The following is a 110,163-nucleotide window of genomic DNA, read 5'->3' on the forward strand; positions in this document are numbered from 1 at the left end:
ATGGAGAGATCGGCTGGGACGAGGTGACCGACGCGATGCAGGTCAATCTCGATATCGGCTATGGCCTCGTGCCGCTTGCCGACGAACGGCGCGGTTCGCCCTTGATGGCGCGGATCACCGGCGTGCGGCGGCAATTGTCTAAGGATCTCGGTTTCGTGGTGCCGCAGGTGCGGGTGCGCGATGACATCAACCTTGCGCCGTACACCTACCGCATCGTCGTCGGCGGTGTCGTCGTCGGCGAGGACTCTGTGTCGCCTGACGAGATGTTGGCGCTCGATACCGGGCAGGCGGTCGGCGAGTTGCGCGGCAAGAAGGCCAAGGACCCGACCTTCGGGCTGGATGCGGTGTGGATCGCGACCGGCGATACCGATGCCGCCACCGGCGCGGGGTATCTGGTGGTCGATCCCGGCACGGTAGTCGCCACGCACCTCAACCACCAGCTCGCCAGCCATGCCTCCGAACTGCTCGGCCCCGATGAGGTGCAGTCGCTGCTCGATGGCCTGAAGGAACGCGCCGCCAATCTCGTCGCGGCGCTGTCGCCCAGCCCGCTGCCGCTCACCACGCTCACCGAGGTCCTGCGCGGCCTGCTTGCGGAGAACATACCTTTGAAGGAATTCCGCCGGATCGCCGCGGCGATCGCCGTCGCCGCGCAGAAGTCGCTCGACGCGGACGAGATCATCGAACTGATCCGCCCCGAACTCGGCGGGCTCATCATCTCGAAACTGTGCGGCGTGCGCGAGCCGCTGCGGGTGATGACGCTGGAGGGGCAACTGGAAGGCTTGCTCGGCCAGGCGATGCGCGCCGATACCGCGCGCCGCCACACGATCGAACCCGATCTCGGCCGCCGCATCGTCGATGCGCTGCAACGCGCCGCGCAACCGCTGATCGCCGAGGCCAAGCCGTTCGCGCTGGTCGTGCAGCCGTCGATCCGCGTCGCGATCCGCAAGCTGGTGCGCACCTGCCTGCCCGACACGCCGGTGATGAGCTTCTTCGAGGTGCCCGAGGAGAAGGCGGTCGAAGTCGTCGCCGTGATCGGCGCACCCGGGGCGCTGCCGGCATGAGCGCGCTGCCGATGCGACAGGCGTTCGCGGATGCGACGCCGCTCACCTATGCGCCGGGCGCCGCGCGCGACGTGTCCGCGCTGGCGCGCAAACATATGCCGCTGGTGCGACGCATCGCCTGGCACATCCACGGCAGCATGAGCAGCGTGGTCGAGGTCGAGGATCTCGTCCAGATCGGTCTGGTCGCGCTGGTCGAGGCGGCAGGCGCTTTCGAGGAACGTGGGGCGGTGCCGTTCGAGCAATATCTCGTCACGCGCGTGCGCGGCTCGATGATCGATGCGTTGCGCCGTCAGGCCACCCTCACGCGCGGTGCGATGCAGCGGCGGCGGTTGTACCAGCAGACACTCGCGGCGATGACGACTGAGCTCGGCAAGGCGCCAAGCGAAGCCCAAATCGCGGAGCGGCTGGGCGTCACGCCCGACAAGATGCGGATCGATTATGCCGCCGCCGAGGCGGTGCGGTTCGAGCCGATCGACGACGTCTATTCGGACGAGGGCCCGTGGTTCGCGAGCGAAGAGCCCGATGCGTTCGAGCAGCTTGCCGACGCGGATCTGCGCACCGCGCTGGTCGGCGCGATCGCCGCGTTGCCGGAGCGTGAGGCGCAGGTGGTGCAGCTTTACTATGTCGAGGAACTGAACCTCGAGGAAATCGGGCAAGTGCTCGGCGTCGGCGCGGCGCGAGTCTGCCAGATCAAGAAGTCCGCGCACGATCGGCTGAAGAAGGCGCTCGCGCGGCGGGTTTGAGCGGGCTGCGGCCCTGCGGAGCCGGATCAGCGTTTCGCGCCGGGCCGGGAACACGGCTATGCGCCGTCGGTGATACTGTCGCGGCGCTTGGCTGGAGCGACCACGAAGCCCGGCGCTGCGTCACGCGACGTCCAGCCGGCGACGATAGCCGGCATCAGCAACAATCTTATGTCGAGTTCGTGATCGCAGCGTCGCCGGCGTGCACGACGCGCCAACGCAGAGTTTCGACTCCGCATGGCCAAAGCCCAGCGTTAAGCGTTGCGCCGAGGTAATTGATCTCGCCGTGCGGACCGGCCCGGTGCTGCATCGGGGAAGGGCCGAGCAGGAGACACGGGGCTTACACACCCAAACACACAAACCCCGGCAGCCTCGCGGCCACCGGGGTTGTGCATCGCTCTCGTAATCTCGAAAGCGCGCGTGCGGCTCCAACACCCGAAGGGGGCGGTGCCGAAGCCTTCGCTTGGTGCTTACTGGAGCAGCTTCATCACGCTCTGGGTCGACTGGTTCGCCTGCGCGAGCATCGCGGTCGAGGCCTGGGTGAGGATCTGCGCCTTGGCGAGGTTGGTCGACTCGGTCGAGAAGTCGGCATCCTGGATGCGGCTCTGCGCGTCGGACAGGTTGGTCGAGTTGGTGGTGAGGTTGTTCACCGCCGAGGTCAGCCGGTTCTCCGTCGCGCCGAGGCTGGCGCGCGCGGTTGCGACGGTGGCGATGGCGGTGTCGTAATTGGCCAGCGTCGCGCTCGCCACCGAGGCGCCACCGCTGACGACCTTCGCGAGATTGGTGTCTGTGGTCAGTTTCGGCAGCGTCATGGTGACGCTGTCCGAAGCGTTGGCGCCGGCCTGGATGCTGACCACGCCAGCGCTTCCGGCAGAACCGTCGAACAGGTTTTTGCCGTTGAACTGGCTGTTGGTCAGTACGGTGCTGATCTGGCTGGCGAGTGCGTCCTGCTCGAGCTTGATGTTCGACAGGTCGCTGGTCGAATAGGTGCCGTTGGCGGACTGTACCGTCAACTCACGCATGCGCTGAAGCATATTGGTGACTTCGTCGAGCGAGCCTTCCGCCGTCTGCGCCATCGAAATGCCGTCGTTCGCGTTGCGAATGCCCTGGTTCATGCCAGTCACCTGCGACTGCATGGACGTGGCGATGGCAAGGCCGGCGGCATCGTCCTTGGCGGAGTTGATGCGCTTGCCGGTCGACAGCCGCTCCTGCGCGGTCTGCAACATCATCGAGGCTTTATTCGAGGCGCTCGACGAGCGCAGCGCGGAAATATTGCTGCCGATAACAGTCATGGTTCGTGTCTCCATTACCCGACGTGACCCCGCCGCCCCCTGGCGGAGGGCTGAGCCGTCGAGACCAGAAACGACCGGTTCGAAATCGCCTTAAGCGAAAACTGCAGGTGCTGTTCCACCGATGAAGACCCCGACGGCAAAGCCGCCGGGGTCTCGCGCGATCCCGCGCCGGATACGCTGGCGCGTGGAGGATCGCTTGCCGGCCCCGGTACGCCCGGGGGATGCGTGCCGAACACGGCCGGCAAGTCTGATGCCGCTTTTACCGCAGCAGCGACATTACGCTCGACGTCGACTGGTTCGCCTGCGCGAGCATCGCGGTCGACGCCTGGCTGAGGATCTGCGCCTTGGCGAGGTTGGTCGATTCGGTCGAGAAGTCGGCGTCCTGGATGCGGCTCTGCGCGTCTGCCAGGTTGGTCGAGTTGGTGGTGAGGTTGTTCACCGCCGAGGTCAGCCGGTTCTCGGTCGCGCCGAGGCCCGCGCGCGTCGTGCCGATCTTGGCGATCGCCGAGTCGTAGTCGGTGAGGCTTGCCCCCGCCACCGACGCGCCGCTTGCCACGACCTTGGCGAGGTCAGTGTCGGTCTTGAGGTTGGCGAGGTTCAGCGTGACCGTGTCGGACGCATTGGCGCCGGCCTGGATCGTCACCGCGCCGGCGCTGCCGGCCGTGCCGTCGAACAGGTTCTTGCCGTTGAACTGCGTGTTGTTGACGACGCTGGTGATCTGCGAGGCGAGCGCGTCCTGCTCGGTCTTCATGTTGGCGACGTCGCTGGTCGAATAGGTGCCGTTGGCCGACTGGACCTTCAGCTCGCGCATGCGCTGGAGCATGTTCGTCACCTCATCGAGCGAACCTTCGGCGGTCTGCGCCATCGAGATGCCGTCGTTGGCGTTGCGGATGCCCTGGTTCATGCCGGTGATCTGCGACTGCATCGACGTCGCGATGGCGAGGCCGGCGGCGTCGTCGCGCGCCGAGTTGATGCGTTTGCCGGTCGAGAGGCGCTGCTGCGCGGTCTGCAACATCGACGAGGCCGAGTTCGAGGCGCTGGCAGCGCGCAGCGCCGCGACATTGGTTCCGATGACGGTCATTTGCTAAAACTCCATTGCCGCTTCACCGCCCCCACCCGATGCGGAGAGCCAAGCTGACAAGAGGAGAAACGGCAGGACCTTGCCGAGCTTTAGGCGAAAAAATGCCGGTCGGCGGCGATGCCTTGCCGGTTGCCGTTTTTTGCCGGGCAAACCTCCGAACTGGCGGCAACCGTTCTACGCGGGCGCGCCCGGAAATAACGCGGAAGCGCGGAAATATCTTGCCGGGCGGCAAAGTGCTTAACCGGTCGTTTACCAGAATTGACGCATTTCATGTCCCGTCAAAGGGGAAGTTCATGCGCTCCATCGTTCCGTCGGCCGCCGTGCTCCGGCAGAAATTCACGCTCGTTTCGTCGCTGCGCGCGCAAGGGTTCAATGTTGCCGCTGCCGGCGGCAAGCCGCAGCCGGGCGAAATCTATCTCGTCGCGGACGGCGAACCGGTCGCTGCGCCGGCGCGCACCGTGATCCTGGGCGAGGACGGCCGGTACGTGACCCCGTCGCGCGATGGTGCGCCGGCGCGCGTCGGGTATGACAGCAGCGATGCGGCGGTCGGCAACGCCTTCGTACGGGCGCTGGTGGCGGAAGCCGAAGCGCCGACCGCCGCCGATCCCGAGAGCCTCGCGCTGTATGCGCTGGCCGAGCGGGTCGCGCAGGCGGACATCACCGTGCTCATCAACGGCCCGACCGGCACCGGCAAGGAGGTGCTGGCACGTACCATCCACCTCGCCTCGGAACGGCGCGACAAGCCGTTCGTGGCGATCAACTGTGCGGCGCTGCCCGAGGCGATGCTGGAGGCGATGCTGTTCGGCCACCAGAAGGGCGCGTTCACCGGTGCATCGTCGGGCGGCGAGGGGTTCTTCCGCGCGGCGCATGGCGGCACGCTGCTGCTCGACGAGATCGCCGAGATGCCGATCCAGCTTCAAGCCAAGTTGCTGCGGGCGCTTCAGGAACGCGAGGTGGTGCCGATCGGCGCATCGGTGCCGATCCCGGTCGACGTACGCGTGATCGCCTGCGCGAACCGCGACTTGCAGGACGAGGTGGCGGCGGGCCGGTTCCGCGCCGATCTCTATTACCGCCTGTCGGTGTTCCCGCTCACCACCAAGCCGCTGGCCGATCGCCCGCAGGATATCCCTGCGCTCGCCGCAACCTTGGTGCTGCGCCATGCCGGCAACCGCAAGACGGTGCCGTGGCTTGACCCTTCCGCGATCGCGTTGCTGATGGATCACGCTTGGCCCGGCAACGTACGTGAGCTGGAGAACGTGATCCAGCGCGCGCTGTTGTTCGCCGGCGGCGACACGATCGCGGCACAGCACATCCTGTTCGATCGGCCGAGCGCGCCCACGAATCCGACGCCCGTGCCGGTCATCGCCTTTCCGGTCGCGCAGGGCGAAGCGCCAGCACAGCCGGCGACGCTCGGCAACATTGTGCAGATGCATGAGTTCCAGGCGATCCGTGACACGCTGGCGGCGTGCGGCGGCAGCCGGATCGAGACGGCGCGGCGGCTCGGCATTTCCGAACGCACATTGCGCTACCGCCTCGCCAAGGCGCGCGAGCAGGGTGAGGACATCACCGGTGCACATGCCCGGGTGATGAGCGCATGACCGCGATTTCCGGCGCGATGGGTGTCGATCGGGTGATGGCGCTCCGATCGCAGATCCTCGAACGCAATCAGGCGCTGTCCCGCGCGAGTGCCACCGACGCGGCGGCGCCGGCGACGGAGGCCAAGTCGGCGAGTTTCAGCTCGACGATGGAAGACGCGCTGAAGGCGGTCAACCAAGGCCAGAACGACGCCGCCAAGATCAGTGAATCCTACGAACGCGGCGAGACGGTCGACATCGCCAAGGTGATGCTCGCCCGCCAGCAGGCGTCGGTCGGCTTCGAGGCGACGCTGCAGGTCCGCAACAAGATCCTGTCCGCTTACAAGGACATCATGAGCATGCCGGTATAAACGATGAGCAACGCTCTTACCCCCCCCAATCAGACGATTGCGAACCCCGTCGCCGCGCTCGTGCCGGAACGCTTCGCCAACCCGCTGCGGCAGATGCAGGGTCTCCTCGCGCAGCCTGCGGTTCGGCGCAGCCTGCCGATGGCGATGCTGGTCGGCCTCGTCGTCGCCGCCGCGCTCGCGTGGCTGATGCTCGCCACGCCGACGCAGAAGACGCTGTTTCAGGCACTGCCCGATGCCGACAAGGCATCGGTGACGGCAGCGCTCGATGCCGCCAACATCAAGTCGCATATCGACGGCGGCACCGGCGCGCTGACCGTCAACGAGGATGATTATTCGCGCGCGCGTATCCTGCTCGCCGGACAAGGCCTGCCCAAGGCGGCGCCGGGCGGGTACGCGATCCTTGACCAGTTGCCGATGGGCGTGTCGCGCGCGGTAGAAGGCGAGCGGCTGCGGCAGGCGCGCGAGACCGAGCTGGCGCGCTCCATCCAGGAGATCGACGCGGTAGCCGAGGCGCGCGTGCATCTCGCCATGCCGGAAGCCTCCGTCTTCGTGCGCGACAATGCCGCGCCTTCGGCTTCGGTCATCGTCAAGCTACAGCCGGGCCGCTCGCTCGGCGATGCGCAGGTGTCGTCGATCGTCAACCTCGTCGCTTCGTCGGTGCCGGGGATGAAGCCGGATGCGGTGACGATCGTCGATCAGATGGGCGGGCTGCTTACCAAGGGCGATCAGAGCGCCGCTGGTGCCGCTACTGACGAGCGCGTGCGGTTCCAGCGTACCGTCGAGGAGAAGTACCGCGCGCAGGTGATGCAGTTGCTCACGCCTTTGGTCGGCGCGGGCAATTTCACCACCGAGATTCAGGCCGATGTCGATCTCGACGAGACGCAGGCGACGCGTGAAAGCTACGACAAGACCGGCACGCTCCGCGCCGAACAGGGCCAGTGGACCGGCAACCAGAAGGATACGGCCGCGCCCGGCGGTATTCCCGGTGCGCTGTCGAACACGCCGCCGCCTGCATCGCAACTGAGCGTGCCGCAGCCGCAGCCGACCCCGGCGGCGGGGGCCGCACCCGGCGCGGCCACGCCCGGCGCGACGACGACGCCCGGCGGCCCGATCACCGATGCGATGAAGCAGAGCGACCAGTTCGCCCGCGCCTATGATCTTGGCAAGGAAGTGTCGGTGACGCGCGGTGCGCCCGGCGGCATCAAGCGGCTGTCGGTGGCGGTGCTGCTGCGCGATCCCGATGGCGCCAAGCCGCGCTCGGCAATGGAGATCCAGCAGATCACGCAACTGGTGCGGACGGCGGTCGGCTTTGACCAGAGCCGCAACGATCAGGTCGTCGTCATCAGCCGCAAGTTTGCCGGCTCGGCCGAACTCGACGCCAAGCAGCCGTGGTACGATGCGGGCTGGCTGCCGGTGATCGCCCGCAACGTTACCGCCATCGTCATCGCGCTGCTGGTGCTGTTCCTCGGCGTGCGCCCGCTCGCCAAGGCGCTGCTCAAGAAGCCTGAAGCTGCGATCGATCCGGATGCGAGGCTGGCGGTGCGCGCCGATGGCACGCCAACCGACGGCGGGGTCGATGAGGAAGGCGAGGTCGTCATGCCGGCCGCGCCGGTGTCGATCGGCGAGTTGGAGAGTGCGGTCAATTACGACGACCGGATCGACATGGTGCGCGGCTTCACCCGCGACAACCCGGCGCGCGCGGCCCTGGCGGTGCGCGACATGATCAGGGCGGATGCGAAATCATGAATGCGATGACCCCTATGCGCACCTATACCGGTGTCGAGCGTGCCGCCGTGCTGATGATGCTGGTCGGCGAGGAAGAAGCCGCCGCCATCCTGCAGAAGCTCGAGCCCGAGGAAGTCCGCCAGCTCGGCAAGGCGATGTTCGCGGTGGCGGACGTGAGCGAGGCCGAGGTGGAGAGCGTGCTCGACGATTTCATCGACAAGGCGCGCGAGCGTACCACGATCGGCTTCGATCCGCGCCCCAAGATCGAATCGGTGATGACCAAGGCACTCGGCCGTGAAAAGGCTGACAGCGTGCTGGCGCGGATCGTGCCGGCGCAGGATGCCTGCCAGATCGACCTGCTCGACTGGCTCGACGCGCCCGAGATCGCCGCGACGATCGAGAAGGAGCATCCCCAGATCGCCGCCGTGCTGATCGCCAACCTCGATCCCGCCGTCGCAGCGCAGGTGCTTGAGTTGCTGCCCGATGCGGTGCAGCCCGACATCCTGCACCGGATCGCGCGGCTCGGGCCGATCACGCCGGAGGCGGTCGATACCCTGCGCACCGTGCTCGCCAAGCGTTCCGGCAAGACCCAGGGCGGCGCCGGCGTCACGCTCGGTGGCACCAAGGAGGCGGCGAAGATCATGTCGTCCGCGCGCAAAACCACCGAGCAGCGCGTGATGCCCAAATTGTTCAAGATCGACCGAGAGGTCGCCAAGGCGATCGAGGAGGCGATGTTCGTGTTCGACAACCTGCTCGACCTCGACGACAAGAACCTCGGCACGCTGATCCGCAACATCGACGGCGATGTGCTGACCCGCGCGCTGAAGGGCGTGGACGAGGCGGCGCGGAACCGTTTCCTGGGCTGCATGTCGGCGCGCGCCGCCGACGGTATTCGCGACGAGATGGAATCGCGCGGGCCGATGAAGCTCTCCGAAGTCCTGGAAGCGCAGAAGGTCATCATCCAGATCGCGCGCAATCTCGCCAAGGACGGCACGATCCAGATGGGCGGAGGCGAGGACGATTATGTCTAACTTCATCTCCGGCCTTGCTACCGCGCGTCACGATGCCCTTGGCGAAGCGTTGCAACGCGCGTTCGATGTCATGCCGGGCTTTGCGGCGGCGGAAGCGCGCGGCATCGCGGCGGCATATACCGCCGCCTTTACCGGGCGTGACGAGGCGGTCGCACACGCCGCCTCCACGCCGGACGGTCCACGTCATTTCTCACCAGCCGACCCCGCCGCCGATCCGACCGAGGGCTGGGACCCGTTCGAGCCGGAGGCCGAGCCCATCGGCCCGAGCCTCTTCGTCGATCCGGTCGAAGTCGCGCGGAGTGCCGGTTATGACGCCGGATATGCCGATGCGCTCGCCGAGGCGCGCGCGGTAGCCGATCGCGACCAGACGCTGCTGGCGCAGCTCGGCGCGGCGTTGCAGGCGGGTAGCCGGCTTGACCGCGAGGCAGTGGCGCGCCGGCTGCGGCAGACGGTGCTGTATCTCGTCACGCAACTGGTCGGCGAGATTGGCGTCGCGCCGGAGCGGCTCGCCAAGCGGATCACCGCCGCCACCGACCTGCTGAGCGACCAAACCGAATCGGCTATGCTGCGCGTCAACCCCGGCGACGTCGCGCTGCTGGAGGGCAAGCTGCCGGCCAGTGTGTTCGCGGTCGGCGATGCTGGCGTCGCGCGCGGCAGCTTCGTGCTCGAGGCCGCCTCGACCATCGTCGAGGACGGGCCGGAACTGTGGCTCGAACAGCTTGCGCACGCGATCGAGCGGGTCGCCGTGCCGGGGGATGAGGCCTGATGCTCAACCGATTTACCGGCGATTACCTCGAATCGCTCGGTCTTGCCCTCGATCCCGCGCCGAAAGTGTCGGGGCGGCTGGCGTCGTATGACGGGCTGCTGATGGAGGCGGTCGGACTGTCATTGCCGGTCGGGACGGTGTGTCAGATCGGCGCGAAAGGCGTGGGCGTCGAGGCCGAGGTGATCGGCTTCCGGAACGGTCGTACCTTGCTGATGAATCTTGGTGGCCCCGCGCCTTTGTTGCCGCAGATGCCGGTGCGACCGATCGGCGAACCGGGCGAGGCGGAGGTCGGCGCGGCGCTGCTCGGGCGGGTGCTCGACGGTGCGGGCAAGCCGATCGACGGGCTTGGCCCGATCCGGGGCGCAGCGCGCTGGCCACTGGCGGGCAAGCTGCAAAGCCCGCTCGATCGTGGCCGCGTGCTGCAGCCGCTCGACGTCGGCGTGCGGGCGATCAACGGATTGCTGACGGTCGGGCAGGGGCAGCGGATCGGCATCATGGCGGGATCGGGCGTCGGCAAATCGGTGCTGCTCGGCATGATCGTGCGCGCCGCCAAGGCCGACGTGATCGTGATCGGACTGATCGGCGAGCGCAGCCGGGAAGTGGCCGACTTCCTCGAAACCAAGGTAGCGGGGGACGCGCGTAAACGCGCCGTCGTGGTCGCGGTGCCGGCCAATCACTCGCCGGTATTGCGCATCCGTGGGGCTTTGCGCGCAACCGCGATCGCTGAGGCGTTCCGCGCCGAGGGCAAGCAGGTGCTGCTCATCATGGACAGCCTTACCCGCGTGGCGCACGCCGGGCGTGAGATCGGCCTGGCGCTGGGCGAACCGGCATCGGCGCGCGGCTATCCACCCTCGGCGATTGCGATGCTGCCCAACCTGATCGAGCGTGCCGGCACCGACGTGCACAGCGGCGGCTCGATCACCGCGATCTACACGGTGCTGGCGGATGGTGACGACGGCAACGACCCGGTGGTGGATTCGGCGCGCTCGATCCTCGACGGACATATCGTGCTATCGCGCGCGCTCGCCGAGCGTGGCGTGTATCCCGCGATCGACATTGGTCCCTCGGTGAGCCGGGTGATGACCGACATCACGCCAAAGCCGCACCAGCAGGCGGCGCGGACGCTCCGGCGACACCTCGCCACTTATGAGGAGAACCGCGACCTCGTGCTGATGGGGGCGTATCGTGCCGGAGCGGATCCGGCGATCGACGCGGCGCTCGCGTGTCATCCCGCGATCATGGAATATGTGAAGCAGGACCCGGATGAGATGGTGCCGCTTGCCGATGCTGTGGCGGAACTGACGGGCGTTTTCGGTGACGGTTAGGCTGCGTTGAATGGCCGATAAGAAGAAACTCGAACGCCTGCTGCGCGTCCGCACGTTGCAACTCGGCCTGGTGCGCGCCGATGAGGCGCAGGCGCACGCCCGCGTCGCCAGCGAGGCGAATCTGCGCGCGCGCATCGCGCAGCTTGCCGGCGACGTCGCGCCTACGCCAAGTCCGACGCCGACCGCCGGTGTGTCGCTCGTCGCGGCCGCGCACTTCCGCGAGCGGCTGCACCATAGCGCCGAAGCCGCCGAGGGCCGCGTGCGCGCGGCGCAGGCGGTGGCGGCCCGCGCGGCCGAGGCGACACGCGAAGCCAAGCGCGACCAGAGCGCGATCGAGAAGCTGATGGAGCGTGCCGCCGCCGAGGCCGCGCTCAAGGAGATCCGCGCCCTGGAAGCTGCACCGCCGTCGCGCAAAATCCGGCACGATCCTTGCTGATCCACGCCCGAGCGCCTGCGGGCGTGGAGTATCCGGGGGATCAATGGTCGCGCTTTCGCCTGTCAGTCAAACTATGTCCGCGCTTGCCGATGGTCGCCGCGCGCCGCGTGGGGATGCGGATGGCAGCTTCGCGCTGGCGATGGCCGCGCTGAGCGGTGGTGATGACGACGGCAACCTGATCGCACTGCCGCAGCGGCAAGACGAAGCCGACGGCGGCAAGGACTTGCCGGGTATCGTCGCTGATCCTGCCGCCCCGGCGATGCTCGAATCGCTGCGGTGGTCGCCTGCCGGGCTGTCGCCGGTCGCGCCGGTGACGATCTCGGAGGGTATGGCAAAGCCGACGCCGGCCGCCGACACGCCTGGCGCGCCGGCGCCGGTCGCCCCGCAGCCGGCGATCGTCGCGCGCGATCCCGTGTCGGACGACACCGGCATTTCCGTCAGCGCGCGTAAAGCGGCGGTAAGCGACGCCGCGCTTCGCGCCAAGTTACCCGATCTATTGCCAAACGCGCGGTTCACGGCGGTCACGCCGGCGGCGGTCCCGGCGGATAGCGCGAAGCCGGCACCGGCCGACCTGCAGCCGGCGATCGTCGTGCGCGATCCCGTCTCGGATAACACCGGCATTTTTGTCAGCGCGCGTAAGGCGGCGGTCGCCGCCGCCGCGGTTGGCACCAAGTTACCCAATCTATTGCCAAACGCGCGGTTCACGCCGGTCGCGCCAGCGGCGGTCCCGGTGGGTTTCGACAAGCCAGCGCCGGCTGCCGACACGCTTGGCGCGCCGGTGCCGGCCGGCCTGCAGCCGGCGATCGTCGCGCGCGATCCCGTGTTGAGCGACACCGGCATCCCTGAAATGGCTGCTAAGACGGTGATCGGTGACGCCGCGCTTCGCGCCATGCCATCTGACATGTCCCACGCCGCCGATCACAGTGCGGCGCTGCACGTCGCGGTGGCGTCACAGGGCCAGCCGCAGCCTGCGCGGGGCGCCACGCCGACGGTTGCCGTCGACGTCGCCGCGCTTGGCACGGACCCGACGACGCATGAGGATCGCAAGAAGGCGGCTGCCGATACAATCGTTCCACAAACAGGGCTAACCACCGAAATCGCGTTGCAGAACGTATTGCAGCCGACCGGCGACACCCGCCATGTGCCGCTCGATCTAGGCGACGATACCGGTCTGCCAAAGATGATCGACCATATCGAAACGCTGCGGGACGACGCGGATGCGAACGACACGCACATCGGCCTGGCGCCCGAGGCGCTCGGCGGGGTGGATGTGGCGGTACGACGCTCGGGCGATGCCGTGCACGTGCAATTCACCACCAAAACCGAGACCACGCGCGCGCTGCTTACCGAGGCGCAGCCGCGTCTGGTCGAGCTCGCGGATCAGCGCGGCGTGCGGATCGCGGGCGCTAGCGTGGATAGTGGCACCGACGGCACGGGTAGCGAAAGCAGGCGGCAGTCCCAGCCACAGCGCCCGGCTAGCCCCTCGCCCCTCGACCCTCGACTGTTGTGGTTGCCTACCGGGCTGTTGCCAAATGCGCCGGTCGCGCCAGCGGCGGTCCAAGTGGGTATCGCCAAGCCGGCGCCGGCCGCCGGCGCGCTTGGCGCGCCGGTGATGGCCGACCTGCAGTCCGCGATCTTCGCGCGCGATCCCGTTTCTGGGGGCATCGGCTCTTCCGACGTAGCGAATACAGCGGTGCTCAGTGACGCCGCGCTTCGCGCCACGCCATCTGACCTGTTTCGCGCCGCGGATCACGGCGCAGCTCTGCACGTCGCGGTGGCACCGGTGGCGATACAGGCCCAGCCGCAGCCTGCGCGAGGCGCGATGCCGACAGTTTCTGTCGACGTTGCCGCGCTCGGCATGGATCCGATCAGGCATGACGATCGCAAGAAGGCGGCTGCCGATCCAATCGTTCTACAAACAGGGCTGACCACCGAAGTCGCGTTGCGGAACGTGGTGCAGCCGACTGGCGAGACCCGCCATGTGCCGCTCGATCTGCGCGGAGATACCGGTCTGCAAAAGATGATCGACCATATCGAAACGCTGCGGGACGACGCGAATGCGAACGACACGCACATCCGGCTGGTGCCCGACGCGCTCGGCGGGGTGGATGTGGCGGTGCGACGCTCGGGCGATGCCGTGCACGTTCATTTCACCGCCGAAACCGAGGCCACGCGCGCGCTGCTCACCGAGGCGCAGCCGCGTCTGGTCGAGCTCGCGGATCAACGCGGCGTGCGGATCGCGGGCGCAACCGTGGATAGCGGCACCGGCGGCGCGGGTAGCGGAAGTGGGCAGCAGCCCCAGCCGCAGCGCCAGGCTCCAGCCACCGCCAATGTTTTCATTCCCACCACAATCGAGGGAGACGGCGAAGATGCCCGGCTCGCCTGACAGGAGCTTGACCGATGAGTGACGCAAAGGCCGACGACAAGGCGCCCAAGAAGAAGGGCGGCATGATGAAGATGCTGATGTTGGGCGTCGGACTGCTGGTGCTGGTCGGTGGCGGCGTGGCGGGCGGCTTGTTCGCGGCGAAGGCCGGGTTCTTCGGCGGCGCTGCGGCGCGGGCCGAGCCGGCCGGCCCCAAGCTCGTTCCCAAAAGCGAGCAGAAGCGCGTCAGTGCGAGTGGCGACGCAAAGGAAGGTGGATCGAGCGGCAACGCACCCCCTACGGGCGAGGGCGGCGACAAATACGCATCAAATTACTACGCTATGGACAAGGAGTTCACCTCCAACCTCCAGGACAGTACGCATTTCATCCAGGTCGGCCTCGCAGTGTCGACGCCGTACGACGACAGCGTGATCGCGAATTTGAAAACCAACGAGATCGCGGTGCGATCGGCGATCCTGATGGCGCTTGGCGACACGACCGAGGAGCAGGTGTTCACCAGTGCGGGCAAACAGCAGCTCCAGAAGCGGCTGGCCAAGGCAATTAACGATACATTGCAGCAAAAAGAGGGATTCGGCGGGATTGGTAACGTCTACTTTACCAATTTTGTTGTTCAGTGAAGATGCATGGTTAACGGCTCTTCACCCCTGACAACCGAACGGCGCGAGCGATCGCGTGCGGCGGATCACGGCGCTTTGGGGTCGGCGAACCTCAACCCGTTCGGCGATCTGCACACGTTGCAGCATCTCTCCGCGCGGCTGGCGCGAGGGTTGCGCGGGGTGCTGGAGCCGCTGCTCCGCCGGGAGCTTCGCACCTGGGCGGAGCCGCTGGTGGTGCAGCGTTTCACCGATTACCGCGCCGAGCGGCCGGACGGGCTGACCGCGTGGCAGCCGCTGGCGATGACGTCGGTGCGGGGCGCGGCCGGACAGGCGCTCGCCGTATTCGACGGGCGGTTCGTGCTGGAACTGCTCGACCTGTTCTTCGGCGGCACCGGCAGCGCGCCGGCCGAGATGCCGAGCGAGTTCACCCCAGCCGCCGAGGCGCTGGTCGCGCGCATCGGCGACATGCTCGCCGAGCCGCTGCGGCAGGCGTGGGAGCCGCTCGCCAGGCTTGAGTTCGCCGCCGGAGATCCAGAGGCGAACCCCTCGCTTATCCACGATTTCGATGGCGACGATGCGGTCGTCGTCACGCGCTTCGGGCTCGCCTCGGGGCGCGAGAAGCCGATTTTCATCGATCTGCTCTATCCGGTGTCGGGCCTCAAACCGTTCGCGCTGTCGCTGACCGGCAAGGTTCACGGCAAGACGGCCGAGCCCGACCCGACGTGGCGCGCCGGTCTGACCCGCGCGGCGATGAACGTGCGTTTTCCGATCCGCTCCGTGCTGGCCGAGCCGATGATCTCGCTCGCGGTGCTGATGGAATTGAAGGCGGGTGACGTCATCCCGATCAGCGTCGGCGCGGAAGTGCCGGTGATGGTCGGTGGCGACTGCCTCGGCACCGGCACGGTCGGCACCTCCAACGGCAAGGCGGCGATCCGCCTCAACACCCTTCGCGCATTTCACGAGGAAGACCAATGAACGACATGACCGGCGCCTTTGCCGCCGAGGCGAGCGTCGCCGCCAACTTCCGGCTGTTGCAGGATGTCGACGTCAAGCTGACGGTCGAGATCGGCTCAACCAGCCTGACACTGCGCGAACTGCTGGCACTCGGCGAATCGAGCGTGATCGAGCTCGATCGCCACGCCAACGAACTGCTCGACGTGCTGGTCAACGGCACGCTGATCGGGCGCGGCGAGGTGGTGACGGTGGGCGACCGCTTCGGCGTGCGGATGACCGAACTGGTCTCCCCGGACAAGCGGGCCTGATCCAGTCATGATGTGGTCCTACATCCTCAAGCTCGTCATCCTGTTGCCGCTGGTATGCGGCCTGTTGGTCGGCTGCCTGTACCTGTGGCGCAAACTCGAATCGCGGATGCCGGGCCAGCCCGCCAACCGGATGCTGGCGGTCAAGGAGACGATGATGATCTCCCCCACCGTCAAGCTCGCCGTGCTGGAGTTCGAGGGGCGCAAGCTGCTCGTCTCGGTCAGCCGCGCGGGCGTGGCGCTGGTGGATCGCGGGGACGTGACCAAATGAGCGTGACGGTGACGCGCAAGGGCAAAGGGCCGGCGCTGTTCAAGACGGCGGCTCCGGCGCGCAAGGGCGGACTAATCGCCAAGCTGCTGCTGGTCGTGCTCGGCATGGTGTTCACGCTGATCGTCGCGCATCCCGCCTTTGCGCAAACGCTGCCGGCGGTGACGCCGCCCGCCGTCCCCGGTGCCGGCGATGCGGTCGATCATGCGCTGAAGGACCTTGGCGGCGGCAATGCGCCGCTCGCGCTGTCGCTTCAAATCCTCATCATCATGGGGCTGCTGACGGTATTGCCCGGCATCCTGCTGATGATGACGAGCTTCACGCGCATCCTCATCGTGCTGTCGATCCTGCGGCAGGCGCTGGGGCTGCAACAGACCCCGCCCAACCAGGTGCTGGTCGGCCTCGCCATGTTCCTGTCGTTCTTCGTGATGGCGCCGGTCATCAACGAGATGAACACCACCGCGATCCAGCCCTACGCCGCCAGCCAGATCAGCGCGACCGAGATGATCAAGCGCGCCGCCGTGCCGCTGCACAGCTTCATGGCGAAACAGACCCGCAAGAAGGACATCACCATGTTCGCCGGCATCGCCAAGAGCGGGCCATATCAGAGCGCCAACGACATTCCCTTTTCGGTGCTGCTGCCGTCGTTCATCACCAGTGAGCTCAAGACCGCGTTCCAGATCGGCTTCCTCGTGTTCCTGCCGTTCATCGTCATCGATCTCGTCGTCGCGACGGTGCTGATGGCGCTCGGCATGATGATGCTGTCGCCGACGATCATCTCGCTCCCCTTCAAGCTGCTGCTGTTCGTGCTGGTCGATGGCTGGGCGCTGACGATGGGCAGCCTCGCCAATTCGTTCGTGAGTTGAACCAATGGACGCTGATTACTTCCTCACCGTCGCGAACCAAATGATGTGGGTGATCGCGCTCGCCTCCGCGCCGATCCTGGTGCCGGCGCTGCTTGCCGGCCTTATCACCGGCATGGTCCAGGCGGCGACCTCGATCAACGAGGCGACGCTGTCGTTCGTGCCCAAGCTGATCGTGGTCGGCGTGGCGATCGCGATTTTCGGCGGGCTGATCCTTGGCCTCATCAGCGATTTCACGATCAGCATCTTCGAGCGGATCCCAGACCTCGTACGATGAGCCAGCTTGGGTTCGGCCTTTCGATCGAACCGCAGCTTTGGGCGCTGCTGTTCGTGATGATCCGCATTGGTGCTGCGTTCATCGCCGCGCCGGTGTTCAGCGCGGTGTCGATCCCGCTAATCGTGCGCGTGTCGCTGTCCGGCGCGATCGGCGTGCTGGTGCTGGCCGCGCACCCGGTGACGCCACCGGCCAACATCTTCTCGGCCGTAACCATTCTTGCCGTGCTGGCGGAGGCTTTGGTCGGCCTCGCGATCGGCTTCGTGTTGCAGATCGCGTTCGCCGCGCCGACTCTCGCCAGCGAGTTGATCGGCACGTCGATGGGGATCAGCTTCGCGAGTGCGATCGATCCGCAGAACGGCCATTCCACGCCTGCGCTCGGCCAGTTCTTCTCGATGATGCTGACGCTGTTGTTTCTGGCGATGAACGGCCACCTCGTGCTCGTCGAGTTGCTGGTGCGGAGTTACACGGTGCTGCCGCCCGGTCATGCCTGGCTGACGCCGGCGCAGCTTGAGAATATCGTGTTCTTCGGCGGCTATATCTTTGCGGCGGGGCTGTTGCTGGCGCTGCCGGTCGGCTTCCTGCTGTTCTGCCTCAACCTGATCGTCGGCATGGTGTCGCGCTCCGCACCGGCGCTCAACCTGTTCGCGATCGGCCTACCCGCCAGCCTGCTGGTCGGGGTGATCTCCCTCGCGATCGCGTTCCCGGCGATGGGTGATTACATGCAGGTCATCATCGACGAGGCGCTCCGCGCGATGCAGACCTTGGTGCTCGGCTGATGGCGGAGGATGCCGGCGAACGGACAGAAGCACCAACCGCAAAGCGCAAGAAGGACGCGGTCGAAAAGGGCGACGTCCTCCGCTCGCGCGATCTCGCCACCGCACTGGTGATCCTCGCCGGCTGCGGCTGGCTGATGCTGTTCGGCCCCTCGCTGGTGGGCGCGTGCAAGGGCGTGATGACCGCCAGCCTCGCCTTCGGTCGCGCTGACATCGACGATTTCGAACCGTGGCGGCCGCTGGAGGCGAGCGGCTGGCAACTCGCGCCCGCGCTGATCTCGCTGTTCGCGATGACGATCGTCGCGGCGATCGCCAGTTCGGCGGGGTTGGGCTCGCTGCGCTTCAACGCCAGCCTGTTCGCGCCCAAGCCAGCGCGGATGAACCCGGCCTCCGGCCTCGCGCGCATCCTTGGGCCGAAGGGGTGGATCGAACTCGGCAAGTCGCTGCTCAAGGTCGCGCTGCTCGGCGCGATCGGCGTGTATATGCTGTGGTCGGTCCGCTCGACGTCGATCGCCTTGGTGTCGTCCGATTTCGCCACGGCGATCGGCGCGCTCGGCGGCACGTTCATGGGCATCTTGTTCGCGATGGCGTTCGGGCTGGTGCTGATCGCCGGCGTAGACGTGCCGATCCAGATCATCCAGCTGCTCGGCAAACTTCGCATGTCGAAACAGGAGATCAAGGACGAGAACAAGGAAACCGAAGGCTCGCCCGAGGCCAAGCACGCTTTGCGCACCCGTCAGCATCAGATGGCGACGCGGAGTATGCGCAAAGCGGTGAGCGAGGCGCATGTCGTGCTGACCAACCCGACCCACTTCGCGGTCGCCTTGCGCTACGACAGCGGCAAGGATCAGGTGCCGGTGGTGGTGGCGAAGGGGCGCGGCGTCACCGCGCTGGCGATCCGCGAGCTGGCGGCGGAGGCGCGCGTGCCGGTGCTGGAATACCCCTCGGTCGCGCGCGCGGTCTACTACACCAGCCGCGAGGGGCAGGAGGTGCGCGACGATCTGTACCACGCGATCGCGACGATCCTGGCGTTCGTGTTCCGGCTCAACACGCAAGCCGGCGGCACCGCACCCGCGCCGCATGTGCTGGTGCCGCCGAGCGCACGCTTCGACGAGAACGGCGTCAAGCAGGGGTGAGAACACCGCTAAGCTTTCGCCGCCGCCGGTCGTTCTACGATGGAGTACGATACCGGGAGTAAAGCGTGACCACGACGACGAGCAGCACCAGCTCGACCAGTACGGCGAGCACGACGAGCTCCACCAGTTCGACGTCGAGCAGTTTCAACGGTTCCTCGATCGTTCAGACGCTCGGCGGCGGGTCGGGAATCGATACCGGTGCGCTGGTCGATTCGCTCGTGCAGGCATCGTTCGCCGCCAAGAACGCCACGCTGAAGACCAAGGAAGACGCGCTCACCACGCAGATCTCCTCGATTGCGCAGTTGCAGAGCGACATGACCGGTTTCGCTTCCTCGCTCGACGCGCTGGTGAAAGGCGGTACGCTCGCCGCGCAGCCGACCAGCACCAACAGCAGCGTGCTCACCGCGACCGCGCTGTCGGGTGCGAAGCTCGCGAACCTGTCCGCCACGGTCGAGGTCGACCGGCTCGCCACCGCACAATCCGCGATCAGCAACACGACGTTCGCCAGCCGCACCGCCACCATCGGTACCGGCACGCTGACCATCACGCTCGGTACCGCCACCGTCGCGAATGGCGCGATGAGCGCGTTCACCGCCGGCAGCGCGGCCGCGATCAACGTGACGATCGACGACAGCAACAACACGCTCGACGGCATCGCCAAGGCGATCAACCTTGCCAAGACGGGCGTCACCGCCAGCGTCATCACCGATGTCGACGGAACCGCGCGGCTCAGCATCAAGGGTGCGACCGGCGCCGCCAGCGCCTTCACCGTGTCGGGAGATTCGACCGCGCTCCAGCAGTTCAACGTCGGGGTCAATCCGAGCGGCACGACGATCAACAGCGCCGCCGGCAACGCCCAGCTGAAGCTGGACGGCGTCAGCGTAGAGCGTGCCAGCAACACCGTGTCGGACCTGATCGACGGCGTGCAGTTGAACCTCGCCTCCGCGTCGATCGGCAATCCAGTGACGCTCGGAGCCACGCAGCCGACCGCCGCGATCAAGCAGGCGATGAGCGATTTCGTCACCACCTACAACCAGATCCAGACCGAACTGAAGACGCAGCTCGACCCAATCACCGGGCCGCTCAAGAACGACACCGCCACCAACGCGCTGTGGCAGTCGCTGCGCGGGCTCACGCTGTTGCCGATGTTGCGGAACCAGCCGGCCGGCACGCCGACGACGCTCGCCGAGTTGGGGGTGGCCACCAATCGCGACGGTTCGCTGACGCTCGACACAACGCAACTTTCCAGCGCGATGACCAACTATCCCGATGCGGTTGAGGCGATGTTTTCGACCGGCGTGCTGTCGAGCGGCGACGGCCTCAACGCCGCGTTCCAGTCGATCACGCTCGCGGCGCAGAGCAGCACCTATGGTCTCGCCGCCAGCACCAAGACCTATACCGCCGCCAAGACGACGGTCACCACCGCGGAGACGCAGGCGACCACCGATGCGGCGACGATGAAGACGCGGCTGACCCAGCAGTTCGCCGCAATGGATTCCAAAGTCGCCGCGTACAAATCCACCCAGACCTTCCTCAGCGCGCAGATCGCGGCGTGGAATGCGCAGAGCAACGGATGATGTACGCGACGACGTTGGGGCGCGACCCGGAGGCGATGTACCGGCAGATCGACGTGGTCGGCCGCGCCGGCGGTGCCGACGGCCCGGCGCTGGTGCAGTTGCTCTATGAAGAACTGGTGCGCGCGCTGCGCAGCGTCGCGTGGGCAGTCGAGGCGCGCAACCTGGAGATGCGCAGCCGCAAGGTGACGCAGGCCACCGCGATCCTGTTCGCGCTGGAGGCGGGGCTGGACTTCGATGCCGGTGGCGATGTCGCAAAGACATTGTCACGGGTGTATGCGGGTGCGCGGAAAACGATCATCGACGCCAGCATCGGCCTCGATCCGGCGCCGTTCCGAAGCGTGGCCGACACGATGGAAGACATTGCCGAGGCATGGCGATCGGTGCGCGCGCAGTAACGCACGCTAGCGCGTGACGATCACCGTCAGCCCGGGATGTTTCTCACTGGGCGGCGCATCCATTCGCGACGCATCGGCGCGGGCGCGGGCGAGAATGGCCTCGGGCGCGTCGCCGTCCGCCACCACCCGCTCCGCTTGCGCGAGCCAGCGCGCCTCGCGCAACGTCAGGTCGTCGGGATCATCCGAACGCAGCCGGATGTGCACGGTGCCTCCGCTGGCCCGCGCCGCCTGATCGAGCCAAGCGTCCACGCCGGCGTTCGCCGCCAACGGATCGAGCGCGCCACCTTCCGCAAACGCCGCACCCAGCGCCATGCGGCGCGCGCCGGCATCGGGGAAGCGAACGCGGATCGCGGCGCGGGCGGCGAACAGCGCCTCGGCAAGTCGCCCGAGCGTCGGCGGCAGCAGCGCCTCCAATCGCTGGCGCAGCGCCGCGGCCAGCCCCGCCGAGACGCCGCCGGTGCCGATCGCGACGATCACCGGCGAGCGATCGACGATCGCAGGCAGCGTGAAATCGCACAAAGCCGGCCGGTCGACCGCGTTGACGAGGATGCCGCGCGCCTTCAGCCGCGCGACCGTCGCGTGCGCCTCCGCATCATCCTCGATCGCTACGATGGCGAGGGCCGCCGTCCCGTCCTCGCCGACCAGTACCGCACCGGCGCGCTCCAGCAGGCGGCGCTTGGCCGCCGCAGGTTCGCCGCTCCCCACCAGCATCACCGCCCGACCGCGCGCCGCGACGAAGATCGGCAGGCTCGCGAGCGTCACGCGGTCAGCCACTCCGGCAGGCGTTCGGCGGCGAGGATCGTCTCGGGCTGGATACGGTCCGCCACCACCGCGTAACGATCGCCACTGACCAGAACTTCGGGTACCAAAGCCCGGCTGTTGTACGTGCTCGCCATCGTCGCGCCATAGGCGCCGGCGGTGCGGAAGATCGCGAGATCGCCCGACTTCACCACGTCGATGTCGCGCGCCATCGCGAACGTGTCGCCGCTCTCGCACACCGGACCGGCGATGTTGGCGGTCATGCGTTCGCCAGTCGGGCGCACTGCTTCGAAATCGTGCCACGCGTCGTACATCGCCGGGCGGGCGAGGTCGTTCATCGCGGCATCGACGATCACGTACGGATTGGTGACGCCGGGCTTGACCCAGATCACCCTGGTGAGCAGCACGCCCGAATTGCCCGCGATCACGCGGCCGGGTTCGAACATCAGCGTCACGTCCCAACCATCGGTGACGCGCGCGACCATCGCGCCGTATGCCTCGGGGCTGGGGAACACGTCGCCCGCCTTGTACGGCACGCCGAGACCACCGCCGAGATCGACATGGGTGATCGTGTGCCCGGCGCCACGCAGCTCCGCGACCAGCGCGCCGATGCGGCGATAGGCTGCCTCGAGCGGGGCAAGGTCGGACAACTGGCTGCCTATGTGGATCGCCACGCCGCGCAGGTTGAGGCCCGGCAGGCCGGCCAGCCGGTCGAAGATCGCGCGCGCCTCGCTGATCGGCACGCCGAACTTGTTCTCCGCCTTGCCGGTCGAGATCTTGGCATGCGTGCCGGCGTCGACATCCGGGTTCACGCGCAGCACCGCTTGCGCGACCGTGCCACCGGCGGCGGCGATCTGCGCAAGCACGACGCCCTCCTCCTCAAGCTCGAGGTTGAACTGGCCAAGCCCGACATCGAGCGCCTTGGTCAGTTCGCCCACGGTCTTGCCGACGCCCGAGAACACGATGTCCGATGCCGGAATGCCCGCCGCGATCGCACGCGCGAGTTCGCCGCCCGACACCACGTCCGCACCGTAGCCGGCGTTGGCGAGCAACCGCAGCACGGCAAGATTGGGATTGGCCTTGATCGCATAGGCGAGGTGCTTGCGCTTTACCCCCGCAAGGCCGGCGCGGAACACCTCGGCCTGGCGCGTGAAGGCGCTGGCGGAATAGACGTAGACGGGCGTGCCGACCTCCGCCGCGATGCGCTCCAGCGACACGCCTTCGCAGTGCAGGGCGCCATCGACCAGCGCGAAATGATCCATCGGGTTTGCCGTTCAGTTGTGGGGTGGAAGGTCGAACTCGTCGCCGCGTCGGGTATCCGATTTCTTGAGCAGTTCGTCGCTGCGTTCGGGGCGTTCCTGGCTCGACGGGGTGAGCAACTGCGTCGCGGTCGGCGTGGTGCGCGCGCCATAGGGGGTGACGAGCGGCTTTTGCGTGCTGGTCGGGCGCAGATCGTTGGCGGCGCCGCAGCCGCCGAGCATTATCAGCACCGCGAGAGGAACGAGCCGCTTCATGCCAGCGTCTCCCGCGCTGCCGCGATCGCCGCGCGGACACGCGCGGGCGCGGTGCCGCCGAAGCTGGTGCGGCTGGCGACCGAGGCATCCACCGACAGCACGCCGAACACGCGATCGTCGATGCGCGCGTCGATCGCCTTGAGGTCGTCGAGCGGGATCGCATCGAGCGCGATGCCGCGTTCCTCCGCCAGCTTTACCGCGCGACCGGTGATGTGATGCGCCTCGCGGAACGGGATGCCGCCCTCGCGCACCAGCCAGTCGGCAAGATCGGTCGCGGTCGAGAAGCCGGCCTCGGCGGCGGCGCGCATGCGGGGCGTGCGGAACGTCGCGCTTTCCACCATCCCGGTCATCGCCGCGATCGATAGCCCGAGCAGATCATGCGCCTCGAACACCGGCGGCTTGTCGTCCTGCATGTCCTTTGAGTACGCCAGCGGCAGGCCCTTCATCGTCACCATCAACGCGGTGAGGCAGCCGATGATCCGACCGCTATGCCCGCGTACCAGTTCGGCGGCATCCGGGTTGCGCTTCTGCGGCATGATCGACGAGCCGGTTGACCATTGATCCGACAGCGACACGAAGCCGAATGGCTGCGACGCCCACAGGATGAACTCCTCGGCCAGCCGCGACAGGTGCAGCGACACCTGCGCGGCGGCGGTGAGATATTCGATCGCAAAGTCGCGGTCGGACACGGCATCGAGCGAGTTGCGCGTCGGCCCGTCGAACCCCAGTGCGGCGGCAGTCATGTCGCGGTCGATCGGGAAGCCGGTGCCGGCGAGCGCCGCCGAGCCAAGCGGGCTGCGGTTGCCGCGCGCGCGTGCGTCTGCAAAGCGGCTGCGGTCGCGCGCGGTCATCTCGAAATAGGCCATCAGATGATGACCGAGCGTGACCGGCTGTGCGCTTTGCAGATGGGTGAAGCCGGGCATTACGCTGTCCGCATGTTCCTCGGCACGGGCGAGCAGCGCGAGCTGGAAGCCCTTCAGTGCCGCATCGACCTGATCGATCGCATCGCGCACCCACAGCCGGAAATCGGTCGCGACCTGATCGTTGCGAGAGCGTGCGGTGTGCAGCCGCCCCGCTACAGGTCCGATCGCCTCGGCGAGCCGTGCCTCGCTCTGCATGTGAATGTCTTCGAGGACCATATCCTCGGCAACACCATTTGCCTCGTAATGCGCAGCGACGGTGTCGAGCCCGGTGGCGATCGCCTCGGCATCCTCTGCCGCGACGATACCGGTCCTGCCCAGCATCGCGACATGCGCCTTTGATCCGGCGAGATCCTGACGCCACAACCGCTTGTCGAACGGGATCGAGGCATTTATCTCGCGCATGACCGCCGCGGGCCCTTCCGCGAAACGGCCGCCCCACATCGCATTGGATGCGTCCTTCATGTCCTTACGCTCGACGATCGTGCTGCTCCCTGCCGTGGCGCTGCTAGGCTTGGCCGCTTGCGGCGATAAGCAAGACTCCACCCGGGGGCAAGCCGTCCCGAAGGCGGACCCCTCGGCGACCCCCGCCGCGCTGCCCGCCGCCGCGCAACCGGGAGCTGACGACAATACGACGTCCGCGCCGAAGGAGGGTGAAAAGGTGCCGGTCGACACGATCGGCACGATCGACCGCAGCCACAAGGGCGAGGCCGCACCCACCGTCAGCTTCGTCGACGCGCACGACACGCCGATGACGATCGGCTCGTTCAAGGGCAAGCCGGTGCTGGTGAACCTGTGGGCGACATGGTGCGGCCCGTGCGTCGCGGAAATGCCGACGCTCGACAAGGCGGCAGCGGGGATGCGCGTGGCCGCGATCAGCCAGGACAAGGACCGTGCGGCGGTGAGCGCGTTCTTCCTCAAGAACGGCTTTCGCCACCTCGAACCCTATCTCGATGCGAAGGTCGGCCTGAGCATCGCCTTCAACGCCAGCCTGCCGACCAGCATCCTGTACGATTCGACCGGTCACGAAGTGTGGCGCATGGTCGGCGGCATGGATTGGACGACGCCGAGCGCACAGGTGCTGCTGGCCGAGGCCAAATAAGCGGGCCGCCCCGGCTCCGCGCCGGGGCGATCCTGTACGATCAGTCGGCGAGTTTCACGATCGCGTCGACCTCGACCACCGCGCCGAGCGGCAGGACGGGCACGCCGACCGCGCTGCGGGCGTGCTTGCCGGCCTCTCCGAACAGCGCGACCATCAGCTCGGACGCGCCGTTGGCGACCTTGGGCTGATCGGTGAAGTCGGCCGCGGAATTGACGAACACGCCGAGCTTCACGATCCGCTCGACGCGGTGCAGACCGCCCAGTGCAGCCTTGATCTGCGCGACGACCATCAGCGCGCACTTCTGCGCGGCGTCCGCGCCATAGGCGGCGTCGCGATCCTCACCAAGCCGGCCGGTCATCAGCGCGCCGTTATCGAACGGAAGCTGGCCGGAAACGTGCAGCATGCCGCCCGCTTCGACCGTGGGAACATAGGCCGCGACCGGCGCGGCGGCGGCGGGCAGGGTGAGGTTCAGTTCGGCGAGCTTGCGGTCGATAACGTCGGTCATGGTCGGTCTCTCGTGGTGTCAGGGAGCGGGCGGGTCAGGAAGCGGGCAGGCCGGCGGCGAAGCGAGCGGCGATCCACGCCTGCGCCTCGCGCCAGTCATCGATGCGGGCGTTGGCGTGCGGCGCGGGCGGCACGTTGGGCGCGAGATCGGGTTCGGAAATCATGTGCAGCCGATGAACGTGCGGCGCGTGGGCCGCGACCGATTGATGATGCACGGCGAGATCGTCGACGAATACTGCGACATTCGCACCATATTCCGCCACCAGTCGACCGACCGGATCGCCCTTGCCACCCTGGTTGGTCACGACGCGGAGGTTGATGTCAAAACCCGCAAGTTGTTCGATCCGCGCCTCGCGGACATGATCCTGCAAGTTGGTGAGTACGACGATATCGGCCACCTCCCCGAGCGCGACGAGCGCCTCACGCGCATGTGGCACCAGCGTCTGCCGCTCCATTTCGGCCGGGAAGAAACCGCCGAGATAGCCCCACATCTCCTCGGTGCTGGGCCGCTCGCCATTGGCGCGTGTCATCGCGTTGAACATGTCCGGTCCGCGATAGTCGAACGTCACGTCATGCGATTCGCGCAGCCAGGTGCCGAAATGCCGCACCATGTGCAGCAGCACCTCGTCGCAATCGGTTATGAGCAGCGGGCGGCTCATGCCTCGAACCATCCGCCATCTAGCGCGGCATGCGCGGCGACGATCGCCTCGGGCTTTACGCCAAGCCCTTCTGCGCAGGCGATCAGATCGGGTTCGTGTGCCTCCAGAAAGCCGAGCGCCGCCGCCAGCACGGCCGGTTCGCCGGCGCGCGCGCGCAGATCGGCCGGCATTAGTCCGGTGGTTTCGAGCAGCCGGAGCGCCCGGTCGGGTTCGGCGAGCGTCCACACCAGCGCTTGCAGCGCCAATTGGGTGGCGTCAGGGTTTGTATCGGGCGCGCGCATTCAGTAACCAGCGCTTTCAATTCGGTTGAGGTGGGCTGGGACGTGGCAAAAAGGGTGCTCGTTGTCGAGGACAACGAACTCAACCTCAAACTTTTCTGCGATCTGCTGCGCGCCCACGACTTCGTGACAGAGGGGGTGCGCGACGGGCGCGAGGCGGTGGCGTGCGCGCGTGCGTTCGCGCCAGACCTCATCATTACCGACATCCAGTTGCCACACGTCAGCGGTTTCGAGATCATCACCCAGCTAAAGGCCGACGAAGCGCTGCGTGACATCCCGATCATGGCGGTGACGGCCTATGCAGGCCGCGAGGACGAGGAGCGGATCCGCAGCGCCGGCGCGGACGCGTATATTTCCAAGCCAATCTCGTTGATGCGATTCGTAGCAGCGGTCAACGCGCTGATCGCACCCTAAGCGCACGAAGAAAGCCGCGGAGGCAACCCCGCGGCTCGCAATGTCCATCTTCAAGCGGCCATGCGACCGCCCGTCAGATCACTTGATCTTGGCTTCCTTGAACTCGACGTGCTTGCGCACGACCGGGTCGTACTTCTTGAAGCTGAGCTTCTCGGTCTTGGTGCGCGGGTTCTTCTTCGTGACGTAGAAGAAGCCGGTGTCAGCCGAGCTGATGAGCTTGATCTTGACGGTGGTCGGCTTGGCCATGAGCCCTAATCCTGCAAATACGGTAAAACGATCAAAGGCGGCCGCATGGGCCGCCCCTCAGGCGAAGCCCGATGGCGGAGCGTCGACGAAATGTCAAGCGGACGCGGGTGCGTTAACGCCACCGATACCCTGTGCGGTGCAGCCAGGCGGCCATGACGACCCCGATACTCCGAGGCTGAACCGCGTATGGATGCGCTGATGGCGGCGTTCGTCGCCGCGATCCTGATTGAGGCTGGCGACCGGACGCCGTGGCTCGCCGCGATCCTCGGCGACCGATTCGAACGGCGCGGCACGGTGATCGTCGCGAGCGTGATCGCGCTGGCGATCGGCAACGGCATCGCAGGCTATGGCGGCGGCATCGTCGCCGCGCACCTGACGCCGAACGCGCGCGCGCTGCTGCTGGCAATGGCGCTGATCTCGGCGGGCTTGGGCGCGTTCGGGCGCCTCAAGCCGCCCGATCGGCTGGGGAAATGGCGGATCGGGGCGTTTGCCACCAGCCTGTTCGGCATGGGTATCCTCGCGTTTGGGGATCGCACCCAGTTTGCCACGCTTGCCTTCGCCGCGCGCAGCGATGCGCCGGTGCTGGCGGCGGTCGGCGCGACGCTCGGTGCTGGCCTCGTCAGCGCTGCTGCCGTGCTGGCGGGCGAGGCCGTGCGGGCGAGACTGCCGATTCGCGCCATCCGCTTTGGCACCGGGGTATTGCTGTGTGCGGTCGGCATCGTCTCCGGCCTGTCAGCGCTGCGATTGATCTGATCGCTCGATCACGGCGATCGCAAACTTGCAGCGATAGGAACGGAGCGTTTCGGCTATCGAACCGTTACCGCAACGATCATCACCTTACAGGAGTCGTCCGTGACCGACGAAGCGCTGAAAACCCCGACCGATATCAAGAGCAACGCCGCCAAGACGGTTGCGGAAGCCCTGAACGGCATCCTTGCCGACTCGTTCGCGCTGTACCTGAAGACCAAGAATTTCCACTGGCACGTGTCCGGTCCGCATTTCCGCGATTACCACCTGATGCTCGACGATCAGGCTGCGCAGATCATCGGCACGACCGACGCAATCGCGGAACGCGTGCGTAAGACCGGCAATACCACGCTGCGCTCGATCGGCGACATTTCGCGCCATCAGTCGATCCACGACAACAACGAGGACTTCGTGCCGGCCGCACGCATGCTGATCGAACTGCGCGAGGATAATCTCAAGCTGGTCGAGAAGCTGCGTGAAGCCAAGGATATCGTCGACGAGGCCAAGGACAACGCGACGAGCGGCATCCTCGACGACTGGACCGATCAGGCCGAGGAGCGCGCCTGGTTCCTGTTCGAGGCCAGCCGCAACGCCTGACCCGCACCGGCGCGGTAGCGCCCGACGGTTACCGCGCCGCTTTTGGTCCCAGCGTCAGCAGCCACAGATCGGGCGGCGCGCCGAGCCGGAACGGCACGCCGCTGATGCCGATGCCGGCGGTCACGATCACCGTGCGTGTTTTTTCGTGCACGATTCCGCACCGGTACCGTGGTGCGGACACCTCCACGAGGGGGCCGATCAGCGGCAGCATGACCTGCCCGCAATGCGTATGCCCGGCGAGCAGCAGCGTCATGTCCGGTGCGAGGAAGCGCGCCACGTCGGGCGAATGCGTCAGCAACAGGCGCGCGCCGGGTGTTTTGCGCGCTAGGTCGGTCGCCGCCACCACCTTCGCGTGGCCAGTGACCGAATCATCGATCCCGCCGATCGACAACGGCCCGACCCGTGCCGCCTGATTGCGCAACACGCGGATGCCCGCCGCTTGTAGCTGGCGCCGCACCACCTCGGCGCCGGTGTGATAATCATGGTTGCCCAGTACCGCGATCACGCCGAGCGGGGCACGTAGCGCGCGCAGCGGCGCGATCATTGCCGGGCCGTGCAGGACGGCCCCATCCGCGCGGTCCCCAAAAATGAAGTCGCCCGCGATCAGGATCAGATCGGGTCGCAACGTATCGACCTGTGCGACGATGCGGCGCAGTCGTGCTGCGTCGCTCGCCGCCGAACCAAGATGAAGGTCGCTGAGCAGTGCAACGCGAATCGGCCGCTCGCCCGTTGGCCACAACGGCAGTGCGATCGTCGCGCGTCGCACCACCGGATCGCGGCGGGCTTCGGCAAAGGCGTAGGCCGCCACCGTCAACCCAACGGCGGCAAGCAGCGACAGGGCGAAGAGCAGGCGGCGCATGCTGCACCTGCTAACAGGTGCAAAGCACTGACGGAACCCGCACGCCGCGCGCAGGGTTGATCCGCCATGCAAGCTTTCGCGCACCTCCTCGATTCGCTGATCTACACGCGGTCGCGCAACGCGAAGCTCAAGCTGATCGTGGACTATCTGCGCGCCACCCCGGATCCCGATCGGGGCTGGGCGATGGCGGTGCTGACCGGCGATCTCGACCTGCCTGCGATCAAGCCCGCGCTGATCCGCACCCTGGTCGAAGAGCGTGTCGACCCGGTGCTGTTCGCGATGAGCCGCGACTATGTCGGCGATACTGCCGAAACCGTGTCGTTGCTGTGGCCTGACCCGCTCGTGCCGCCGCGCGACACCGGGGCGTTGTCACTCTCGGCAGTGGTGACGCGACTCGGGTCGTTGTCGCGCGCCGATGCGCCGGCGGCGCTCGCGGCGATGCTTGACCGGCTCAATGCAAACGAGCGATTCGCGTTGCTCAAGATGGCAATGGGTGCACTGCGGATCGGTGTTTCGGGGCGGCTCGCCAAAACCGCACTCGCGCAAGCGTTCGATCTTGAGATCGATACGATCGAGGAGCTGTGGCACGGGATCGATCCGCCTTACGCCACGCTGTTCGCGTGGGCGCAAGGCGAGGGTGCGCAGCCGACCGCTGCCGACACGCCGGTGTTTCGCCCGTTCATGCTCGCGCATCCGCTTGAGGACGGGCGCGTCGATCTCGCCGACTATGCCGCCGAGTGGAAGTGGGACGGCATTCGCGTCCAGATCGTCCATGTCGCGGGCGAGACCCGGCTCTACAGCCGCGCAGGCGACGACATCACGCGCAGTTTCCCCGAGGTGGCGCGCGCCTTCGTCGTGCCAGGCGTGCTCGACGGCGAGTTGATGGTGAAGGGCGATGCGCAGGGCCATGCCACTGAAGAGGGTGGCGCGGCCAGCTTCAACGCGCTGCAACAACGACTCGGGCGCAAGGTCGTCTCGGCGAAAATGCTGGCCGAGTCGCCAGCGTTCGTGCGGCTGTACGATATTCTGTTCGACGGCACCGAGGATGTGCGCGACCGGCCGTGGACCGAGCGGCGTACCCGGCTGGAAGCGTTCGCGAAAACGCTTCCGGCGGAGAGCTTCGACGTCAGCACGGTGATCGCCGCGCCCGATTTCACCGCGCTGGAGGCAATCCGCGCCGGTGCGCGCGACGGTGCCATAGAGGGCGTCATGCTCAAGCGGCGCGATTCGGCTTACGTATCGGGGCGGCGAGTCGGCCTGTGGTACAAGTGGAAGCGTGATCCGCTCATCGCCGATTGCGTGATGATGTATGCGCAGCGCGGCAACGGGCGGCGATCGTCGTTCTACTCCGATTATACGTTTGGCTGCTGGACCGAAGACGGCGAGTTGCTCCCGGTCGGCAAGGCTTATTCGGGCATCACCGATGACGAGATGAAGATGCTCGACCGTTTCGTGCGCGCGCATACCACCGCGCGGTTCGGCCCGGTCCGCGAAGTCGCCAAGACGATGGTGCTGGAGATTGCGTTCGATTCGATCCACGAATCGAAGCGACACAAATCCGGCGTGGCGATGCGATTTCCGCGCATCGCCCGGATTCGCACCGACAAACCCGCAGCCGAGGCGGACACCGTGGCGGGGTTACGCAAGCTCATCACGTGATGCCGGCTCGCGCCCATTGCGCCGGCGCCTAGGCGTAAGAGCGCCCGGCGCATCGTTCTTAGCCGTTCGTGGACCTGGGCGCGTGAGTTCCGCCGCTTAGGTTGATCCGCCTCAGCGGGTCCAGCTCGCCAGCCAGTCGGCGAGGCCTTGCGGATTCATCGAGCGCGCGTCGGCGAGCGCGGCAGTGCGGCCGGCGTTGCGCAACTTGTCGGTCTTGGGGTCCACCACCAGCAGGCTCGGCACGCCCTTTAAACGATCGGTGATGCCGTAATGCGCCGGGATATCGAGGTTCTTGTCGAAGCGGCCGACATCGACCGTGACGATCTCGTAATGCCGCGCGAGCCACGTCTTCAGCGTCGGCACGTCCATGGTGCCGGCGAGGATGCGGCAGTCGAGGCACCAGTTGCCGCCGAGATCGATGATGAGCAGCTTGTGCCCCGCCTTCGCGCGCGCCTTCGCGGCGGCGACGGCGGCCTTGGCATTGGCCTGTTCGTCATATGGCAGCGGCAGCGGCTTGGCGAGCTGTTCGAAGCTGGTGATCGGCATGTGCGGCGCGGGTGTCGCGAAGGCAGGGGCGGCGAACAACAAGGCGGCAGTTGCAACAGCGCGGCGGATCATGATGAGCTCCCGAAATATCCTAGCATCGATATCGGGATTGCTTGCGCCCAAGCCAACATACAAAAACCCGGCGCGCCCTAAAGCACGCCGGGTCTTGATTTTTTCGACTGACCGAAAAGGTCAGGCGATCGAGGTGAGGTTCACCGCTGCATATTTGCCGCGACGATCGACCTCGAGCTCGAACTCGAGCCGGTCGCCCTCGTTAAGGGTCGACATGCCGCCACGCTCGACAGCCGAGATGTGCACGAACGCGTCGGGCTGGCCATCATCGCGCTGAATAAAGCCGAAGCCCTTCATCGCATTGAAGAACTTGACCGTACCGGTCGACTTCTCGCCGGTCAGCTGACGCTGCGGGCCACCGGCACCGGCTGCGCCGCGCGGGCCACCCGGAGCCGCATCACGCTCACGCGGCGGGCCGCGATCGGTGACGGGGAGCGGTTCGCCCTCGATCTTGAGATCGGTTGCCGAAATACGGCCGCCACGATCCACAAGCGTGAAGCCGAGCTGCTGGCCTTCCGCCAGACCGGTCAGGCCGGCCTGCTCGACTGCCGAGATATGCACGAACACATCCTCGCCGCCGTCATCGCGAACGACGAAGCCGAAGCCCTTCTGACCGTTGAAGAACTTTACGGTGCCGGTGCCTTCGCCAACGACCTGGGGAGGCATGCCGCGACCACCGCCGCCGCCGCCACCGAAGCCGCCACCACCGCCGCCGAAGCGATCGCCGCCGCCGCCGAACCGGTCACCGCCGCCGAAGCTGCTGCCGCCGCCGAACTCGTCGCCGCCGAAACCATCGCGCTTGTCGCGTCCGCGCCCACCGCGCTCTCCGCGGCGTCCTTTATCGAAACTCATGCCCTGTTCGTCTTCCCGGCTCGTCCAAATCACCATCCAAGAAACATGCGCCGGACGAAAACGCAGGTCTTTGGGCACCAAACCAATCGCGCCACGAGCCTACCTAACCTAAAATCGCCTGCGCTGAAAACAAATTCGTCGAAATTGCGGCAGGTTCCGTACGAGATGCTTGCAACACTGTGGCGCGGACGGCACAGCGGGGGCATGTCTGCCCTCGCGCTCCTCGCCGATCCGGCCGCCTGGGCGGCGCTCGCCACGCTGGTGGTGATGGAGATCGTGCTCGGCATCGACAATCTGATATTCATCGCGGTGCTGTCGAACAAGCTGCCCGAAAACACCCGCCAGCGTGCCAGGCGCACCGGAATCGGCCTTGCTCTGGCAATGCGGCTGTTGCTGCTCACCGCGATCGCTTGGATCATCGGCCTGCAGGCGACGGTGATCGATCTGGGCATCACCGGTCCTGCCGGCGCGCACGGCGAGCCGTCATTCGAAACCGCGCTGTCGTGGAAGGACATCATCCTGATCGCGGGCGGTTTGTTCCTGATGTACAAGGCGACTCGCGAAATCCACCACAGCGTCGACGCGCCGGCGGTCGAGACCGACTCGGTAGCAGGTGGCGTGCGCAAGGCGGCGGAGCTGACCTTCACTGCCGCGATCCTCCAGATCATCGCGCTAGACATCGTTTTTTCGATCGATTCGATCCTCACCGCGGTCGGCATGACGGAACATGTCGCGATCATGTACGTCGCCGTTGTCATTGCGGTCGGCGTGATGCTGGTCGCCGCGGACCCGCTGGCCAACTTCATCGGCAAGAACCCCAGCGTGGTAATGCTCGCACTTGGCTTCCTGCTGATGGTCGGCATGGTGCTGGTCGCCGAAGGCTTCGGCGCGCATGTGCCGAAGGGCTATATCTACACCGCCATGGGCTTTTCGGGCGCGATCGAGGGGCTGAACATCTGGCAGCGGCGCGCGAAGGCCCGCAAGGTTGCGCGCGGCAGCCATTGAGGCGGACCCGCTTCCCGGCTAGGGCGGCACCATGACCGTTCATCTCCATGAAGAAGACCTGCCCGCCGACGTGTTCGCGCCCGGCGTGGACATCGCCGTCGATACCGAGACGATGGGGCTCATCACCCCGCGCGACCGGCTGTGCGTCGTGCAACTGTCGGACGGTGGCCCTGACGAGCATCTCGTCCGCTTTTCACCGGGCAGCGACTATGCCGCGCCCAATCTTCGCGCGGTGCTGGCCGATCCGGCGCGGGTGAAGCTGTATCACTTTGGTCGCTTCGATCTGGCCGCGATCCGCCACTATCTCGGCGTCACGGCGGCGCCGGTCTATTGCACCAAGATCGCCTCGCGGCTGATCCGTACCTACACGGATCGTCATGGCCTGAAGGAACTGGTGCGCGAGCTGCTCGGTCAGGATATTTCCAAGGCGCAGCAATCGTCCGACTGGGGTGGCCCGGTGCTTTCCGACGCGCAGAAGGATTATGCCGCCTCCGACGTACGCTTCCTCCACGCGCTGCGCGAGGAGCTCGACCGGCGACTCGCGCGCGAGGGGCGTACCGCGCTCGCGCAGGCGTGCTTCGACTTCCTGCCGACGCGCGCCGAGCTCGATCTCGCCGGATGGCCTGAGATCGACATCTTCGCGCATATGTGATCCGTGGCCGGCTTCGTCCTTCCACCGCGCACGCCGCGCCAAGTCTGGGCGGCGCCCGGCAGCAGCCATGACCGCACGGTGGCGCTGCTTCGCATCGTGCTGCCGATCGCTGTCGGGGTGCTGGCGGCGTTCCTCGTGCTGATGCCGCTCACCACCGGCGGCGATGTCAGCTTCCTGCTCGACAAGAACAAGGTTGAAGTCGCCAAGGAGCGGCTGCGGCTGCAAAGCGCTCTGTATCGCGGCACCGACGGTAAGGGGCAACCGTTCACGCTCACCGCCGGGTCGGCCGTGCAGAAGAGTTCGGCCGAGCCGGTGGTACGGATCGACAGCCTAGCCGCGCGCCTGCAGCTGAGCGACGGCCCGGCCAAGGTGGTCGCACCAAAGGGGCGCTACGACATGGACAGCCAGCGCGTGACGCTGGTCGGCCCAGTCAACGTCGTCTCGGCGGACGGCTACAAACTCGACACGACGGATTCGACCATCGACCTGAAAACGCGGCAGTTGCAGAGCGGCGGCGCCGTGACCGGCAACGTGCCGCAGGGCAGTTTCAGCGCCTCGCATCTTACCGCAGATCTGGAAAATCACATCGTGCGGTTGGACGGCAATGCGCGCTTGCGGATCGTTCCGCGAAAGACGAGATAGCGCGGATGCGTCAGATCCTTCTGCTCCCGCTCGTCGCCTTGCTGGCCGCAGCCCCCGCGTCTGCCCAGCAGAAGCATGATTCGGACGCACCGATCAATTTCGGCGCGGACCATATCGAGTTGCAGGACAAGGCCAATCGCGCGATCCTGACCGGCAACGTATCCGTGAAGCAGGCCGAGCTGACGCTGAATTCGGCGCGGATGACGGTCGCCTATACCGGCCAGGTGGTGGATGGATCGCCGCAGGTGTCGCGGCTCGACGCGGCCGGCAACGTGGTGGTGACGCGGCCCGACCAGACCGCGCGCAGCCAATATGCGATCTATGATCTCAACGCGCGCACCATCCTGATGATCGGCGACGTGACGCTGACGCAAGGGAGCAACGTGACGCACAGCCAGCGACTTACGCTCAACCTCGCGCAGGCGCAGCCACATGCGACGCTGAGCGGTGGGCGCGTGACCGGCACCTTCTCGGTGCCGAAGCGCAACTAAGGGGCATTTTCGTAACCTTCTGCCTTTGGCGACTTCCCTCGGGCGGAGCGATGCGGCATGATCATGCACGAAGCCTGCCAAGTGGCGCATCGTTAACCACGCGGTAACCACTTCATGCGAGCACGGGACGACAGATGAGCGACGCGACCACCCTCGAAGCGGTTCAGCCGATCACCGAACAGCCCGCGATGCGTGGCCTCTCGGTCGTGTCGATCGCCAAATCCTACGACAAGCGCCCGGTGCTGACCGACGTGTCGGTCACGGTCGGGCGTGGCGAGGCGATCGGGCTGCTCGGGCCGAATGGTGCTGGCAAGACGACGTGTTTCTACTCGGTGATGGGTCTGGTGAAGCCCGATTCGGGCCGCATCATGCTCGATGGCGAGGATATCACCGGGCTGCCGATGTACCGCCGCGCGATCCTGGGGCTTGGGTATCTGCCGCAGGAAACCTCGATCTTCCGTGGGCTTTCGGTCGAAAAGAATATCATGACCGTGCTCGAACTGAGCGTGCCCGATCCGGCCAAGCGCCGCGAGCGGCTCGACCAGTTGCTGGAAGAGTTCGGCCTCACCCGGCTGCGCGATGCGCCGGCGATGGCGCTGTCGGGCGGTGAGCGGCGTCGCGCCGAGATCGCACGCGCGCTGGCGGCGGACCCGTCGATCATGCTGCTCGACGAGCCGTTCGCGGGCATCGATCCGTTGTCGATCGCCGACATCCGCGACCTGATCCGCGAACTGAAGCAGCGCGGCATCGGCGTACTCATCACCGATCACAATGTCCGCGAGACGCTCGAAATCGTCGACCGCGCGTACATCATCTACGACGGCCGCGTGCTGTTCACCGGATCACCCGCCGAACTGGTCGCCGACGCCAATGTGCGCCGGCTGTACCTCGGCGAGGGCTTCTCGCTCTGACGCGATGAGCCTCGCGCCGCGCCTCGATCTGCGCCAGTCGCAATCGCTGGTGATGACGCCGCAGTTGCAGCAGGCGATCCGCCTGCTCGCGCTGTCCAACCTCGAGATCGAAGGCTTCATCGCCGAGGAGATCGAGCGCAACCCGTTGCTCGATGCAAGCGCGCCCGAGGATGACGGCCCGACGCAGGCGCGCGAGGCGGAGGCGCCGCCACGCGACGGACCGGCCAGCGCCGACGAACTGGTGATGCAGGGCGGTGGCGATGCCGAATCGCTCGACGTGGATTTCGCGAGCGAGAGCTTCCACCACGACAGTGCGGCCGATTCGATCGGCGGTAGCGGCATGGACGGGTCGCTCGGCCTCAACGGCGCGAGCGGCGGCGCGGGTGGCGAGGACCTGCCCGATCTCGATGGGTTCGCCAGCGCCGACATCAGCCTTGCCGATCATCTGCTCGCGCAGGCCGGCACGGCGGTGAGCGGCCCGGACCTGTTCATCGCCGCGCATCTGATCGACCAGATCGACGAATGCGGATACCTCACCGTGTCGCTGCTCGAAATCGCCAACCGGCTCGGCGTGCCGCTCGCGCGGGTCGAGTCGGTGTTGGCGGTGATCCACACGTTCGAGCCGACCGGCGTCGGCGCGCGCGATCTCGCGGAATGTCTCGCGCTGCAAGCCCGCGAGGCGGACCGCTACGATCCGTGCATGGCGCGGCTGATCGACCATCTCGATCTTGTCGCGCGCGGCGAACTCGGCCGGCTGAAGCGGCTGTGCCATGTCGATGACGAAGACCTCGCCGACATGATCCGCGAGTTGCGCGGTTACGATCCCAAACCCGGCTGCCGCTTCGGTGGCGAGCCGAGCCAGGCGGTCGTGCCCGATCTCTACGTCGCGCGGCGGAAAGATGGCTGGGGCATCGAGATCAACGCAGCGACGTTGCCGCGCGTACTGGTCAACCGCAGTTACTATGTCGAGCTGAACGCGGCGGGCAACGATCGCGCGTCGAAGGCGTGGCTGTCCGACATGCTCGCCAGCGCCAACTGGCTGGTCAAGGCGCTCGACCAGCGCCAGCGCACCATCATCAAGGTGGCCACCGAGATCGTGAAACAGCAGGAGGCGTTTTTCCTCCACGGCGTCGCGCATCTCAAACCGATGACGCTGCGCCAGATCGCCGACGCGATCGAGATGCACGAATCCACCGTCAGCCGCGTCACCAGCAACAAATATCTGAGCTGCGCGCGTGGGCTGTACGAGCTGAAATACTTCTTCACCTCGGCGATCCAGTCGGCGGACGGCGGCGATGCGGTGTCCGCGCAGGCGGTGAAGGCAGCCCTCAAGGCGTTGATCGCGGGCGAGGGCGACAAGATCCTGTCCGACGATACGTTGGTCGATCTGCTCAACGCGAAGGGCTTCGACATCGCGCGGCGCACGGTGGCGAAATATCGCGAGGCGCTTGGGCTGGGATCATCGGTGCAACGCCGCCGCGCGCGGGCGCTGGCCGGCGCGGATTAGTCGTCCTCATCCTCGTAGCCGTGCAGCGCCAGCGCCTTGGCGCGGATCTGATGCGTCGCGCACCAATGCACCAGCGCCTCCTCGCGGCCATGCGTGACCCACACCTCCTGCGGCGCGATCTCGATCAGCGTCGCGGTCAGTTCGTCCCAATCGGCGTGATCCGACAGGATCAGCGGCAGTTCTACCCCGCGCTGCACCGCGCGTTGCCGCACCCGCATCCACCCGCTCGCCATCGCCGTGATCGGATCGGGCAGTCGCCGCGACCAGCGGTCGCCCAGCGCGGAGGGCGGCGCGATAACGATGCGCCCGGCCATGTCCGCCTTGTTCGCCACCAGCGCCGGGCGCAACTCGCCGAGGTTGACGCCGTGCGCGACATACAGGTCGCACAGCTTTTGCAGCGCGCCGTGCAGGTAGATCGGATCGTCGAACCCGCGTGCGCGCAACTCGGCGATGACGCGCTGCGCCTTGCCGAGCGCATAGGCGCCGACCAGCACGCAACGATCCGGGTTGGCGCGCAAGGCGGCGGTGAGCTTGTCGATCTCGTCGCCGGTTTCGGGGTGGCGGAACACAGGCAGGCCAAATGTCGCCTCGGTGATGAAGACGTCGCATTTGACCGGCTCGAAGGGGGCGCAGGTCGGGTCGGCGCGGCGCTTGTAGTCGCCCGAGACGATGATGGTTTCATCCCGGTACTTGAGTACGATCTGCGCGGAGCCGAGCACATGCCCCGCCGGCATGAACCGCGCGGTGACGTCGCCGAACGTCACCGTCTCCCCGTAACCGACCGGGTGACCGGTCTGCTCGCCATAGCGCGCATCCATGATCGCCAGCGTCTCCGGCGTGGCCCATACGTCGCCGTGGCCGCCGCGCGCATGATCGGCATGGCCATGCGTGACGAGCGCACGATCCACCGGCTGCGACGGGTCCACCCACACGCCGGCGGGTTTGACGAAGATGCCGGTGGGTTGCGGATCGATCCAGTCGCCTAGCTTTGCCATCGTACCTATATGGGTGGGATGCCGCTTGGTTCCCAATCCCTTTGATGCTCCCCGCAGCGATAGGCGACTGGTTCGCCGCGCGTGGCTGGCAGCCGCGCCGCCACCAGCGCGAAATGCTCGATGTCGCGCGGGCAGGGCAGCACGGGCTGCTCGTCGCCACCACCGGCGCGGGCAAGACGCTCGCGGGCTTCCTGCCGACGCTGGTCGAGCTGATCGAGCGTCCGACCAACGGCCTGCACACGCTCTACGTCTCGCCGCTCAAGGCGCTGGCGACCGATGTGCGCCGCAACCTCCTTACGCCGATCGATGAGATGGGGCTCGATATCCGCGTCGAGACGCGCACCGGCGATACCTCGTCCGATCGCAAGGCGCGCCAGCGGGTGCGCCCGCCGCAGATCCTGCTGACCACGCCCGAATCGCTCAGTCTGCTGCTGTCCTACCCGGACAGTTTCACGATGTTCGCGGGCCTGCGCACCATCATCGTCGACGAGGTGCATGCCTTCGCCACCGGCAAGCGCGGCGATCTGCTGTCGCTGTGCATGGCGCGGCTACAGGCGATCTCGCCGGGTCTGCGCCGGGTAGCATTGTCGGCAACGGTGGACGACGTGGACGGGTATCGCGCCTGGGTCGCGCCCGATGGAGACATCGACCAGGTCGCGCTGGTGAAAGGCGAGGTGGGCGCCGATCCCAACATCACCATCGTACTGCCCGAGGGGAAGGTGCCGTGGGCGGGCCACTCCGGTCGCTACGCCGCGGGGCAGGTGATGGCGGAGATCGCCGCGCACCGCACCAGCATCGTGTTCTGCAACACGCGCAGCCTCGCCGAACTGATTTTTCAAGATCTGTGGAAAGCGAACGCAGACGGCCTGCCGATCGGCGTCCACCACGGATCGCTTAGCCTGGAGGCGCGGCGCAAGGTGGAAGGCGCGATGGCGGACGGGAAGTTGCGCGCGCTGGTCGCCACCTCCAGCCTCGATCTCGGCGTGGATTGGGGCGATGTCGATTGCGTGATCCAGATGGGCGCGCCCAAGGGATCGTCGCGGCTGTTGCAGCGCATCGGGCGCTCCAACCACCGCCTCGACGAATCGTCCGAGGCGTTGCTGGTCCCGGGCAACCGCTTCGAATATCTCGAGGCGCGCGCCGCGTTGGACGCGGTGGAGGCGGGCGAACTCGATCCCGACGTGTTCCGCCCCGGCACGCTCGACGTGCTGGCGCAACACGTGATGGCCTGTGCGTGCGCGACCCCGTTCGCGGAAAGCGTCATGCTGGACGAGGTGCGGTCCGCGCTGCCGTATTCCGCGCTGACCGAGGAAACTTTCGCGCAGGTGCTCGGCTTCATCCGCGACGGCGGGTACGCGCTGAAAGCCTATGACAAGTTCAAGCGGCTGACGCAGGGGCCGGACGGGCTGTGGCGGGTGAGCCACCCGCAGTTCGTCACGCAGCACCGCCTCAACGCGGGCATCATCGTCGAGGCGACGATGCTGACGGTGCGCTTCAAGAACGGCCGCAGCTTGGGGAAAGTCGAGGAAGGGTTCGCCGCCACGCTTTCGCCGGGCGACACGTTCTTTTTCGCAGGCCTCAGTCTTGAGGTGATATCGACCAGCATTGAGGATCTGCTGGTCCGCGCCACGTCGAAGCCCGCGCGCATCCCGAGTTACGGCGGCGCGCGCATGCCGATCTCGACCAACCTCGCCGACCGGGTACGTGGCTTCCTCGCCGAGCCGGCGGCGTGGCACCGCTTCCCCGACGACGTGCGCGAATGGCTTGAGGTGCAGGCGGTGCGCTCGGTGCTGCCGCGTCCCGGCCAATTGCTTGTCGAGACGTTCCCGCGCGAGGGGCGGCATTATATGGTCGCCTATAGTTTCGAGGGCTGGAACGCGCACCAGTCACTCGGCATGCTCATCACGCGGCGCATGGAGACCTTGGGGTTGAAGCCGATGGGCTTCGTCGCCAATGATTATGCGATCGCCTGCCACGCGCTGAAGCCGATCACCAATCCGCAAGCCTTGTTCTCCGCCGACATCCTGGAGGACGAGTTCGTCGAATGGGTCGAAGGGTCAATGCTGCTCAAGCGCGCGTTCCGAGAGGTGGCGGTGATCGGCGGCCTGGTCGAGCGCCAGCATCCCGGCAAGCGCAAGACCGGCAAGCAGGTGACGTTCTCGACTGACCTGATCTACGACGTGCTGCGCAAATACGAGCCCGGCCACCTGCTGCTGCGCGCCGCATGGGACGATGCGCGCGCGCGGATGACCGACGTTGGGCGGCTCGGCGGCCTGCTCGACCGCGCGGCGGCGACGATGCTGCACGTTGACCTGCCGCGCGTCTCGCCGCTGGCGGTGCCGGTGCTCACCCTGATCGGCCGCGAGCGGGTGTCGCAAGGCGCCGCCGACGACGATCTGCTGATCGAGGCGGAGGCGCTTGCCGGCGAGGCGATGCGGCTTGACTAGCCGGCGAGGCTCTTCGAGGCCTGTTCGAACATGTCCTTCGACAAGCCCGGCGTGGCGACGATGCGTTCCAGCTCAGCCTTCATCAGCGCGGCGCGCGCGCTATCGAACCGGCGCCAGCGGCCGAGCGGCGGCAGCAGCTTGGCGGCGGTCTGCGGGTTGAGTTTATCGAGCGCGATCAGCTGATCCGCCACGAAGCGGTAGCCTGCGCCCGATGCCGCATTGAACGCGCGCTGGTTGACGCTGAACGCCCCGACCAGCGAGCGCGCGCGGTTGGGGTTGGCGAGCGTGAAGGCGCGGTGCTGCGCCAGTTCCTGCACCCCCGCAAGTGTATCATCACGCTGCGACAACGCCTGCGCCTGGAACCACTTGTCCAGCACCAGCGCATTGTCCGAATAGCGGTTGTAGAAGATGTCGAGCGCCGCCACCCGCTCGGGCGCATCGCTGCTGACCAGCGTGGTGAGCGCGCCCTGGCGATCGGTCATGTTGTCGGCCGCTTCGAACTGCGCGAAGGCGAGCGCGCCGGCATCGGCCGCGCCGCTCGCCGCGATATAGCCAAGCGCCACCGTCTTCATGCGCCGCAGCCCCTTGGCCTCGGGCGAGTAGACGTAGGCGCCGGTCGCCGCCGCCTGCGCGTAAGCGGCGCGCCAGCGCGGCTCCAGCGTGCGGCCGATCTCGCGGCGCAGCGCCTCGCGTGCGCGGAAGATCGCCTCGGGATCGACCACCGCCATCTGATCGCCGACGAAGCTTTCCGACGGGAGCAGCACGACTTCGGCGATCAAGGCGGGGTCGAGCGCGGCATCGTCGAGCGTGCCCGCAATCGCCGCCACCACCGCGTCGGTATCGGCATGCATGCCGGATGCGCTGGCGACCAGCGTGTCGAGCATCAACTGCTGCATCGCCTCGTAGCGCGCGAACGGATCGTCGTCGTGCGCGGACAGGAAGGCAAGATCGGTGGCGGTGCGATCGGTCTCGATCACCACCGGCGCGGAGAAGCCGCGATTGATCGACAGGACGGGCCGTTCGGTAACGGTTTCGAACGCGATCTCGGCGGCGTCGTCCTCGAGCAGGACGAGCCGCTCCTCGCTGAGCGCCCGGGCGGTGTCGGCGCCGAACAGCTTGATCTTCAGCGGCAGCACCATCGGCGCCTTGACCGGCTGGCCCGGCGTCGACGGTACGCGCTGCGACAGCGTGAGGATCGCGCGGCCACCGCCGGTATCGTGGCGGAGCTGCGCCTTCACGCGCGGTGTGCCGGCTTGTGAATACCAGCGGCGGAATTGCGCGAGGTCGATGCCGCTCGCCTCCTCCAGCGACGCGACGAAATCCTCGCAGGTCGCCGCAGTGCCGTCGAATCGCTGGAAATACAGGTCGGTGCCGGCGCGGAACGCCTGTGGCCCGAGCATGGTGGCGAGCATGCGGATCACCTCCGCGCCCTTGTTGTAGATCGTCGCGGTGTAGAAGTTCGAGATCTCCTGATATTCATCGGGCCGGATCGGGTGCGCGAGCGGCCCGGAATCCTCCGGGAACTGCGCAGCGCGCAGGCCCCGCACATCCTCAATGCGCTTGACCGCCGCCGAGCCCTGATCGGCCGAGAAGCCTTGATCGCGGTAGACGGTGAAGCCTTCCTTCAAGGAAAGCTGGAACCAGTCGCGACAGGTGATGCGGTTGCCCGACCAATTGTGGAAATATTCGTGCGCGACGACGGCGGCGATCGCGTCGAAATCGTAATCGGTGGCGGTATCCGGGTCGGCGAGGATGTAGCGGCTGTTGAAGATGTTCAGCCCCTTGTTCTCCATCGCGCCGAAGTTGAAATCGTCCACCGCGACGATGTTGAACACGTCGAGATCATACTCGCGGCCATAGACACGCTCGTCCCACGCCATCGAGGTCTTGAGCGCTTCGAGCGCATGTGCGGTCTTGGGAACATCGGCGGCGCGCACCCAGATACCGAGCTGCACCGTGCGGCCCGACATGGTGACGAACGTGCCGGCATTGCAGGCGAGATCACCCGCCACCAGCGCGAACAGATAGCAGGGTTTGGGGAAGGGGTCGTTCCATTCCGCCCAGTGGGTGCCGCCGTCGCCGTCGCCCTGCGCGATCGGATCGCCATTGGCGAGCAGCACCGGGAAGCGCGCCTTGTCCGCGGTCATGCGCACGCGGTAGCGGCTCAGCACGTCGGGCCGGTCGGGGAAGTAGGTGATGCGGCGGAAGCCCTCCGCCTCGCATTGCGTGCACAGGTTGCCGCCGGATGCGTACAGCCCCATCAACTGCGTGTTGCGGTCGGGCTGGATCTCGACCTCGGTCTCGACGACATGCGCGTCGCCGGACAGCGGCACCACCAGCGCCTCGCCCTCGAAACGCCAGTCGTTGATCGCGACGCCGTCGACCTTGACCGACAGCAATGTCTGCCCGGCACCGTCGAGCCGCAGCGGTCCGTCACCGGCGTTCCGCACCACATCGAGCGTCGCGCGCACCACCGTGCGCTCCGGTGCAAGATCGAAGTCGAGCGCGATGTCGGGCACCTGCCACTCGGGCGGGGTATAGTCCGCGCGGCGGGTGACATGCGGCTGGGCGGTGGCGGTGTGGATATCGAGCATCCCCAGGGATGTAGGCAGCCCCTCCGCGCGGTGCCACACAAATCGCCGCCTTTGCGCATGTCGGCGGCTGTGGTACCGCGAGGGCCATGCGGGACAGCGTTGTGTGCAGAGTATTGGCGGCGGTGGCGCTCGCGTTCGCGGCCCCGGCGGCGGCACGCGTTGCGGACGTGCAGACGGCGGCGCCATCGCCCGCGCAACTCCCAGACGATCAGGCGGCGATGAAGGCGCACGTCATGTTCCTCGCCTCCGACGCATTGCGTGGGCGCGAGGCGGGGACGCCGGAATATCGCATCGCCGCCGAATATGTCGCCTCACGCTTCTTTGCGGCGGGGCTGAAGCCGGCGGGGGACAAGGGCGGCTATCTCCAAAGCGTGCCGCTGCTGCGCTATCAGCCGGCCGATCACGGCGATCTCGTGCTGACAGCGAAAGGCGGTGCGCCGATGCCGCTGGTGTTCGGGCGTGATTTCGTACCAGGCGCAGTGCCGGGCAAGCCGCAGTTCGCGCTCGACGCGCCGGTGGTGTTCGTCGGGCAGGGCATCGTCGCGCCCAAATACAAGCGCAACGATTATGCCGGTGTCGACGTGCGCGGCAAGATTGTCGCGTTCCTAGGCGAGACGCCGACCAGCTTCCAAAGCGAGGAGCGCGCGCATTTCGCCAGCCCCGCCACGCGCACCACGATCGCGGCCGAACACGGCGCGGTCGGCGCGATCCTGATTGAGCCGGGCAGCGTCAGCGAGGCCGGGTGGGACCGGGCGCGCATGACCTGGGCTTATCCGGACGGCACCGGCCACGTGGCGGGCGTACCGTTAATTGCGACAGTGAGCGGCGCGGGCGCGAGCAAGCTGTTCGCGCAAGCCCGCGCGCCGTGGGAGAAGATCGCACCGCGCGCCGACGATCCCACCGCCATCTTCAAGGCCGAGCAACTGCCGTCCGTCCTGACGGTGGCGCTCAAGACGTCATCCGAACCGCTCGAAAGCGCCAACGTCGCCGGGCTGTTGCCGGGCACCGACCCAACGCTGTCGCGCGAGGTCGTGGTGCTGTCCGCGCATCTCGATCATCTCGGCGTCGGTCCGCCGGTCAACGGCGATTCGATCTATAACGGCGCAGAGGACAACGCGGTCGGCATCGCCGCGTTGATCGAGGCGGCCAAGCGCTTTCGCACCAGCGACATGCCGACGCGCCGCTCGATCCTGTTCCTCGCCGTCACTGCGGAGGAGGAGGGGCTGATCGGCTCCGACTATTTCGCGCGCCATCCCACCATGCCAGCGGCGAAGATCGTCGCCGACGTCAATTTCGACATGCCGATCCTGTCATACGCTTTCCAGGACATGACCGTGTTCGGCGCAAACCGGTCATCGCTCGGGCCGATCGTGGCGCAGGCGGTGGCAGCACTGGGCGTGACGATGTCGCCCGACCCGGACCCTGCCGAGGGGTTTTTCGTGCGGTCGGATCATTATCGTTTCGTGCAGCAGGGCATACCCTCGGTGTTCCTGTGGCCGGGGCAGGCGGGGCCGGGCAAGGCGGCGTTCGAGAACTTCCTCAAACACCGCTATCACCAGCCCTCCGACGATCTGTCGCAGCCGATCGATTGGGCGCAAGGGTTGCGCTTCGTCGCGGCGAACTGCGCGATCACCCGTGCGATCGCCGACGCGCCCGACCGGCCGCGCTGGAACAAGGGCGACTTTTTCGGGCTGCTCTATGACGGGCCAGGGGCGAAATAAGCCGGCTGTTCGTCTTTGGGCTCGGCTATACCGGGCAGGTGCTGGCGTCGCGGTTGCGCGGGGCCGGCTGGCACGTCGTGGGCACCGGGCGCGGCGGGACGATCGACTTCGGGGATGATGACGCCGTGCGCCGCGAACTGACGGCGGCGACGCATGTGCTGTCGTCGGTACCGCCGGTCGATGGGCTCGACCCGGTGCTGGAGCGGTATGTCGCGGGCGAGTCCGCGCGGTGGCTAGGCTACCTCTCCTCCACTGGCGTCTATGGCGACGCCGGCGGGGCCTGGGTGGATGAGAGTGCGCCCACCGGCACCGGCCGCCGCACCGCACGTGCTGCTGCCGATGCGGCTTGGCTGGCGATCGGCGCGCGCGTGTTTCGCCTGCCGGGCATCTATGGCCCCGGTCGGTCCGCGCTGGATCGGGTAGCGGAAGGCCGCGCGCATCGCACCGGCCTTGCGGGACAAGTGTTCAGCCGCGCGCATGTCGACGATATCGTCACGGGCGTGATCGCCGGGTTCGACGGGCCGCCCGGCGCGTACAACCTTGCCGACGATTTTCCGGCCAGTCAGGACGCGGTGGTCAGCTTCGCCGCGCACCTGCTCGGGCTGCCACCGCCGCCGCTGGTCGCGCTTGCCGATCTGCCGCCGATGGCGCGGGGCTTCTACGCCGAGAACCGCCGCATCGCCGCCGGCAAGGCGAAACGCCTGCTCGGCTGGACCCCTCGCTACCGCGATTACCGCGCCGGCTTGCGTTCGGTCAGCGCGATCACCAGCCCGACAATCACCAGCCCCGCCCCCAGCATCGACAGTGGCGCCCAGCGATAGCCCTCGAACGCAGTCGACAGCGCCATCGCGATGACCGGCACCAGCACGCTCGAATACGCCGCCTTGGCTGGCCCGATCGCGCGGATCACGCCGTAATAGAGCGGAAATGCCAGCGCCGAGGCGACCAGCCCGAGGTACAAGGTGGCGAGCAGATAGGCCGGCGCAGTCGAGAACACCGGCGGCCCGAAGCTCACCCAGGCGAACGCGGCATTGATGATCGCGCCGAGCAACATCGCCGCCGCGATCATCGGCACCATCGGATAGCGCTTCGCCGCCTGCGTCCCCTGCATGACGTTGCCGACCGACGCGGCGAGCGTGCCGAGCAGCGTCAGGCCAATCCCGGTCAGCGCCTCGCGCGGGCCGTGCGGATCGACCCGCGCTTCATGGACGAACAGTAACGCGATGCCGCCGATCGCCACGCCCGAGCCGAACAGGAGCTGGATGCCGAGCTTGCGCTTCAGGAACAGCCGCCCGAACACGGCATTGGGGAACAGCAGCAGCGCGAACACCACCGCGACGAGTCCGGACGTGACGTGCTGCTCGCCGCGGTAGATGAAGTTGAAGTTCAAGCAGAATTGGAACAGCCCCAGCACCGCCGCAAAGCCCCAGCCGCGTGCATCGAGTGTGATCCGCTCGCCCCGTGCGAGCGTATAGGCCAGCATCGCCAGTCCGGCGACGGTGAAGCGGTAGGTGACCGACCAGCCGAGTGGCACCGCACCCAGTTGCCCGCGTATCACCAGCCAGGTCGAACCCCAGATCAGCGTGACGATCGCGAACGGGATCAGCACGGAAAGGCGGGTGGCCGAGGGCGGAACGACAGTCATAAGCCGCAGTATCGTGGCAGCGCGTCGGGGCAAGCGCGATTTGCTCGCCCGGTGACAAGCACCGCTATGGAAGCGCGGCGATCGCCTCGGCAAGCGGGCGGACTTCGGCCAGCGTGTGGTTCCACGACGTTACCAGCCGGATCTCGCCCGGTGCCCAATCGTAGAAGTCGAAGCCCAGCGCGCGCAACGTTGCGACCTCCTCCGGGGTGACGCGCAGGAACACCTCGTTGGCCTGCGTCGGGTAGATCAGCCGCGCCGCCGCCGCATCGGCGATCAGTCGCGCGGCGGCGTTGGCGGCAGCGCCGTTGGCGATCCACAGATCGTTGTCCAGCAGCGCGACGATCTGCGCGGCAAGGTAGCGCCCCTTCGAGAGCAGCAGCCCGGCGCGCTTGCGACGGCGCAGCGTATCGGCGGCGAGGGCGGGCTTGAAGAAGATCAGCACCTCCGCCGTCATCCCGCCGTTCTTGATGAAGCCGAAGCTGAGCGCATCGACACCGGCGCGCCATGTCAGGTCGGCGGGCGAACAGCCGAGCGTCGCCACCGCATTGGCGAAGCGTGCGCCGTCCATGTGGAACCCCAGCCCGCGTGCGCGCGCGAGATCGCCGATCGCGGCGACTTCGGCGGGCGAATAGACCATGCCGTATTCGGTCGCGTTGGTGATCGAGATGGCGTGCGGCTGCACGCGGTGAACGTCGTTGGCGATGATGTCGGTCACCGCGCGGATGCTGTCGGGGGTCAGCTTGGCGCCATCGCCTTCGCCGATCATGAGTTTGGCGCCGTGCGTGTAGAATTCGGGCGCGCCGCATTCGTCATTCTGGATATGCGCGTCGCGGTGGCACACGACACCGCCGAACGGCGGGCACAGCGCCGCCAGCGCGAGGCAATTCGCGGCGGTCCCCGACGGCACCCACAGCGCCTTCACCGGCGTCTCGAACAGGTCGGAGAAACGCCCGTCGAGGCTCTTGCTCAGCGCATCACCATCATAGGCGGTGTCGAGCGCGTTGTTGGCGGCCATCGCGTCGAACACGGCGGGGTGGACCGGGGCGGCATTGTCGGAGAAGAAACGCATAAGGCTGCATGGCGGATCGGTTGCGCGAGCGTCAACCGGCTTTCAGCCTGCGGGCGGGATCAGCCGCTATTGCTCGTAATCGCCACCTTCGTCATCCGGCCGCGCCTCGCGGTTGTAACGGTCACGGTCGTAACGATCGCGGGGGCGATCGCGCGGACGGTCGCGATCATCGCCTTCCGGCCCGCCCAGTGAGATGCTGCCATCGGGGCCGACGTGCAGGTGCAGGCCCATGCCGTCCAGATCGCCGCCCGTCGGCAAGATGGCGTTGCCGTCATTGTCGAGCGCATCGGGGTCCACCGCCGCCGGAACCGCATCAGGCGGTGTCGCTGAACCAACGCCGAGCGCCTGCGTCATGAATTCGCGCCACACCCGCGCCGGCACGCCACCACCCGAGAGGCCGGGATTGGGCGTGTTGTCGTCGTTGCCGACCCACACCCCGACCACGAGATCGTCGGCGAAGCCCATGAACAACGCGTCGCGATTGTCCTGCGTCGTGCCGGTCTTGCCATAGGTCTTGATCGACAGCGCGGCGCGGCGGCCGGTGCCGGTTTCCGCCGAGGCGGACAGCAGATCGAGCATCTCGGCGCGCTCGGTGCTGGTCAGCGCGTGCGTCTTGCCCGAGATGGCATCGTACCAGTGATGCTCCTCGGGTTCCGCCTCAAGACCGTGCGGGCGCACCGGGTAGGTTTCGGCGGCGATGCCGGCATAGGCGGCGGTCAGCTCCAGCAGCGAGACCGTCGACGTGCCGAGTGCAATCGTCGCTTCGTTCGGGATCGGCGTGGAGATGCCGAGGTCGCGCGCCGCCTTGATGACGTTCGCCACACCGACCTTCTGGATCAGCCGTGCCGCCGCCACGTTGCTCGATTTGGCGAAGGCATGGCGCAAGGTGATCTGCCCCTCGTAGCGGCCATCGCTGTTCTTCGGGCTCCAGTCGCCGATCGTGACGGGTTCGTCCTCGATCAGCGTGTCGGGGGTCATGCCGGCGCGCATCGCCGCCAGATACACGAACAGCTTGAACGCGGAACCGGGCTGGCGCCGCGCCTGCGTCGCGCGGTTGAACGGGCTCGCCGCGTAATTCTTCCCGCCCACCATCGCGACCACGCGCCCGTCCGGCCGCATCGCCACCAGCGCGACCTGCGCGGTCTTGAGGCCGGCATGGGCGACGGCGCGCTCGGCGAGCCGTTGCAGGCGGCGGTCGAGCGTGGTGCGCACGGTCGTCTCGGTCACGATCTCGCCAGCGCGGTCGCGGGCATCCGGCAGCACCCAGTCGGCGAAATAGGTGCCGTTCGGTAGCGGCGTGATCCGGCTGGCGGCAAGCCGCGCCGGCCGGACATCGTCGGCGGTGTCGCGATCGATGAAGCCGGCGTCCGCCATCGCGCGCACCACCAGCTTTTGCCGGTCGCGCGCACCCTTTAGGTTGCCGGTCGGCGCGAGCCGCGACGGCGCCTTGACCAATCCCGCCAGCATCGCCGCCTGGCCGATCGACAGGTCCTTCGGGTCGCGATTGAAATAGTGCTTCGCCGCCGCGCGCAGGCCATAGACGTTGTCGCCGAAATAGACGGCGGACAGGTAGCGCGACAGGATCTGGTCCTTGCTCAGCCACGCCTCCAGCCAGAAGGCGATCATCACCTCGCGGATTTTCCGCGCGGCGGTGCGATCCGAATCGAGGAACGCGTTCTTGGCGAGCTGTTGCGTGATCGTGCTGCCGCCCTCGCGAACACCGCCGCCGCGGATGTTGTGGAACATCGCGCGCAGGATGCCGCGCGGGTCGATTCCCCAATGGTTACGGAAGCGCCGGTCCTCGATCGCGATGAAGGCGTTGGTGACATTCTTCGGCAGTTTCGTGGCATCGACCGGCGCGCCGATGATCGCGCCACGTCGGGCGATCGGCGTGTTGTCCTCGGCGAGCAGCGTGACGCTCGGCGGCGTTGGCGGCTGAAGCGACTTCGACAGCGGCGCGGTGATCGCCAGCCACGCCACCGCGAGGATGAACAGCACGATCAGCGTGGCGAACCCACGCATGATCCAGCTGCCCCAGGCGATCCGGCGATGCGGTGGTTCTGGCGCGTCGTCTTGGGGATCGTCCCCCTCGTCGTCGCGATAGGCGTCGCCGCGTACGCGCGCATCATAGGGGTTGCGCGGATCGTAGCGGCGGCCGCGGGCCGGGATGCTGTCGGTCAGCTCAAACGGACGTTCGCCATCGTCGCCCGACCCGAAGGGGAAATGCCGCATGCTCACTCCGCGCGGGCCGATACGCAGCCCGAGCGTGTATTAGTGTGATAAGGCACGGCGGGCAAGGTCACGCGGCATTGAAGCATCGCGTGACCTTACCACCGCGCGCACCGCGGCGCGAGCGTTCAGCGCGTCGGCACGGGCTCCGCACCCGTATAGTCGTAGAAGCCGCGCTTGGATTTGCGGCCGAACCAGCCTGCTTCGACATATTTCACCAGTAGCGGCGCTGGCCGGAATTTAGGGTCGCCGGTGCCGGTGTGCAGCACGCGCAGGATCTCCAGGCAGGTGTCCAGCCCGATGAAATCGGCGAGCGTCAGCGGCCCCATCGGCTGGTTGAGGCCTAGCGTGCAGCCGAGATCGATATCGCGCACGCCGGCCACGCCTTCGCCCAGCGCGAAGCACGCCTCGTTGAGCATCGGCATCAGCACGCGGTTGACGATGAAGCCCGGCGCATCGTTGGCGTGTACCACCTGTTTGCCGAGTTTTTGCGCGAACGCCTCGACCGTTTGCACGGTTTCGTCAGACGTGGCGAGACCACGGATCAACTCGATCAGGCCCATCACAGGCACGGGATTGAAGAAGTGCACGCCGACGAAGCGGCCGGCATCGGGCGCGGCCTGCGCCAGCCGAGTGATCGGGATCGAGGAGGTGTTCGAGGCGAGGATCGCCTGTGGCCCGAGCACCTTGCCGATCTCCGCGAAGATCGCGCGCTTGATCTCCTCGCGTTCGGTTGCCGCCTCGATCACCAACGTGCAATCCGCCATTGCGGCAACGCTGTCGACCGGCACGATCAGCGCGAGTGCGGCGTCCCGGGCCTGCGCGGTGATCTTCTCCTTGGTGACGGCACGCTCGAGCTGCTTGGCGATGCTGGATTTCCCCGACTCGGCCCGCTCACGCGAAACATCAGCCAGCAATACGCGGTAGCCGGCCTGTGCGGACACCTGCGCAATCCCTGCGCCCATCTGGCCTGCGCCGACCACACCTACTGTTTGCATCGCTCGTTCCTTCGCCTAAGGATTTGTCGCTTCGTGCTTTAGCGGCAATTCACCCGCCCGCCAGCCGCCATGAGGGGAGCCTGTAACCGATGTTTGCTTTCGCGCTTCTGCTTGCGGCGGCGCTTCCTGCCACGGCACCTGCGCCCGTCAAGCCCGGTCGGTTCGTCACCTTCGGGGACTGGGCCGTCGCATGCGATAATGCGAAGCGCTGCGCGTTGACCACGCTCGACCCGGAAGACGGGGCGCCGCCAAGCGAGGTGTTCACCGTCATGCGCGAGGCGGGGCCGGATGGCCGGTGGAAGATGTGGCTGACCGCACGTACCGATGAGGACCCGTTTGCGGTTCAGATCGGCGGGGTGCAGATCGGCGGGCCGTTTCGCGCGACGCCCGACGGCGCGACAATCGAAGGCGCCACCGCGCGCGCCATCGCCGCCGCTTTGGCTGCCGCGCGTCGTATCGCGGTGGTCGACGGGACGGGGCGCGATCTTGCGCGGATTTCAACCGACGGCCTCGACGAGGCGCTGCGCTATGTCGACGATGTGCAGGGCCGCGCCGGCACCGTAACCGCGGCAAGTGTGCGGGGCCGCAAATCCGCAAGCGCGGTGCCGCCGGCACCTGTGCTACCGATCGTGACGGTCGCACGGCCGACCGGTCATGCGCCCACGCTCACATCGGCCCGTATCAAGGTGTTGCAGCGGCGCGCCAAGTGCCCGGTCACGCACGGCCTCGCCAAGGCGCAGATCCATTCCCTCGATAGGACGCGAAATGTCGCGCTGGTGCCGTGCCGTGCCGGCGGCGACAACCCTACCCAAGCGGTGTTCCTGATCGACAGCAAGGGCAAGGCGCGGCCTGCGCTGTTCGACTCAGTGCCGGGCCTCAACTGGTCGCGCATCCCGCGCCTCAGTAATGGCAGCTACGCGAACGGATCGCTCTACAGCTACGTGCGCAAAGCGCATGACGGAGACTGCGGCGTCTCACAGCACTACCTGTGGGATGGCGGCATGTTTCGGTTGATCGAGCAGGCGCAGATGGATGTCTGTCGCGGTAACGAGAGTTTCCTCAACACGTGGCGGGTGCGGTTGCAGTCGAAATAGCGCGCAGCTCAGGGCGCAAGGCGACTTGGCTGCGCTTCGGCGAGGATCACCGCGAACTGCTCGTCTTCGTCGGTCCAATCGGCGATCGGTGTCCAGCCGCCGGAACGTAGCAGGATGCGAGCATCGCGCGGGCCGTATTTATGGCTGTTCTCGGTGTGGACCGTGTCGCCCGCCGCCATCGCAAACGCATGGCCCTCGATGGTAAAGTCCACGTCGGATTGCGCTTCGAGATGCATTTCGATGCGGGCGCGATCGTCGTTCCAGCGCGCGACGTGGCGGAAACGATCCAGCGGGATCGTGCCGCCCAATTCACGGTTGATGCGCTCCAGCAGGTTGAGGTTGAAGGCAGCCGTGACACCTGCGGCATCATCATAGGCGGCGGTGAGGATCGAAGCGTCCTTGATACGGTCCATGCCGATCAGCAGCATCGCACCCTCTCCCAGCGACGCCTTCATCGCGCGCAGCAGATCGACCGAGGAATGCGGCACCATGTTGCCGATCGTGGAGCCGGGGAAGAACCCGAGTTTGGGTGCGTCTGCGATCTCGTTGGGTAACGCGATCGGCTTCATGAAATCGCCTTCGACCGGCAACACCGCCAGGCCGGGGAACGCGCTGGCCAGCGCGGCGGAGGATTCGCGCAGGAAGTCACCGGAAATGTCGATCGGCACATACGCGGACGGCGCCACTGCGGCGAGCACCAGCGGTGTCTTCATCGACGATCCCGAGCCGAACTCGACCACCGCGCGGCCCGGACCGGCCAGCTTCGCCACCTCGGGCGCGATGCGGCGCAGGATCGCTGTTTCGGCGCGCGTCGGATAATATTCGGGCAAATCGGTGATCGCTTCGAACAGCTCCGAACCGCGCCGATCATAGAACCACCGCGCCGGGATGGCGCGCGGACGTATCTCGAAGCCACGTAGAACGTCCGCGCGGAACGCGGGATCGGCGAGGCTGGCCTGACCGTCTTCGATTTCGGGCTTGAGCATCTAGAGATCCTTTGCCAGCCGAACGCCGGTGAACTGCCAGCGCTGGTGGGGATAGAAGAAGTTGCGGTAGCTCGCGCGGGCGTGGCCGCGCGGCGTGGCGCACGAGCCGCCTCGCAACACGAACTGGCCGCTCATAAACTTGCCGTTGTACTCGCCGACGGCGCCCTCGATGGCGCGAAAGCCCGGGTACGGCCTATAGGCGCTGCCGGTCCATTCCCATACGTCGCCGTAGAACGCCGGACCGTCCGCCGACGGGCGCGGCTCGACAGGGCCGGCCACATCGAGCTGGTTGCCAGCACCCGCGTCTTGACCGGCGGCCGCGGCTTCCCATTCGAATTCGGTCGGGAGGCGCGCGCCGGCCCAGCTTGCATAGGCATCGGCCTCGTAGAGACTGACATGCGTGACGGGCGCGGCCGGGTCGATCGGGCGGCGCCCGTCAAGACCGAAGCGTGTCCAGACATCCTCACGACGCTCCCAATACATCGGCGCGTCGATCGCGTTGGCCTTTACCCACGCCCAGCCGTCCGACAGCCAATGGCGCGGATCCGTGTAGCCACCATCGGCGATGAACGCCGCCCATTCGCCGTTGGTGACGGTGCGATCGGCAAGCGCATGGGGGGCGAGCAGCGCCGCATGGCGCGGGCCTTCGCAATCAAACGCGAAATGCGGATCGTCATGGCCGATCTGTGCGATGCCGCCATTTCGCTCGATCCAGCCGACCGGCCCCGGCATTGCCACCGGCACCTTGCGTGCACCCGGCCAGAGCGCCGGCTCGAGCGGGTTTTCGGACATCAGGTGGAGAATATCGGTGAGCAGCAGTTCCTGATGCTGCTCCTCATGATGGCAGCCGAGCCGGATCAGTTCACGCGCATCATGCGGCAGGGCGGGCAGCGCCAGCTCGATCTCCGCATCGACATGCGCGCGATAGGCCAGGACCTCGTCGAGCGTCGGGCGTGTGATCATGCCGCGCCGTGCGCGGCTGTGGCGGCGACCTTCCGCTTCGTAATAGCTGTTGAACAGGAACGGGAAACGCTCATCGAAGCGATGGTAACCGGGCACGAAATCGCGCAACACGAAGGTTTCGAAGAACCACGTGGTATGTGCGAGATGCCATTTCGCCGGGGAGGCATCCTCCATCGACTGCACCGTCGCATCGGCGTCCGACAAGGGACCGACCAGTGCGACGCTGAGCCGGCGAACGGAATCATAGCGTGCGCAGAGCGCCTCGGGAGACGGAGATAGACCGAGACGTGTTCTCATAACGTTCCTTCCTATCGACCTCTGACTGGGTGTCAACGGCCGAACGGCAGGCGCGCGTTTACGATCGCGACCCGCCTGGAACCCACAGAACGTCGCCATCGGCCATTTTGTTCACGTAACGGCTCGCGACGAACAGATAATCCGACAGTCGGTTAAGGTAGGCGAGCGCCGCAGGGTTGAGCGGCACATGGTCGCCAGCGGCGATGGCAGTGCGTTCCGCGCGACGCACGATCGCGCGCGCGAGGTGCAGCGCCGCACCCGCGCCGCTGCCGCCAGGTAGGATGAAGCTGGTGAGCGGCTCGAGATCGGCGTTCATCGCATCGATCTCATCCTCCAGCCGCGTTACCTGCGCGGGCACGATGCGCAGCGTCATCTCGCCGGGCGCGAAATCTTCCCCCGGCGTGGCGAGATCGGCGCCAAGATCGAACAAGTCGTTCTGGATGCGCGTCAGCGCGGGCGCCGGTTCGGCGCTGCCGAGCGCCACCACCGCCACGCCGATCGCGCTGTTCGCCTCATCGACATCGCCGATCGCGGCCATGCGCGGATCGGCTTTGGACACACGCGAACCATTGACCAGCCCGGTGGTGCCGCCGTCTCCGGTGCGCGTGTAGATCTTGTTGAGCTTGACCAAGGATCAGCTCTTGCTGCTGCCGATGAACAGGATCAGCACGATGATGAAGATCGCGATCGCCTGGAAGAAGATGCGGTATTGCATCATCTTGTTGGACTTGATCGCCGAGTCGTTCGGCACGTTCGGATCGCCATCGCCGCGCGCATCGGCACTGGCGTTGAGGAGGAACGCGGCGAGGCCCCGCACCAGCACGACTACCGTCGCGATCATCGCGGCGATCAGCAGGAGGAAAAGGAACGTGCTCATCGGCGGAGCCTACGCTCTTGCGGCGGCGATGCCAATGGGGAGCCGACCGGCGCGCAGTGTCGCCGCGAGTTCGGGTCCGACCTGACCGGACTCGCGAAGTGCGGCCAGCGATGGCGCGCCTTCGCGCTTGGCCAGGCGCTTGCCGTCTGAGTCGGTGAGCAGCGCGTGGTGGTTGTAGATTGGCGTCGGCAGCGCGAGCAGCGCCTGTAGCAGACGGTGGACATCGGTGGCGGCGAACAGATCGGCGCCGCGCACGATGTGGCTGACACCCTGCCATGCATCGTCGATGGTGACGGCAAGGTGGTAGCTTGCGGGCGCATCCTTGCGCGCGAGTACGACATCGCCGTGCGCGAGCGGGTTTGCCCGCACCGACCCAGCGATCTCGTCCAGCCAGTCGAGCGCGCCGGTGCGCGCGACCGCCTTGCCCATGTCGAGGCGCCAGCAATGCGGCTTCGCCATACGCGCGCCCGCTTCCGCCGCCGAAAGCGCGCGGCAGGTGCCGGGATAGACGCCCTCCGGACCGCCATGCGGCGCGGCGAGGCTCGCGGCTATCTCAGCGCGCGTGCAGAAACACGGATAGAGCAGGCCCATGTCCCGCAACTGGCCGAGCGCGTGCGCATAGGCGTCGAGCCGGGTGGATTGCCGCACCGCCGGCCCGTCCCACGTCAGGTCGAGCCAGCGCAGATCCTCCTCGATACCGGCAATGAATTCGGCCCGGCTGCGCGTGCCGTCGATATCCTCGATCCGCAGCAGGAACCGCCCGCCATCCGCCCGTGCACGATCATGCGCGAGGATCGCGGACCGGGCATGGCCGAGGTGCAGTCGCCCGGTCGGGCTGGGCGCGAAGCGGGTGACGGTCATCACCAAATCTCCACTGGGCCTTGACCGCGAGTCGTGCGCTGTGCTGTCATCACCCCGTCATCCTAGTGGGCGATTGCCGCACAAGGAAGCGAGGGGAACGCGCAAGTGTACCATCCCGACTTGATCCGCCACCCGGACAGTTGCCCGGCGCTGGTGCTGAACGCCGACTATACGCCGCTGAGCTATTATCCGCTCAGCATCTGGCCGTGGCAGACCGCGATCAAAGCGGTGTTCCTCGATCGCGTCGCGATCGTTGCCGAATACGAGCGCGAGGTGCGCAGCCCGACCGCGAAGATCAAGCTGCCCTCGGTGATCGCGCTGAAGCAATATGTGCGGCCGAGCGCATTCCCGGCGTTCACCCGCTTCAACCTGTTCCTGCGCGACAAGTTCGAATGCCAATATTGCGGCGCCGGGCACGACCTGACGTTCGACCACATCATCCCGCGCGCGCAGGGTGGTCGCACCACTTGGGAGAATGTCGCCACCGCCTGCGCGCCGTGCAACCTCAGGAAAGGCGGCCGCACCCCCAAACAGGCCGGCATGCCGCTGTACCTGGAGGCGATCCGCCCGACCAACTGGCAGTTGCAGGAACACGGCCGGCGTTTCCCGCCGAACTTCCTGCACGCGACCTGGCGCGACTGGCTTTATTGGGACGTCGAACTGGAGGCTTGAAGGTTCCTCGGTTTCCGCCCCTCGCCGGGGTGAAGGCCAAGGTCGGCACCGTCGTCAGAACGGCACTTTCAACGTAACCTTCGCCTGCGCATCGCCGAGCCGGCCCTGGTCGATATGCGGCGTGATCGTGCTGCCGCCGGGCAGGTTGATCCGAAATCGCGGGTCCTTGACGAACCGCTCGGGCAGGGCGCGCAGCCGGTATGTTTCCTGCGCGTCCACTCGGCCGCACACCACGATGTCGCCGTTCGCGTCACTCGGGCATGGCGGCGGCAGCACGCTGGTGCGCGCCGGCGGCGCGGCGGGCGCGGCCTCGGGCAGGGTCGCCGCTTGCAGGAACATCGCCGTCCATCCGAGCATTGCGTGTCGCCTCCCGCAGGACCGATCCGGGAACCTCGCTTGAGAACATGGCGGCAAGATGGTCGCTCACGCGGCTTCGCCATTGACCCTGCCTCCACCGCGATGCAGCATCACGTGTATGGCTGACCTCCCATCGATCGCGAACAATCCCGACGTCCGCTTCCTCGGCAAGATGCTCGGCGACGTCATCCGCGCCTATGGCGGTGAGCTGCTGTTCAAGCGCACCGAATATATCCGCGCCGCCTCGGTGGACCGGCATCGCGGCGTGGCGGGCGGTGAGGTCGATCTTGGCCTGGGCAGCCTCAGCCTCGACGAGACGCTGGATTTCGTGCGCGGCTTCATGCTGTTCTCGATGCTCGCCAACCTTGCCGAGGATCGCCACGGCGTGACGGCGGAGAAGGGCGCGGACGTCGCCTCCGCGCTGGCCCGGCTGGAGGGCGAGGGGATCGATAAGGCGCAGGTGATGGCGCTGCTCGACCACGCGCTGATCGCGCCGGTGCTGACCGCGCACCCGACCGAAGTGCGTCGCAAGTCGATGATCGACCACCGCAACCGCATCGCCGAGCTGATGGCGCTCAAGGATGCCGGCCTGTCCGAGACGCCCGACGGCGACGATGTCGACGAGGCGATCTACCGCCAGATCGCCTTGCTGTGGCAGACGCGCGTGCTGCGCCGTGAGCGGCTGTACGTGACGGATGAGGTCGAAACCGCGCTCAGCTATCTGCGCGATGTGTTCCTCCCCACCCTGCCCGCGCTCTACCAACGCTGGGACCGGGCGCTGGGCGAACGCGCACCGAGTTTCCTGCGCCCAGGGAGCTGGATCGGCGGCGATCGTGACGGCAACCCGTTCGTCACCGCCGACAGCTTGCGTACCGCGCTCGGCAAATCGTGCGAGGCGGTGATCGGCTATTATCTGGAAGCGCTGAGCGGGCTCGGCGCGGAACTGTCGATTTCCAGCGACCTCGCCAGTGTCGATGCCTCGGTGATCGCGTTGGCGGAAGCGAGCGGCGACACGGGGCCGAGCCGCAGCGACGAGCCGTATCGCCGTGCGCTGACCGGCGTGTACGCGCGCCTCGCCGCGACGCACCTCACGCTGACGGGCAAGCCCGCACCGCGCCTCGCCAGCGTGAAGGGCGAGCCGTACCCCGACCCGCAGGCGTTCCGCGCCGATCTCGTCGCGATCGCGCGCGCGCTGCGCGCCGGCGGATCGGGTGCGCTCTCCAGCGGTGGCGCGCTCGGCCGGCTGATCCGCGCGGTCGAGACGTTCGGCTTCCACCTCGCCACCCTCGACATGCGCCAGAACAGCGCGGTGCATGAACGCGTGGTGGCGGAACTGCTCAAGGTCGCCGGGGTCGAGGCGGATTACCTCGCGCTGTCGGAATCGCAGCGGGTCTCGCTGCTGCGCCACGAACTTTCCAACGCGCGCCCGCTGACCAGCCCATTTGCCGAGTATTCGGACGAGACCAACTCCGAACTGGCGATCGCCCGCGCCGCCGCCGAGGCGCACGCGACATACGGGCCGGGCTGTATCACCAACTATATCGTGTCGATGGCGCAGTCGGTGTCGGACCTGCTCGAAATCAACGTGCTGCTCAAGGAGGTCGGCCTGTACCGCCCAGGCGACGCGCCCACCGCCGCGATCATGGCGGTGCCGCTGTTCGAGACGATCGGCGATCTCGAAGCCGCGCCCGCGATCATGACCGAATGGTTCGCGCTGCCCGAGGCCGGCGCGATCACCCGCGCGCGCGGCTATCAGGAAGTGATGATCGGCTATTCCGATTCGAACAAGGATGGCGGTTATCTTACCTCGACGTGGTCGCTGTCGAAAGCGTCGACCGCGCTGAAAGCGGTGTTCGAGCGCGCCGGCATCGGTATGCAGCTGTTCCACGGGCGCGGCGGTGCGGTCGGGCGTGGCGGCGGCTCGTCGTTCGCGGCGATCCGCGCGCAGCCGACCGGCACCGTGCAGGGCCGCATCCGCATCACCGAACAGGGCGAGGTGATCGCCGGCAAATACGGCACCCGCGAAAGCGCGATGATAAACCTCGAGGCGATGACCTCGGCGGCGTTGCTCGCCAGCCTCGAACCCGATCCGATCGCGCCGGCGGATCAGGCGCGCTTCTCGGCGGCGATGGACCGGATTTCGGACGCGGCGTTCACCGCCTATCGCGATCTCGTCTACGGCACCGAGGGCTTCCGCACCTTCTTCCGCCAGATGACGCCGCTCACCGAGATCGCCGGCCTCAACATCGGCTCGCGCCCGGCGAGCCGCACCAAGTCCGACCGGATCGAGGATCTGCGCGCGATTCCGTGGGTGTTCAGCTGGGCGCAGGCGCGGGTGATGCTGCCGGGCTGGTACGGCGTCGGGCAGGCGCTCAGCAGCTTCGAGGACAAGGGCCTGCTGGTCGAGATGGCGCAGAGCTGGCCGTTCTTCGCGGCGATGCTCGGCAACATGGAGCAGGTGATGGCGAAGTCGGACATGGGCATCGCCGAACGCTACGCCGCGCTGGTCGAGGACCCCGCGCTGGCGAGCGCGATCTTCCCGCGCATCCGCGATGGCTGGCAGGTGACCTACGACACGCTGTTGACGGCGACGGGGCAATCGCATTTGCTCGAAAAGCACCCCGCGCTCGACGCGTCGATCCGGTTGCGGCTGCCCTATATCGAGCCGCTCAACATGCTCCAGATCGAGCTCATCAAACGCCGCCGTGCCGGTGAGGAGGACGAGCGGGTCGGGCAGGGCATCCTGCTGTCGATCAATGCGATTGCTACGGCGCTCAGGAATTCCGGCTAGGCCAGGCGCGCGAGAGATTAGCAAAGCTAATCGCAAGCCCGGCGCAGCCGGAGCCTAGCCCGGCCGGCGGCGCTACAGCGCCGACCGACGACGCGGCTTCGCCGCGGCGTTGCCTTAACCCAGCCCCTCAACTCGTCCCAAACACCCCGCACGCCACCCGCCCGCCACTGTTGCCGGACGGATCGGTCATCAGATCGTCCGGCTTGGCATGCACCACCAGCGCCGAACCGTCCGCATCAAGCAGCCCCGCCATGGTCGCACCCGGCACCGTCACGCCGATCGTGCCGCGCCCGTCGGTACCGATCACCAGATTGGGGAGGTCGCCCTCATGCGGCCCCTGCGGGTTCATCGCGCCGTGCTTCATGCCCGTCGGGTTCCAGTGGCCCCCCGCGCTGGCGAAATCGGGTGCATCGCAGCGCCCAGTCATGTGGATATGCGCACCGTGCATGCCGGGCGGCATCGCGTTGGCATCAACGGTGATGCGCAGCCCCCCGGACACCTCGGTCGCGGTCGCGCGCCCGACATCGGTGCCGTCGGCGGTATGCAGCATCGCCACGGCGCGTGCACCGCCGGGTGTCGGCGTGCCGAGTTCGGTCTTGCTATGGTCGCACGCCGCCAGCGTGAGCGTGGCGACGAGGCTGGCCGTGACGATACCGATCCGCATGGTGCATCTCCCTGTTTGCCGGAGACCCTAGCGGCTGTCGCAGGGCGCGCAACCTTGTAGGGCTAGCGCGTCTCGAACGCGCGCACGCCCTTGCCGAGCCGGTTGTCGCCGACCGCCAACCGCTCGTGGCTGTAATCCGCCACGAACGCCGGGCTGCGCGTTTCACCCGGCGCAAGGCTGGCGGTGTTGCCGACGATCCGCAGACCCGCCGCGCTCTGCTCGCGCACTTCGGCGGCGACCACGATGAAGCCTGTCCAGTTCTCCTTGTCGCGACCCTGCACGAAGGTGTTGCCCTGGATCAGCCCGGTCGCACCGTTGGGCAGGTCGATCATGTAGTTGGTCTTGTGCCCGGCGGTATCGTCGAAGCTGTTGTTGGTGATCGACACGCGCGGCCCGCGCACCTTGACGTAATGCCCGCCACGCCCACGTTCGAACCGCGAATTGGTGATGGTGACGAGGCCTTTCGTCTCGAAATACACCGAATGCGCGCAGCTCGGGCTCTGGTCGCACTGGCCGAGGCCGGAGAAAGTAGTGTGGTCTATCGTGATCGGGATGTTGGTGCCCGATCCGCCGATGATACCCTCCTGACTGTCGAGGAACATGGAGTTGCGCACCACCAGCGGCCCGCTCTCGATGCGGATGCCCGCGCCATTGCCGTCATCGACCTTGAAGCCACGAAAGACGATGCCGTCGACGGTCGATCCGGTACCGCGCAGCACCAGCGCCGCCTTTCCCTCGCACGCGGTCTGCTCGAAGATCACCTGGCCCGGCACCGCTGCCTTGAAGGTGATGTGCCCGGCCTGCTGGATCGCACATTCGTGGTAGGTGCCGGGTGCGATCACGATCGTCGCATCCTGTCCGCGGATCGCCATCAGCGCCTCGTCAAGCCGCGCGAAGCTCTGCCCGCCCTGCACAGTGAACGGCCCGCCCGCGGTTTGCGCGGCAACCGGTGCTGCCAGCGAGAGGAAGGCGAGGGCGAGGATGTGACGCATCGGAACGGCTCCTTTGGGGCGTTGAGATGCGCGCGGGCAGGCGGCTTGGGAAGGCGAATAGAGGGTTAACCTCGTGAAGCCTCCCCAATCCTACGCAGTTACTTCTTCCCCGAGGTATCCCCGCCGCGCCATGCCCGCTCGAACGGCAAGCGCCAGGCGTGCGGCGCGATGAGCTGGTGGATCGACTTCGGTCCCCACGAACCCGGCTCGTACAGCCGTACCGGGGGCGGGTTCTCGAGCAGCGGGGCGGAGGCGCGCCACAGGCTCTCGATGCCCTCGGCGGTGGTGAACAGCGTGCGGTCACCGCGCATCGCGTCGAGGATCAGCCGTTCGTACGCCTCGAGCACCTCGTCGATACGACCGGTCTCCTGGAGCGCGAACTGCATCGACAATTTGTCGAGCCGCATCCCCGGCCCGGGCCGCTTGCCGTAGAACGACAGCGACACGCGCGAGGCGTCGGCAAGGTCGAACGTCAGATGGTCCGGCCCCTGCGAGCCGACGCCGGAGCCCGCCGGGAACATGCTCTTGGGCGGCTCGCGAAACGCGATCGAGATGATGCGCTGCCCCTCGGCGAGCTTCTTGCCGGTGCGCAGGTAGAACGGCACGCCCGCCCAACGCCAATTGTCGATCTGGCACTTCAGCGCGATGAACGTCTCGGTATCGGACTGCGGATCGACACCTTCCTCGTCGCGGTAGCCGACATACTGGCCGCGCACCACGTCATGCGGGTCGAGCGGCAGCATCGAGCGGAACACCTTGTTCTTCTCCTCGCCGATCGGGCCGGGTTCGAGCGAGGTCGGCGGCTCCATCGCCATGAAGCCGAGGATCTGGAACAGGTGCGTCACCACCATGTCGCGGAACGCGCCGGTGCTTTCGTAAAAACCAATACGCTTGCCCAGACCCAGCGTCTCGGGAACGTCGATCTGGACGTGATCGATGAAGTTGCGGTTCCAGATCGGCTCGAACAGGCCGTTGGCGAAGCGGAACGCGAGGATGTTCTGCGCGGGTTCCTTGCCGAGGAAATGGTCGATGCGGAAGATCTGCTCCTCCGCGAAAATCTCGTGCAGCTTGGCGTTCAACTCGACCGCGCTGGCAAGGTCGACGCCAAACGGCTTTTCCATCACCACGCGTGACCGCTCGATCAATCCGGCCTGCCCGAGCATCCGCGCACTCGACAGCGCGGCGCTCGGCGGTACGCTGAGGTAGTGCAGCCGCCGGCTTTCGGTGCCGAGGCTCTGTTCGGCGGCAAGCACTACCTCGCGCAGCTTCTCCGGCCCCGCGGCGGTCGGCAGATAATCGAGCAGCGCGGCAAACGCGTTCCATTCGGCATCCGCCACCGGCCGCGTGCCGAACTCGTCAAGCGCGGCGCGCGCGAAGCTGCGGAACGCATCGGCATCCATTTCGTCGAGCGACATGCCGATGATGCGGCAATCCGGAATGAACCCCTCGTTGATGAGGTGGAACAACCCCGGCAGCAGCTTGCGCCGCGCCAGATCGCCGGTCGCGCCGATCAGCACCACCACCTGAGGGTATTTCGGACCGACCGAGAGAGACGCCTTCGACATCGAGAACCCCGCGAGCACATCGTTACGCGCCGTTCCTGACGGAGCGGCAATCGATAGGCAAACGCTAAGGCGCGGTAATCTTTCCGCTCAGATCGCGCGGTCAGTCCAGATTGGGCCGCAGCCAGCGTTTGGCGGTGTCGAGATCCACCCCGCGCCGCGCGGCGTAATCGGTCACCTGATCCTCGCCGATCCGCGCCACGCCGAAATATTCCGCCTGCGGGTGGCCGAAATAGAAGCCCGACACCGCCGCCGTCGGCAGCATCGCGAAACTCTCGGTCAGCGTCGCGCCGGTGGCGTGGTGCGCGTCGAGCATCTTGAACAGCATCGTCTTGAGGCTGTGCTCGGGGCAGGCGGGATAGCCCGGCGCGGGGCGGATGCCGCGATATTGCTCGCGGATCAGCGCCTCGTTGGTGAGCTGCTCGTCGGGTGCGTAACCCCACAGCTCCTGCCGGACATGCTGGTGGAGCCGTTCCGCGAACGCCTCGGCGAGACGGTCGGCCAGCGCTTTCAGCAGGATGTCGGAATAGTCGTCGATCGCCGCCTTGAACTTGGCAAGATGCGGTTCGATGCCGTGGATCGACACCGCGAACCCGCCGAGCCAGTCGCCCTTGGTATCTATAAAGTCCGCGAGGCACATATTAAAACGGCCCTCGCGCTTGGCGATTTGCTGGCGCAGGAACGGGAGGCGGAACACATCGGTGGCGTCGACCACGTCGAGCGCATCGAGACCGATCAGTTCGCCGGCGTTGAAGTCGCCCTTGGTATCGACGATCACGTCGTCATCGTGGCGCGCACACACCCACAGGCCCGCCACGCCGCGCGCGGTCAGCCACTTCTCGTCGATGATGCGGTCGAGCATCTTCTGCGCGTCCGCAAACAGCGCGGTGGCGCTTTCGCCGACCACCGGGTCGGTGAGGATCGCCGGGTAATTGCCGGCCAGTTCCCACGCGCGGAAAAACGGCGTCCAGTCGATCAGCTCGCGTAGGTCGTTCAGGTCCCAGTCGCGGAACACATGCACGCCGGGCTTGGCGGGGGCGGGCGGCTTCAGCGCCATATCCGCCACGAACGGATTGGCGCGCGCCTTGGCGAGCGGGAGCAGATCGTTGTTGCCCTTGTTGGCGCGCGCGATCCGCACCGCCTCGTAATCCTCCGCCGTCTTGGTAACGAAGGCGTCCTTCTGCGTATCGCTGACCAGCGTCGAGGCGACACCGACCGCGCGGCTGGCGTCGAGCACGTGCACGACCGGACCGTCATAGGCGGGCGCGATCCGCAGCGCGGTGTGGACCTTGGAGGTGGTCGCCCCGCCGATCAGCAGCGGCATGGTGAAGCCGGCGCGCTTCATCTCCTCCGCCACCGTCACCATCTCGTCGAGCGAGGGTGTGATGAGGCCGGACAGTCCGATCATGTCGGCGTCGTTCTCGTTGGCGGCCTTGAGGATGTCGCTCCACGGCACCATCACGCCCATGTCGACCACGTCGAAGCCGTTGCACTGAAGCACGACGCCGACGATGTTCTTGCCGATATCATGCACGTCGCCCTTCACGGTCGCCATGATGATCTTGCCCTTGCCACGCGCGCCGGGCTCCTTCGCCGCCTCGATGAACGGGAGCAGATGCGCCACCGCCTTCTTCATCACGCGCGCCGATTTCACCACCTGCGGCAGGAACATCTTGCCCGATCCGAACAGATCGCCGACCACGTTCATGCCGTCCATCAGCGGCCCCTCGATCACCTCGATCGGGCGCGGGAAGAGCTGGCGGCACTCCTCGGTATCCTCGACCACGTACATGTCGATACCCTTGACGAGCGCATGTTCGAGCCGCTTGTTGACCGGCCAGCCGCGCCATTCCTCCGCCGCCTTTTCCGCCACCGCATCGGTGCCGCGGAAACGTTCGGCGAGCGCGATCAGCCGTTCGGTCGGCGTCTCGTCGGGTTTGCGCTGCGGGCGGTTGAGGATGACGTCCTCGCACGCCTCGCGCAGTTCGGGGTCGATATCGTCGTAGATGTCGAGCTGGCCGGCGTTGACGATCGCCATGTCAAGCCCGGCGGGGATCGCATGGTACAGGAACACCGAATGCATCGCGCGGCGCACCGGCTCGTTGCCGCGGAACGAGAATGACAGGTTGGACAGGCCGCCCGAGAAGTGGACATGCGGGCAGCGCGCCTTGATGACCTTCACCGCCTCGATGAAGTCGACGCCGTAATTGTTATGCTCCTCGATGCCGGTCGCGACCGCGAAGATGTTGGCGTCGAAGATGATATCTTCGGGCGGGAAGCCGATCGTCATCAGCACGTTATACGCGCGCTCGCAGATCTCGATCTTCCGCGCCTGGGTGTCGGCCTGGCCCGCCTCGTCGAACGCCATCACCACCACGGCGGCTCCGTACGTCATGCACTTCTTCGCTTCGTGCAGGAACTTGGCCTCGCCTTCCTTCATGCTGATCGAATTGACGATCGGCTTGCCGGAAACGCATTTCAGACCTGCCTCGATCACCGACCATTTCGAGCTGTCGACCATGAACGGGATGCGCGCGATATCCGGCTCGGCGGCAATCAGCTTGAGGAACGTCGTCATGGCATGCTCGGCGTCGAGCAGCCCCTCGTCCATGTTGACGTCGAGCACCTGCGCGCCGCTCTCGACCTGCTGGCGCGCCACCTCGATCGCGGCGGGATAGTCGCCCGCCATGATGAGCTTCTTGAAGCGCGCCGAGCCGGTGACGTTGGTGCGCTCGCCGATGTTGACGAAAGAGGTGGAGAGGTTGGTCAAGGCAGTTCCCATCGTCGCCCGGCACGCCGGGGTCTTGCAGTATCGCGGAGGCGTCGGCGGTTTACCCCGCCATCGTCATCGGCTCCAGCCCGGCGAGCCGCGTCACCACCGGCGGTTTCGGCAGCCTGCGCGGCGCCAGGCCACGCACCGCACGCGCGATCTCGGCGATATGCGCGGGCGTCGACCCGCAGCACCCGCCGAGGATGTTGACCTGCCCCGCATCGGCCCATTCCTTGACGAGACCGGCGGTCGTCTCCGGCATCTCGTCATACTGGCCAAGCTCGTTGGGTAGCCCGGCGTTCGGGTACACCATGATCAGCGTATCGGCGATGCCCGCCAGCGTCTTGACGTGCGGGCGGAGCTGTTCCGCGCCGAACGAACAGTTCAGCCCGATCGTCACCGGTTTGGCGTGGCGCACCGCATGCCAGAACGCCTCGACCGTGTGGCCGGACAGGTTGCGCCCGGACAGATCGGTCAGCGTCATCGACAGCATGATCGGCACGTCGCGCCCCAGCGCATCGCCCGCCTCGATCGCCGCCATAATGCCGGCCTTGGCGTTCAAGGTATCGAACACCGTCTCGATCAGGATGAAGTCCGCGCCGCCTTCCAGCAGTGCGTCGGTCTGCTCGCGGTACACGTCTTTCAGATAATCGAAGTCGATCTCGCGGTAGCCGGGATCGTTGACGTCGGGGCTTAGCGACAAGGTCTTGTTGGTTGGCCCGATCGCGCCTGCCACGAAGCGCGGGCGGCCATCGCGCGCCTGATATTCGTCGGCGATGCGGCGCGCGAGCTGCGCGCTCTGGATGTTGATATCCTTGACAAGCGCCTCCGCGCCGTAATCGGCCTGGCTGATGACGTTGGCGGAAAACGTGTTGGTCTCGGCGATATCCGCGCCTGCTTCGAAATAGGCGCGGTGGATCGTCTCGGGCACTTCCGGCTTCGACAGCGCGAGGATGTCGTTATTGCCCTTCTGATCCTTCAGCAGCCCGAGCGAGCCGGCATAATCGGCCTCGGACAGCTTCCAGTTCTGGATCTCGGTGCCGAACGCGCCGTCGGTGATGAGGATACGCTCGGCGGCTTGCGCGAGCAAGGATTGGCGTGGGGTCATCATGATATCCTTCAGGCCGCGACCGCAGCCGCGACCGGTGCCTTGGCGCGCAGGCCGAGCAGGTGGCAGATCGCGAAGCTCAGCTCGGCGCGGTTGAGCGTGTAGAAATGCAGCGAGCGCACGTCGCCCGCATACAGTTTGCGGCACAGTTCGGCGGCGAGCGTCGCCGCGATCAACTGGCGGGCGGTGGCATGATCCTCCAGCCCCTCGAACAGCCGCCCCAACCACGCCGGCACTTCGGTGCCGCACAGTTTCGACATCTTCACAATGCTGGCGAAATTGGTGACCGGCATGATGCCCGGCACCATCTCCGCGGTGATCCCGGCGGCGGCGGCGGCATCGCGGAAGCGGAAGAACGTCTCCGGCTCGAAGAAGAACTGCGTGATGCCGCGTGTCGCGCCCGCGTCGATCTTGCGCTTGAGGTTGTCGAGATCGTGCGCGAGGCCCTGCGAATCCGGGTGGCATTCCGGATAGGCGGCGACCGAAATCTCGAACGGATGCAGCCGCTTCAGCCCCGCCACCAGATCGGCGGCGTTGGTGTAGCCTTGCGAGTGCGGCACGAACCCGTCCGCGCCCGGCGCATCGCCGCGCAGCGCCACGATATGCCGCACGCCCGCCTGCCAATAGGCATCGGCGATCTCCTCGATCTCACCCTTCGAGGCCTCGACGCAGGTGAGGTGCGCGGCGGCGGGCATGCTCGTCTCCGCCTGGATGCGCGCGACGGTGGCGTGGGTGCGCTCCCGCGTCGAACCGCCCGCGCCATAAGTGACCGAGACGAACTCGGGGCGGAACGGCTCGAGCGTCCTCACCGTCTCCCACAACGCCTCTTCCATCTTCGGCGTCTTGGGCGGGAAGAACTCGAACGACACGGACGTATCGCCCGCCACGTCGGCGAACAGCGGCGCCTCCAGCGCGCGGCGCGCTTCCTCAAGCTGCGAAACCGAGATCGTCATGCCGCCTTCACCTCATGTACCGTCTGTTCGGCCGAAGCGCGTTTGCGCGCCAGCCAGAGTTTCACCGTCAGTTCGCCGCCTTCCAGCGTCTCGATCCGCTCGGGCGCGAGGCCGGCGGCGGCGAACCATGTCGTCATCTGCTCGTCCGAGAAGCCGAGCCGGGTATGCGCGTCGCGCGTGCGCAATTCCTCGCAATCATGCGGCGCAAAATCGGCGATCAGCAGCCGCCCGCCGGGGCTGAGCACCCGCGCGGCCTCAGCGATCGCCGCGCCAGGCTGTTGCGCGAAGTGCAGCACATGGTGGACGATGGCGAGATCGGCCGCGCCGTCACCAAGCGGCAGCGCATAGAGATCGGCCTGCCGCAATTCGGCATTGTCGACACCGTGGCTCGACAGCTTGGCGCGGGCGAGCCGCAGCATTTCCGAGCTGCGGTCGATCCCCAGCGCCTGCTCGGCGTGCCCTGCAAACAACTCCAGCATGCGGCCCGTGCCGGTGCCGATGTCGATCATCTGGTGCACCTTGCTCTCGCCCAGCACTGCGCCGATCGCCGCCTCGACCTGTTCCTCGGCGATGTGTAGCGAGCGGATCGCATCCCACTCGCGCGCATTCGCCTCGAACCACTGCGCCGCCGATGCCGCACGGTCGGCGCGCACCGCCGCCAGCCTTGCCGCATCCGCTGTCGCCCAGTGATCCGCCTCCAGTCGACCCCACGCATCGAGCGCGTCCGCCACCGGCGCGACCCGATCGGCCGCCCCCAGTGCGACGAACACCCAGCTTCCTTCCTTGCGCCGCTCCGCCAGCCCCGCATCGCATAGGATCTTGACGTGGCGGCTGACGCGCGGCTGGCTCTGCCCAAGCACCTGCGCGAGTTCGCCGACCGACAGTTCCATCGTGCGCAGCAGCGCGAGGATGCGCAGCCGCGTGCCATCGGCAAGCGCACGGAAGATGTCGAGGGCGATGGTCATCGTGGGAACGAGACATAAAGATATCTTTATATGCGGTCAATCACGCGATCGCGTGGCGGTGGACCTTTCCCTCGATTGCAGGCGTTGTCGCGTTTCAATATCCCTCATGCATTCATCCTGACGGAGCCGTCACCATGAAGAAGACCCTTATCCTCGCTCTCGCCGCCACCATCGCGCTCGCCTCGTGCAGCCAGAAGGCGCAGGACGAAAGCGCGCAGGCCGCGGACACGACGGCCGCCGACGCCAACGCGACCATGCGCACCGCCGCCAACAGCACCGAAGCCGCCGCCGACAAGGCGTTCGGATCGGCCGAGGCGACGATGGACAATGCCGGCGACGCGATCGGCAATGCCGCCGACAAGGCCAAGGACAAGACCGGCCAGGCGCTCAAGGATGCCGGCAACACGGTCGAGAATTGATCGCGGTGCGCCGCGGTCTTGCTCTCGTCCTTGCGTGTGCGCTCCCACTGGCGCTTGCCGCGTGCGGATCGAACACCACGCCGGGCGCGATGAGCGGCAGCGAGGCGCAGCAGCTCAACGACGCGGCAATGATGCTCGATGCCAACAGCATGGACGCTAACGCCGCCACCATCGTCGACGACAACACGCAGGATAACAGCGAATGACCGACCTCAGGCGCTTGGGCGCGACCGATTTCCACATCCTGCCGCTGGTACTCGGCGGCAACGTGTTCGGCTGGACCGCCGACCGCACCGCCAGCTTCGCCGTGCTCGACGCGTTCGTCGCCGGCGGTGGCACGATGATCGATACCGCCGACATGTATTCCAACTGGGTGCCGGGGCATAAGGGCGGCGAATCGGAAACCATTATCGGCGAATGGCTGAAAGACTCGGGCAAACGCGACTCGGTGGTGATCGCTACCAAGGTCGGCATGCTCCCGGTCGAGAACGGCTCGTCCTTGTCGGCACAGGCGATCGTTGCCGGCTGCGACGCCTCGCTACAGCGGCTCGGTATCGATACGATCGACCTCTATTATGCGCACAAGGATGACGCGGACGTACCCCTCGACGAAGTGACCGAGGCGTTCGCCTCCTTGGTCAAGGCGGGCAAGGTGCGCGCCCTTGGCGCATCCAATTACCACGCGATGCGCCTCAAGACCGCGATCGATACCGCACGCGCCGCCGGCTTGCCCCATTTCCAGGTGTTGCAGCCCGAATACAACCTCGTCAGCCGCCACCATTTCGAGGGGCAACTGCAGGACTATTGCGTCGAGAACAACATCGGCGTGGTGCCCTATTATGGCCTCGCGTCAGGCTTCCTCACCGGCAAGTATCGCTCGGCCGATGATATGAAAAAGAGCGCGCGCGGCGGCGGCATGGCCGACCTCATCACGCAGAAATCGGGCGTTCTCGCCGCAATGGATGGCGTTGCGGCGGAGACCGGCGCGACGCTCGCGCAGATCGCGCTTGCCTGGCTCGCCGCGCAACCGGGCGTGGTGGCGCCGATCGCCAGCGCGACGAGCGTCGCACAGGTCGAGGATCTGCTCGGCGCGACGCGGCTCGTGCTGAGCGCTGAGCAACTCGACCGGTTGAGCGACGCGGGGGCGTGACCCCGCGTCGTCATCGTCTCGCCGACGGACCCCGATCAGCGTCGGATGACGCCGAAGAGGATCCTCTTCCCTAAACGCCTTCGACGATCATGACCCGATACTCGGCAGCCTTCAGGCGGTGCTGCATCGCCGCCTGGTAGCCCGGTCCATGATACCATGCCCGCGCGTCTTCGACGCTTGGGAACTCCAGAACGACGACACCGTCGGGCGCGGGGCCCTCCAGCGCTTCCACCGTGCCGTAGAAGGCGAGCCGCTTGACCGGGAAGCCCTCGCTCCCGCGTTCGCGGTTCATCCGCTCATACTCCGCCATTTCCGCAGAATCGTGAACCGGCTCGTCGCGGATGAAGAGGATGTAGGCGCTCATCGTTGCTCTCTCACGCGACCGGTTGCTGGTTCTTCATCGCCTCGATCAGCTTCTTGACCTCCTGGCTGCGGCCGCGCGGCAGGATCAGCACGTCATTGCCGCTCGCCACCACGATCAGATCGTCCACCCCGACGATGGCGACACGCACGCCGTCGGTGCGCACCAGGCAGTTGGTCGTCTCGATCGCGATCACCTCACCGGCGGCCCCGCTCGAATGCGCGTTGCCGGCGGCGTCGAGATCGCTGATCGCGTGGAGCGCGTCCCAGCTGCCGACGTCGTTCCAGCCCATGCTGACCGGCACCACCGCGACGCGCTCGGCCTTCTCCATCACCGCATAGTCAATCGAATTGTCCGGCGAGCCCGCGAACGCCTCCACGTCCGGGAAGATGCGCTTGCCGTCGTGGTTAGCCTTGGCCATCGCAAGCTGGCAGGCGGCGAGCATCGTCGGAGCATGGGTCGAGAGCGCGTCGAGATACGTGTCGGCACGGAACAGGAAGATGCCGCCGTTCCAGGTGTGGTCGCCCGCCTCCAGCATCGCCTCCGCCTTGTCGCGCGGCGGCTTCTCGACGAAGTGCGCGACACGGTGCACGCCGCCGCCGATTTCCTCGCCGACCTTGATCCAGCCGTAGCCGGTCTCGGCCGCGTCGGGGGCGATGCCGAACGTGACTAGCCAGCCATCCGCGACGAGCGGCAGCGCGGCCTGGATCGCGTCGTGGAACGCAGCGACATCGGCGATGACGTGATCCGACGGCATGACCAGCAGCGGGCTCGAACCCTCGGCCGCGAGCGCGGCAAGCGCAATCGCCGGTGCGGTGTTGCGCGCGATCGGCTCCAGAATGATCGCCTGCGCATTGGCGCCGATGTGGTCGAGCTGCTCGTCGACCATGTCGGCATGGCGTGCGTTGGCGACCACGATCGGGCCGCTGAAATGCTCGCCCTTGGCACGCATGGCGGTGAGCTGGAGCATCGTCTCCTCGGCGGTCAGCGCGAGCATCTGCTTCGGGCGCTCCGGGCGCGACATCGGCCAAAGCCGCGTTCCCGACCCGCCGGACAGGATGACAGGCGTGATCGAGGTAGAAAGCGGCATCACAAAGTCTCCGAGTATTTTGATGGGCTGTCATGTATCGCTAGCTGGTTGATCGATCCAGCGTAAACGGTTGCGTGGCGACGCGCCTTACCAGAACGGACATCTGGTCGTTACCTTTCTCACGATCGCCCAGAACAACATGCTTGGTGCCCATCGCGGCTTGTGCTTGGTTGGCGATGTACGCAGACGCTTGAGCCGGTAGCGCCATCATGGGCTTACGCGCAGGGAAGGAAATCGGATGACGGCAACGGCGGAGGTGTTCGGCGCGCGTTCGTGGCTGTTCGCGCCCGGCGACAGCGCGAAGAAGATGGCCAAGGCCACCGCCAGCGCGGCCGACATCGTGCTGATCGACCTGGAAGACGCGGTGGCGGAGGCCGAGAAACCGGCGGCCCGCGCTGCCGTTCGCGACTTCCTCGCGGCGCAGGCTGATGGGTACGAGCGGCTGTGGGTGCGGGTCAACCCGCTTGACGGGCCGCACACGCTGGCTGACCTCGCCGCGGTGATGCCGGGGCGGCCGGGCGGGATCATGCTGCCGAAAGCGAATGGTCGCGGCGATGTTGAGCGGCTCGACCATTACCTGTCCGCGTTCGAGGCGGCGCATGGAATCGACATCGGTGCTACCAAGGTGATCGTGCTGGTCACCGAGACGGCGGCGGCGATGTTCCGGACCGGTGATTATGCTGGCGCGCCGCGTTTGGTGGCGTTGACCTGGGGCGCGGAGGATCTGGCCGATGCGCTCGGCGCGAGCGCCAATCGCAACGACGATGGCGGCTACGGCTTCACCTACGAACTCGCACGCAGCTTGTGCCTGCTCGGCGCGGCGGCGGCGGGCGTGGCGGCGATCGAGACGATCCAGGGCGATTTTCGCGATCTCGACGGCTTGCGGACGCGTGCGGAGAAGGTGCGGCGTGACGGCTACCGCGGGATGCTGGCGATCCATCCGGCGCAGGTCGAGGTCATCAACGCCGCCTTCGTGCCGAGTACGGGGGAGATCGCGGCGGCGAAGCGGATCGTCGATCTGTTCGCAGCCAATCCCGGTGTTGGCACGATCGCGGACGTGGGCGGGATGCTCGATCGGCCGCACCTCGCCCGCGCGCAGGCGCTGCTGCGGCAGGCGGGGGTGGGCGACTAGCTGCGGCTTGATTGCGGCGCCGACAGGCATGCGCGGCCGGCAACGCTATTAGCACCCGGGCCACCCTGCTCCGCACATGATCGTGGCCCACGCAGCGCCGTGGGGTAACGTATCAGCAGGGCCCGGTCTGTTTGCGGACGAAGCGTTGCCGCCGCTCAGCGGGGCGCAATGCCGGCGGTGAGGATGTCGACCATCTGCGCCGCCACGCCGGGCGCATCGAACCGTCCGGCGGGGTCGTACCAGCGCGCGGGCCAGTTCAGCGCGCCCGCCAGCGTGAAGGCGAGCAGCGTGGGGTCGGCCGGCGCGATCGACCCGTCCGCCATGCCCTCCGCGATCAATTCGCGCATCGCCGCGTCTATCTCGCGCTTCATCGCACGCAGCCGGTCCGCGCTATCCGGGCTAAGCGCTTCCTCGGGCGTGCGGATCACGCAGGCGCCGAACGCGTCCATATTGACCTCAGCATAACGGCGCAGGAACGCTTGCAAGCGGTCGAGCCCGCGACCTGGCGTGGCATGTGCGGCGTCGGCGGCGGCGATCAACTGCTGAAGGCCCATCGTCAGGCATTCGAGCAATACCTGATCCTTGTTGCCGAGATAATGGTAGATCGTCGGCTTCGAGATGCCGAGGCTGGCCGCCACGTCATCCAGCGAGGTCGCGTGGAACCCGCGTTCGTTGAACATCGCCACCGCCGCCGCCAACACCGCGTGGCGCTTGGCGGCGCGATCCGCCCGGCGTTGCTCGGGCGAGGGGAAGGGGGACGTGTTCATCGGCGTCCTGCTTGACGGCAAACTGGTAAGACGGCATCCTACTCACGAGTAGGATGCTTTGGATAGCCTATGATTTTTAACGAGACGCAAAGCGCGATTCAGCAAGCAGTGCGCGACTTCGCACAGGCGCGCATCCGCCCGCACAGCGCCGCGTTCGAGGCGGCGAAAGGCTATCCGCGCGCGCTGTTCGAGGACGTCGCGGCGCTCGGCCTGATGGGCATGACCGCGCCCGAGTCGGTCGGTGGGGCGGCGGCGGACTATGTGGCCTACGCGCTTGCGCTGATCGAAATCGCTGCTGCCGATGGCGCGCTTTCCACCATCGTCAGCATCCAGAACAGCCTAATCGTGTCGGGGCTGGTCAAGGACGGCAGCGCGGAACAGCAGGCGCGTTTCCTGCCCGACCTGATCGCCGGCCGCATGCTCGGCGCGTTCGCGTTGACCGAAACCGATGCCGGCTCCGACGCCGCAGCAATGCGCACCCGCGCCGAGAAGGTGGACGGTGGCTATCGGCTGAACGGTGCCAAGCAGTTCATCTCGTGCGCGAGCATTGCCGGTATCGCGATCGTCTATGCCGTCACCGACCCTGCGGCGGGCGAGCGCGGCATTACCGGCTTCATCGTGCCAACCGATTCGCCCGGCTACCATGTCGACAAGGTCGAGCATAAGCTCGGGCAGGCGGCGTCCGATACCTGCGCGATCCGGTTCGACGATGTGTTCGTTGCCGACGACCTGCGGCTGGGTGCCGAAGGGGCGGGCTATGGCATCGCGTTGTCCAACCTCGAGGCCGGACGCATCGGCATCGCCGCGCAGTGTATCGGCATGGCGCAGGCGGCGCTGGAGATCGCGATCGGTTACGCCAAGGACCGCAAGAGTTTCGGGCAGGCGATCATCCAGCATCAGGCGGTCGGCTTTCGACTCGCCGATCTCGCCGCCAAGCTGGAGGCGGCGCGGCATCTGGTGCTGCACGCCGCGAGCATGAAGGATGCCGGTTTGCCGTGCCTGAAGGAGGCATCGATGGCCAAGCTGGTCGCCTCGGAAACGGCGGAGAGCGTGGTCTCGGGCGCGCTCCAGACGCTCGGCGGTTACGGCTATCTGGAGGAGTTCGGCGTGGCGCGGATCTACCGCGACGTGCGCGTGTGCCAGATCTATGAGGGCACGTCCGATATTCAGCGCATGGTGATCGCGCGCGCTTTGTAACGATCAATACGAGGAAGCCTTATGTCCGATCCTGTCGTCATCGTCAGTTACGCGCGCACGCCAATGGGCGCGTTCCAGGGTGCGCTCGCGCCGTTGAAGGCAACCGAACTGGGCGCTATCGCGGTCGCCGCCGCGGTCGAGCGCGCTGGCGTGTCGGGTGATGCGATCGAGCGTATCTATATGGGTTGCGTACTTCCGGCGGGTCTTGGTCAGGCGCCGGCGCGGCAGGCGGCGATCGGCGCCGGGCTGCCCAACTCGGTCGAAGCGACGACGATCAACAAGATGTGCGGATCGGGGATGCAGGCGGCGATCATGGCGCATGAGGCGCTGGCATCAGGCGCAATCGAGGTAGCAATTGCAGGCGGCATGGAGAGCATGAGCAACGCGCCCTATGCGCTGCCAAAGCATCGCGGCGGCGCGCGTTTCGGCCATGACGTCATCATCGACACGATGGCGATGGACGGGCTGGAGGATGCCTATGAGCCCGGCAAGGCGATGGGCGTGTTCGCGGAAGCGTCGGCGGGCGACTATCAGTTCACGCGCGCCGAGCAGGACGATTATGCGATCCGATCGTTGACGCGCGCCAACGAAGCGATCGCCAGCGGCGCGTTCGCGCGTGAGATCGCGCCCGTTACCGTCAAGCTGCGTGGTGGCGAATCGGTGGTGGCGGTGGACGAGCAGCCGGGTCGCGCCAAGCCGGACAAGATCCCGTCGCTGAAGCCCGCTTTCGCCAAAGACGGCACGATCACGGCGGCGAACGCGTCGTCGATCTCGGATGGTGCGGCGGCGCTGGTGATGACGCGGCAGAGCGTGGCGGAGAAGCTGGGGTTGACGGTGGTTGCGCGCGTGGTGGCGACGGCTGGTCACGCGCACGAACCGGCGAAGTTCACCACCGCGCCGGTACCGGCGATCCGCAAGGTGCTCAACAAGGCCGGATGGAGCGTGGCCGACGTCGACCTGTTCGAGGTGAACGAGGCGTTCGCTGTGGTGGCGATGATCGCGGCGCGTGATCTCGACATTCCGGCGGACAAGCTCAACGTCAACGGCGGCGCGACCGCACTCGGCCATCCGATCGGCGCGTCGGGCGCGCGCATCATGGCGACGTTGCTGGCGGCGCTTGAGGCGCGCGGGCTGAAGCGCGGCGTTGCGAGCCTGTGCATCGGCGGGGGCGAGGCGACGGCGGTGGCGCTGGAAATAGTATAGTCGAAAGGCTCGCCACGCGAGTGGCGAGCCTTGATTAGCGCAGGTACGCCGGTCGTCTGAGATCGAGCGTCAGCGGGAATTCGGTCGGCAGTTCCTCGGGCGGCACCGGTACCGTGCCCGGCGTGTGGCCGTGATCCTGGAAGCGGGCTTTTCGCCGCGCCTCCGCCTCATAGGCGTTGACCGGCACCGAGTCGTAATTGCGGCCGCCCGGATGCGCGACGTGGTAGACGCAACCGCCTAGCGACCGCCCGCTCCACGTGTCGATCACGTCGAAGGTGAGCGGCGCGTTGGCGGGCAGGCGCGGGTGGAGGCAGTCCGCCGGCGCCCATGCCTTGTACCGCACGCCGCCGACCACTTCACCGGGCACGCCGGTGCCGACCATCGGCACACGCCGGCCATTGCAGGTCAGCACGTGGCGGCCGGGCGTGACGTTGCCGGCCTTGACCTGCAACCGCTCGGTCGAGCTGTCGACATAGCGGACCGTGCCACCAATCGCGCCGGTTTCGCCCAGCACATGCCACGGTTCGAGCGCATGGGCGATCTCGAGCGAGACGCCGCCAGCGTCGATCGTGCCGTGCATGGGGAAGCGGAACTGCCGCTGCGCCTCGAACCAGGCGGGATCGAACGCATAGCCGGCGCCAGCGAGATCGCCGAGCACGTCGAGGAAATCCGCCCACACGAAATGCGGCAGCATGAAGCGATCGTGCAGCGTCGTGCCCCAGCGGGTGAGCGATCCGTGCTGCGGCTCGCGCCAGAACCACGCAGTCAGCGCCCGCAGGATAAGCTGCTGCGCGAGGCTCATGCGCGCGTCGGGCGGCATCTCGAACGCGCGGAACTCGACGAGGCCGAGCCGGCCGGTCGGGCCATCGGGCGAGAAGAACTTGTCGATGCAGATTTCCGTGCGGTGGGTGTTGCCGGTGACGTCGACCAGCAGGTTGCGGAACAGCCGATCGACGATCCACGCCGGCGGCTGCTCGCCCGCGATCGGCCCGGGCACCTGCGCCAGCGCGATTTCGAGTTCGTACAGCCCGTCGTGCCGCGCCTCGTCGATGCGCGGTGCCTGGCTGGTCGGGCCGATGAACAGGCCGGAGAACAGGTAGCTGAGCGAGGGATGCCGCTGCCAGTACAGCACGAAGCTCTTGAGCAGATCGGGCCGGCGCACGAACGGCGAATCGTACAGGCTCGGGCCGCCCAGCACGATGTGGTTGCCGCCGCCGGTGCCGATCGCGCGGCCGTCGAGCATGAACTTGTCCGCCGTCATGCCGGCGTGGCGGGCGATATCGTACACGCCTTCGGTGATGGCGACGGTTTCAGCCCAGCTTGCCGCCGGGTGGACGTTCACCTCGACCACACCGGGATCGGGCGTGACCTTCAGCACCTTCAGGCGTGGATCGGGCGGCGGCGGGTAGCCCTCGATCCGCACCGGCGCACCGAGCCGCGCGGCGGCGGCTTCGATCTCGGTGATGAGTTCGAGATAATCCTCAAGTTCGCGCACCGGCGGCACGAACACCGACAGGAAATGCCCGCGTGGCTCGACCGTGACGGCGGTGCGCACCGCGCCGGCGACGATCTCCTGCTCGACGCGCTCCTGCGGCTGCGCGCCCGACACGGGCGCGCGTTCGGTGATGCGCTGTTCGGTTACCGGCGCGGGCGCGATTTCGGGGCGCTGCGCGCGCGCGTCGGCGAGCGGTTCGCGCGGCTCGCTGGTATCGCGCGGGTTGATATAGGGGTATTCCGACGGCGGCACGTAAGGCAGCGAGCCGAGCGGCAGCCGGTAGCCGAGCGCGCTGTCGCCGGGCACGGTGTAAAGCTTGCCGCGCCGGAGCGCCCATTGTTCGGTCAGCCAGCTACCCTGCTGTTTCGTCTGCCATTTTTGGACCGGCAGGACATAGCCGACCGGATTGCCCAGGCCCCGTTCGAACGCGCGCACCATGCGGCTGCGCGCTTCGGGATCGTCGATCTTGGGGTCGTCGGGGGTGGTGTTGACCGGAAGTTCGGCCTCCTTGAGCGCCCAGCCGGCCGGATCTTCATACGCAGGCACGACATGGCCGGGCGGCAGGCCCAACCCTTCGGCCATCACGTCGAGGAAGCGTTCCGCCATCGCGGCGGTGACCAACGGCTTGCCGGTGCCGTCTTCTTCCGCGATCAACGAAGCATCGTGCCAGATGGGCACGCCGTCGCCCCGCCAATAGGCGGCATACGCCCAGCGCGGCAGCGTTTCGCCGGGGTACCATTTGCCCTGCCCGTGATGGAGCAAACCACTTGGCGCGAAGGTGGCGCGCAGTTCGCGGATCAGCGTGTCGGCGTAGCCTGCCTTGGTCGGGCCGACCGCGTCGCCGTTCCATTCGCCGGCTTCCCCGCCGTCCGCCGCGACGAAGGTCGGTTCGCCGCCCATCGTCAGTCGCACGTCTTGCGCCAGCAGATCGGCATCGACCTGCGCGCCGAGCGCGTTCACCGCCGCCCAGCGTTCGTCGGTGAAGGGGCGGGTGATGCGGACGGCCTCGGCGATGCGCGAGACGCTCATCTCGAAATGGAAATCGACCTCGGCCGGTTCGGCCATGCCGCTGATCGGCGCGGCGGAGCGATAATGCGGCGTCGCGCACAAGGGGATATGCCCCTCGCCCGCGAACATGCCTGAAGTCGCGTCGAGCCCGATCCAGCCCGCGCCCGGCACGTACACCTCCGCCCAGGCGTGGAGATCGACCACATCCTGCGTGACGCCTTTCGGCCCTTCGACCGGCTCGACGTCCGCGACCAACTGGATCGAATAGCCCGAGACGAAGCGCGCCGCGAAGCCCAGCCGACGCAGCAACTGCACCAGCAGCCACGCACTGTCCCGGCACGAGCCGGAGCCGACGTCGAGGGTTTCTTCCGGCGTCTGCACGCCGCTTTCCATGCGGATGATATAGGCGATGCGCTGCTGGATCTTGGCGTTGATGTCGACCAGGAAATCGATCGTGCGGCCGGTGTGACCGGCATGCTGCGCGACCAGCGTTTCGAACGCCTGCCCCTGCGGCTCGACATCGAAATAGGCGGTGAGGTCGGTCTTCAGCGTCTCGTCGTACTGGAACGGATACGTTTCGGCATATTCCTCGACGAAGAAGTCGAATGGGTTGATGACGTCGAGATCGGCAAGCAGATCGACTTGAATCGAGAAATGGTCGACCGGGTCGGGAAAGACGATCCGCGCCAGCCAGTTGGCATGCGGATCCTGCTGCCAGTTTATGAAATGCCCGGCCGGTTCGATCTTCAGCGCGTAGTTCGGCACCCTGGTACGGCTGTGCGGCGCCGGGCGCAGGCGGATCACCTGCGGGCCGAGCCGGATCGGCCGGTTGTAGCGATAGGCGGTGAGGTGATGCAGGCCGGCTTTGAGCATAAACCCGAACAGACGCTATGCATTGCTGCTATGCAACATCTAAATCGTGGCAGTCGTGGGTGGCGGCGAAACCTCCGCCGCGTCGCCGGCGTTGAAGCTAACCTCGCAAAGGAGACGTCGCGTGGCTGCGTATTCCTGCCCTAATTGCCGGCAGCTTCTCCACTTCGAGACGCGCGTCTGCCCGAGTTGCGCGCACGCGCTCGGGTTTGCGCCGGTCAGCGGCGGCTTTCTGCATTTCGATACGCAGGGCGGTGTGTGGCGCGATGCGCAGCGCGTGTCCGCGAACGTGTTGCCGTGCGCGAACGCCCGTTACGGCGTGTGCAACTGGGTCGTAGACGCGGACGATCCCAATCGGATGTGCCTCGCCTGTCGCCACAATCGCATCATCCCCGATCTGGCGGTGGCGGGCGTGCTGGAACGCTGGACCCGCATCGAGGATGCCAAGCGCCGCGTGTTGCATGGCCTGATGCGCCTGGGCCTGACGCTGGAGACCAAGGCGCAAAACATCCACGGCCTCGCCTTCGATTTCCTGTACGATCCGGCGGCGGAGCAGGGTGCTTCGCCGCAGCATTATACCGGCCATGACAACGGCCTCATCACGCTCAACCTCGTCGAGGCGGACGATGCGCAGCGCGAGCGCATCCGTCGCGAAATGGGCGAGCCGTACCGGACGCTGGTTGGCCATTTCCGGCACGAGATCGGCCATTATTTCTGGTCGCGGCTGGTGCAGTTCGGGCCGGACCTGATCCCGTTCCGATCGCTGTTCGGCGACGAGCGTGCCGATTACCAGGCGGCGTTGCAGGCGCATTACGCAACGCCGCCGCCGGGCGGCTGGGAGGACCATTATGTCTCGGCCTATGCAACCATGCACCCCTGGGAGGATTTCGCCGAGACGTTCGCGCACCATTCGCACATCGTCGATACGTTGGCGACGATCGGCGGGTTCGGGACCCGGCTCGATCCGATGCCGGCGGCGGTGCCGGACACGCCCGACAGCGTTATCGATTTCGACCCGTATACCGCCGATACCGCCACGCTGACCGCCCACTGGATCCCGTTCGCCTTCGCGATCAACGAGATCAATCGCAGCATGGGCCAGCCGGATCTCTATCCATTCCGGCTGTCGCCGGGCGTGGTGCTGAAGCTCGATTTCGTCAACCGGCTGGTCGCGTTCTACGCCGGGCGCTGGGCGCCGGGGGAGGCGGAATCGAGCGATATCAGGGCGCTGGTCGCCACGCTGGGGCAGGGCGTGGAACTGGGTAGCGGGTGAACTGCGTCACCGGTTCATGTGTTTTCGGCCCAGAGGAGATGAGCCATGCCGCGTGGAGACAAGGACGCGTATACCGACAAGCAAAAGCGCAAGGCCGCACATATCGAGCAAGGCTATGAGGATCGCGGCGTCTCCGAGAACGAGGCGGAAGCTCGCGCCTGGGCGACGGTGAACAAGGACTCCGGCGGCGGCAACACATCCGGCTCCGGGCGCGGCAAACCAGATACGCACGAGGCGTCTTCGCGCGGCGGGCGGGCACACGCGTCCGGCTCGGCCGAACAGCGCTCGGCGGCGGCGCGTAAGGGCTGGGACACGCGGCGGAAGAACGCGGCGAAGCGGTGACGCCGCATCCCCAGATCTTTGCTAACCGCCGAAGCGCACGCCGATCCACAGAGTCCGCGGCGTACCAAGATCCATCGAACCTGCCTGATTGCGCGTCACGACCGTCGCATCGAACAGATTTTCCGCGCGGGCGATCACCGCGACCGCCTTGTGCACCGGCACCTTCACGAATGCATCCAGCGTGGTGGCGGCGCGCAGCACGTCGGTCTGGAGATCATCCTCATACTGCTTGCCGACATAGCGTGCGGTCAGCGAGGCGAGGAACCCGGAGCGCGGCGCCCAGGCGAGCGTGCCGCTGGCGGTGTGGCGTGGGCTTTGCGCAGGTGTCAGGCCGTCGAAGGCCATGCCGGGCGCATCGACCTTGCTGTCGCTGAAGGCATAGCTCGCCGACAGATCGACCGCGCCGAGCTTCCAATCGCCGGTCGCCTCCAGCCCTTTTGCGACGATCGCGTTGACGTTGCCGCGCATCCGCAGATTCGTGGTGATCGTCAGGTTGGCGATCGCGTCTTCCAGCCGGTTGTAGAAGCCGGTGAGGCTGAGCGTGACGCCGGGCAGCGGATGCGCGTCGATACCGCCTTCGACCCCGCGCAGCCGTTCGGGGGCGAGATTGGCATTGGCTTGCGTCGTCACCGGGAAGACGGTGAACGGACGGTACAGTTCGTTGAGCGTCGGCAGGCGGAAACCGGTATAGCCGGCCACCCGCAGATCGACCGAGCCGAGTTTTAGCAGCGCGCCGGCCCTTCCGGTCGCCTCGGTGCCGTCGCGGTCCGGATACAGCGTGTTGGTGGTGAGCACGCCCGCCGTACTGCGCTGACGGAAGAAACCATCGGTGATCGTCCAGCGATCGATCCGCGCGCCGCCGGTCAGCACGAGCCGGCCGATCGTCCAGTCGTCTTCGGCGAACAGCCCCGCCACGCTGGTGTTGCCACCCGCATTGCGGCGCGCGGTGACGACACCGGTCGCGCTATAGGCATCCTCGAACAACTGCCCGTCGGCGAGGCGGAAGTCGCCGCCGATGCGCAGCACGTGTGTCCCCCCGACCGGGGGGCGCAGCTCGATCTTGCCGCCTACCCCTGTGGAGGGTGTGTTGCGCTGGTCGAGCGTGAGCTTGAAGGTGGAGGAGGAGATCACCTTGTTGGCGAAATTGCGCGCCTGCACATAGGCGAGCGCGTCGACCTGCCACTCGCCGCGCGATACGAGCCGCACGCTGGCATCCTCGCCCGACGACGCCGAGTCCGCGCCCTTGAAGCGGAGCGTACGGTTGTCGCCGAACACCAGCCCGCGGAACTGCACTTCGGTATCAGGCCCGATCGGCGCGACCGCGCGCAGACCGGTTGACCAATCGCGGTAGCGCGCCGGCACGGTCGCCGGCGTGCGCTGATCCTCGGGCGTTGTCTGGAAGCCGTCGCCGCGTTCGAACTGGCCGGACAGCGCGACGAAGCCGCCGCCGACCGATGGCGCGAGCGTAGCGCTGACCTGCTGTGCATCACGACTGCCGTATAGCGCCTGTCCCGACAGGACCGGCAGATCGGCGCGGCCGGCGCTGGTCATCTCGATCGTGCCGGCGACGGCGCCCGCGCCGAACGGCCCGGAACCACCGCCGCGCGTGACGCGGATGCCGGCGAGGCGATCGGGAACCAGCGCGCTGAACGGAATATAGCCGAAGAACGGATCGGCAATGGGAACGCCGTCGAGCAGCACCAAAGTCCGGCTCGACGCGTTGCCGCCGAGCGCGCGCAGCGTTGCACCTTGGTTTGACGGGTTGGACGAGCGGCTGTCCGAACGGCGAAACTGCTGGAATCCGGCGACGTCGAGCAGCACGTCCTCGACCCGGCCCGAGGCATCGTTGGCGAGCCGCTTGCGGTCGATCACCACCGATCCGTAGGCGGGCGTGCCGGGCGGCAGATCGAGCCCGCGCCCCAGTACGACGATGTCGCCTGTCGCGGGATCGACCGCCTGCGCGTTAGCCACTGCCGGCGCGACCAGGCCGAGCGCGATCAAGGGGAGGCGCATCGCGCGCGCTTTGTTGCTATGGTGGCGAAAGGACATCGCCGCGGCGCTTGGGGCATTGCCGCAAGTCCGTCAATTACAAGGACGTTTCTTGAACCAGGACCAGCCCGCCTCGCCGTGGCCAGACCGCCGCATCGCGCTGTTGATTGACGCGGACAACGTGTCGCACGCCAATATCGCGGCGATGCTGGCGGAGTTGTCGAAATACGGCACCGCCAACATTCGCCGTGCCTATGGCGACTGGGGCAGCCCGGGTCTGAAGGGCTGGCGCGAGAAGCTGCACGAATTTGCGATCCGGCCGATCCAGCAGTTCAGCTATTCGACCGGCAAGAACGCGACCGATATCGCGCTGGTGATCGATGCGATGGAGCTGCTCTACACGCAAAAGCCCGACGCCTTCTGCATCGCATCGAGCGATGCCGATTTCACGCCGCTGGTGATGCAGTTGAAGGCGAACGGCCACGACGTCTACGGTTTTGGCGAGCGCAAGACGCCGTCGCCGTTCGTCAACGCCTGCACGACGTTCCTGTATCTCGATACGCTGGAAGGGAGCGCCGCGAAGGAGCGCGTGGCGGAACCTGCGGCCAAGCTCAAGACCAGCAAGAAAGCATCGGAAAAGGCGGGTGAGAAGTCGGGCGATAAAGCGGCCGACCAGCCCGTCGCCAAGAAGGCCGCCGAACCGCTTGCCAAGGACGCCAAGCTGGTCGCGTTGCTGCGCGGTGCGGTCGAGGCATCGGCCTATGACGACGGCTGGGCGTCGATGTCGGCGGCGGGCAGCACCGCCAAGCGTCAGGCGCCGATCGACCCGCGCAATTACGGGTGCAAGAACTTCCCAGCCTTGTTCGAGGCGACCGAGGCGTTCGAGATCTTCAAGGGCGAGAACGGCCAGCGTTATGTCGCCGACAAGCTGAATGCGGAGCGGACGCCGAAGCCTGCCTTTTAAACGGAAGCGGTTTCGCGTGTGCGCTGCCGCCCGAGGCCGACGGTGATCGCCACGTCCATCGTGACGTTGCCGACGGTGCGGAACAGATCGGGGATCGTCTCGACTGCGATCAGCAGGCCGAGCGCCTCGATCGGCACGCCCATGGCGAGCGCGACCGGAGCGACCGACGAGAAATAGGTGATCGTCCCCGGCAGGCTGACCGCGCCCATCGTCGTAATCGCGGCGGTGCAGATGCCCGCCAGCAGCGCGCCCGGCCCGATTGCGACGCCCAGCCAGTGCGCGATGTACAGCGCGACCGCGAGGTTCATCGCCGGGCTGGTGGCGCGAAAGATGGCAACCGCGATCGGCAGCACGATGCCGGCGGCAGCGGGTGCGGCGCCGAGCGATTCGCTCGCCGCCAGCATCGTCGGCAGGCTGGCGAGCGAGGATTGCGTCGAGATCGCCACCGCCTGCGCAGGCGCCACGGCGCGTGCGAACCGCGCGATCGACACGCGGCCGAACAGCGCGGCCACCGGATAGGCAGACAGCAGCACGAGGAAACCAAGTGACGAGACGACGATGATGTAATGCAGCAGCGCGCCGAACGCCGCCGCGCCGGTGCGCGCGCCTACCCCGTACGCGAGCGCGCCCACCCCGACCGGTGCGAGCTTCAGCACCCAGCCGATGATGATGAGCAGCGCATCGGTCATCGCACCGAACCAGGCGGTGAGCCGCTCGCGTGGCTCCGGCGCGAGCTGCGTGATGGCGAAGGCGAGCGCCAGCGTGAAGATGGTGAGTGGCAGGAACGAGTCGCTGGCGGCGGCGCTGACCACGTTGGACGGCACGATCGTCTCGAAAAACTGGCCGAGCGTCGGCACCGTGCCGACCGGCTGCGCACCGCTCAGCGCCTTGCGCAGCGCGTCAGACCATGCCGACGGCAGCGGCCAAAGATCGAGCAGCAGCGGCGTGACCACCGCTGACAGGATCGTCGTCGCCCACAGAATGACGACCATCGTCAGCACTCCGCGCAAGGCAAGCTTGCCCGCACGCGCCGCATCCGCCGCCGCGCCGACACCGGTCACCAGCAGGCCGACGATCAGCGGCACGATCACCATCTGTAACCCGTGAAGCCAGGCGAGGCCGATCGGCTGGGTGATCTGCGTGACTCCGATCGCCACTTTCGCATCGACCGCGACCAGCGCGATGCCGATCAACAGGCCGCTGACCAGCGACAGCAAAATCCGTGTTGCCTGCGACATATGGTCCCCCTGTGTCGCGTAACGAAGCGGGGAACACGCCGGAATGGCAAGAGAAATCTGTTCGGATGCTCCCTACAGACACCTGAGAAAAGGCGAAACAGGCGCTCGCCGTCCCCGGCGCGTGGTCGATCGCCGGGACGCTATCCCCGTCATCGAACGTGCGGACCGCGATGTAGCGGCCCGCACGTTCAACAGTCAGCGCCAGTAATGGCCGCCCCAACGCGGCCCACGGCCGTAGCCAGGCCGACCGTAGTAGCCGTAATGCCCATAATAGGGCTGGTAGGTGCGATAGTACCAGCTGTGGTACGGGTAAGGACGATACGCCCACGTGCCCCCGACGAAGACCCACGGGCGATACCATCCCGGTGCGGCATATTCGTAGTCCGGCTCCGCATAGGTGTAGACCTGCGCATCGCGGCGCACGACGAAGCCGGGCGGGCAGCCAGGGCTGGTATCGTTGCTGGTGCTGTTGCCGACGGCAGCACCGCCGACCGCGCCGATCGCCGCGCCTGCGAAGGTCCCCGCGCCGCGGTCGTGTCGACCGGCAAGACCGTTGCCGAGGAGCGCGCCGAGCACCCCGCCGATCACCGCACCAGTGGCGGTGTTGTTGTGCGACTTGACGCAATTCTCGCGCGACCAGGTCTCGACATTGGCGGCGTAGCGGCTGTCGCGCTGATCGAGGTCACCCGGGCCGGGCTGGTAACCGGGCGGTGGCGGCGGCGGGCGGGTGCCGTCATAATCCGGTGGCGGCGGCAGGTCGGACTGGGGCGCACTGGCATAGGCCTGCGACGCACGATCATCATAGCGTTGCGACCCACGATCGTCGTACGTCTGCGGCGCACGGTCGTCGTAGGGCGACTGCGCGCGATCGTCATAGCGTGACGGCACCTGGCGATCCTGTGCGGCGGGTGCCGTGTTGGTGTAGGCCGGCGGCGCATCGTCAGCGTTGCCGGTATATTGCGCGGCGGCGATGCCGCTGGCGATCGGGCTGAACGCCAGAGTCATCGTGCTGGCGGCGAGAAGCATGCGGGAAGCAGTCAGCGGCATGTCGGGAAGATCCATCCAAGGGTGGTGTGTGGAGCATTGCCACCGCGGATGTGAACGCAAGCTGATACTTGCATGAGAATGTCGGCGCCGGACCATGGGCCGTCTTGAATGGCATACGCTCGGACCATTTTGGCTGTACTCAGACCGGGTAGGCGGCCCAATCGTAAGCAACAAAATATACGGGGATGACAGATTTTTTATATATAGTTGGTGCGCCAGCCGAGGCGGAGGACACTCCATTTGTGGTGGTGGGGCCAGGCCGGGGCGAGATGATCGCTCCGGTCTGGTCTTCGCCGCCACGTTCCCGCACATTAGCTGCCGGGATGGTAGACGCGCTCGATGTGGCCGGTCAGGTCAGCCGGCTCGAAATACACCGGCCTTAGCGTGCCGCCGGCGTAGCGCGCGATCTGGTCGGCGAAATGCGGCGAGGCGGGATCACCCGATTCGCCGCCTGCCATCACCGCCACCGCTTTGGGGCGTGCGCCGAACTCGACCACCGCGACGAAGCTGTTGCCGCTGGTGCCGTACCAGCGCTTGGTGTTGTCATAGGCACGCGCGCCGAACGAAGCGAGCGAACCCCATTGTGAAGAGGTGAACGGCACCGGATAGCTTGGTTTGGCATCATCGAAATGCGGCGCGATACTGTCGTCGAGCCGCTGGAACCGGTTGATCTCGCCCCAAGGCACCCGCCAGCGCCCGAAATCATCGGATAGCCGCGCCACCGCCTTTGCGAAGGCATCGACCTTCTGCGCGGGCGCAAGGCGTTTGCCGATATAGTCGGGCACGTTGATCCGCTCGGCCTGCGCGAACGGACCGACTTCATGCCATAGCGTGTCGCCCCAGAATACCGCGAGCGAGGTCGCCACCGAATCGGCACCCCAACGATCATCCCAGCCGCGCAGCACCGCGATCGGTTCGGCGAGTTTGGCACGACGCGGGTCATCCGGCGCGAGCGCGTCGTACGCGGAGAGCAGTTGCGGGATCAGCCGCGCGAATGCCGGCAGATAGCTGTCGAACGCCGCCGCCAGCAGCCGCTCCCGCGTGAAGTCGTGACGACCGGGCAGCAGCAGCAACGCATGTTCGCCGCGCGCGTTTTCGCCACCCTGATCCATGTATTTCGGATAGTCTGCGGCCTTGGGGCTGTCCGGACCGGCGGCGGTCCAGGGCCAGTTGTTGGTGTTGAACGCATAGCCCGATCTGGGGCGGATCACGTTGGGCAAGGTCGCGACCGGGTGCAGCCCGTGCCAGTCGGTCGCGGGATCGCTGCCGTCGACTGCGTGCGTATAGTCGAACTTCGCCGAACGGATCGGCACGAACTGCGGGTGGAGATAGGCGATCTCGCCCTTGGCATCGGCGAACAACGTGTCGTTGGACGAATTGGCCTGCAGCGCGGCAACCTTGAGGTAGCCGGCGAGATCGCTGGTTGTGGTCCTGAGCCAGCTCTGTTCGAGCGCGGGCACCGGCTTCCACATCAGCGCCTCCGCGATCCACTTGCCGTCGCGCTTGGCGACGATCGGGCCGTGGTGGCTGGCATAGGTGGTGAAGCGCCGTTCGGTGAGGCTGCCGTCCGGCTGCCGCACCTTGATGGTGATGGCGCGGGTGGTGAGCGGGCGCAGCGCGGTGCCGTAGCGATAGCGCTGGCCGACGATCGTCTCCGCGAACTCATCGACATTATCGACGGTGGATGAGGTATGCATCCAGCCCACGTGCGCATTGAAGCCCTGATAGATGAAGAACTGCCCCCAGGTCGACGCGCCATAGGCGTTCAGGCCGGCATCGCTGGTCATCTGAAGTTCGGCGCGGAAGTAGAAGCTGGTGTGCGGGTTGATGAGCAGCAGCGCATGCCCGCCCACGGTATTGGCGGGCGCGATCGCGATGCCGTTCGATCCGCGCGGTTCTTCCGGGCGGAAGCCGCGCTGCGCCTCGGTCAGCGCGACCGACGTGTCGCCGTAAAAGGCGGCGAGATCCTTTAGCGAGATGCGCTCGATATCGCCGCCGATGCTGCCTTCAGTAAAGGACAGCGCCATCCACGGTTCGAAATGCGTCAGCACCCTGGGATGCGTGGCGGGGTGCGTCGCGAGGTAGAAGTTGAGCCCGTCCGCCCATGCCTGCATCAGCGTGCGCAGCCACGCCGGTGCGCTTGCATAGCGAGCCTGAAGATCGACGGGATCGGTGTAGAGTCGCTGGCGCAGATCGGCCCACAGCGCCACCTTGCCCTCCGCCTCGGCAGTGCGGCCGAGCGCGGTCAGATAGTTTGTCTCGATGCGCGCGAAATCATCCTCGGCCTGCGCGTAGATCGCGCCGAACACCGCATCGGCGTCGCTGCGCCCATGGACGTGGGCGATCCCCCAATCGTCCCGCGTGATGGTGACGCGCGATGCTTCGCCGCGCGCGCGGAGGAGGTCGACGTCGGCCGGTACCGGCGATGCAGCGAGCAGGGCGAGCGTGGCGAGGGAGATCGGCATGTGCAGACGCTATGTGGCGGCCACGCACACGGCAAGCGCATCAATGCGGGCTGTGCCGAATTCGCAACAGCCGACGCATCAAAAGCACCTTTTCTTCGCAGGCAAACTTATTGAGTTGACTTTGCTGCTGTGCGGCAAAAGAAGGTCGTGACGAGAAAACAAGTTGCCGGATGATACCGGCGGGGTGTTCTCGGCAGCTTTGTTCTGGGGTGCGAGTGCGCTGTGCATGTGACCGCGCGGGCGCAGCAAAAGGGGGTTGGTCGATGGATGTGACAATGACGGCGTGGCTTGTCCCGCTGGTGGCGCTCTTGCTCGCGGGGCTCGCCGCAGGCTTTACCGCCGGGATATTCGGGGTCGGGGGCGGCTTTATCGTGGTGCCGGCACTGGTCTACCTGCTGCCGCTGCTTGGCGGCGACAAACTGCAATATGCACATGTCGCGATCGGCACGTCGGCGGCGACGATCATCGTCACGTCGATCCGCTCGTTCCGCTCGCACTCCAAGCGCGGCGCGGTCGATATGGAGGTGCTGCGGACATGGGCGCCGTGGCTGGTCGCGGGTGACGCGATCGGCGTCGTGCTGGCGGATCACGTCGATGGCCATGTGCTGCTGCTGATTTTCGCGATTGGCGTGTTGCTGATGTCGGTCAACTTCTTGGTGCCGAAGCTTAGCAACTATGTCGTGTCCGACACGATGCCCGGCCTTGCACCGCGGGTGGCGATCGCCGGCGGGCTCGGCACCTTCTCCTCGCTGCTCGGCATCGGCGGCGGCAGCATTGCGATCATGGTGATGACGCTGTGCGGTCGGTCGATCCACAAGGCGATCGCGACCGCGGCGGGGATCGGCGTGCTGATCGCTATCCCGACCGCGATCGGCTTCATGATCACGGGCCTGAACGAACGGGGCCTGCCGTGGGGTTCGCTTGGCTACGTCAACCTGCCCGCGACACTGGCGATCTCGTCGATGTCGGTGCTGACGGCGCCCTACGGTGTCGCGGTCGCGCACAATCTGCCGGCGGCACCGCTCAAGAAGATCTTCGGCCTGTACCTCATCGTGATCTCGTTCACGATGTTCGCAAAGGCGCTGCACGCACACTGATCGCTCGAACTTTAACAAAATCGGGGAACTGGAATCATGTCGGATATGCTGGTGAAGGAAGACGTGCAGGACGATCTGCTGGGCCGTGGTTTCGCGCGGCGCGATCTGGCGCGGATCGCCGCCGTGTTTGGGGTCGGCGCGGCCGCCGCCACGCTCGGGCGGCCCGCGTTCGCCTCGGGCGGTGTGCCCGATGCCGCGCCGACCGCGAAGGTGCGGATCGGCGCCAACGAATGCTGGACCGGGCCGTTCATGCCCGGCCAAAAGGCCGCCGCCGCGATCATCGCCAGCGGCAACCGTTATGCGCCGCATGACGAACGCGGCGATTTCATCAAGGCTGTGATGGCGGTAGAGGGCGTGCCGTACGATCACGTCGCGCCGTGGCCTGGGTCGAGCGATCCGCTGTGCCGTTCGGTCGTGACCTTCTGCTCGCCGACGCGCGGTCTCGTCACCGCCGATCCGACGTTCGAACTGGCTGGCCGCACCGCTGCCTGGCTGAAGGTGCCGGTCAAGGCGGTGCCGCTGACCAAGACCTACACGCACGACGTCAAGGCGATGCTCGCCGCCGATCCGAACGCCGGCCTTTATTACATCTGCACGCCCAACAACCCGACCGGCACGATCACGCCACTCGCAGACATCGAATGGCTGCTCGACAACAAGCCCGCCGATGCGATGGTGCTGATCGACGAGGCGTACACCCACTTCGCCGGCGTACCGACCGCGTCGTACCTTGCCGCCAAGCGCAAGGACGTGATCGTCATGCGGACCTTCTCGAAGATCTTCGGGATGGCGGGGATGCGGATGGGCTTTATCATGACCAACCCGGATAATCTGGGGAAGATGATGCGCTACGACGGCGGCATGCAGTCCGGCGCATTGCCGCTGCCGTCGCTTGCCTGTGCGACCGCCAGCCTGACCGCCGCGCCGCTGATCGCGCAGCGCCGCGCCGAGATGCAAAGCGCGCGCGGCCTGACGCTAGACCACCTCAAGAAGTACAAGGGGCTGGAGGTTAAGCCGACCGAGGCCAACATGTTCATGATCGACTGGAAGACTAAGCCCGCGCATGACGTGCAGGCGGCGTTCCGCAAGCAGAGTATCGAGATCGGCCGGTCGTGGCCGATCTGGCCGACCGTCAGCCGCGTCACCGTCGGTTCTGCAGCCGAAATGAAGGACTTCTGCGTGGCGCTCGACAAGATCATGGCCTGATTGGACAGGATGCCGCGAGCACCGGCTTGCGGCATCCCTGCGATCGCGTCCTTACCCGATGCTAGCGGTCGTCTTCCGGCATCTCGAAGCTGCCCGCTGGCAGCGTGAAGCGGAAGGTTGCGCCGCCAGCCGAGCGGTTCTCCGCGCTCAGCGTGCCGCCGTGCGCCTCGATGATGCGTCGGCAGATCGACAGGCCCAGACCCATGCCTTCGCTCCCCTTGGTCGAGGATAACGGCGTAAAAAGAGTCTCGAGAATGCGCGCGTCGATGCCCGCACCGGTATCGCTGACGCTGATCTCGATCATGTCGCCGGGTTTGCCGCGCACCGCGATCAATATGGTGCGACGATGCTTGGGCTGGTCCTGCAGCGCCTCGGCGGCGTTGCGCAGCAGATTGACCAGCACCTGCTGGATCTGCACCCGATCGGCCAGCATGAACTGGCCCGGCTGCTCGAATGCGTAGCGTACTTCGACATCGACCCGCGCGGAGCCGACCAGCACCAGCGACACCGCGTCCCGCACCGTTTTTTCGATCGGTTCGATGCCGATCTCGACGTCGCGTTTGACGATGAACTCGCGGATGTTGCGAATGATGCTGCCGGCGCGCTGGATCTGATCGTTGGCGAGCGTGACGAGTTCGGCGACCTTGTCGCGGTCGCCACCGCGCGACACCAGCAATACCGTCGCGGCGAGAAAATTGGCGGTGGCGGACAGCGGCTGGTTGAGTTCGTGCGCCAGGCTCGCCGCCAGCTCACCCATCGCCGCGCCACGCCCGACCTGGGCGAGCTCGTTGCGCAGGTCGGCGGCGGCCTGTTCCGCCGCCGCGCGTTCGGACAGGTCGCGGATGAACACGGTATAGCGCGGCTCCCCCGCGACGATCATCTCGGTGATGCTGAATTCGACCGGAATTTCCGCACCGCCGTTGCAGCGTGCGACCAGTTCGAAAAGCTCGCCGGCATCGCCGCTCTCGCGCGCTGCGCGGTAGCTGGCGAATTGCGCGCTCAGGCTCTCTCGCGCGCTGTTCGGCACCAGCAGCGCCAGGTTCTGGCCGAGCAGATCGGCGGCGGCATAGCCAAAAAGCCGCTCGGCCGCGGCGCTGAACATGTGGATCGCGCCGTCCACATCGATCACTACCATCGCACTCGGCATCGTTGCCATGATCGCACCGAGCTGCGCTTCACGGTCGCGCAGGGCCGCCTCCCGCTCGACCCGTTCGGTCACGTCAACGTTGACGCCAGTGGTTTTCACCAGCGTACCGGCCACGTCGTAGATGCAGCGCGCCGCACCTTCGATCGTGCGAGCCTTGCCGTCATCGCGGCGAATTCGATACCGGAAGGTGAACTTGTCGAGCTTTTGCGCAGCGACGTTGGCGATCAGCGTCTGTGTTGCTGAGACATCCTCCGGAAAGACCCGCTGGCTCCAGCTTTCAAAACTCACGATTGAGCCCGGTGCCAGCCCAAGACTCGCCTCGTCGCCATAGGACCAGGTCAGCGCGCCGGTCACCAGATCCCATTCAAACAGGCCAAGCGCTGTCGTCTCGGCCGCGAATGCAAGTTGGGCTTCTGCCTCCCACAAGGCTCTTTCAGCCGATACTCGGTTACGCGTGTCTGACATTCCAGCTCTAGAATAGGCCATCTATTGAGCCAGATTCAAAGTTTTTTTGCGAAGATCTTTGATCTAGGTTGGGAGACGCTCACGCAAGTGCAGCATTTTGGCATCTTTGGCGTGCCAAGATCAGCGCCATAACGGCACGTAGTGGCGTTCGCACGTGCGTATCGACGTGTTTGCGGCAGAGATGCGAGACAAAGCGGCGGCATTGAAAATCGAGCTACTGCCAGATCGCCATCATCTATTAGTTAGCGTAAGCTTTACCATGACTTGTTGACTGTTCCGCTCCCTGCCTTAAACCCTAACGGAAAGTATGACGCAAGTGATTGGCGAGGTGGGCATCTTTGGCTTGGGTTCGCGGACATGACTTGCGTCGGGGTACGGGCACACCGCGCGACCGGTTATGCAGACCTCCGGTAACAGCCGGCTACGTCAGACCCGGCCACAATGGCGCGATAGCGTATTGATATAGCTGCAAAAGCGTTCTTATATCAGGGGTGCGAACTAGGGGAGTTTGTGGTGGCGAGCCGAAATATCTATATCGTTGATGACGATGACGTCGTTCGGGCATCGTTGCACAGTCTTTTATCGATCGCCTCGAATACGGTCATACAAAGCTTTAGAACCGGCGATGCATTTCTTGGCGCGAAAGATGATCTATTACCGGGTTGTCTGTTGCTCGACATTCATATGCCCGGCGTCAGTGGTATGGAGGTGCTGAAAGACATCGAGGGGTCTGGTCGTTTCGCCACCATCATCCTGACCGGGCGCGGCGATATACAGCTTGCTATCACGGCGATGAAATCGGGCGTGGTCGACTTCATCGAGAAACCCTACGAGTTCGAGGCGCTGAACGCCGCGATCGATCTTGCATTTTCCCGACTGGAAAAGGACGGCCGGGTGCAGGCACGCATGGATCAGGCGCAAGCGTTGATCGCGCTGTTGTCGCCGCGTGAGAAAGACGTGCTGTCGGGCCTGATCGAGGGAAGATCCAACAAGATGATCGCGATCGATCTCGACATCAGCCCGCGGACGGTTGAAATCTATCGAGCGAATCTGATGGATAAGCTGAAGGTCGGTAGCTTGTCGGAAGCGTTGCGTCTCGCGTTCACCGCGGGGATGATCACTACGGACTGACCGTGCCGCCTTATAGCAGCGCGACCAGCCGGGCGATATCGAAGGGTGCCGGCAAATAGGGCAGTTCGGTCGCGGTGGGATCGACCGTGCTGCCGGCGGTGCCGAGGATCAACACGCGGCCGCACCAGCCATGATCCTCGATGATCTCGCTCCACTGGCTTGGATCGGCCGGGAGCAGTGACTCGGCGATTGCGATCGACGCGGTACGCCGCAGCGCGTCGCCGATCGCCGGCGTCTTGAAGTCCGCTGCCGATACCACCGTTTCACCACGTTGCGCGAGTTGCGCAACGCAGCGCGTGCGCAGCCTGGCATCGGGCGAGGCGACAACGACCGCGCGTCCTAGCGCAGAAGTAAGGTCTGTCATTATGGCTTCTCCCGCCGAGTCGGGAGTGTATCGAGGCGCCCGCTTCCAAACCCCATGCGACAATAACTATGCCGCACGGCCGTCCGCTCGCACCGGCTCGGTTGCCAGGCGACGACTCTCAGGAAGCGACAGGGATCAAAGCGAAGCGGTCGGGTCAAGCGATGATAACTCCATTATGGACCTACCTTTACGCTCCCGCTGACTCCTCGTCATTTCCGTAGCATTGCGCTCCGTACCAACCTCGTTAACGAAACCGCACCACCATACGAGGCCGTCAGGCGTTCGCCGCCATCGCAGTGGCGGCGTCGTTGCTGGCGGCGAGGCCATCCATGACCGAGCGGTTCACGTCGATCAGCGCGTCGATCGTCTCGCGTCCGCCGATTACCGCGCTGCTATGCCGGTCGACCCACAGAGCGATCGAGATGATCTGTCCGCGTAATGCGACAGGAAGCTCGTTGCCGGGTGCTGCGCACGCGCTGGAAAACGCGGACCAAACTTCACGATTGTGATGCAGGCATCCGGCCAGCGCGACACCGCTCTTGCCGGCGGCAGCGGCGGCGATCATCTCGCCGGTCACCTGACCCATCAGGCGATGTTCGGTGGAGCGCGGCGTTTCGATGATGTTGCGCGCTTTCTGATAGGCATGGACCGACATGGCTGTGTTGCACTCCTGCTAAGCGCACCGGCGCGCCGAAAGGGCGGCGCCTGCGCGGTAAACTCCTCCCATAATAGCAGGGCGCACGCTTTTCCGGGCGCTTCGCCACTTTCTTTCGCAGCGCGCAAAGGGGCGGCAATATTTTCCTATAATCCGACCAGAAGCATTTCTCGGGTGGTTAAGGGGCGATCATGCTCAACGGTGTCGGGTTCCTCATCATTCTCGGCTGTGTGTTCGGCAGTTACCTGCTTGGCGGCGGCAAGCTCGGCGTCATCATGGAGGCGTTGCCGCACGAGCTGATGGCGATCGGCGGCGCTGCGATCGGCGCGTTCATCGTCGCCAATTCGATGGGCACGGTGAAGCTGGCCGGCAAGGGGCTGATGCGCTCCTTCAAGGGCAGCCGCTGGAAGGACACCGATTATCGCGACCTGCTCACCCTGCTGTTCCAGGTGCTGACCACCTTCAAGAAAGGCGGCGCCACCGCGATCGAGCCGCATCTCGACAACCCGCACGAAAGCAACCTGTTCAGCCGCTTCCCGCGTCTGCTCGCCGATCATCACCTGATTGAGTTCATCTGCGATTACCTGCGCATGATGACGGTCAATTTCGAGGACCCGAACCAGATGACCGAGGCGATGGAGAACGACATCGACCGGCATCATCACGAGGAGCTGGAGCCGCAGCACGCGCTTCAGGCGATGGCGGAGGGCCTGCCCGCGATCGGTATCGTCGCAGCCGTGCTCGGCGTCATCAAGACGATGGGCTCTATCGATCAGCCGGTCGAGATCCTCGGCGGCATGATCGGCGGCGCGCTCTGCGGCACCTTCCTCGGCGTGCTGCTCTCCTACTGCGTGATCGGTCCGCTCGCCTCCAAGCTGCTCCAGGTGATCGAGGGCGACAGCAAGGTCTATATGATCGCGAAGACCGCGATCATCGGCTACGCGCAGGGCCTGCCCACGCAGGTTGCGGTCGAGATCGCCCGGCGCATGACGCCGTCGTCGTCCGCGCCGACCTTCCAGCAGCTCGAATCCGCGCTCGACGAAGCCAAGAGCGCACTGAGCGCGGCGGCGTAAGGGCATGATGATGGACACCGTACTGCGCCTGCCGGTGCATTGCCTGACCAAGGATGCCGAGGATCTGCGCGTCCGGCTGGTGATCGCCGCCGACCAGGGCGACGGCATCATCGTGGATGCCACCGATACGCAGACCATTGGCCAGGCGGTGCTGCAACTTCTCGTCGCCGCGCGCGCCGAGGCGGTGGCGACCGGCCAGGCATTCGCCATCGACCATCTCGATCCCACGCTCGCTGCGCGCCTTACCGGCTTCGGCCTCACCGGTGCGCTCGGGCTCGGAAAGGATTTCGACCTGTGACCAAGACCATCCTGACTGTCGACGATTCGGCGAGCATGCGGATGCTGCTCAAGGCGACGCTCACCGCGCAAGGGTTCCACATCGAAACCGCGAACGATGGCGAACACGGCTTCGAGCGGTTTCAGGAGGTGACGCCCGATCTGCTCATCACCGACATCAACATGCCCAAACTCGACGGCTTCGGGCTGATCGAGGCGGTGCGCGGCATCCACGGCTTCCGGGGTACGCCGATCCTGGTGCTGTCGACGGAATTCTCCGACGAAAAGAAAGCGCGCGCCCGCACCGCCGGCGCGACCGGCTGGATCACCAAGCCATTCAACGCGGACAAGCTGGGGGCGGCGATCCGCCGCGTCTGCCCGTGAGCGACGGTTTCGACGATATCCAGGCGATCTTCTTCGAGGAGTGCGCCGAGGGGCTGGCCTGCGCCGAACAGGGGCTGACGGAGATGGCGGCGGGCGCGGCGTCGGCCGATGTGGTCGGTGCGGTGTTCCGCGCGGTGCATTCGATCAAGGGCGGATCGGGCGCGTTCGGGCACGACGCGCTGCTCGCCTTTTCGCACAGCTTCGAAAATCTGCTTGATGCGGTGCGCGGCGGCCGGATCGAGGCGACGCCGGCGGTGGCCCAGGTGATGCTGGCGGCGCTCGACGTGTTGTCCGATCACGTGGCCGCCGCGCGCGGTGAAGCGCCGCTTCCCGACGACGCCGCCGCGCTTGCCGCGCTGGAGACGGTGCTGGCGGGCGGCGAGACGGCGGCCGCCGTACCTGCGGCCGCGCCCGTCGTGGTGCCGGTCACCGCGCCTGAGGACGACGATTTCGGCTTCGTGCCGGTCGGCGTCGATCTCGATCTGTTCGACGATTTTGCCGTACCTGCGGTCGATACGGCTTCCGAACCAGGCTGGCGTGTGCGCTTCGTGCCGTCGCGCGCGGCGCTCGCCAACGCGGGCGAGCCGCTGCTGGTGATCCGCGAACTCGAGCGGCTTGGGGGGATCGCCACGGTTGTCATGCCGATCGCCGTGCCGCCGCTACGCGACCTCGATCCGGAGGATGCGTATATCGGATGGACGATTGCGCTGCCCGCCAGCGTTGCCGAGCAGGACATTGCCGAGTGTTTCGATTTCGTCGTGCCCGACGCCGTGGTCGACATCGTGCGCGAAGTGTCGGCTGCACCTCCTGCGCCGCTGGCACCTCCCGCGTCGGCCGCACCGCCGCCCTTGTCACCGGTCGTTGCCGTGGTGGAGTGCGATTCGTGCCCGCCGCTGCCGCCCGAGCCGCAATCGGCAGCCACCGAGTCGCGCGCCGCTGAGGCGCCGACGCAGACGATCCGTATCGACGTCGCCAAGCTCGACATGTTGCTCAACCTCGTCGGCGAGCTGGTGATCCGCAATTCGATCCTGTCCGACCGGCTTGCGCCGGTCGATCAGCAGCGTGCCGAGCTGCCGCAACTCACCCGGCTGACGCGCGAGATCCAGGACAACGTCATGTCGCTGCGGGCGCAGCCGCTGCGCCAGTCGTTCTCGCGCGTGCCGCGCATGCTGCGCGACCTGTGTGCGGAAACCAGCAAGCGCGTCGCGCTCGAGATCAGCGGCGAGAATACCGAGGTCGACAAGAGCGTCATCGAAAAGATCGGCGACCCGCTGACCCATATGATCCGCAATGCCGTCGACCACGGGATCGAGCGGTGCGCGGACCGGATTGCAGCCGGCAAACCCGCCGAGGGCCGCCTCACGCTTTCTGCCGAGCAGCGCGGCGCGCGCATCATCATCCGCGTGCGCGACGACGGGCGTGGCATCGACCGCGCACGGGTGCTGGCCAAGGCGATTGAAATGGGGCTGGTCGCGCCCGACGCGGTCCTCACCGATGAGGAGATCGACCAGTTGATCTGCGCGCCGGGCTTCTCGACCGCGGAAAAGGTATCGAACATCTCCGGGCGCGGCGTCGGCATGGACGTGGTGCGCAGCAACGTCGAGGCGCTCGGCGGCCGGATCGAGATCGAGTCGGAGCCGGGCGTCGGCACCGTCTTCACGATGATCCTGCCGCTGACGCTGGCGATCCTCGACGGCATGATCATCCGCCTGGCCGGCCAGCGTTATGTGCTGCCGCTCGCCAGCGTGGTCGAATCGGTGCGGCCCGAGCCAGGGCAGGTCCGCCGTGTCACGCCCGCCGCCGAGGTGATCGAGCTGCGAGGCGAGTTCGTGCCGGTGAAGCGGCTCGGCGATCTGTTCGCGATGCGGCGCGAAGCCGCGCCTACCCCGGAGGAATCGATCGTCATCATGGTCGACAGCGATGTCGCCGGCCGTGTCGGCCTGATGGTCGACACGATCGAGGAGCGGCGCGAAGTCGTCATCAAGAGTCTCGACCGGCATCTCTATCCCATCCGCGGCCTGGGCGGTGCGACGATCCTCGGCGACGGGTCGATCGCGCTGATCATGGATGTCGATGCGCTGGTGGCGGCCGCGCCCGTCGCCACGGCGAAATACACAATGAAAGGACTGGCAGCATGAGCGCGCGCGAGACGCAGGGCGAACAGAAGATCGTCACCTTCACGCTGGGTGGGCAGACGTTCGGCATCCACATGCACGCCCTTGTCGAAATCCGCGAGTGGGAAGAACCGACGCCACTGCCGGGCGTGCCGGCGTACATCAAGGGCGTCACCAATCTGCGCGGCAGCGTCGTGCCGGTGGTCGGCCTTGCCGAACGGCTTGGCTGGGAGCCGAGCAGGCTTCACGCGCGCTCGTGCATTCTGGTGTGCAACATCGGTGGCAAGCACGCGGGTTTTCTGGTCGACGAGGTCAACGACATCGTCGTGATCGCCGATGGTGCGATCCAGCCGCCGCCCGATGTCGATACCGGCGAGGACAGCATGATCCTCGGCCTGATCGCGATCGCGGCGCGGGGCGGCGATGGTACGACCGAACGCAAGCCGATCATGGTGTCGCTGCTCGATCTCGACGCGCTGCGCCTGTCGCGGCCGGTGGATCTTGCCGCGTGAGCTATCTCGCACCGATCCCGCAGACCGGGGGCGAGACATGGAGCCTCGCCGCCGACCTGACGCCCGCCGACTTCGCGCGGGTCGCCGCGATCATGCAAACCGATGCGCGCATCCACCTTGCGGAGAGCAAGGCGACGCTCGTGCATTCGCGGCTGAGCCGGCGACTGCGCGCGCATGGGCTGGCACGGTTCGCCGATTACATCGCGCTGGTCGAGCGCGACGCGGGTGAGCGCGCCGCATTGGTCGAGGCGCTGACCACCAACCATACCCACTTCTTCCGCGAGCAGCACCATTTCGATCATCTTCAAGGCGTGGCGTTGCCGCTGATGCGGGAGAAGGCGCGGCGCGAGCCGGTGCGGGTGTGGTCGGCAGGCGGATCAAGCGGGGAGGAGGTCTACACGATCGCGATGACCTTGCTCGGTCGTGATCCGGCGTGGACGCAAGCGGGCAAGCTGCTGCTGCTCGCCACCGATCTGTCGCCCGCGATGGTGGTCGCCGCCGCCGCTGGCCGTTACGCGGCCGCCGCCGCCAAGCACATCCCCGCTGCCCACCGCACGCGCTGGACAAAGGCGACGGCGGACGGCATCGAGATCGCCGCGGAGGCACGCGCGCTGGTGACCGCGCGGGTGCTCAATCTGTTCGATCCGTGGCCGATGCGGCGCCAGTTCGACGCGATCTTCTGCCGCAACGTGATGATCTATTTCGACAAGGCCGCGCAGGCCGATCTCGAGGCGCGGCTGGTCGAGCAGCTGGTACCGGGCGGGTTCCTGTATATCGGCCATAGCGAGCGGCTGGTCGGGCCGGCGTGCGCGCAGATGGAATCGTGCGGGCAGACGATCTATCGCAAACATGGCGGACCGGTCGCATGAGCGCGCCCGCCCCCGCTACGCCCGTCCGCGTCCTGATCGTCGATGACAGCGCTTCGATGCGCGCGATGTTGCGCGCGATCCTGTCCGCCGACCCGGAGATCGAAGTGGTCGGTGGCGCGCCCGAACCGCATGCCGCGCGCGAGATGATCAAGGCACTCGATCCCGACGTGCTGACGCTCGACGTCGAAATGCCGGGGATGGACGGGCTGTCCTTTCTCGAACGGCTAATGCGGCTGCGGCCGATGCCGGTGGTGATGTGTTCGACGCTGACCGCTCGCGGCGCCGAGGTGAGTGTCGAGGCGCTGCGGCTGGGTGCGGTGGATTGCATCGCCAAGCCGGTCGGCGGCGTCAGGGAACTCGCGCGCGACGGGCAGATGCTGCGTGACACGGTGAAGGCCGCCGCCCGCACCCGGCCGCGTGCGCCGAGCCCGGCGCAGCCGGTCGCGGCAGCGGACCTGTGTACCGATTGCATGATCGCGATCGGCGCATCGACGGGCGGCGTGGAGGCGCTGTTCTCCATCCTGTCGGCTCTGCCGGTCGACTGCCCGCCGGTGTTGATCGTCCAGCATATGCCCGCCGCCTTCACCGCCGGCTTCGCGTCCCGGCTCGACCGGCTGTGCCCGATGCGCGTGGTCGAGGCGGTGGACGGCACTGTGATCGTGCCCGGCACCGCCTATGTCGCGCCGGGCGGACGACACATGGGGCTGTCGCACGGGCGCATCAAACTGAGCGATGCGCCGCCGGTGTCGGGGCATCGCCCGTCGGTAGACCATCTGTTCCGGTCGATCGCGGGGCTGGGCGCACGCGCCACCGGCGTGATCCTGACCGGCATGGGTGCGGACGGCGCACAGGGCCTGCGCGCGATGCGCGACGCGGGCGCGAGGACGCTGGGCCAGAACGAGGCGAGCTGTATCGTTTACGGCATGCCGCGTGCCGCGTGCGAGGCAGGGGCCGTGGAACACGAACATCATCTGAATGCGCTACCGCGGGCGATCCTGTCGGCCTGCCAGCGCATCAAACGGGAGCGTTGAGATGCCGGCTGCATCGGCCATCAAGGTCATGGTCGTGGACGATCAGACCAGCATGCGGGCGATGATCCGCCGCACGCTGCAGGATCTCGGCTTTCGCGACGTGCGCGACCGTCCAAGCGCGCTTGAGGCGCTGCCCGCCGTGCGGGAGGATCGCGTGCACCTCATCATCTCGGACTACAACATGCCGGACATGGACGGCCTCGCTTTTCTGGAGGCGGTGCGCGGCGATCCGGTGATCGGCAAGACCGTGTTCATCATGCTGACCGGTTCGGCGGAACGCGCGGTGGTGCAGAAGGCGGCGGAGCTCGGCGTCAACAACTACGTCGTCAAACCGTTCGCTCCGGCCGCGCTCAAGGAAAAGATCGAGCGCGTGTTCGGGGCGCTGAGCTGAGCCCATGCACCGCATCGCGATCGTCCAGGGCGAGCACGCCGTCGTCGCCGAACCGGGTGTCGTCATCACGACGCTGCTCGGGTCGTGCGTGGCGGTGTGCCTGCACGATGCGGTCGCGCGGGTCGGCGGCATGAACCATTTTCTACTTGGCGAGCCGGGCGCGGAGCAGTTGCTGCGCGATGACGAGATGTCCCGCTACGGCGTGCATGCCATGGAACTGCTCATCAACGCGATGATGGCACGCGGCGCGGTGCGGCAACGGCTGCGCGCGCGGATTTTCGGCGGCGCCAACATCGTCGCCGGGCTGGGCGGGATCGGCAGCGATAACGCCGCCTTCGCCCAGCGCTTCATGGCGGTGGAGGGGATCGCGACCGGCGCGTGCGACCTCGGCGGCACCACCGCGCGCCGGGTCGAGTTCCGGCCGTGGGAGGGCCAGGTCCGCTCGATCCGCGCTGACGACGCACCGCCGCCCGCACCGGTGCCGCACCTGCCGCGCGCCGGCGACATAGACCTGTTCTGAGGACGATATGCCCACAACGCTACACCGGCAAAAGCTGATGCTCGCCATGGCGAAGGAACTCGGCGAGGTGCGCACCCTGCTCGAGCGGCTTGCCGAGGAACTGGTCTGCGACGTCGACATGATCGACAAGCATCTGGAGAAGCTCCAGCAGTTCGACATCATCTCGCAGCATGTCGACGAATGCGGCCGACTGCTTGGCCGGATGGCGGACGGCATGACGACGTACGAGGCGCTCGGCAAAGTCGGGCTGGGCGGCTTGCAGGCGCGGCTCGCCCGCGCGCTACCGGAGGGCTAAGCCATGGCTACGCGAAGCAACGACCTGCGCCCTATCGTCATCCGGCGCGTGAAGAAGGTGTCCGGCGGCGGCCATCACGGCGGTGCGTGGAAAGTCGCCTATGCCGATTTCGTGACGGCGATGATGGCGTTCTTCATGCTGTTGTGGCTGATCTCGAATCCTGACAAGGAAAAGCTCAAAGGGCTGGCGGAGTATTTCTCGCCGGCGCCGCCGAACTCGCCGCAGGCGCAGGGGCAGACCAGCGGCGCCAGCACCACCCAAAACGCGGGCGGTCATACCCAAGCGATGCGTGGCGATGGCAGCACGGCGGCGGGCGTCCCCGCCATCCAGGCGGCATCGGCGGGCGTGGCGCGCGGCGGCAGTGCGGACATGCCCGACGCGTCGATGCGGGTGGCGGCGCAGGATCTCAAGGTCGCGCTCGACACGGTGGCGGCCTCGAGCAGCGACGGCGGCAAGACGGTGGACGTCGAGCAGACACGCGACGGCTACCGCATCAACCTGATGGACAATGACAAGCACAGCATGTTCGACGGCGGCACCGCGACGCTCAACGCTTACGGGCGCGGATTGCTCGCGCGCGTGGCGTCCAAGATCGCCACCTCGCGCGTGCAGGTCGCGGTGGAGGGGCATACCGACGCCTCGGGCGGCAGCGGCGACGCCAACTGGCGGCTGTCGAGCGAACGCGCGCTGGCGGCGCGGGCGGCGCTGGTGGCGAGCGGACTGTCGGCGGACCGGATGGGCGAGGTGGTGGCGTTCGCCGATACCCGCCCGCTCTACCCCGATCAGCCCAAGCGCGCGGAGAACCGCCGCATCACCATCGTGCTGATCGCCGACGCATCGGCGCTGCCGCGCGACCTGAGCTTCAATTACTAAGGGGCGGCCATGAAGAAGATCCTGATCCCGCTGCTGATGGTGATCGGCGGCATCGTGTTCGGCGCGGGCGGCGGCTATGCGGCGATGCTGTTGCTCAAGCCGCAGTCAGCGCACGCCAAAGGCGCCGCACCGGTGGCGACGGTGTTCGTACCCGCCGGCAAGATCCTCGCGCCGATCGTGGCGAGCGACGGCAAGCTGTCGGGCTATGCCAATTTCGACGTGTCGCTGGAGGTGCCGCAGGACAAGAGCGCGGAGGTGACGGAAAAGCTGCCGCTGTTCCTCAACGCGGTCAACATGCGCACCTACCGCTCACCGATGGCGAGCGGCCCGCAAGGCGTGCTGCCGGACCTGAAGGTGTTCGAGACGGTGCTGATGGCAGCGGCGGGCGAGGCGCTGGCCAAGGACGGCGTTCGCCGCGCAATCGTGACCGCAGCCGCGCCGGCCTGACCCGGTGCGCTGGTCATCCGGGCCAGGTCAGGCACAAGGATCACACCCGGCTGCGCCTTTGGATTGTCTGGAGGTGGTGGTTTCCGGCACGTCTGCTTACCGGAGGTCGGAGTCAGCGAACGGTCGCGATCTGATTGAGGCATGCCTGTAGCTTTTTAAGCCGGCAGCATGCCACCAGCAATTGATCTCAGAAGTGCCACTTGAGGGTCACCGCTGCCGCCGGGGTGCTGGCAAATGGATTGTCCGTCTTGATGGCGTGAACGGTGGCTTCTGCGTTGAGGGGGCCGACAAACTTCGCCCGTACGGGCTTTTCCGGCAACTGCCCGAGGCCGGAAATCGCGAAGTTCATGTTTTTGGGGGCGCATACAACGATTTCGTCAGATGGATCATGCTCGGCGCACGTCGCCTCCTGGCGTTGCACCGTAGCAAGATCGAAATCCTCGACACGCGTCGCGATCGGCGTAGGAGCAACCGAACCGAGCAGCGATACCGCGGCTACAGCGAACGTCATGCCAACCTCCTTCAAACGACGGTGATTATGGTCGCACTTTGCATCCCGCCAGCACGGCATTGTCGGCAACCGTGCGTATTGCCGCGACAGGGTCTTTCACCATGGCAAGCTCGGACGCCTCGACGCGGATGTGTTCGGCGCCGGCGACCCATTGTTCGTTCCACCAGCGATTGGCCGTGATGGTGCCGATCGCGGGAAACCAGCCCTTGGCGTAACCCAGCATCTCATCCGGCGGAATCAGGTCGCTGCCGGCCGCCAACGCATGGGACAGATCCTTTGCCAGTTCGACATTCGCCATCTCGGCCATAGTGTCGGAGCTTGCGGCAAGACCATGGATCACGTCCTGCTTGGCGGCACTCCACTCCGGTTCGGAGAAGCCGCCCGTGCGAAGGTTACAGGTAAGCTGCTTCAGTTCGCCGACAGCCGACCGCCATTGATCGCCAGTGAAGTTGTTCCACAGCATGATCAGCCGGTGCCCCTGCTCACCATGCTCGATCCACATGCCGACGGCGTTCGGCGGGCTATCCGGATGCGCCAGCGCGAGCCGATTATTGACCGCGCGTACCATCACCATGTCCATCAGTGCCGCCTGGGCTTGCCGCTTTCGCGTTCGTGGGACCGGAGGCAGCGGCGAAACCACCGTCATGAAAACGCCCCTACGGCTCTCCTTCAACGACGCGTAGCTGATCGGCGCAATGCGATCCGCCTTGAAGGTCGAGACGGGCGCATGCACCGCCGCCGGTCCGACGTCTTGCCACGAGCCGAAACGCTGTGTGATCAGCGCCCTCATCTTCGTCGCGCTCACGTCGCCGACGATCACGATCATCATGTTTTCAGGTCGGTAAAGGCGATGATAGAGCGCGCGTATCGTAGCAACGCTGGCAGTGGGTACGTCATCCGAGTTTTGCCCGTTTATCACGTCGGTCGGCGAGCCGGGCGCTACTGCGGCAATGTAGCTAGCGTAGATGTCGTTGCCGGGTTTCCTGCGGGCCATCTCGTCTACGACTTGAGTCCGCCCTTCGTCGACCGCATCGGTACGCAAGGTCAGATCGCTGGCGACCTCGCGGAAGAGACCGAGCAGCTTGTCCAGGTCTTCGGGTTTGATCGTTTTGCTGGAAACAAAATAATTCGTTTCGCTCCAGCTGGTTGTTCCAGCGGAGGGCGCAGGCAGGGACAGCGACAGGCCTTTATTTAGGAAGTGATACCGATCAGTCGGCGATCCGGTTGTCGGGCTGAGAAGCGCGACATGCTCGATCAGGTGCGTCAGGCCGCGCTCTCCCGGTCGTCGCTCGGCGATGAAGCCACCGTCGTTGCGTAATAGCAGGCCTGCTCCAGCCTCGTGACCTTGGCGCGGGAGAATAGCATAGCGAACGCCATTCCTGAGACGCCCTTTGACTATCGGCTGCCAGCGCCCTTGATAAACCGGTTTAGCAATCCGCTTTGGAAAAATGTCGCCCGCATTGCGGATCGCCTCTCTTGCCCAAACTGCGGGAGTGGAGGTGGCGATAAAAAGTAGCGCCACGCACAAAGAGGCTCGAACCGGTTTGCGCATTCAAGGGCCTCAACTTCCTACCAGCGGTCCGACTGCGCAGTTGCTTCTGAACTACGACGGACCTGAAGTTGTAAGATGTTTATGGCTGAAAGGAGGCGCACCTTCGAAGGTCAGCGTGTCCTCTACATAGATAAACGAGGGGCCGGCGAATGACCGAGACTGGGCGGTTCCGGCCTTTCCGATTCCGCCTTGCTCAGCCGAACAGGTGCGGGTGGCGCAGGCGCAGGGCGAACAGCAATGTCACCAGCTTGGCGTCAGGCAGGTGTCCGCGCTCGTAGCGTGCCCACAGCTCGGCGAGCGGGAGTTCGTGGACGGTGATGTTCTCGTGTTCCTGTGCGAGGCCGCCGCCGGGGCCGCCGCGATCGGCATCGGCATATTCCGCAAGGTAGTAGTCGAGCCGTTCGGTGGCGATCGCCGGGATCGTCCAGAACTGGCCGATATGGTCGAGGTGACCGAGCTGCACCCCGCCTTCCTCCAACGCCTCGCGACGGGTGCAGTCCTCCGGATCGTCGCTCTCGAGTTTGCCGGCGATCGCTTCGAGCAGATCGGCTTGTCCGAGCAACATCACCGGCGCGCGCGGCATCGAGACGAGCAGCGCCATGCCGGTCGTCGGGTTGTAGGGCAGCACCGCCACCGCGCGGCCGACCTCGACGACGTGGCGGTCGAAGGTGGTGCCGTCTGGCGCGCGCAGCCGGACCATCACGAGGTTGAGCCAGCCCTGATAGATGGCGCGGACGGAATCGATGGTGAACATGGGCAGCGGCTATGGCACCGCGTCAGCCACCGTGGAAGCTCTTGACCAAGGATCCCGCGACCAGCGCCCAGCCGTCGACCAACACGAAGAAGATGATCTTCATCGGCAGCGATATGCTCGGCGGCGGCAGCATCATCATGCCCATCGCCATCAGCACGGCGGAGACGGCGAGGTCGATCACCAGGAACGGCACCAGCAGCATGAAGCCGATCTCGAACGCGCGGCGCAGTTCGGAGATCATGAAGGCGGGGATCAGCGTCGGCAGCGGCGTGTCCGCGCGCGGGGTGGGCGGTTGCTTGGAGAGATCGACAAACAGCTTGAGGTCTTCGTTGCGAACCTGGCCAAGCATGAAGGTGCGTAACGGCGCGGCGGTCTTATCGAAGGCGACGGCCTCGGTGATCTTGCCCTCGGTATAGGGCTTCACCCCTTCGGTGTAGGCCTTGTTGAAGGTCGGGGCCATCACGAAAAACGACAGGAACAGCGCGAGGCTGATGATGACCGGGTTGGGCGGCACGCCCTGCGCGCCGAGCCCCGTGCGCAGCAGCGACAGCGCGACGACGATGCGGGTGAACGACGTCACCGTCATCAGGATGCCGGGCGCGAGGCTCAGCACCGTCATCAGCAGCACGAGCTGGACGATGCGCCCGGTCATGTTGCCTTCGCCACCGAGGTTGATGGTCGGGCCATGCGCGGCGGCGGCCTGCGTTGCGGCGATCGCCACCGACGGCAGCGCGACGAGCGCGCACGCCACCACCGCGCCCAGGATTACGCGCTTACGCATGGTGCGCGATGACCGGCTGGCGCAACGCGTCGGCTTCGTCCGACACCCGCGTCCACAGCCGCTCGATCGCCTGCGCCATCAGCGCGGCATAGGGTGGCACGCTGCCGTCGGCGGCTTCGGCGGCGAGGCTCTTACGTTCCAGCACGACATGCCCCTCCGGACTCATCAGTACGAGATGTTCGTGGCCGTCCTGCCGCAGCAGCACCAGCGAACGCTTCGGGTCGATGTTGAGCCGCTCGACGATCTCCAGCCGGCGCATCGGGGAGGCGCCGCCGCCGATCCGGCCGGGCAGCTTCACGTCGAAGCGCTTGACCACCCACAAGGCCCCGGCGAGCATCCCCAGCACCACGCCCAGCGAGGCGAGCATCCGCATGACGGCGAACAGATCCATGTCGATCAGCGCCCGGTACGGATGACGTTGGTGATCTCCAGCGACATCACGTCGCCGTCGACCAGGATCTGCCCGTGCGCGATCGCCTGATCGTTGACGATCACCACGCTCGGATCGTCCTGACGCGCATCGAGCGGGATCATCGCGCCCCGGCTCATCTTGAGGATCTGCCGGATCGGCATGCTGGTCGACCCGAGCATCACCGCCAGTTCAACATCGATATCGTTCAATCCGGCCACGTGCCGTTCCCCTTAACCGTTCCCCAAAGTTATAGGAAAAATCCGATGGCGATCGGCCGGGGTGGGAAAATTTTGCCTATAAGATGGCTGTGAGCGGCAAGGTGTCGCGCCTCTTATGGGATACGTCATGGGATCGGATTCGATCGGGATTTCCGCCTCCGGTTTACGCGCGCAGGCGGTGCGGATGAAGGTGATCGCGGAAAACCTCGCCAATGCGGATTCGGTGGCGGCATCGCCCGGCGGCGCGCCCTACCAGCGTAAGATCGCCACGTTCCGCGCGGTGCTCGACGGCAAGCAGAAGGGCGGCGAGGTCGAGGTGACCGGCGTGACCGGCGACAAATCCGCGTTCGGGCGCACCTACCAGCCGGGCAATCCCGCCGCCGATGCCACCGGATACGTGCAGACCCCCAATGTCGATCCGCTGCTGGAAGCCGCCGACATGAAGGCGGCGCAGCGATCCTACGAAGCCAATCTCAACGCGATCGAGGCCGCGCGCGGCCTGACGATGCGTACGCTCGATCTCCTCAAATAGGACGCCCTGATATGTCGATTGGCGCACTTGACGCAGGCATGGCCTATGGCCGCGCGATTACCGGAGCAAAGGGCGGCTCGCTGCTGCCCTCCGCGCCGCTCACCGAGAGTGGCGGCAGCGAGAGCGCCGGCCCGAACTTCGGCGCGATGGTCGGCCAGATGGTCGGCTCCGCCACCACTAGCCTGCACGGCGCAGAAAAGGCGAGCGCGGCGCAGGTGGCCGGCAAGGGCAACCTCATCGACGTGGTCACCGCGATCGGTGCGGCCGAGACCGCGCTCGACACGGTGGTGGCGGTGCGCGACCGGGTGGTGAGCGCGTACGGTGAAATCATGCGGATGCAGATCTGATGCATGGCCTCGACGCCGCCGATGCGATGGCGATCGCGCGCGCCGGGCTGCTGCTGGTGCTGACCATCGCCGGGCCGATGCTGATCGCCTCGCTGATCCTCGGCGTCGTCATCGGACTGTTCCAGGCGCTGACGCAGGTGCAGGAAGCGACGCTCACGTTCGTGCCGAAGCTGCTCGGCATCGGCCTCGTCATGCTGATGTGCCTGCCGATGATCGGCCGCGCGATGGCGGGCTTCATGGCCGAGCTCAGCCAGCGCATCATCGCCGGCTGATCCAAACGTGCAGGGTCTCGCCCTCATCGGCCAGTTGCCGGCGTTCGCCACCGCCTTCCTGCTGCTGTTTGCGCGGGTCGGGGCGATGCTGATGTGCTTGCCGGTGTTTTCCGAAGACGCGGTGCCGGGGCGAATCCGGCTGCTGATGTCGCTCGGCCTGACGCTCGGGCTCTTCGGGTTGCTGTCGGCGAAACTGCCGCACGCGCCCGACGATCAGGCGGCCTATGCGGCGATGGTAGTGGTCGAGCTGATGATCGGCCTCGCGCTCGGGACGCTCGTCAAGATCATGTTCACCGCCGTGTCGATGGCGGGCGGCCTCATCAGCCTCCAGATCGGCTTGACCTCCGCGCTGGTGAGCGATCCGGCGATGGGCGGGCAGGTGACCGTGCTCTCCAAAGTGATGAGCGTGGCGGCGGCGATCGTGTGCATGAGCATGGGCGTCCACCACG

The 110,163-nt window shown here is 66.5% G+C and carries 114 protein-coding genes (1 of these 114 only partly in view); 65 read left to right on the plus strand and 49 right to left on the minus strand.

The annotated features are described in order from the left end of the window. Both OXR00_RS14455 and OXR00_RS14460 read left to right on the plus strand, forming a co-directional pair. Positions 1–1,061: FHIPEP family type III secretion protein (locus tag OXR00_RS14455; protein WP_267388992.1), on the plus strand; the 1,061-nt coding region annotated here is incomplete at its 5' end. Further along, the gene (locus OXR00_RS14460; RefSeq protein ID WP_267388993.1) at positions 1,058–1,804 is read left to right on the plus strand and encodes a FliA/WhiG family RNA polymerase sigma factor; all 747 of its coding nucleotides are present in this window, start codon (positions 1,058–1,060) and stop codon (positions 1,802–1,804) included. The genes OXR00_RS14455 and OXR00_RS14460, both read left to right, overlap by 4 nt. A 467-nt stretch (positions 1,805–2,271) precedes the next feature. On the opposite strand, the gene OXR00_RS14465 is transcribed toward OXR00_RS14460, so the two are convergent. Beyond that, the gene (locus OXR00_RS14465; RefSeq protein ID WP_267388994.1) at positions 2,272–3,093 is read right to left on the minus strand and encodes a flagellin; all 822 of its coding nucleotides are present in this window, start codon (positions 3,091–3,093) and stop codon (positions 2,272–2,274) included. Between the two features lie 259 nt (positions 3,094–3,352). Further along, positions 3,353–4,174: a flagellin gene (locus OXR00_RS14470; protein WP_267388995.1), complete on the minus strand. Its 822-nt coding sequence runs from the start codon at positions 4,172–4,174 to the stop codon at positions 3,353–3,355. Between the two features lie 293 nt (positions 4,175–4,467). Between OXR00_RS14470 and OXR00_RS14475 the strand changes: the two genes are divergently transcribed. From OXR00_RS14475 to OXR00_RS14560, 18 genes are all read left to right on the plus strand, one after another. Continuing rightward, positions 4,468–5,772: a sigma 54-interacting transcriptional regulator gene (locus OXR00_RS14475; RefSeq protein WP_267388996.1), complete on the plus strand. Its 1,305-nt coding sequence runs from the start codon at positions 4,468–4,470 to the stop codon at positions 5,770–5,772. Then, positions 5,769–6,119, plus strand: a complete 351-nt coding sequence (fliE, locus tag OXR00_RS14480; RefSeq protein ID WP_242148476.1) for a flagellar hook-basal body complex protein FliE — start codon at positions 5,769–5,771, stop codon at positions 6,117–6,119. Before OXR00_RS14475 ends, fliE begins: the two co-directional genes overlap by 4 nt. A 3-nt stretch (positions 6,120–6,122) precedes the next feature. After that, a complete protein-coding gene (gene fliF, locus OXR00_RS14485) occupies positions 6,123–7,865 on the plus strand; it encodes a flagellar basal-body MS-ring/collar protein FliF (protein WP_267388997.1) in 1,743 nt (580 codons plus the stop codon). After that, positions 7,862–8,875 (plus strand): flagellar motor switch protein FliG, encoded by a 1,014-nt coding sequence (gene fliG, locus OXR00_RS14490; RefSeq protein ID WP_242148479.1) that lies wholly within the window; start codon positions 7,862–7,864, stop codon positions 8,873–8,875. Before fliF ends, fliG begins: the two co-directional genes overlap by 4 nt. Continuing rightward, positions 8,868–9,641 carry a FliH/SctL family protein gene (locus OXR00_RS14495; protein ID WP_267388999.1) on the plus strand — a complete coding sequence of 258 codons (774 nt, stop codon included), beginning with the start codon at positions 8,868–8,870 and terminating at the stop codon, positions 9,639–9,641. The genes fliG and OXR00_RS14495 overlap by 8 nt, the downstream gene beginning before the upstream one ends. Continuing rightward, on the plus strand, positions 9,641–10,966 hold the full coding sequence (locus tag OXR00_RS14500; RefSeq protein WP_267389001.1) for a FliI/YscN family ATPase: 1,326 nt from the start codon (positions 9,641–9,643) through the stop codon (positions 10,964–10,966). Before OXR00_RS14495 ends, OXR00_RS14500 begins: the two co-directional genes overlap by 1 nt. 10 nt (positions 10,967–10,976) lie before the next feature. Then, the gene (locus tag OXR00_RS14505) at positions 10,977–11,402 is read left to right on the plus strand and encodes a hypothetical protein (protein ID WP_267389002.1); all 426 of its coding nucleotides are present in this window, start codon (positions 10,977–10,979) and stop codon (positions 11,400–11,402) included. A gap of 73 nt (positions 11,403–11,475) precedes the next feature. Beyond that, complete coding sequence (locus OXR00_RS14510; protein ID WP_267389003.1) at positions 11,476–13,788, plus strand: flagellar hook-length control protein FliK; 2,313 nt, start codon at positions 11,476–11,478, stop codon at positions 13,786–13,788. Positions 13,789–13,802: 14 nt separating this feature from the next. After that, a complete protein-coding gene (locus OXR00_RS14515; protein ID WP_242148489.1) occupies positions 13,803–14,402 on the plus strand; it encodes a flagellar basal body-associated FliL family protein in 600 nt (199 codons plus the stop codon). A gap of 6 nt (positions 14,403–14,408) precedes the next feature. Then, entirely contained in the window at positions 14,409–15,356 is a 948-nt protein-coding gene (locus OXR00_RS14520) for a FliM/FliN family flagellar motor switch protein (protein WP_267389006.1), read from the plus strand. After that, positions 15,353–15,643: a flagellar motor switch protein FliN gene (gene fliN / locus OXR00_RS14525; protein WP_242148494.1), complete on the plus strand. Its 291-nt coding sequence runs from the start codon at positions 15,353–15,355 to the stop codon at positions 15,641–15,643. The genes OXR00_RS14520 and fliN overlap by 4 nt, the downstream gene beginning before the upstream one ends. 7 nt (positions 15,644–15,650) lie before the next feature. Next, entirely contained in the window at positions 15,651–15,911 is a 261-nt protein-coding gene (locus OXR00_RS14530) for a flagellar biogenesis protein (RefSeq protein WP_267389010.1), read from the plus strand. After that, on the plus strand, positions 15,908–16,774 hold the full coding sequence (fliP, locus tag OXR00_RS14535; RefSeq protein WP_267389012.1) for a flagellar type III secretion system pore protein FliP: 867 nt from the start codon (positions 15,908–15,910) through the stop codon (positions 16,772–16,774). The genes OXR00_RS14530 and fliP (OXR00_RS14535) overlap by 4 nt, the downstream gene beginning before the upstream one ends. Positions 16,775–16,778: 4 nt before the next feature. Next, complete coding sequence (fliQ, locus tag OXR00_RS14540) at positions 16,779–17,048, plus strand: flagellar biosynthesis protein FliQ (RefSeq protein WP_242148499.1); 270 nt, start codon at positions 16,779–16,781, stop codon at positions 17,046–17,048. Next, positions 17,045–17,824 (plus strand): flagellar biosynthetic protein FliR, encoded by a 780-nt coding sequence (gene fliR, locus OXR00_RS14545; protein ID WP_242148501.1) that lies wholly within the window; start codon positions 17,045–17,047, stop codon positions 17,822–17,824. The genes fliQ and fliR (OXR00_RS14545) overlap by 4 nt, the downstream gene beginning before the upstream one ends. Then, positions 17,824–18,957: a flagellar type III secretion system protein FlhB gene (locus OXR00_RS14550; RefSeq protein WP_267389016.1), complete on the plus strand. Its 1,134-nt coding sequence runs from the start codon at positions 17,824–17,826 to the stop codon at positions 18,955–18,957. Before fliR (OXR00_RS14545) ends, OXR00_RS14550 begins: the two co-directional genes overlap by 1 nt. 65 nt (positions 18,958–19,022) lie before the next feature. Then, positions 19,023–20,534 carry a flagellar filament capping protein FliD gene (gene fliD, locus OXR00_RS14555; RefSeq protein WP_267389017.1) on the plus strand — a complete coding sequence of 504 codons (1,512 nt, stop codon included), beginning with the start codon at positions 19,023–19,025 and terminating at the stop codon, positions 20,532–20,534. After that, a complete protein-coding gene (locus OXR00_RS14560; protein WP_242148509.1) occupies positions 20,531–20,929 on the plus strand; it encodes a flagellar protein FliS in 399 nt (132 codons plus the stop codon). The genes fliD and OXR00_RS14560 overlap by 4 nt, the downstream gene beginning before the upstream one ends. A 6-nt stretch (positions 20,930–20,935) precedes the next feature. Here OXR00_RS14560 and OXR00_RS14565 read toward each other — a convergent pair whose 3' ends face one another. Genes OXR00_RS14565 through argH form a run of 4 tightly spaced genes read right to left on the minus strand, consistent with a single transcriptional unit; the run spans position 20,936 to position 24,587 of the window. Continuing rightward, a complete protein-coding gene (locus OXR00_RS14565) occupies positions 20,936–21,691 on the minus strand; it encodes an NAD(P)-dependent oxidoreductase (protein WP_267389133.1) in 756 nt (251 codons plus the stop codon). Further along, complete coding sequence (lysA, locus tag OXR00_RS14570) at positions 21,688–22,950, minus strand: diaminopimelate decarboxylase (RefSeq protein ID WP_242148510.1); 1,263 nt, start codon at positions 22,948–22,950, stop codon at positions 21,688–21,690. Before lysA ends, OXR00_RS14565 begins: the two co-directional genes overlap by 4 nt. A 12-nt stretch (positions 22,951–22,962) precedes the next feature. Next, positions 22,963–23,202: a hypothetical protein gene (locus tag OXR00_RS14575; protein ID WP_242148512.1), complete on the minus strand. Its 240-nt coding sequence runs from the start codon at positions 23,200–23,202 to the stop codon at positions 22,963–22,965. Then, positions 23,199–24,587, minus strand: coding sequence for an argininosuccinate lyase (gene argH / locus OXR00_RS14580; protein ID WP_267389020.1), 1,389 nt, complete (start codon positions 24,585–24,587; stop codon positions 23,199–23,201). Before argH ends, OXR00_RS14575 begins: the two co-directional genes overlap by 4 nt. Between argH and OXR00_RS14585 the strand changes: the two genes are divergently transcribed. Beyond that, positions 24,586–25,224 carry a TlpA disulfide reductase family protein gene (locus OXR00_RS14585; RefSeq protein WP_267389021.1) on the plus strand — a complete coding sequence of 213 codons (639 nt, stop codon included), beginning with the start codon at positions 24,586–24,588 and terminating at the stop codon, positions 25,222–25,224. The genes argH and OXR00_RS14585 overlap by 2 nt on opposite strands. Before the next feature lie 40 nt (positions 25,225–25,264). On the opposite strand, the gene OXR00_RS14590 is transcribed toward OXR00_RS14585, so the two are convergent. The 3 genes from OXR00_RS14590 to OXR00_RS14600 are packed head-to-tail and all read right to left on the minus strand — an operon-like array spanning position 25,265 to position 26,668. Next, on the minus strand, positions 25,265–25,729 hold the full coding sequence (locus tag OXR00_RS14590) for a RidA family protein (RefSeq protein ID WP_242148518.1): 465 nt from the start codon (positions 25,727–25,729) through the stop codon (positions 25,265–25,267). Between the two features lie 34 nt (positions 25,730–25,763). Then, positions 25,764–26,387 carry an HAD family hydrolase gene (locus OXR00_RS14595; protein ID WP_267389023.1) on the minus strand — a complete coding sequence of 208 codons (624 nt, stop codon included), beginning with the start codon at positions 26,385–26,387 and terminating at the stop codon, positions 25,764–25,766. Beyond that, a complete protein-coding gene (locus tag OXR00_RS14600) occupies positions 26,384–26,668 on the minus strand; it encodes a DUF3572 domain-containing protein (RefSeq protein ID WP_267389025.1) in 285 nt (94 codons plus the stop codon). Before OXR00_RS14600 ends, OXR00_RS14595 begins: the two co-directional genes overlap by 4 nt. A gap of 42 nt (positions 26,669–26,710) precedes the next feature. On the opposite strand from OXR00_RS14600, the gene OXR00_RS14605 reads away from it, so the two are divergent. Next, on the plus strand, positions 26,711–27,079 hold the full coding sequence (locus tag OXR00_RS14605; RefSeq protein ID WP_267389027.1) for a response regulator: 369 nt from the start codon (positions 26,711–26,713) through the stop codon (positions 27,077–27,079). Positions 27,080–27,157: 78 nt separating this feature from the next. Here the strand turns inward: OXR00_RS14605 and rpmG are convergent, their stop codons facing one another. Then, positions 27,158–27,325, minus strand: coding sequence for a 50S ribosomal protein L33 (gene rpmG, locus OXR00_RS14610; protein WP_069203621.1), 168 nt, complete (start codon positions 27,323–27,325; stop codon positions 27,158–27,160). Between the two features lie 198 nt (positions 27,326–27,523). On the opposite strand from rpmG, the gene OXR00_RS14615 reads away from it, so the two are divergent. Next, a complete protein-coding gene (locus OXR00_RS14615; protein WP_267389029.1) occupies positions 27,524–28,078 on the plus strand; it encodes a TMEM165/GDT1 family protein in 555 nt (184 codons plus the stop codon). Between the two features lie 99 nt (positions 28,079–28,177). Continuing rightward, positions 28,178–28,669, plus strand: coding sequence for a DNA starvation/stationary phase protection protein (locus OXR00_RS14620; RefSeq protein ID WP_267389030.1), 492 nt, complete (start codon positions 28,178–28,180; stop codon positions 28,667–28,669). Positions 28,670–28,697: 28 nt separating this feature from the next. Here the strand turns inward: OXR00_RS14620 and OXR00_RS14625 are convergent, their stop codons facing one another. Next, the gene (locus OXR00_RS14625) at positions 28,698–29,528 is read right to left on the minus strand and encodes a metallophosphoesterase (RefSeq protein WP_267389031.1); all 831 of its coding nucleotides are present in this window, start codon (positions 29,526–29,528) and stop codon (positions 28,698–28,700) included. 66 nt (positions 29,529–29,594) lie between these two features. Here OXR00_RS14625 and OXR00_RS14630 point away from each other — a divergent pair, with 66 nt between their 5' ends. Further along, entirely contained in the window at positions 29,595–31,187 is a 1,593-nt protein-coding gene (locus tag OXR00_RS14630) for a cisplatin damage response ATP-dependent DNA ligase (protein ID WP_267389032.1), read from the plus strand. A 111-nt stretch (positions 31,188–31,298) separates the two neighbouring features. Here OXR00_RS14630 and OXR00_RS14635 read toward each other — a convergent pair whose 3' ends face one another. Both OXR00_RS14635 and OXR00_RS19700 read right to left on the minus strand, forming a co-directional pair. Then, on the minus strand, positions 31,299–31,802 hold the full coding sequence (locus OXR00_RS14635; protein WP_267389134.1) for a thioredoxin family protein: 504 nt from the start codon (positions 31,800–31,802) through the stop codon (positions 31,299–31,301). Positions 31,803–31,925: 123 nt separating this feature from the next. Next, positions 31,926–32,657, minus strand: a complete 732-nt coding sequence (locus OXR00_RS19700) for a cold-shock protein (RefSeq protein ID WP_276593119.1) — start codon at positions 32,655–32,657, stop codon at positions 31,926–31,928. A gap of 204 nt (positions 32,658–32,861) precedes the next feature. On the opposite strand from OXR00_RS19700, the gene OXR00_RS14650 reads away from it, so the two are divergent. The 6 genes from OXR00_RS14650 (at position 32,862) to rpoN (ending at position 37,865) form a co-directional block, all read left to right on the plus strand. Then, positions 32,862–33,662: a TerC family protein gene (locus OXR00_RS14650; RefSeq protein WP_267389033.1), complete on the plus strand. Its 801-nt coding sequence runs from the start codon at positions 32,862–32,864 to the stop codon at positions 33,660–33,662. Positions 33,663–33,693: 31 nt separating this feature from the next. Then, positions 33,694–34,314, plus strand: a complete 621-nt coding sequence (locus tag OXR00_RS14655; protein ID WP_242148533.1) for a ribonuclease D — start codon at positions 33,694–33,696, stop codon at positions 34,312–34,314. A gap of 3 nt (positions 34,315–34,317) precedes the next feature. Then, the gene (gene lptC / locus OXR00_RS14660) at positions 34,318–34,956 is read left to right on the plus strand and encodes an LPS export ABC transporter periplasmic protein LptC (protein WP_267389034.1); all 639 of its coding nucleotides are present in this window, start codon (positions 34,318–34,320) and stop codon (positions 34,954–34,956) included. A gap of 5 nt (positions 34,957–34,961) precedes the next feature. Then, on the plus strand, positions 34,962–35,447 hold the full coding sequence (locus tag OXR00_RS14665) for an LptA/OstA family protein (protein ID WP_242148536.1): 486 nt from the start codon (positions 34,962–34,964) through the stop codon (positions 35,445–35,447). A 134-nt stretch (positions 35,448–35,581) separates the two neighbouring features. Then, entirely contained in the window at positions 35,582–36,358 is a 777-nt protein-coding gene (gene lptB, locus OXR00_RS14670) for an LPS export ABC transporter ATP-binding protein (protein ID WP_242148538.1), read from the plus strand. 4 nt (positions 36,359–36,362) lie between these two features. After that, positions 36,363–37,865, plus strand: a complete 1,503-nt coding sequence (gene rpoN, locus OXR00_RS14675; RefSeq protein ID WP_267389035.1) for an RNA polymerase factor sigma-54 — start codon at positions 36,363–36,365, stop codon at positions 37,863–37,865. On the opposite strand, the gene OXR00_RS14680 is transcribed toward rpoN, so the two are convergent. Beyond that, on the minus strand, positions 37,862–38,860 hold the full coding sequence (locus OXR00_RS14680) for a ligase-associated DNA damage response exonuclease (RefSeq protein WP_267389036.1): 999 nt from the start codon (positions 38,858–38,860) through the stop codon (positions 37,862–37,864). The genes rpoN and OXR00_RS14680 overlap by 4 nt on opposite strands. 44 nt (positions 38,861–38,904) lie before the next feature. Here OXR00_RS14680 and OXR00_RS14685 point away from each other — a divergent pair, with 44 nt between their 5' ends. Next, positions 38,905–41,307 carry a ligase-associated DNA damage response DEXH box helicase gene (locus tag OXR00_RS14685; RefSeq protein WP_267389135.1) on the plus strand — a complete coding sequence of 801 codons (2,403 nt, stop codon included), beginning with the start codon at positions 38,905–38,907 and terminating at the stop codon, positions 41,305–41,307. On the opposite strand, the gene pepN is transcribed toward OXR00_RS14685, so the two are convergent. Further along, positions 41,304–43,901, minus strand: a complete 2,598-nt coding sequence (pepN, locus tag OXR00_RS14690) for an aminopeptidase N (RefSeq protein ID WP_267389136.1) — start codon at positions 43,899–43,901, stop codon at positions 41,304–41,306. The two genes, OXR00_RS14685 and pepN, sit on opposite strands and share 4 nt — an antisense overlap. Before the next feature lie 86 nt (positions 43,902–43,987). Here pepN and OXR00_RS14695 point away from each other — a divergent pair, with 86 nt between their 5' ends. Both OXR00_RS14695 and OXR00_RS14700 read left to right on the plus strand, forming a co-directional pair. Then, a complete protein-coding gene (locus OXR00_RS14695; protein WP_267389037.1) occupies positions 43,988–45,622 on the plus strand; it encodes a M28 family peptidase in 1,635 nt (544 codons plus the stop codon). Next, on the plus strand, positions 45,619–46,443 hold the full coding sequence (locus OXR00_RS14700) for an NAD(P)-dependent oxidoreductase (protein WP_267389137.1): 825 nt from the start codon (positions 45,619–45,621) through the stop codon (positions 46,441–46,443). Before OXR00_RS14695 ends, OXR00_RS14700 begins: the two co-directional genes overlap by 4 nt. On the opposite strand, the gene OXR00_RS14705 is transcribed toward OXR00_RS14700, so the two are convergent. The 4 genes from OXR00_RS14705 to OXR00_RS14720 form a co-directional block, all read right to left on the minus strand. Further along, complete coding sequence (locus OXR00_RS14705; RefSeq protein ID WP_267389038.1) at positions 46,353–47,267, minus strand: EamA family transporter; 915 nt, start codon at positions 47,265–47,267, stop codon at positions 46,353–46,355. The genes OXR00_RS14700 and OXR00_RS14705 overlap by 91 nt on opposite strands. Before the next feature lie 64 nt (positions 47,268–47,331). Beyond that, positions 47,332–48,336, minus strand: coding sequence for a beta-eliminating lyase-related protein (locus tag OXR00_RS14710; RefSeq protein WP_267389039.1), 1,005 nt, complete (start codon positions 48,334–48,336; stop codon positions 47,332–47,334). A gap of 66 nt (positions 48,337–48,402) precedes the next feature. Then, positions 48,403–50,568, minus strand: coding sequence for a PBP1A family penicillin-binding protein (locus OXR00_RS14715; RefSeq protein ID WP_267389040.1), 2,166 nt, complete (start codon positions 50,566–50,568; stop codon positions 48,403–48,405). Between the two features lie 125 nt (positions 50,569–50,693). Beyond that, positions 50,694–51,563: a 3-hydroxyacyl-CoA dehydrogenase NAD-binding domain-containing protein gene (locus OXR00_RS14720; RefSeq protein WP_242148555.1), complete on the minus strand. Its 870-nt coding sequence runs from the start codon at positions 51,561–51,563 to the stop codon at positions 50,694–50,696. 89 nt (positions 51,564–51,652) lie between these two features. On the opposite strand from OXR00_RS14720, the gene OXR00_RS14725 reads away from it, so the two are divergent. Then, complete coding sequence (locus OXR00_RS14725) at positions 51,653–52,657, plus strand: DUF1176 domain-containing protein (RefSeq protein WP_267389042.1); 1,005 nt, start codon at positions 51,653–51,655, stop codon at positions 52,655–52,657. A gap of 8 nt (positions 52,658–52,665) precedes the next feature. On the opposite strand, the gene egtD is transcribed toward OXR00_RS14725, so the two are convergent. The 5 genes from egtD to gluQRS are packed head-to-tail and all read right to left on the minus strand — an operon-like array spanning position 52,666 to position 56,641. Continuing rightward, positions 52,666–53,643 carry an L-histidine N(alpha)-methyltransferase gene (gene egtD / locus OXR00_RS14730; protein WP_267389043.1) on the minus strand — a complete coding sequence of 326 codons (978 nt, stop codon included), beginning with the start codon at positions 53,641–53,643 and terminating at the stop codon, positions 52,666–52,668. After that, positions 53,644–54,903 (minus strand): ergothioneine biosynthesis protein EgtB, encoded by a 1,260-nt coding sequence (gene egtB / locus OXR00_RS14735; protein WP_267389044.1) that lies wholly within the window; start codon positions 54,901–54,903, stop codon positions 53,644–53,646. Between the two features lie 58 nt (positions 54,904–54,961). Further along, entirely contained in the window at positions 54,962–55,534 is a 573-nt protein-coding gene (locus tag OXR00_RS14740; RefSeq protein ID WP_267389045.1) for a cob(I)yrinic acid a,c-diamide adenosyltransferase, read from the minus strand. 3 nt (positions 55,535–55,537) lie between these two features. Further along, positions 55,538–55,780 carry a twin transmembrane helix small protein gene (locus tag OXR00_RS14745; protein ID WP_242148565.1) on the minus strand — a complete coding sequence of 81 codons (243 nt, stop codon included), beginning with the start codon at positions 55,778–55,780 and terminating at the stop codon, positions 55,538–55,540. Between the two features lie 9 nt (positions 55,781–55,789). Further along, positions 55,790–56,641 carry a tRNA glutamyl-Q(34) synthetase GluQRS gene (gluQRS, locus tag OXR00_RS14750; RefSeq protein ID WP_267389046.1) on the minus strand — a complete coding sequence of 284 codons (852 nt, stop codon included), beginning with the start codon at positions 56,639–56,641 and terminating at the stop codon, positions 55,790–55,792. A 105-nt stretch (positions 56,642–56,746) separates the two neighbouring features. Here gluQRS and OXR00_RS14755 point away from each other — a divergent pair, with 105 nt between their 5' ends. After that, positions 56,747–57,313, plus strand: a complete 567-nt coding sequence (locus OXR00_RS14755) for an HNH endonuclease (RefSeq protein WP_242148569.1) — start codon at positions 56,747–56,749, stop codon at positions 57,311–57,313. Between the two features lie 54 nt (positions 57,314–57,367). Here the strand turns inward: OXR00_RS14755 and OXR00_RS14760 are convergent, their stop codons facing one another. Continuing rightward, positions 57,368–57,670, minus strand: a complete 303-nt coding sequence (locus OXR00_RS14760) for a hypothetical protein (RefSeq protein WP_267389047.1) — start codon at positions 57,668–57,670, stop codon at positions 57,368–57,370. A 118-nt stretch (positions 57,671–57,788) separates the two neighbouring features. Between OXR00_RS14760 and ppc the strand changes: the two genes are divergently transcribed. Next, positions 57,789–60,461 carry a phosphoenolpyruvate carboxylase gene (gene ppc / locus OXR00_RS14765; protein ID WP_267389048.1) on the plus strand — a complete coding sequence of 891 codons (2,673 nt, stop codon included), beginning with the start codon at positions 57,789–57,791 and terminating at the stop codon, positions 60,459–60,461. 127 nt (positions 60,462–60,588) lie between these two features. Here the strand turns inward: ppc and OXR00_RS14770 are convergent, their stop codons facing one another. The 7 genes from OXR00_RS14770 to OXR00_RS14800 all read right to left on the minus strand — a co-directional run bounded on the left by OXR00_RS14770 (position 60,589) and on the right by OXR00_RS14800 (position 69,475). Next, positions 60,589–61,125, minus strand: coding sequence for a superoxide dismutase family protein (locus OXR00_RS14770; protein ID WP_242148574.1), 537 nt, complete (start codon positions 61,123–61,125; stop codon positions 60,589–60,591). 62 nt (positions 61,126–61,187) lie between these two features. After that, a complete protein-coding gene (locus OXR00_RS14775) occupies positions 61,188–62,117 on the minus strand; it encodes a right-handed parallel beta-helix repeat-containing protein (protein ID WP_267389049.1) in 930 nt (309 codons plus the stop codon). Positions 62,118–62,215: 98 nt separating this feature from the next. Next, on the minus strand, positions 62,216–63,682 hold the full coding sequence (gene zwf / locus OXR00_RS14780; RefSeq protein ID WP_267389050.1) for a glucose-6-phosphate dehydrogenase: 1,467 nt from the start codon (positions 63,680–63,682) through the stop codon (positions 62,216–62,218). Positions 63,683–63,782: 100 nt separating this feature from the next. After that, positions 63,783–66,449: a methionine synthase gene (gene metH, locus OXR00_RS14785; RefSeq protein WP_267389051.1), complete on the minus strand. Its 2,667-nt coding sequence runs from the start codon at positions 66,447–66,449 to the stop codon at positions 63,783–63,785. A gap of 61 nt (positions 66,450–66,510) precedes the next feature. Then, entirely contained in the window at positions 66,511–67,557 is a 1,047-nt protein-coding gene (locus OXR00_RS14790) for a homocysteine S-methyltransferase family protein (RefSeq protein WP_267389138.1), read from the minus strand. A gap of 11 nt (positions 67,558–67,568) precedes the next feature. Next, positions 67,569–68,510 (minus strand): methylenetetrahydrofolate reductase [NAD(P)H], encoded by a 942-nt coding sequence (gene metF, locus OXR00_RS14795; protein ID WP_267389053.1) that lies wholly within the window; start codon positions 68,508–68,510, stop codon positions 67,569–67,571. Then, a complete protein-coding gene (locus tag OXR00_RS14800; RefSeq protein ID WP_267389054.1) occupies positions 68,507–69,475 on the minus strand; it encodes a metalloregulator ArsR/SmtB family transcription factor in 969 nt (322 codons plus the stop codon). The genes metF and OXR00_RS14800 overlap by 4 nt, the downstream gene beginning before the upstream one ends. A 134-nt stretch (positions 69,476–69,609) precedes the next feature. Between OXR00_RS14800 and OXR00_RS14805 the strand changes: the two genes are divergently transcribed. The 3 genes from OXR00_RS14805 to OXR00_RS14815 are packed head-to-tail and all read left to right on the plus strand — an operon-like array spanning position 69,610 to position 71,044. After that, positions 69,610–69,894 (plus strand): hypothetical protein, encoded by a 285-nt coding sequence (locus OXR00_RS14805; RefSeq protein ID WP_267389055.1) that lies wholly within the window; start codon positions 69,610–69,612, stop codon positions 69,892–69,894. Between the two features lie 5 nt (positions 69,895–69,899). Continuing rightward, positions 69,900–70,100: a hypothetical protein gene (locus tag OXR00_RS14810; RefSeq protein WP_267389056.1), complete on the plus strand. Its 201-nt coding sequence runs from the start codon at positions 69,900–69,902 to the stop codon at positions 70,098–70,100. Continuing rightward, positions 70,097–71,044, plus strand: coding sequence for an aldo/keto reductase (locus tag OXR00_RS14815; protein ID WP_267389057.1), 948 nt, complete (start codon positions 70,097–70,099; stop codon positions 71,042–71,044). The genes OXR00_RS14810 and OXR00_RS14815 overlap by 4 nt, the downstream gene beginning before the upstream one ends. A gap of 70 nt (positions 71,045–71,114) precedes the next feature. Here the strand turns inward: OXR00_RS14815 and OXR00_RS14820 are convergent, their stop codons facing one another. Together OXR00_RS14820 and OXR00_RS14825 are read right to left on the minus strand one after the other, a co-directional pair. After that, complete coding sequence (locus tag OXR00_RS14820) at positions 71,115–71,408, minus strand: DUF1330 domain-containing protein (protein WP_267389059.1); 294 nt, start codon at positions 71,406–71,408, stop codon at positions 71,115–71,117. Positions 71,409–71,418: 10 nt separating this feature from the next. Continuing rightward, positions 71,419–72,495, minus strand: a complete 1,077-nt coding sequence (locus tag OXR00_RS14825; protein ID WP_267389061.1) for a mannose-1-phosphate guanylyltransferase/mannose-6-phosphate isomerase — start codon at positions 72,493–72,495, stop codon at positions 71,419–71,421. Positions 72,496–72,733: 238 nt separating this feature from the next. Here OXR00_RS14825 and OXR00_RS14830 point away from each other — a divergent pair, with 238 nt between their 5' ends. Continuing rightward, the gene (locus tag OXR00_RS14830) at positions 72,734–73,627 is read left to right on the plus strand and encodes a CoA ester lyase (protein ID WP_267389062.1); all 894 of its coding nucleotides are present in this window, start codon (positions 72,734–72,736) and stop codon (positions 73,625–73,627) included. A 155-nt stretch (positions 73,628–73,782) separates the two neighbouring features. On the opposite strand, the gene OXR00_RS14835 is transcribed toward OXR00_RS14830, so the two are convergent. After that, positions 73,783–74,394 carry a TetR/AcrR family transcriptional regulator gene (locus OXR00_RS14835; RefSeq protein ID WP_267389063.1) on the minus strand — a complete coding sequence of 204 codons (612 nt, stop codon included), beginning with the start codon at positions 74,392–74,394 and terminating at the stop codon, positions 73,783–73,785. Between the two features lie 69 nt (positions 74,395–74,463). Here OXR00_RS14835 and OXR00_RS14840 point away from each other — a divergent pair, with 69 nt between their 5' ends. Continuing rightward, the gene (locus OXR00_RS14840; protein WP_267389064.1) at positions 74,464–75,591 is read left to right on the plus strand and encodes an acyl-CoA dehydrogenase family protein; all 1,128 of its coding nucleotides are present in this window, start codon (positions 74,464–74,466) and stop codon (positions 75,589–75,591) included. A gap of 21 nt (positions 75,592–75,612) precedes the next feature. Continuing rightward, complete coding sequence (locus OXR00_RS14845) at positions 75,613–76,794, plus strand: acetyl-CoA C-acyltransferase (protein WP_267389065.1); 1,182 nt, start codon at positions 75,613–75,615, stop codon at positions 76,792–76,794. A 34-nt stretch (positions 76,795–76,828) separates the two neighbouring features. Here OXR00_RS14845 and OXR00_RS14850 read toward each other — a convergent pair whose 3' ends face one another. Beyond that, positions 76,829–80,170, minus strand: coding sequence for a transglutaminase family protein (locus OXR00_RS14850; protein WP_267389066.1), 3,342 nt, complete (start codon positions 80,168–80,170; stop codon positions 76,829–76,831). 121 nt (positions 80,171–80,291) lie between these two features. On the opposite strand from OXR00_RS14850, the gene OXR00_RS14855 reads away from it, so the two are divergent. Continuing rightward, the gene (locus OXR00_RS14855) at positions 80,292–81,440 is read left to right on the plus strand and encodes a putative zinc-binding metallopeptidase (RefSeq protein WP_267389067.1); all 1,149 of its coding nucleotides are present in this window, start codon (positions 80,292–80,294) and stop codon (positions 81,438–81,440) included. Positions 81,441–81,485: 45 nt separating this feature from the next. Beyond that, positions 81,486–81,782: a plasmid stabilization protein gene (locus tag OXR00_RS14860; protein WP_267389068.1), complete on the plus strand. Its 297-nt coding sequence runs from the start codon at positions 81,486–81,488 to the stop codon at positions 81,780–81,782. 21 nt (positions 81,783–81,803) lie between these two features. Here the strand turns inward: OXR00_RS14860 and OXR00_RS14865 are convergent, their stop codons facing one another. Next, positions 81,804–83,795: a TonB-dependent receptor plug domain-containing protein gene (locus tag OXR00_RS14865; RefSeq protein WP_267389069.1), complete on the minus strand. Its 1,992-nt coding sequence runs from the start codon at positions 83,793–83,795 to the stop codon at positions 81,804–81,806. An 88-nt stretch (positions 83,796–83,883) separates the two neighbouring features. On the opposite strand from OXR00_RS14865, the gene OXR00_RS14870 reads away from it, so the two are divergent. Next, entirely contained in the window at positions 83,884–84,735 is an 852-nt protein-coding gene (locus OXR00_RS14870; RefSeq protein ID WP_267389071.1) for an NYN domain-containing protein, read from the plus strand. Here OXR00_RS14870 and OXR00_RS14875 read toward each other — a convergent pair. The 3 genes from OXR00_RS14875 to OXR00_RS14885 form a co-directional block, all read right to left on the minus strand. Continuing rightward, positions 84,732–85,973, minus strand: coding sequence for a cation:dicarboxylase symporter family transporter (locus tag OXR00_RS14875; RefSeq protein ID WP_267389072.1), 1,242 nt, complete (start codon positions 85,971–85,973; stop codon positions 84,732–84,734). The two genes, OXR00_RS14870 and OXR00_RS14875, sit on opposite strands and share 4 nt — an antisense overlap. 195 nt (positions 85,974–86,168) lie before the next feature. After that, positions 86,169–87,020 (minus strand): hypothetical protein, encoded by an 852-nt coding sequence (locus tag OXR00_RS14880; RefSeq protein ID WP_267389073.1) that lies wholly within the window; start codon positions 87,018–87,020, stop codon positions 86,169–86,171. Between the two features lie 311 nt (positions 87,021–87,331). Continuing rightward, a complete protein-coding gene (locus OXR00_RS14885; RefSeq protein ID WP_267389074.1) occupies positions 87,332–89,485 on the minus strand; it encodes a penicillin acylase family protein in 2,154 nt (717 codons plus the stop codon). A gap of 263 nt (positions 89,486–89,748) precedes the next feature. Here OXR00_RS14885 and OXR00_RS14890 point away from each other — a divergent pair, with 263 nt between their 5' ends. After that, entirely contained in the window at positions 89,749–90,582 is an 834-nt protein-coding gene (locus OXR00_RS14890) for a sulfite exporter TauE/SafE family protein (protein ID WP_242148608.1), read from the plus strand. A gap of 36 nt (positions 90,583–90,618) precedes the next feature. Continuing rightward, entirely contained in the window at positions 90,619–91,788 is a 1,170-nt protein-coding gene (locus OXR00_RS14895; RefSeq protein WP_267389075.1) for a pyridoxal phosphate-dependent aminotransferase, read from the plus strand. A 61-nt stretch (positions 91,789–91,849) separates the two neighbouring features. Here the strand turns inward: OXR00_RS14895 and OXR00_RS14900 are convergent, their stop codons facing one another. Further along, positions 91,850–93,400, minus strand: a complete 1,551-nt coding sequence (locus OXR00_RS14900) for a PAS domain S-box protein (protein WP_267389076.1) — start codon at positions 93,398–93,400, stop codon at positions 91,850–91,852. 513 nt (positions 93,401–93,913) lie between these two features. Here OXR00_RS14900 and OXR00_RS14905 point away from each other — a divergent pair. After that, positions 93,914–94,531 (plus strand): response regulator, encoded by a 618-nt coding sequence (locus tag OXR00_RS14905; RefSeq protein WP_242148614.1) that lies wholly within the window; start codon positions 93,914–93,916, stop codon positions 94,529–94,531. A 10-nt stretch (positions 94,532–94,541) separates the two neighbouring features. Here the strand turns inward: OXR00_RS14905 and OXR00_RS14910 are convergent, their stop codons facing one another. Beyond that, complete coding sequence (locus OXR00_RS14910) at positions 94,542–94,895, minus strand: hypothetical protein (RefSeq protein WP_267389077.1); 354 nt, start codon at positions 94,893–94,895, stop codon at positions 94,542–94,544. 274 nt (positions 94,896–95,169) lie between these two features. Further along, the gene (gene flaF / locus OXR00_RS14915) at positions 95,170–95,550 is read right to left on the minus strand and encodes a flagellar biosynthesis regulator FlaF (protein ID WP_242148617.1); all 381 of its coding nucleotides are present in this window, start codon (positions 95,548–95,550) and stop codon (positions 95,170–95,172) included. Positions 95,551–95,741: 191 nt separating this feature from the next. Here flaF and motA point away from each other — a divergent pair, with 191 nt between their 5' ends. The 12 genes from motA to OXR00_RS14975 are packed head-to-tail and all read left to right on the plus strand — an operon-like array spanning position 95,742 to position 104,335. Next, the gene (gene motA, locus OXR00_RS14920; protein ID WP_267389078.1) at positions 95,742–96,623 is read left to right on the plus strand and encodes a flagellar motor stator protein MotA; all 882 of its coding nucleotides are present in this window, start codon (positions 95,742–95,744) and stop codon (positions 96,621–96,623) included. Positions 96,624–96,627: 4 nt separating this feature from the next. Continuing rightward, complete coding sequence (locus OXR00_RS14925) at positions 96,628–96,921, plus strand: hypothetical protein (protein WP_267389079.1); 294 nt, start codon at positions 96,628–96,630, stop codon at positions 96,919–96,921. Continuing rightward, positions 96,918–97,283 carry a response regulator gene (locus OXR00_RS14930; protein ID WP_242148623.1) on the plus strand — a complete coding sequence of 122 codons (366 nt, stop codon included), beginning with the start codon at positions 96,918–96,920 and terminating at the stop codon, positions 97,281–97,283. The genes OXR00_RS14925 and OXR00_RS14930 overlap by 4 nt, the downstream gene beginning before the upstream one ends. Beyond that, positions 97,280–99,421, plus strand: a complete 2,142-nt coding sequence (locus tag OXR00_RS14935) for a chemotaxis protein CheA (protein WP_267389081.1) — start codon at positions 97,280–97,282, stop codon at positions 99,419–99,421. Before OXR00_RS14930 ends, OXR00_RS14935 begins: the two co-directional genes overlap by 4 nt. After that, positions 99,418–99,909, plus strand: a complete 492-nt coding sequence (locus OXR00_RS14940) for a chemotaxis protein CheW (protein WP_267389082.1) — start codon at positions 99,418–99,420, stop codon at positions 99,907–99,909. Before OXR00_RS14935 ends, OXR00_RS14940 begins: the two co-directional genes overlap by 4 nt. Continuing rightward, a complete protein-coding gene (locus OXR00_RS14945; protein ID WP_267389083.1) occupies positions 99,906–100,778 on the plus strand; it encodes a protein-glutamate O-methyltransferase CheR in 873 nt (290 codons plus the stop codon). Before OXR00_RS14940 ends, OXR00_RS14945 begins: the two co-directional genes overlap by 4 nt. Next, entirely contained in the window at positions 100,775–101,809 is a 1,035-nt protein-coding gene (locus OXR00_RS14950; protein ID WP_267389084.1) for a chemotaxis response regulator protein-glutamate methylesterase, read from the plus strand. Before OXR00_RS14945 ends, OXR00_RS14950 begins: the two co-directional genes overlap by 4 nt. Position 101,810: 1 nt before the next feature. Next, positions 101,811–102,200, plus strand: coding sequence for a response regulator (locus tag OXR00_RS14955; protein ID WP_242148633.1), 390 nt, complete (start codon positions 101,811–101,813; stop codon positions 102,198–102,200). Positions 102,201–102,204: 4 nt separating this feature from the next. Further along, positions 102,205–102,720 carry a chemotaxis protein CheD gene (locus OXR00_RS14960; protein ID WP_267389085.1) on the plus strand — a complete coding sequence of 172 codons (516 nt, stop codon included), beginning with the start codon at positions 102,205–102,207 and terminating at the stop codon, positions 102,718–102,720. A 7-nt stretch (positions 102,721–102,727) separates the two neighbouring features. After that, the gene (locus OXR00_RS14965; protein ID WP_242148637.1) at positions 102,728–103,015 is read left to right on the plus strand and encodes a hypothetical protein; all 288 of its coding nucleotides are present in this window, start codon (positions 102,728–102,730) and stop codon (positions 103,013–103,015) included. Between the two features lie 3 nt (positions 103,016–103,018). Further along, entirely contained in the window at positions 103,019–103,888 is an 870-nt protein-coding gene (locus OXR00_RS14970) for a flagellar motor protein MotB (RefSeq protein ID WP_267389086.1), read from the plus strand. A gap of 9 nt (positions 103,889–103,897) precedes the next feature. Next, the gene (locus OXR00_RS14975; protein WP_267389087.1) at positions 103,898–104,335 is read left to right on the plus strand and encodes a hypothetical protein; all 438 of its coding nucleotides are present in this window, start codon (positions 103,898–103,900) and stop codon (positions 104,333–104,335) included. A gap of 187 nt (positions 104,336–104,522) precedes the next feature. Here the strand turns inward: OXR00_RS14975 and OXR00_RS14980 are convergent, their stop codons facing one another. The 6 genes from OXR00_RS14980 to OXR00_RS15005 all read right to left on the minus strand — a co-directional run bounded on the left by OXR00_RS14980 (position 104,523) and on the right by OXR00_RS15005 (position 108,563). Next, complete coding sequence (locus OXR00_RS14980; RefSeq protein WP_267389088.1) at positions 104,523–104,846, minus strand: hypothetical protein; 324 nt, start codon at positions 104,844–104,846, stop codon at positions 104,523–104,525. A gap of 25 nt (positions 104,847–104,871) precedes the next feature. Then, complete coding sequence (locus OXR00_RS14985) at positions 104,872–106,398, minus strand: insulinase family protein (RefSeq protein WP_267389089.1); 1,527 nt, start codon at positions 106,396–106,398, stop codon at positions 104,872–104,874. Positions 106,399–106,591: 193 nt separating this feature from the next. Further along, positions 106,592–107,152, minus strand: a complete 561-nt coding sequence (locus OXR00_RS14990) for an NUDIX hydrolase (RefSeq protein WP_267389090.1) — start codon at positions 107,150–107,152, stop codon at positions 106,592–106,594. 22 nt (positions 107,153–107,174) lie between these two features. Then, entirely contained in the window at positions 107,175–107,933 is a 759-nt protein-coding gene (fliP, locus tag OXR00_RS14995; protein WP_242148651.1) for a flagellar type III secretion system pore protein FliP, read from the minus strand. Next, positions 107,926–108,324 carry a flagellar biosynthetic protein FliO gene (locus tag OXR00_RS15000; RefSeq protein WP_267389091.1) on the minus strand — a complete coding sequence of 133 codons (399 nt, stop codon included), beginning with the start codon at positions 108,322–108,324 and terminating at the stop codon, positions 107,926–107,928. The genes fliP (OXR00_RS14995) and OXR00_RS15000 overlap by 8 nt, the downstream gene beginning before the upstream one ends. Before the next feature lie 5 nt (positions 108,325–108,329). Then, the gene (locus tag OXR00_RS15005; protein ID WP_242148654.1) at positions 108,330–108,563 is read right to left on the minus strand and encodes a FliM/FliN family flagellar motor switch protein; all 234 of its coding nucleotides are present in this window, start codon (positions 108,561–108,563) and stop codon (positions 108,330–108,332) included. Positions 108,564–108,690: 127 nt separating this feature from the next. Between OXR00_RS15005 and flgC the strand changes: the two genes are divergently transcribed. The 4 genes in view from flgC to fliR (OXR00_RS15025) are tightly spaced (at most 11 nt apart) and all read left to right on the plus strand, a layout consistent with a single transcriptional unit that may run on beyond the window. Next, a complete protein-coding gene (gene flgC / locus OXR00_RS15010; protein WP_267389092.1) occupies positions 108,691–109,095 on the plus strand; it encodes a flagellar basal body rod protein FlgC in 405 nt (134 codons plus the stop codon). A gap of 11 nt (positions 109,096–109,106) precedes the next feature. After that, a complete protein-coding gene (locus tag OXR00_RS15015) occupies positions 109,107–109,442 on the plus strand; it encodes a flagellar hook-basal body complex protein FliE (protein WP_242148658.1) in 336 nt (111 codons plus the stop codon). Beyond that, positions 109,442–109,714 (plus strand): flagellar biosynthetic protein FliQ, encoded by a 273-nt coding sequence (locus tag OXR00_RS15020; protein WP_242148660.1) that lies wholly within the window; start codon positions 109,442–109,444, stop codon positions 109,712–109,714. Before OXR00_RS15015 ends, OXR00_RS15020 begins: the two co-directional genes overlap by 1 nt. A 7-nt stretch (positions 109,715–109,721) precedes the next feature. Further along, a protein-coding gene (gene fliR / locus OXR00_RS15025) for a flagellar biosynthetic protein FliR (protein WP_267389094.1) crosses the window boundary here: on the plus strand, positions 109,722–110,163 show its 5' portion. The gene runs 329 nt beyond the window's last position; the window shows 442 of its 771 coding nt (coding positions 1–442); it begins with the start codon at positions 109,722–109,724; the stop codon falls past the right edge of the window.

This window comes from Sphingomonas sp. GC_Shp_3 (assembly GCF_026540945.1).
Taxonomy (GTDB): domain Bacteria; phylum Pseudomonadota; class Alphaproteobacteria; order Sphingomonadales; family Sphingomonadaceae; genus Sphingomonas.

Excerpts from the sequence above, each read along its gene's own strand:
- flaF (WP_242148617.1), bottom strand. The coding sequence starts at position 95,550 with ATGTCGGTCCATGCCTATCAGAAAGCGCGCAACATCATCGAAACGCCG.
- OXR00_RS14845 (WP_267389065.1), top strand. The coding sequence starts at position 75,613 with ATGTCCGATCCTGTCGTCATCGTCAGTTACGCGCGCACGCCAATGGGC.
- OXR00_RS14975 (WP_267389087.1), top strand. The coding sequence starts at position 103,898 with ATGAAGAAGATCCTGATCCCGCTGCTGATGGTGATCGGCGGCATCGTG.
- fliE (WP_242148476.1), top strand. The coding sequence starts at position 5,769 with ATGACCGCGATTTCCGGCGCGATGGGTGTCGATCGGGTGATGGCGCTC.
- OXR00_RS14970 (WP_267389086.1), top strand. The coding sequence starts at position 103,019 with ATGGCTACGCGAAGCAACGACCTGCGCCCTATCGTCATCCGGCGCGTG.
- OXR00_RS14760 (WP_267389047.1), bottom strand. The coding sequence starts at position 57,670 with ATGCTCGGATGGACGGCGATGTTCCTGCAAGCGGCGACCCTGCCCGAG.
- argH (WP_267389020.1), bottom strand. The coding sequence starts at position 24,587 with ATGAAGGACGCATCCAATGCGATGTGGGGCGGCCGTTTCGCGGAAGGG.
- OXR00_RS14465 (WP_267388994.1), bottom strand. The coding sequence starts at position 3,093 with ATGACTGTTATCGGCAGCAATATTTCCGCGCTGCGCTCGTCGAGCGCC.
- OXR00_RS14805 (WP_267389055.1), top strand. The coding sequence starts at position 69,610 with ATGAAGAAGACCCTTATCCTCGCTCTCGCCGCCACCATCGCGCTCGCC.
- OXR00_RS14965 (WP_242148637.1), top strand. The coding sequence starts at position 102,728 with ATGCCCACAACGCTACACCGGCAAAAGCTGATGCTCGCCATGGCGAAG.
- OXR00_RS14600 (WP_267389025.1), bottom strand. The coding sequence starts at position 26,668 with ATGCGCGCGCCCGATACAAACCCTGACGCCACCCAATTGGCGCTGCAA.
- fliP (WP_242148651.1), bottom strand. The coding sequence starts at position 107,933 with ATGCGTAAGCGCGTAATCCTGGGCGCGGTGGTGGCGTGCGCGCTCGTC.
- OXR00_RS14680 (WP_267389036.1), bottom strand. The coding sequence starts at position 38,860 with ATGGCAAAGCTAGGCGACTGGATCGATCCGCAACCCACCGGCATCTTC.
- OXR00_RS14910 (WP_267389077.1), bottom strand. The coding sequence starts at position 94,895 with ATGACAGACCTTACTTCTGCGCTAGGACGCGCGGTCGTTGTCGCCTCG.
- OXR00_RS15015 (WP_242148658.1), top strand. The coding sequence starts at position 109,107 with ATGTCGATTGGCGCACTTGACGCAGGCATGGCCTATGGCCGCGCGATT.
- OXR00_RS14990 (WP_267389090.1), bottom strand. The coding sequence starts at position 107,152 with ATGTTCACCATCGATTCCGTCCGCGCCATCTATCAGGGCTGGCTCAAC.
- OXR00_RS14630 (WP_267389032.1), top strand. The coding sequence starts at position 29,595 with ATGCAAGCTTTCGCGCACCTCCTCGATTCGCTGATCTACACGCGGTCG.
- OXR00_RS14985 (WP_267389089.1), bottom strand. The coding sequence starts at position 106,398 with ATGCGCAAACCGGTTCGAGCCTCTTTGTGCGTGGCGCTACTTTTTATC.
- fliN (WP_242148494.1), top strand. The coding sequence starts at position 15,353 with ATGAACGACATGACCGGCGCCTTTGCCGCCGAGGCGAGCGTCGCCGCC.
- OXR00_RS14460 (WP_267388993.1), top strand. The coding sequence starts at position 1,058 with ATGAGCGCGCTGCCGATGCGACAGGCGTTCGCGGATGCGACGCCGCTC.
- OXR00_RS14550 (WP_267389016.1), top strand. The coding sequence starts at position 17,824 with ATGGCGGAGGATGCCGGCGAACGGACAGAAGCACCAACCGCAAAGCGC.
- OXR00_RS14980 (WP_267389088.1), bottom strand. The coding sequence starts at position 104,846 with ATGACGTTCGCTGTAGCCGCGGTATCGCTGCTCGGTTCGGTTGCTCCT.
- OXR00_RS14475 (WP_267388996.1), top strand. The coding sequence starts at position 4,468 with ATGCGCTCCATCGTTCCGTCGGCCGCCGTGCTCCGGCAGAAATTCACG.
- OXR00_RS19700 (WP_276593119.1), bottom strand. The coding sequence starts at position 32,657 with ATGAGTTTCGATAAAGGACGCCGCGGAGAGCGCGGTGGGCGCGGACGC.
- OXR00_RS14615 (WP_267389029.1), top strand. The coding sequence starts at position 27,524 with ATGGCGGCGTTCGTCGCCGCGATCCTGATTGAGGCTGGCGACCGGACG.
- OXR00_RS14650 (WP_267389033.1), top strand. The coding sequence starts at position 32,862 with ATGTCTGCCCTCGCGCTCCTCGCCGATCCGGCCGCCTGGGCGGCGCTC.
- motA (WP_267389078.1), top strand. The coding sequence starts at position 95,742 with ATGCTCAACGGTGTCGGGTTCCTCATCATTCTCGGCTGTGTGTTCGGC.
- OXR00_RS14835 (WP_267389063.1), bottom strand. The coding sequence starts at position 74,394 with ATGAACACGTCCCCCTTCCCCTCGCCCGAGCAACGCCGGGCGGATCGC.
- OXR00_RS15000 (WP_267389091.1), bottom strand. The coding sequence starts at position 108,324 with ATGGATCTGTTCGCCGTCATGCGGATGCTCGCCTCGCTGGGCGTGGTG.
- OXR00_RS14770 (WP_242148574.1), bottom strand. The coding sequence starts at position 61,125 with ATGCGGATCGGTATCGTCACGGCCAGCCTCGTCGCCACGCTCACGCTG.
- OXR00_RS14720 (WP_242148555.1), bottom strand. The coding sequence starts at position 51,563 with ATGCAAACAGTAGGTGTGGTCGGCGCAGGCCAGATGGGCGCAGGGATT.
- OXR00_RS14595 (WP_267389023.1), bottom strand. The coding sequence starts at position 26,387 with ATGAGCCGCCCGCTGCTCATAACCGATTGCGACGAGGTGCTGCTGCAC.
- zwf (WP_267389050.1), bottom strand. The coding sequence starts at position 63,682 with ATGTCGAAGGCGTCTCTCTCGGTCGGTCCGAAATACCCTCAGGTGGTG.
- OXR00_RS14625 (WP_267389031.1), bottom strand. The coding sequence starts at position 29,528 with ATGCGCCGCCTGCTCTTCGCCCTGTCGCTGCTTGCCGCCGTTGGGTTG.
- OXR00_RS14825 (WP_267389061.1), bottom strand. The coding sequence starts at position 72,495 with ATGCCGCTTTCTACCTCGATCACGCCTGTCATCCTGTCCGGCGGGTCG.
- OXR00_RS14775 (WP_267389049.1), bottom strand. The coding sequence starts at position 62,117 with ATGCGTCACATCCTCGCCCTCGCCTTCCTCTCGCTGGCAGCACCGGTT.
- lptB (WP_242148538.1), top strand. The coding sequence starts at position 35,582 with ATGAGCGACGCGACCACCCTCGAAGCGGTTCAGCCGATCACCGAACAG.
- OXR00_RS14705 (WP_267389038.1), bottom strand. The coding sequence starts at position 47,267 with ATGACTGTCGTTCCGCCCTCGGCCACCCGCCTTTCCGTGCTGATCCCG.
- OXR00_RS14685 (WP_267389135.1), top strand. The coding sequence starts at position 38,905 with ATGCTCCCCGCAGCGATAGGCGACTGGTTCGCCGCGCGTGGCTGGCAG.
- OXR00_RS14820 (WP_267389059.1), bottom strand. The coding sequence starts at position 71,408 with ATGAGCGCCTACATCCTCTTCATCCGCGACGAGCCGGTTCACGATTCT.
- OXR00_RS14575 (WP_242148512.1), bottom strand. The coding sequence starts at position 23,202 with ATGAAGCGGCTCGTTCCTCTCGCGGTGCTGATAATGCTCGGCGGCTGC.
- OXR00_RS14470 (WP_267388995.1), bottom strand. The coding sequence starts at position 4,174 with ATGACCGTCATCGGAACCAATGTCGCGGCGCTGCGCGCTGCCAGCGCC.
- lysA (WP_242148510.1), bottom strand. The coding sequence starts at position 22,950 with ATGGATCATTTCGCGCTGGTCGATGGCGCCCTGCACTGCGAAGGCGTG.
- OXR00_RS14830 (WP_267389062.1), top strand. The coding sequence starts at position 72,734 with ATGACGGCAACGGCGGAGGTGTTCGGCGCGCGTTCGTGGCTGTTCGCG.
- OXR00_RS14925 (WP_267389079.1), top strand. The coding sequence starts at position 96,628 with ATGATGATGGACACCGTACTGCGCCTGCCGGTGCATTGCCTGACCAAG.
- OXR00_RS14840 (WP_267389064.1), top strand. The coding sequence starts at position 74,464 with ATGATTTTTAACGAGACGCAAAGCGCGATTCAGCAAGCAGTGCGCGAC.
- OXR00_RS14655 (WP_242148533.1), top strand. The coding sequence starts at position 33,694 with ATGACCGTTCATCTCCATGAAGAAGACCTGCCCGCCGACGTGTTCGCG.
- OXR00_RS14520 (WP_267389006.1), top strand. The coding sequence starts at position 14,409 with ATGGTTAACGGCTCTTCACCCCTGACAACCGAACGGCGCGAGCGATCG.
- OXR00_RS14505 (WP_267389002.1), top strand. The coding sequence starts at position 10,977 with ATGGCCGATAAGAAGAAACTCGAACGCCTGCTGCGCGTCCGCACGTTG.
- fliQ (WP_242148499.1), top strand. The coding sequence starts at position 16,779 with ATGGACGCTGATTACTTCCTCACCGTCGCGAACCAAATGATGTGGGTG.
- OXR00_RS14560 (WP_242148509.1), top strand. The coding sequence starts at position 20,531 with ATGATGTACGCGACGACGTTGGGGCGCGACCCGGAGGCGATGTACCGG.
- OXR00_RS14725 (WP_267389042.1), top strand. The coding sequence starts at position 51,653 with ATGTTTGCTTTCGCGCTTCTGCTTGCGGCGGCGCTTCCTGCCACGGCA.
- OXR00_RS14950 (WP_267389084.1), top strand. The coding sequence starts at position 100,775 with ATGAGCGCGCCCGCCCCCGCTACGCCCGTCCGCGTCCTGATCGTCGAT.
- OXR00_RS14815 (WP_267389057.1), top strand. The coding sequence starts at position 70,097 with ATGACCGACCTCAGGCGCTTGGGCGCGACCGATTTCCACATCCTGCCG.
- OXR00_RS14850 (WP_267389066.1), bottom strand. The coding sequence starts at position 80,170 with ATGCTCAAAGCCGGCCTGCATCACCTCACCGCCTATCGCTACAACCGG.
- OXR00_RS14960 (WP_267389085.1), top strand. The coding sequence starts at position 102,205 with ATGCACCGCATCGCGATCGTCCAGGGCGAGCACGCCGTCGTCGCCGAA.
- fliR (WP_242148501.1), top strand. The coding sequence starts at position 17,045 with ATGAGCCAGCTTGGGTTCGGCCTTTCGATCGAACCGCAGCTTTGGGCG.
- OXR00_RS14860 (WP_267389068.1), top strand. The coding sequence starts at position 81,486 with ATGCCGCGTGGAGACAAGGACGCGTATACCGACAAGCAAAAGCGCAAG.
- OXR00_RS14790 (WP_267389138.1), bottom strand. The coding sequence starts at position 67,557 with ATGACCCCACGCCAATCCTTGCTCGCGCAAGCCGCCGAGCGTATCCTC.
- OXR00_RS14800 (WP_267389054.1), bottom strand. The coding sequence starts at position 69,475 with ATGACCATCGCCCTCGACATCTTCCGTGCGCTTGCCGATGGCACGCGG.
- OXR00_RS14875 (WP_267389072.1), bottom strand. The coding sequence starts at position 85,973 with ATGTCGCAGGCAACACGGATTTTGCTGTCGCTGGTCAGCGGCCTGTTG.
- OXR00_RS14890 (WP_242148608.1), top strand. The coding sequence starts at position 89,749 with ATGGATGTGACAATGACGGCGTGGCTTGTCCCGCTGGTGGCGCTCTTG.
- OXR00_RS14510 (WP_267389003.1), top strand. The coding sequence starts at position 11,476 with ATGTCCGCGCTTGCCGATGGTCGCCGCGCGCCGCGTGGGGATGCGGAT.
- OXR00_RS14955 (WP_242148633.1), top strand. The coding sequence starts at position 101,811 with ATGCCGGCTGCATCGGCCATCAAGGTCATGGTCGTGGACGATCAGACC.
- OXR00_RS14885 (WP_267389074.1), bottom strand. The coding sequence starts at position 89,485 with ATGCCGATCTCCCTCGCCACGCTCGCCCTGCTCGCTGCATCGCCGGTA.
- OXR00_RS14665 (WP_242148536.1), top strand. The coding sequence starts at position 34,962 with ATGCGTCAGATCCTTCTGCTCCCGCTCGTCGCCTTGCTGGCCGCAGCC.
- ppc (WP_267389048.1), top strand. The coding sequence starts at position 57,789 with ATGGCTGACCTCCCATCGATCGCGAACAATCCCGACGTCCGCTTCCTC.
- OXR00_RS14710 (WP_267389039.1), bottom strand. The coding sequence starts at position 48,336 with ATGCGTTTCTTCTCCGACAATGCCGCCCCGGTCCACCCCGCCGTGTTC.
- OXR00_RS14745 (WP_242148565.1), bottom strand. The coding sequence starts at position 55,780 with ATGAGCACGTTCCTTTTCCTCCTGCTGATCGCCGCGATGATCGCGACG.
- OXR00_RS14495 (WP_267388999.1), top strand. The coding sequence starts at position 8,868 with ATGTCTAACTTCATCTCCGGCCTTGCTACCGCGCGTCACGATGCCCTT.
- fliP (WP_267389012.1), top strand. The coding sequence starts at position 15,908 with ATGAGCGTGACGGTGACGCGCAAGGGCAAAGGGCCGGCGCTGTTCAAG.
- metF (WP_267389053.1), bottom strand. The coding sequence starts at position 68,510 with ATGACGATCTCGGTTTCGCAGCTTGAGGAAGCGCGCCGCGCGCTGGAG.
- fliF (WP_267388997.1), top strand. The coding sequence starts at position 6,123 with ATGAGCAACGCTCTTACCCCCCCCAATCAGACGATTGCGAACCCCGTC.
- egtD (WP_267389043.1), bottom strand. The coding sequence starts at position 53,643 with ATGCTCAAGCCCGAAATCGAAGACGGTCAGGCCAGCCTCGCCGATCCC.
- OXR00_RS14900 (WP_267389076.1), bottom strand. The coding sequence starts at position 93,400 with ATGTCAGACACGCGTAACCGAGTATCGGCTGAAAGAGCCTTGTGGGAG.
- rpmG (WP_069203621.1), bottom strand. The coding sequence starts at position 27,325 with ATGGCCAAGCCGACCACCGTCAAGATCAAGCTCATCAGCTCGGCTGAC.
- OXR00_RS14585 (WP_267389021.1), top strand. The coding sequence starts at position 24,586 with ATGTCCTTACGCTCGACGATCGTGCTGCTCCCTGCCGTGGCGCTGCTA.
- OXR00_RS14530 (WP_267389010.1), top strand. The coding sequence starts at position 15,651 with ATGATGTGGTCCTACATCCTCAAGCTCGTCATCCTGTTGCCGCTGGTA.
- OXR00_RS14865 (WP_267389069.1), bottom strand. The coding sequence starts at position 83,795 with ATGCGCCTCCCCTTGATCGCGCTCGGCCTGGTCGCGCCGGCAGTGGCT.
- egtB (WP_267389044.1), bottom strand. The coding sequence starts at position 54,903 with ATGAGAACACGTCTCGGTCTATCTCCGTCTCCCGAGGCGCTCTGCGCA.
- OXR00_RS14695 (WP_267389037.1), top strand. The coding sequence starts at position 43,988 with ATGCGGGACAGCGTTGTGTGCAGAGTATTGGCGGCGGTGGCGCTCGCG.
- rpoN (WP_267389035.1), top strand. The coding sequence starts at position 36,363 with ATGAGCCTCGCGCCGCGCCTCGATCTGCGCCAGTCGCAATCGCTGGTG.
- OXR00_RS14590 (WP_242148518.1), bottom strand. The coding sequence starts at position 25,729 with ATGACCGACGTTATCGACCGCAAGCTCGCCGAACTGAACCTCACCCTG.
- OXR00_RS14895 (WP_267389075.1), top strand. The coding sequence starts at position 90,619 with ATGTCGGATATGCTGGTGAAGGAAGACGTGCAGGACGATCTGCTGGGC.
- pepN (WP_267389136.1), bottom strand. The coding sequence starts at position 43,901 with ATGCTCGATATCCACACCGCCACCGCCCAGCCGCATGTCACCCGCCGC.
- flgC (WP_267389092.1), top strand. The coding sequence starts at position 108,691 with ATGGGATCGGATTCGATCGGGATTTCCGCCTCCGGTTTACGCGCGCAG.
- fliG (WP_242148479.1), top strand. The coding sequence starts at position 7,862 with ATGAATGCGATGACCCCTATGCGCACCTATACCGGTGTCGAGCGTGCC.
- OXR00_RS15020 (WP_242148660.1), top strand. The coding sequence starts at position 109,442 with ATGCATGGCCTCGACGCCGCCGATGCGATGGCGATCGCGCGCGCCGGG.
- OXR00_RS14880 (WP_267389073.1), bottom strand. The coding sequence starts at position 87,020 with ATGCCGCTGACTGCTTCCCGCATGCTTCTCGCCGCCAGCACGATGACT.
- OXR00_RS14515 (WP_242148489.1), top strand. The coding sequence starts at position 13,803 with ATGAGTGACGCAAAGGCCGACGACAAGGCGCCCAAGAAGAAGGGCGGC.
- gluQRS (WP_267389046.1), bottom strand. The coding sequence starts at position 56,641 with ATGACCGTCACCCGCTTCGCGCCCAGCCCGACCGGGCGACTGCACCTC.
- OXR00_RS14715 (WP_267389040.1), bottom strand. The coding sequence starts at position 50,568 with ATGCGGCATTTCCCCTTCGGGTCGGGCGACGATGGCGAACGTCCGTTT.
- OXR00_RS14500 (WP_267389001.1), top strand. The coding sequence starts at position 9,641 with ATGCTCAACCGATTTACCGGCGATTACCTCGAATCGCTCGGTCTTGCC.
- OXR00_RS14940 (WP_267389082.1), top strand. The coding sequence starts at position 99,418 with ATGAGCGCGCGCGAGACGCAGGGCGAACAGAAGATCGTCACCTTCACG.